The organism is Ewingella allii (genome assembly GCF_044430645.1).
In the GTDB taxonomy this organism is placed as follows: domain Bacteria; phylum Pseudomonadota; class Gammaproteobacteria; order Enterobacterales; family Enterobacteriaceae; genus Ewingella; species Ewingella allii.
In genome coordinates this window covers 1-115,343 of sequence record NZ_JAWUDN010000006.1, presented here as the reverse complement: position 1 = coordinate 115,343, position 115,343 = coordinate 1, and the positions used below count along the sequence as shown (strand labels likewise).

Annotated in this window: 103 protein-coding genes and 1 other RNA gene (1 of these 104 running past the window's edge); 61 read left to right on the top strand and 43 right to left on the bottom strand. The window is 54.9% G+C overall.

Annotation, left to right across the window (positions count from 1 at the left end; all coding sequences use genetic code 11):
* Positions 1–265, bottom strand: the 5' portion of a protein-coding gene (clpS, locus tag SBO83_RS14500; protein ID WP_034789108.1) for an ATP-dependent Clp protease adapter ClpS. It extends 56 nt beyond the left edge of the window; the window shows 265 of its 321 coding nt (coding positions 1–265); it begins with the start codon at positions 263–265; the stop codon falls past the left edge of the window.
* A gap of 388 nt (positions 266–653) precedes the next feature.
* On the opposite strand from clpS, the gene cspD reads away from it, so the two are divergent.
* A complete protein-coding gene (cspD, locus tag SBO83_RS14495; protein WP_034789106.1) occupies positions 654–875 on the top strand; it encodes a cold shock-like protein CspD in 222 nt (73 codons plus the stop codon).
* A gap of 381 nt (positions 876–1,256) precedes the next feature.
* A complete protein-coding gene (locus tag SBO83_RS14490) occupies positions 1,257–2,180 on the top strand; it encodes a VirK/YbjX family protein (protein WP_396131993.1) in 924 nt (307 codons plus the stop codon).
* Here the strand turns inward: SBO83_RS14490 and SBO83_RS14485 are convergent.
* Complete coding sequence (locus SBO83_RS14485) at positions 2,177–3,910, bottom strand: ATP-dependent endonuclease (RefSeq protein WP_353501529.1); 1,734 nt, start codon at positions 3,908–3,910, stop codon at positions 2,177–2,179. The genes SBO83_RS14490 and SBO83_RS14485 overlap by 4 nt on opposite strands.
* 164 nt (positions 3,911–4,074) lie before the next feature.
* Between SBO83_RS14485 and SBO83_RS14480 the strand changes: the two genes are divergently transcribed.
* From SBO83_RS14480 to SBO83_RS14450, 7 genes are all read left to right on the top strand, one after another.
* Positions 4,075–4,974: a lysine exporter LysO family protein gene (locus tag SBO83_RS14480; RefSeq protein WP_396131992.1), complete on the top strand. Its 900-nt coding sequence runs from the start codon at positions 4,075–4,077 to the stop codon at positions 4,972–4,974.
* Positions 4,975–5,145: 171 nt separating this feature from the next.
* Positions 5,146–6,798, top strand: a complete 1,653-nt coding sequence (gene hcp / locus SBO83_RS14475) for a hydroxylamine reductase (protein ID WP_396131991.1) — start codon at positions 5,146–5,148, stop codon at positions 6,796–6,798.
* Positions 6,799–6,843: 45 nt separating this feature from the next.
* Positions 6,844–7,857 (top strand): NADH oxidoreductase, encoded by a 1,014-nt coding sequence (gene hcr / locus SBO83_RS14470; protein WP_396131990.1) that lies wholly within the window; start codon positions 6,844–6,846, stop codon positions 7,855–7,857.
* A 239-nt stretch (positions 7,858–8,096) separates the two neighbouring features.
* Positions 8,097–9,818, top strand: coding sequence for a ubiquinone-dependent pyruvate dehydrogenase (gene poxB / locus SBO83_RS14465; RefSeq protein ID WP_396131989.1), 1,722 nt, complete (start codon positions 8,097–8,099; stop codon positions 9,816–9,818).
* A 99-nt stretch (positions 9,819–9,917) separates the two neighbouring features.
* The gene (ltaE, locus tag SBO83_RS14460; protein ID WP_396131988.1) at positions 9,918–10,934 is read left to right on the top strand and encodes a low-specificity L-threonine aldolase; all 1,017 of its coding nucleotides are present in this window, start codon (positions 9,918–9,920) and stop codon (positions 10,932–10,934) included.
* A gap of 90 nt (positions 10,935–11,024) precedes the next feature.
* Entirely contained in the window at positions 11,025–12,467 is a 1,443-nt protein-coding gene (locus SBO83_RS14455) for a DUF2867 domain-containing protein (RefSeq protein WP_396132076.1), read from the top strand.
* 157 nt (positions 12,468–12,624) lie between these two features.
* Complete coding sequence (locus SBO83_RS14450) at positions 12,625–13,659, top strand: SDR family NAD(P)-dependent oxidoreductase (RefSeq protein ID WP_396131987.1); 1,035 nt, start codon at positions 12,625–12,627, stop codon at positions 13,657–13,659.
* 11 nt (positions 13,660–13,670) lie between these two features.
* Here SBO83_RS14450 and SBO83_RS14445 read toward each other — a convergent pair whose 3' ends face one another.
* On the bottom strand, positions 13,671–14,516 hold the full coding sequence (locus SBO83_RS14445; RefSeq protein ID WP_396131986.1) for an N-acetylmuramoyl-L-alanine amidase: 846 nt from the start codon (positions 14,514–14,516) through the stop codon (positions 13,671–13,673).
* A gap of 214 nt (positions 14,517–14,730) precedes the next feature.
* Here SBO83_RS14445 and SBO83_RS14440 point away from each other — a divergent pair, with 214 nt between their 5' ends.
* The 8 genes from SBO83_RS14440 (at position 14,731) to sanA (ending at position 22,757) form a co-directional block, all read left to right on the top strand.
* The gene (locus SBO83_RS14440) at positions 14,731–15,306 is read left to right on the top strand and encodes a lipoprotein (protein WP_396131985.1); all 576 of its coding nucleotides are present in this window, start codon (positions 14,731–14,733) and stop codon (positions 15,304–15,306) included.
* A gap of 262 nt (positions 15,307–15,568) precedes the next feature.
* Positions 15,569–16,297 carry an arginine ABC transporter ATP-binding protein ArtP gene (gene artP, locus SBO83_RS14435; RefSeq protein ID WP_396132075.1) on the top strand — a complete coding sequence of 243 codons (729 nt, stop codon included), beginning with the start codon at positions 15,569–15,571 and terminating at the stop codon, positions 16,295–16,297.
* A 20-nt stretch (positions 16,298–16,317) separates the two neighbouring features.
* Positions 16,318–17,049, top strand: a complete 732-nt coding sequence (gene artJ, locus SBO83_RS14430; RefSeq protein WP_353501520.1) for an arginine ABC transporter substrate-binding protein — start codon at positions 16,318–16,320, stop codon at positions 17,047–17,049.
* 12 nt (positions 17,050–17,061) lie between these two features.
* Entirely contained in the window at positions 17,062–17,778 is a 717-nt protein-coding gene (gene artQ, locus SBO83_RS14425; protein WP_353501519.1) for an arginine ABC transporter permease ArtQ, read from the top strand.
* Positions 17,778–18,446, top strand: a complete 669-nt coding sequence (gene artM, locus SBO83_RS14420) for an arginine ABC transporter permease ArtM (RefSeq protein ID WP_353501518.1) — start codon at positions 17,778–17,780, stop codon at positions 18,444–18,446. The genes artQ and artM overlap by 1 nt, the downstream gene beginning before the upstream one ends.
* A gap of 220 nt (positions 18,447–18,666) precedes the next feature.
* On the top strand, positions 18,667–19,551 hold the full coding sequence (gene cdd / locus SBO83_RS14415; RefSeq protein WP_353501517.1) for a cytidine deaminase: 885 nt from the start codon (positions 18,667–18,669) through the stop codon (positions 19,549–19,551).
* 285 nt (positions 19,552–19,836) lie between these two features.
* Positions 19,837–21,534 carry an NAD-dependent malic enzyme gene (locus SBO83_RS14410; RefSeq protein WP_353501516.1) on the top strand — a complete coding sequence of 566 codons (1,698 nt, stop codon included), beginning with the start codon at positions 19,837–19,839 and terminating at the stop codon, positions 21,532–21,534.
* A gap of 284 nt (positions 21,535–21,818) precedes the next feature.
* Positions 21,819–22,757 carry an outer membrane permeability protein SanA gene (gene sanA / locus SBO83_RS14405; protein ID WP_396131984.1) on the top strand — a complete coding sequence of 313 codons (939 nt, stop codon included), beginning with the start codon at positions 21,819–21,821 and terminating at the stop codon, positions 22,755–22,757.
* Positions 22,758–22,852: 95 nt separating this feature from the next.
* Here sanA and mglC read toward each other — a convergent pair whose 3' ends face one another.
* From mglC to SBO83_RS14365, 8 genes are all read right to left on the bottom strand, one after another.
* Positions 22,853–23,863 (bottom strand): galactose/methyl galactoside ABC transporter permease MglC, encoded by a 1,011-nt coding sequence (gene mglC / locus SBO83_RS14400; RefSeq protein ID WP_034789056.1) that lies wholly within the window; start codon positions 23,861–23,863, stop codon positions 22,853–22,855.
* An 18-nt stretch (positions 23,864–23,881) separates the two neighbouring features.
* Positions 23,882–25,432 carry a galactose/methyl galactoside ABC transporter ATP-binding protein MglA gene (gene mglA / locus SBO83_RS14395; RefSeq protein WP_353501514.1) on the bottom strand — a complete coding sequence of 517 codons (1,551 nt, stop codon included), beginning with the start codon at positions 25,430–25,432 and terminating at the stop codon, positions 23,882–23,884.
* A gap of 201 nt (positions 25,433–25,633) precedes the next feature.
* Positions 25,634–26,632 carry a galactose/glucose ABC transporter substrate-binding protein MglB gene (gene mglB / locus SBO83_RS14390; protein ID WP_353501513.1) on the bottom strand — a complete coding sequence of 333 codons (999 nt, stop codon included), beginning with the start codon at positions 26,630–26,632 and terminating at the stop codon, positions 25,634–25,636.
* 254 nt (positions 26,633–26,886) lie between these two features.
* A complete protein-coding gene (gene galS, locus SBO83_RS14385; RefSeq protein ID WP_396131983.1) occupies positions 26,887–27,933 on the bottom strand; it encodes an HTH-type transcriptional regulator GalS in 1,047 nt (348 codons plus the stop codon).
* Between the two features lie 294 nt (positions 27,934–28,227).
* Entirely contained in the window at positions 28,228–29,403 is a 1,176-nt protein-coding gene (gene yeiB / locus SBO83_RS14380) for a DUF418 domain-containing protein YeiB (RefSeq protein ID WP_396131982.1), read from the bottom strand.
* A gap of 129 nt (positions 29,404–29,532) precedes the next feature.
* Positions 29,533–30,198, bottom strand: coding sequence for a GTP cyclohydrolase I FolE (gene folE, locus SBO83_RS14375; protein WP_034789049.1), 666 nt, complete (start codon positions 30,196–30,198; stop codon positions 29,533–29,535).
* 211 nt (positions 30,199–30,409) lie between these two features.
* Complete coding sequence (locus tag SBO83_RS14370) at positions 30,410–31,351, bottom strand: omptin family outer membrane protease (RefSeq protein ID WP_396131981.1); 942 nt, start codon at positions 31,349–31,351, stop codon at positions 30,410–30,412.
* A gap of 388 nt (positions 31,352–31,739) precedes the next feature.
* A complete protein-coding gene (locus SBO83_RS14365; RefSeq protein WP_396131980.1) occupies positions 31,740–32,891 on the bottom strand; it encodes a YbfB/YjiJ family MFS transporter in 1,152 nt (383 codons plus the stop codon).
* A 229-nt stretch (positions 32,892–33,120) separates the two neighbouring features.
* On the opposite strand from SBO83_RS14365, the gene ptrR reads away from it, so the two are divergent.
* The 3 genes from ptrR to fghA are packed head-to-tail and all read left to right on the top strand — an operon-like array spanning position 33,121 to position 36,087.
* Positions 33,121–34,041: a putrescine utilization regulator PtrR gene (ptrR, locus tag SBO83_RS14360; RefSeq protein WP_396131979.1), complete on the top strand. Its 921-nt coding sequence runs from the start codon at positions 33,121–33,123 to the stop codon at positions 34,039–34,041.
* 57 nt (positions 34,042–34,098) lie between these two features.
* Positions 34,099–35,223: an S-(hydroxymethyl)glutathione dehydrogenase/class III alcohol dehydrogenase gene (locus SBO83_RS14355; RefSeq protein ID WP_353501507.1), complete on the top strand. Its 1,125-nt coding sequence runs from the start codon at positions 34,099–34,101 to the stop codon at positions 35,221–35,223.
* A 12-nt stretch (positions 35,224–35,235) separates the two neighbouring features.
* A complete protein-coding gene (gene fghA / locus SBO83_RS14350; protein WP_396131978.1) occupies positions 35,236–36,087 on the top strand; it encodes an S-formylglutathione hydrolase in 852 nt (283 codons plus the stop codon).
* 164 nt (positions 36,088–36,251) lie between these two features.
* Here the strand turns inward: fghA and SBO83_RS14345 are convergent, their stop codons facing one another.
* Complete coding sequence (locus SBO83_RS14345; RefSeq protein WP_396131977.1) at positions 36,252–37,163, bottom strand: prolyl oligopeptidase family serine peptidase; 912 nt, start codon at positions 37,161–37,163, stop codon at positions 36,252–36,254.
* 314 nt (positions 37,164–37,477) lie between these two features.
* Here SBO83_RS14345 and SBO83_RS14340 point away from each other — a divergent pair, with 314 nt between their 5' ends.
* Positions 37,478–38,377 carry an SDR family oxidoreductase gene (locus SBO83_RS14340; RefSeq protein WP_396131976.1) on the top strand — a complete coding sequence of 300 codons (900 nt, stop codon included), beginning with the start codon at positions 37,478–37,480 and terminating at the stop codon, positions 38,375–38,377.
* A 760-nt stretch (positions 38,378–39,137) separates the two neighbouring features.
* Here SBO83_RS14340 and gsiD read toward each other — a convergent pair.
* The 5 genes from gsiD to SBO83_RS14315 all read right to left on the bottom strand — a co-directional run bounded on the left by gsiD (position 39,138) and on the right by SBO83_RS14315 (position 45,597).
* Complete coding sequence (gene gsiD, locus SBO83_RS14335; RefSeq protein ID WP_353501503.1) at positions 39,138–40,064, bottom strand: glutathione ABC transporter permease GsiD; 927 nt, start codon at positions 40,062–40,064, stop codon at positions 39,138–39,140.
* 2 nt (positions 40,065–40,066) lie between these two features.
* Entirely contained in the window at positions 40,067–40,987 is a 921-nt protein-coding gene (gene gsiC, locus SBO83_RS14330; RefSeq protein WP_100937647.1) for a glutathione ABC transporter permease GsiC, read from the bottom strand.
* 136 nt (positions 40,988–41,123) lie between these two features.
* On the bottom strand, positions 41,124–42,674 hold the full coding sequence (gene gsiB, locus SBO83_RS14325; RefSeq protein WP_396131975.1) for a glutathione ABC transporter substrate-binding protein GsiB: 1,551 nt from the start codon (positions 42,672–42,674) through the stop codon (positions 41,124–41,126).
* Between the two features lie 60 nt (positions 42,675–42,734).
* Complete coding sequence (gene gsiA, locus SBO83_RS14320; protein WP_396131974.1) at positions 42,735–44,615, bottom strand: glutathione ABC transporter ATP-binding protein GsiA; 1,881 nt, start codon at positions 44,613–44,615, stop codon at positions 42,735–42,737.
* Entirely contained in the window at positions 44,596–45,597 is a 1,002-nt protein-coding gene (locus tag SBO83_RS14315) for an isoaspartyl peptidase/L-asparaginase (RefSeq protein WP_396131973.1), read from the bottom strand. Before SBO83_RS14315 ends, gsiA begins: the two co-directional genes overlap by 20 nt.
* A 397-nt stretch (positions 45,598–45,994) precedes the next feature.
* Here SBO83_RS14315 and tsgA point away from each other — a divergent pair, with 397 nt between their 5' ends.
* Entirely contained in the window at positions 45,995–47,194 is a 1,200-nt protein-coding gene (gene tsgA, locus SBO83_RS14310) for an MFS transporter TsgA (protein ID WP_154147479.1), read from the top strand.
* 90 nt (positions 47,195–47,284) lie between these two features.
* Here tsgA and SBO83_RS14305 read toward each other — a convergent pair whose 3' ends face one another.
* Entirely contained in the window at positions 47,285–47,515 is a 231-nt protein-coding gene (locus SBO83_RS14305; RefSeq protein WP_034788997.1) for a DeoR family transcriptional regulator, read from the bottom strand.
* A gap of 242 nt (positions 47,516–47,757) precedes the next feature.
* On the opposite strand from SBO83_RS14305, the gene moeA reads away from it, so the two are divergent.
* Together moeA and moeB are read left to right on the top strand one after the other, a co-directional pair.
* Complete coding sequence (gene moeA, locus SBO83_RS14300; protein ID WP_396131972.1) at positions 47,758–49,002, top strand: molybdopterin molybdotransferase MoeA; 1,245 nt, start codon at positions 47,758–47,760, stop codon at positions 49,000–49,002.
* Between the two features lie 2 nt (positions 49,003–49,004).
* A complete protein-coding gene (moeB, locus tag SBO83_RS14295; RefSeq protein ID WP_396131971.1) occupies positions 49,005–49,766 on the top strand; it encodes a molybdopterin-synthase adenylyltransferase MoeB in 762 nt (253 codons plus the stop codon).
* 190 nt (positions 49,767–49,956) lie between these two features.
* Here moeB and SBO83_RS14290 read toward each other — a convergent pair whose 3' ends face one another.
* On the bottom strand, positions 49,957–51,552 hold the full coding sequence (locus SBO83_RS14290) for an ABC-F family ATPase (protein WP_072009864.1): 1,596 nt from the start codon (positions 51,550–51,552) through the stop codon (positions 49,957–49,959).
* Between the two features lie 243 nt (positions 51,553–51,795).
* Here SBO83_RS14290 and SBO83_RS14285 point away from each other — a divergent pair, with 243 nt between their 5' ends.
* From SBO83_RS14285 to SBO83_RS14260, 6 genes are all read left to right on the top strand, one after another.
* Complete coding sequence (locus SBO83_RS14285) at positions 51,796–52,941, top strand: ankyrin repeat domain-containing protein (RefSeq protein WP_396131970.1); 1,146 nt, start codon at positions 51,796–51,798, stop codon at positions 52,939–52,941.
* A 74-nt stretch (positions 52,942–53,015) separates the two neighbouring features.
* Positions 53,016–53,405: a hypothetical protein gene (locus SBO83_RS14280; protein WP_396131969.1), complete on the top strand. Its 390-nt coding sequence runs from the start codon at positions 53,016–53,018 to the stop codon at positions 53,403–53,405.
* An 89-nt stretch (positions 53,406–53,494) separates the two neighbouring features.
* Entirely contained in the window at positions 53,495–54,736 is a 1,242-nt protein-coding gene (locus tag SBO83_RS14275; RefSeq protein WP_396131968.1) for a TolC family protein, read from the top strand.
* Positions 54,733–55,992 carry an efflux RND transporter periplasmic adaptor subunit gene (locus tag SBO83_RS14270; protein WP_396131967.1) on the top strand — a complete coding sequence of 420 codons (1,260 nt, stop codon included), beginning with the start codon at positions 54,733–54,735 and terminating at the stop codon, positions 55,990–55,992. The genes SBO83_RS14275 and SBO83_RS14270 overlap by 4 nt, the downstream gene beginning before the upstream one ends.
* Entirely contained in the window at positions 55,989–59,168 is a 3,180-nt protein-coding gene (locus SBO83_RS14265) for a CusA/CzcA family heavy metal efflux RND transporter (protein WP_396131966.1), read from the top strand. Before SBO83_RS14270 ends, SBO83_RS14265 begins: the two co-directional genes overlap by 4 nt.
* A 1-nt stretch (position 59,169) precedes the next feature.
* Positions 59,170–59,526, top strand: coding sequence for a copper-binding protein (locus tag SBO83_RS14260; RefSeq protein ID WP_396131965.1), 357 nt, complete (start codon positions 59,170–59,172; stop codon positions 59,524–59,526).
* Between the two features lie 59 nt (positions 59,527–59,585).
* Here SBO83_RS14260 and SBO83_RS14255 read toward each other — a convergent pair whose 3' ends face one another.
* On the bottom strand, positions 59,586–60,473 hold the full coding sequence (locus SBO83_RS14255) for a nucleoside-specific channel-forming protein Tsx (protein WP_396131964.1): 888 nt from the start codon (positions 60,471–60,473) through the stop codon (positions 59,586–59,588).
* 448 nt (positions 60,474–60,921) lie between these two features.
* Here SBO83_RS14255 and parS point away from each other — a divergent pair, with 448 nt between their 5' ends.
* Positions 60,922–61,383 carry a type II RES/Xre toxin-antitoxin system antitoxin gene (gene parS / locus SBO83_RS14250; RefSeq protein WP_353501490.1) on the top strand — a complete coding sequence of 154 codons (462 nt, stop codon included), beginning with the start codon at positions 60,922–60,924 and terminating at the stop codon, positions 61,381–61,383.
* Positions 61,380–61,838 carry a type II RES/Xre toxin-antitoxin system toxin gene (locus tag SBO83_RS14245; RefSeq protein ID WP_396131963.1) on the top strand — a complete coding sequence of 153 codons (459 nt, stop codon included), beginning with the start codon at positions 61,380–61,382 and terminating at the stop codon, positions 61,836–61,838. Before parS ends, SBO83_RS14245 begins: the two co-directional genes overlap by 4 nt.
* 11 nt (positions 61,839–61,849) lie before the next feature.
* On the opposite strand, the gene SBO83_RS14240 is transcribed toward SBO83_RS14245, so the two are convergent.
* Positions 61,850–62,299 (bottom strand): DMT family transporter, encoded by a 450-nt coding sequence (locus SBO83_RS14240; protein ID WP_353501488.1) that lies wholly within the window; start codon positions 62,297–62,299, stop codon positions 61,850–61,852.
* A gap of 2 nt (positions 62,300–62,301) precedes the next feature.
* On the bottom strand, positions 62,302–62,736 hold the full coding sequence (locus tag SBO83_RS14235; protein ID WP_034788958.1) for a DMT family transporter: 435 nt from the start codon (positions 62,734–62,736) through the stop codon (positions 62,302–62,304).
* A 101-nt stretch (positions 62,737–62,837) separates the two neighbouring features.
* Here SBO83_RS14235 and SBO83_RS14230 point away from each other — a divergent pair, with 101 nt between their 5' ends.
* Positions 62,838–63,794 carry a LysR substrate-binding domain-containing protein gene (locus SBO83_RS14230; RefSeq protein WP_396131962.1) on the top strand — a complete coding sequence of 319 codons (957 nt, stop codon included), beginning with the start codon at positions 62,838–62,840 and terminating at the stop codon, positions 63,792–63,794.
* Between the two features lie 658 nt (positions 63,795–64,452).
* On the opposite strand, the gene SBO83_RS14225 is transcribed toward SBO83_RS14230, so the two are convergent.
* The 4 genes from SBO83_RS14225 to betI all read right to left on the bottom strand — a co-directional run bounded on the left by SBO83_RS14225 (position 64,453) and on the right by betI (position 68,857).
* The gene (locus SBO83_RS14225; protein WP_396131961.1) at positions 64,453–64,935 is read right to left on the bottom strand and encodes a GNAT family N-acetyltransferase; all 483 of its coding nucleotides are present in this window, start codon (positions 64,933–64,935) and stop codon (positions 64,453–64,455) included.
* Positions 64,936–65,041: 106 nt separating this feature from the next.
* Positions 65,042–66,727 carry a choline dehydrogenase gene (gene betA, locus SBO83_RS14220; RefSeq protein ID WP_353501485.1) on the bottom strand — a complete coding sequence of 562 codons (1,686 nt, stop codon included), beginning with the start codon at positions 66,725–66,727 and terminating at the stop codon, positions 65,042–65,044.
* Between the two features lie 24 nt (positions 66,728–66,751).
* On the bottom strand, positions 66,752–68,224 hold the full coding sequence (betB, locus tag SBO83_RS14215) for a betaine-aldehyde dehydrogenase (protein ID WP_396131960.1): 1,473 nt from the start codon (positions 68,222–68,224) through the stop codon (positions 66,752–66,754).
* A 33-nt stretch (positions 68,225–68,257) separates the two neighbouring features.
* Positions 68,258–68,857, bottom strand: a complete 600-nt coding sequence (gene betI / locus SBO83_RS14210) for a transcriptional regulator BetI (RefSeq protein ID WP_396131959.1) — start codon at positions 68,855–68,857, stop codon at positions 68,258–68,260.
* Positions 68,858–69,093: 236 nt separating this feature from the next.
* Between betI and SBO83_RS14205 the strand changes: the two genes are divergently transcribed.
* A complete protein-coding gene (locus SBO83_RS14205) occupies positions 69,094–71,151 on the top strand; it encodes a choline transporter (protein WP_353501482.1) in 2,058 nt (685 codons plus the stop codon).
* 79 nt (positions 71,152–71,230) lie between these two features.
* Here SBO83_RS14205 and SBO83_RS14200 read toward each other — a convergent pair whose 3' ends face one another.
* Positions 71,231–72,109 carry an alpha/beta fold hydrolase gene (locus tag SBO83_RS14200; protein ID WP_396131958.1) on the bottom strand — a complete coding sequence of 293 codons (879 nt, stop codon included), beginning with the start codon at positions 72,107–72,109 and terminating at the stop codon, positions 71,231–71,233.
* A gap of 187 nt (positions 72,110–72,296) precedes the next feature.
* Between SBO83_RS14200 and leuC the strand changes: the two genes are divergently transcribed.
* Complete coding sequence (leuC, locus tag SBO83_RS14195; protein ID WP_396131957.1) at positions 72,297–73,706, top strand: 3-isopropylmalate dehydratase large subunit; 1,410 nt, start codon at positions 72,297–72,299, stop codon at positions 73,704–73,706.
* A 10-nt stretch (positions 73,707–73,716) separates the two neighbouring features.
* Complete coding sequence (leuD, locus tag SBO83_RS14190; protein ID WP_396131956.1) at positions 73,717–74,325, top strand: 3-isopropylmalate dehydratase small subunit; 609 nt, start codon at positions 73,717–73,719, stop codon at positions 74,323–74,325.
* 71 nt (positions 74,326–74,396) lie between these two features.
* On the opposite strand, the gene SBO83_RS14185 is transcribed toward leuD, so the two are convergent.
* From SBO83_RS14185 to SBO83_RS14165, 5 genes are all read right to left on the bottom strand, one after another.
* Complete coding sequence (locus SBO83_RS14185) at positions 74,397–75,311, bottom strand: LysR substrate-binding domain-containing protein (RefSeq protein ID WP_396131955.1); 915 nt, start codon at positions 75,309–75,311, stop codon at positions 74,397–74,399.
* Positions 75,308–76,435 (bottom strand): endonuclease/exonuclease/phosphatase family protein, encoded by a 1,128-nt coding sequence (locus SBO83_RS14180; RefSeq protein WP_396131954.1) that lies wholly within the window; start codon positions 76,433–76,435, stop codon positions 75,308–75,310. Before SBO83_RS14180 ends, SBO83_RS14185 begins: the two co-directional genes overlap by 4 nt.
* Positions 76,436–76,441: 6 nt before the next feature.
* Positions 76,442–78,109, bottom strand: coding sequence for a kdo(2)-lipid A phosphoethanolamine 7''-transferase (gene eptB / locus SBO83_RS14175; protein WP_396131953.1), 1,668 nt, complete (start codon positions 78,107–78,109; stop codon positions 76,442–76,444).
* Positions 78,110–78,349: 240 nt separating this feature from the next.
* Positions 78,350–79,798 (bottom strand): heavy metal sensor histidine kinase, encoded by a 1,449-nt coding sequence (locus tag SBO83_RS14170; protein WP_396131952.1) that lies wholly within the window; start codon positions 79,796–79,798, stop codon positions 78,350–78,352.
* Positions 79,795–80,466 (bottom strand): heavy metal response regulator transcription factor, encoded by a 672-nt coding sequence (locus SBO83_RS14165; RefSeq protein ID WP_396131951.1) that lies wholly within the window; start codon positions 80,464–80,466, stop codon positions 79,795–79,797. The genes SBO83_RS14170 and SBO83_RS14165 overlap by 4 nt, the downstream gene beginning before the upstream one ends.
* A gap of 188 nt (positions 80,467–80,654) precedes the next feature.
* On the opposite strand from SBO83_RS14165, the gene SBO83_RS14160 reads away from it, so the two are divergent.
* From SBO83_RS14160 to SBO83_RS14150, 3 genes are all read left to right on the top strand, one after another.
* Positions 80,655–81,269, top strand: coding sequence for a hypothetical protein (locus tag SBO83_RS14160; RefSeq protein ID WP_353501473.1), 615 nt, complete (start codon positions 80,655–80,657; stop codon positions 81,267–81,269).
* Positions 81,270–81,429: 160 nt separating this feature from the next.
* Complete coding sequence (locus SBO83_RS14155) at positions 81,430–82,077, top strand: cytochrome b/b6 domain-containing protein (protein ID WP_396132074.1); 648 nt, start codon at positions 81,430–81,432, stop codon at positions 82,075–82,077.
* Entirely contained in the window at positions 82,070–82,834 is a 765-nt protein-coding gene (locus SBO83_RS14150) for a molybdopterin-dependent oxidoreductase (protein WP_396131950.1), read from the top strand. The genes SBO83_RS14155 and SBO83_RS14150 overlap by 8 nt, the downstream gene beginning before the upstream one ends.
* A 98-nt stretch (positions 82,835–82,932) precedes the next feature.
* Here SBO83_RS14150 and ompX read toward each other — a convergent pair whose 3' ends face one another.
* Positions 82,933–83,460 (bottom strand): outer membrane protein OmpX, encoded by a 528-nt coding sequence (gene ompX, locus SBO83_RS14145; RefSeq protein WP_353501471.1) that lies wholly within the window; start codon positions 83,458–83,460, stop codon positions 82,933–82,935.
* 403 nt (positions 83,461–83,863) lie between these two features.
* Between ompX and rhtA the strand changes: the two genes are divergently transcribed.
* The 11 genes from rhtA to ybiO all read left to right on the top strand — a co-directional run bounded on the left by rhtA (position 83,864) and on the right by ybiO (position 94,325).
* A complete protein-coding gene (gene rhtA / locus SBO83_RS14140) occupies positions 83,864–84,850 on the top strand; it encodes a threonine/homoserine exporter RhtA (RefSeq protein ID WP_396131949.1) in 987 nt (328 codons plus the stop codon).
* 177 nt (positions 84,851–85,027) lie between these two features.
* On the top strand, positions 85,028–85,588 hold the full coding sequence (locus SBO83_RS14135; protein ID WP_353501469.1) for a fasciclin domain-containing protein: 561 nt from the start codon (positions 85,028–85,030) through the stop codon (positions 85,586–85,588).
* Positions 85,589–85,653: 65 nt separating this feature from the next.
* The gene (locus SBO83_RS14130) at positions 85,654–86,235 is read left to right on the top strand and encodes a sigma-70 family RNA polymerase sigma factor (RefSeq protein ID WP_396131948.1); all 582 of its coding nucleotides are present in this window, start codon (positions 85,654–85,656) and stop codon (positions 86,233–86,235) included.
* Complete coding sequence (locus tag SBO83_RS14125; RefSeq protein WP_396131947.1) at positions 86,232–86,924, top strand: anti-sigma factor; 693 nt, start codon at positions 86,232–86,234, stop codon at positions 86,922–86,924. The genes SBO83_RS14130 and SBO83_RS14125 overlap by 4 nt, the downstream gene beginning before the upstream one ends.
* Before the next feature lie 156 nt (positions 86,925–87,080).
* Positions 87,081–87,863: a trans-aconitate 2-methyltransferase gene (tam, locus tag SBO83_RS14120; protein ID WP_396131946.1), complete on the top strand. Its 783-nt coding sequence runs from the start codon at positions 87,081–87,083 to the stop codon at positions 87,861–87,863.
* Positions 87,864–88,411: 548 nt separating this feature from the next.
* Positions 88,412–88,915: a DNA starvation/stationary phase protection protein Dps gene (dps, locus tag SBO83_RS14115; RefSeq protein ID WP_034788867.1), complete on the top strand. Its 504-nt coding sequence runs from the start codon at positions 88,412–88,414 to the stop codon at positions 88,913–88,915.
* Positions 88,916–89,017: 102 nt separating this feature from the next.
* Positions 89,018–89,284 (top strand): DksA/TraR family C4-type zinc finger protein, encoded by a 267-nt coding sequence (locus tag SBO83_RS14110; RefSeq protein ID WP_396131945.1) that lies wholly within the window; start codon positions 89,018–89,020, stop codon positions 89,282–89,284.
* Between the two features lie 409 nt (positions 89,285–89,693).
* Positions 89,694–90,437, top strand: coding sequence for a glutamine ABC transporter substrate-binding protein GlnH (gene glnH, locus SBO83_RS14105; RefSeq protein ID WP_034788847.1), 744 nt, complete (start codon positions 89,694–89,696; stop codon positions 90,435–90,437).
* A 104-nt stretch (positions 90,438–90,541) separates the two neighbouring features.
* Entirely contained in the window at positions 90,542–91,201 is a 660-nt protein-coding gene (gene glnP, locus SBO83_RS14100; protein ID WP_353501464.1) for a glutamine ABC transporter permease GlnP, read from the top strand.
* A complete protein-coding gene (gene glnQ / locus SBO83_RS14095) occupies positions 91,198–91,920 on the top strand; it encodes a glutamine ABC transporter ATP-binding protein GlnQ (protein ID WP_353501463.1) in 723 nt (240 codons plus the stop codon). Before glnP ends, glnQ begins: the two co-directional genes overlap by 4 nt.
* A gap of 245 nt (positions 91,921–92,165) precedes the next feature.
* Complete coding sequence (ybiO, locus tag SBO83_RS14090; protein ID WP_353501462.1) at positions 92,166–94,325, top strand: mechanosensitive channel protein; 2,160 nt, start codon at positions 92,166–92,168, stop codon at positions 94,323–94,325.
* Positions 94,326–94,994: 669 nt separating this feature from the next.
* Here the strand turns inward: ybiO and SBO83_RS14085 are convergent.
* From SBO83_RS14085 to dinG, 7 genes are all read right to left on the bottom strand, one after another.
* A complete protein-coding gene (locus SBO83_RS14085) occupies positions 94,995–96,290 on the bottom strand; it encodes a PAS domain S-box protein (protein WP_396131944.1) in 1,296 nt (431 codons plus the stop codon).
* A 313-nt stretch (positions 96,291–96,603) separates the two neighbouring features.
* Positions 96,604–97,572, bottom strand: coding sequence for a 23S rRNA (adenine(1618)-N(6))-methyltransferase RlmF (rlmF, locus tag SBO83_RS14080; protein ID WP_396131943.1), 969 nt, complete (start codon positions 97,570–97,572; stop codon positions 96,604–96,606).
* 172 nt (positions 97,573–97,744) lie between these two features.
* Positions 97,745–99,607 carry a M3 family metallopeptidase gene (locus tag SBO83_RS14075; protein ID WP_396131942.1) on the bottom strand — a complete coding sequence of 621 codons (1,863 nt, stop codon included), beginning with the start codon at positions 99,605–99,607 and terminating at the stop codon, positions 97,745–97,747.
* Positions 99,608–99,719: 112 nt separating this feature from the next.
* Positions 99,720–100,061 (bottom strand): zinc ribbon domain-containing protein YjdM, encoded by a 342-nt coding sequence (locus SBO83_RS14070; protein ID WP_353501458.1) that lies wholly within the window; start codon positions 100,059–100,061, stop codon positions 99,720–99,722.
* A 174-nt stretch (positions 100,062–100,235) separates the two neighbouring features.
* The gene (gene ybiB / locus SBO83_RS14065; RefSeq protein ID WP_396131941.1) at positions 100,236–101,198 is read right to left on the bottom strand and encodes a DNA-binding protein YbiB; all 963 of its coding nucleotides are present in this window, start codon (positions 101,196–101,198) and stop codon (positions 100,236–100,238) included.
* A 76-nt stretch (positions 101,199–101,274) separates the two neighbouring features.
* Complete coding sequence (locus SBO83_RS14060; RefSeq protein WP_353501456.1) at positions 101,275–101,916, bottom strand: FMN-binding negative transcriptional regulator; 642 nt, start codon at positions 101,914–101,916, stop codon at positions 101,275–101,277.
* A 99-nt stretch (positions 101,917–102,015) separates the two neighbouring features.
* Positions 102,016–104,187: an ATP-dependent DNA helicase DinG gene (gene dinG / locus SBO83_RS14055; RefSeq protein WP_396131940.1), complete on the bottom strand. Its 2,172-nt coding sequence runs from the start codon at positions 104,185–104,187 to the stop codon at positions 102,016–102,018.
* Between the two features lie 303 nt (positions 104,188–104,490).
* On the opposite strand from dinG, the gene ompC reads away from it, so the two are divergent.
* Together ompC and SBO83_RS14045 are read left to right on the top strand one after the other, a co-directional pair.
* Positions 104,491–105,591 carry a porin OmpC gene (ompC, locus tag SBO83_RS14050; protein WP_185688226.1) on the top strand — a complete coding sequence of 367 codons (1,101 nt, stop codon included), beginning with the start codon at positions 104,491–104,493 and terminating at the stop codon, positions 105,589–105,591.
* 196 nt (positions 105,592–105,787) lie between these two features.
* Positions 105,788–106,594 carry a 5'-nucleotidase, lipoprotein e(P4) family gene (locus tag SBO83_RS14045; protein ID WP_396131939.1) on the top strand — a complete coding sequence of 269 codons (807 nt, stop codon included), beginning with the start codon at positions 105,788–105,790 and terminating at the stop codon, positions 106,592–106,594.
* A gap of 115 nt (positions 106,595–106,709) precedes the next feature.
* On the opposite strand, the gene SBO83_RS14040 is transcribed toward SBO83_RS14045, so the two are convergent.
* Genes SBO83_RS14040 through SBO83_RS14030 form a run of 3 tightly spaced genes read right to left on the bottom strand, consistent with a single transcriptional unit; the run spans position 106,710 to position 108,324 of the window.
* Positions 106,710–107,183, bottom strand: coding sequence for a GNAT family N-acetyltransferase (locus tag SBO83_RS14040; RefSeq protein ID WP_396131938.1), 474 nt, complete (start codon positions 107,181–107,183; stop codon positions 106,710–106,712).
* Between the two features lie 3 nt (positions 107,184–107,186).
* Entirely contained in the window at positions 107,187–107,723 is a 537-nt protein-coding gene (locus SBO83_RS14035) for a GNAT family N-acetyltransferase (protein ID WP_353501452.1), read from the bottom strand.
* 31 nt (positions 107,724–107,754) lie between these two features.
* Positions 107,755–108,324 (bottom strand): helix-turn-helix domain-containing protein, encoded by a 570-nt coding sequence (locus SBO83_RS14030; RefSeq protein WP_396131937.1) that lies wholly within the window; start codon positions 108,322–108,324, stop codon positions 107,755–107,757.
* A 143-nt stretch (positions 108,325–108,467) separates the two neighbouring features.
* On the opposite strand from SBO83_RS14030, the gene SBO83_RS14025 reads away from it, so the two are divergent.
* From SBO83_RS14025 to SBO83_RS13985, 9 genes are all read left to right on the top strand, one after another.
* A non-coding RNA gene (locus SBO83_RS14025) (RtT sRNA) lies at positions 108,468–108,549 on the top strand.
* 282 nt (positions 108,550–108,831) lie between these two features.
* Positions 108,832–109,611 carry a MerR family transcriptional regulator gene (locus SBO83_RS14020; protein WP_396131936.1) on the top strand — a complete coding sequence of 260 codons (780 nt, stop codon included), beginning with the start codon at positions 108,832–108,834 and terminating at the stop codon, positions 109,609–109,611.
* Positions 109,592–110,047 carry a nuclear transport factor 2 family protein gene (locus tag SBO83_RS14015; RefSeq protein WP_396131935.1) on the top strand — a complete coding sequence of 152 codons (456 nt, stop codon included), beginning with the start codon at positions 109,592–109,594 and terminating at the stop codon, positions 110,045–110,047. The genes SBO83_RS14020 and SBO83_RS14015 overlap by 20 nt, the downstream gene beginning before the upstream one ends.
* Complete coding sequence (locus tag SBO83_RS14010; protein WP_353501448.1) at positions 110,044–110,760, top strand: SDR family NAD(P)-dependent oxidoreductase; 717 nt, start codon at positions 110,044–110,046, stop codon at positions 110,758–110,760. Before SBO83_RS14015 ends, SBO83_RS14010 begins: the two co-directional genes overlap by 4 nt.
* A 6-nt stretch (positions 110,761–110,766) precedes the next feature.
* A complete protein-coding gene (locus tag SBO83_RS14005) occupies positions 110,767–112,080 on the top strand; it encodes an FAD-dependent oxidoreductase (protein WP_396131934.1) in 1,314 nt (437 codons plus the stop codon).
* Positions 112,077–112,793: a DUF1365 domain-containing protein gene (locus SBO83_RS14000; RefSeq protein ID WP_353501446.1), complete on the top strand. Its 717-nt coding sequence runs from the start codon at positions 112,077–112,079 to the stop codon at positions 112,791–112,793. Before SBO83_RS14005 ends, SBO83_RS14000 begins: the two co-directional genes overlap by 4 nt.
* A 3-nt stretch (positions 112,794–112,796) precedes the next feature.
* On the top strand, positions 112,797–114,026 hold the full coding sequence (locus SBO83_RS13995) for a class I SAM-dependent methyltransferase (RefSeq protein ID WP_396131933.1): 1,230 nt from the start codon (positions 112,797–112,799) through the stop codon (positions 114,024–114,026).
* 94 nt (positions 114,027–114,120) lie between these two features.
* Positions 114,121–114,642: a hypothetical protein gene (locus SBO83_RS13990; protein ID WP_396131932.1), complete on the top strand. Its 522-nt coding sequence runs from the start codon at positions 114,121–114,123 to the stop codon at positions 114,640–114,642.
* Positions 114,643–114,657: 15 nt separating this feature from the next.
* A complete protein-coding gene (locus tag SBO83_RS13985; RefSeq protein ID WP_396131931.1) occupies positions 114,658–115,194 on the top strand; it encodes a DUF3833 domain-containing protein in 537 nt (178 codons plus the stop codon).
* The last annotated feature ends 149 nt before the right edge of the window (positions 115,195–115,343 follow it).

The window sequence follows — 115,343 nt, the reverse complement described above, 5'->3', positions numbered from 1 at the left end:
TCACATGTGCGACTTTGGTTTCGGCTACTTCAGCGGTATAGACTCCGCAAATAGCTTTGCCTTTATAGTGCACCTGGAGCATCAGTTGCGTTGCACGTTCAATATCATAAGAAAAGAACTTTTGCAGAACGTCAATCACAAATTCCATCGGAGTGTAATCGTCGTTGTTTAATATAACTTTATACATAGATGGCGGTTTTACCTCATCCTTTAGCTTATCCGCCGCCAAGTGTTCGAAATTTAGCCAGTCTTGATTGTTACCCATTGCCTGTCCATCACCTTCTGAAGGTCTGTTATGACGTCAGCATTGTCTGGCACCCTTGCGCCTTAGCTTTCGTCATGACGTTTAACATTCATTTTACCATCTCTTAAAGCATCATGCCCCCGCGCATCTTCCACTCTTTGCTATCGGTAAAATCGTTGAAATAATGACCACATTATTTCAGGATCGTTACCTGCTTCAAAGTTTGGCTATCTGCTCCGGCATGACAAATGCCCTTCCCTTGACGTCCAAATCAATTCCACTAGAGTGTAATTTCGTGTGCAAAATACCGGCGATAAGTGCCTGTATTCAGCGACGTACGGGCATTCGTGCTCACTTATTAGCTCAATCTCTTCAACTCACCAAATAGTCTTGAGAGGGAAGTAGAAGCATGGAGACGGGTACTGTTAAATGGTTCAATAATGCTAAGGGCTTTGGTTTCATCTGTCCGCAAAACGGCGGTGAAGACATCTTTGCTCATTATTCCACTATCCAGATGGAGGGTTATCGCACCCTCAAAGCCGGGCAGCTAGTCAGCTTCGATGTCCATGAAGGGCCAAAAGGAAATCATGCAAGCCTCATTATTCCGGTGGAAAGTGAAGCGGTCGCCTGACCGTACTCATTGCCTTTTTGCCACACCATCATGTTGCGTACTCTTTGCCAAATGCCAGTCTCATCTTGACTGGCATTTTTATTTATGGGGGAGAAACGATTGGCCTTCAAGCCCCGAAAAATAAAAAAGCACATTATTGTCAGTTTTGACCCGCCGTTTATCCCTCGCAGGCTAACGATTTACACTTTGTAACTTCAGCTAAACAGACCCAAAACAATTGTAAGTATTCCGCTGTGATCAAAATCACCGTTGATATTTGGTTTATTCACCAACTGCTCAAATAACGTCATTCAGCCTTGGAGGCTTGTGAAGAGCAGGTACATAACGATGAGTGCAATCAGCTACCCAATCGAAAATAGAAAAATACACTCTGGTATGCAGATGTTATCCGCATTGGTTTCCCGCCGCATGGTGCCTGGCCCTGCCTGGAACCGGACCAGCTATCGCTTGAAGTTTTTACTGCGCACGCTGTTGGCGCCGAAATCCACGCTGTCACTGCTGGATTATCTGGCAAGCCACCCGATGCGCGACGAGATGCTGCGCGCAGCGCCGTCTCTGCCTTGCAAGCTGCACCGCGTTTATCAGTCAGTGAAGGTGAACCGCGAGACAGCATTGAAAAATATTATTGCCCACTACGACCACTTCGCGGCGCAGGTGCCGCCCGCGCTGGGGCATGCGCATTTCTCCGACCAGCCGCTGCACATTGCCACGTTAGAAGGTAAAGAAGGCCAGCGCTACTTTATTCAGTTCAACGCCGCCGGGCGTTTAGATAAAGAAGGCGAAGCCACGCTGATGTTCACGCTGGAAAACGGCGAGCCGCTGGCTACCGTCACCTTCGCGTTGATTAACTACCGAGATCAGCCGACGCTGTTTATTGGAGCAATCCAAGGCCCGCGCGCCCACGTTGAGCACTCGCAGATTCAATCAGCGACCAAAGCCTGTCACGGCCTGTTCCCGAAGAAGCTGGTGATGGAGGCCACCCTGCTGCTGGCCGAGCTGACTCAAATGACGCAAATTGTTGCCGTCGCCAATAAAACCCACATCTATGAAAATGCCCGCTATAAGAAACGCAGGGGCATGATCTTCGCTGATTACGACAGCTTCTGGGAAACGCTGCAGGGCGAGCTAGAGGAAGACGATTATTACCATTTGCCTCGTCAGATCCCACACCGTCCGCTGGAAGAGATCGCCAGCAAGCGCCGCTCTGAGTACCGCCGTCGTTACCAGCTGCTGGATTCACTGGAAGCGCAAATTCGCCAAACCTTCTCGCAGGGTTTTGCCGCACCTCGTAAAACCGACGATTAGTCAGCCCTGCCTCGCGCCAGCCACGCGACGCGGGAAAACATTTGCCGCAGCAATGGTGGAATAGACCCCACGCCGCGTTGAGACGCCGCCAGCGCAACGTCGATGGCCAAGTCGGGTTTCGACGTGCGGTGAATCGCTTTGTCGATGATACGCCGTGGCGACATGGGTAGCGTGTCTGGCAGTGCCGCGTTGCGCCGATAGACATCTTCGAAGCCGCCGCGATAAAGGAAATGCTCGATATCCTGCGAAGGCAGCGCCGTCAGCCGGTAGCGCAATGTGTCGTCGTATTTCTCTACGTTGCTGATCACCGTTGCGGCATATTTTTTCCCGGCTTCATCGCCATCCACCAGCACGTGCCACTCAATTCCCATCTGGCGGGCGAAGCGCAGCAAGGGCTTAAGGCCGCACTGGGCGAACTCAATCACCTTGATACCTTCTGACTCGAAGTGATAACCACATTGGCGCGCCAGCTGGTTGAGCAGCCACACTTCCGTTTCCCCTTCGACCAGCAGCCAGCAGCGGGCAAACAGCGACGACGGGCGGTTGAAACGAATATGAAACGCGATGCGGCGGCTGTCCTCCGAGCTTAGCCCTTCCGGGCCAATGCTGTAGGCCGCGACTCGCCCCGACTCGCGCACCAATCGGCATATCTGCTCTACCGGCACCAGCGACAGCAGCTCGCCGGAGTTGGTGGTGGTAATGCGCTGCAAGGGAAGCTGGTCGAGCAGCCCCCACGCCACCGACAGCATAATCGGGTGCAGACGGGTTTCCGGGTCTTCTATTAATAGCAGCGGGCGAGCATCGGGATGCAGCACCACCGAACCCTTAGCCTGCAATAATGTGGAAAACATCCCCAACAGCATAACGCGCATACTGCGGCTGTTCGGCTCGGCAATCATTCGGTTGATATTGTCGAGGGAGCGCCATGCGCGGCGGCTCTCGGCCCGGCCGTGGCGCTTTTGCTGCCACGGCGCGCTGCTGCTGGTGCCCTGCTCGGCAAAATAGTGTTCTAACAGCTGCTGCATCGCCGCCAGCCCGCTGCGCAATTCGCTGTTGGTTAGGTTCTGTGGGTTATGGATCAGCCCGCGCGTCAGGTCGTCGAGCTGCTTCGCCATTTCTTCATTATTTTTAGCAAGGCGCGGGGCCAGCGTTTCACTACGCAAACGGCGAATAAACCGCGCATCGCGCAGCCGCAGCACCGGATTTAAAGTGATTAACGCCTGCGCCAGTGGATCAATAGTTTGCAAGTTCAGCGGTTGGCCGTTGGCGGAAAGGAAACTGCGCAGCGTCAGCACGCTGCCGTCATCGTCCAGCTCCCCTTCAAGCCGATAATAGATGCGCGTGAGCTTGTCCGCGCACTTAACCCATAAAGGAGAAAGCGGGTTGAACCGCGGCGAGGTGTGGTGCCCGGCCTGATTCTCGCAGAAGGTGAAAACCACGTGCAGATATTTCGATTTGGACTGCTGTTCCCCGGCGGGGAAATAGAAATCTTCCTCTTTGAAGCAGTAGAGTTTGGGTTCAGGCGAGAGCAGCAGCGTCAGGGCGTCCAGCAAGCTGGACTTACCCCAAGCATTTTCCCCCACCAGCACGGTATTGGTGGTGACGGAAGAGACGCCCTCCTCGCCCAGCGGGCCGCTGATGGAGGCGCCGCGCTGCGTGGGTTGGGTCAAGGTTAGCGATAACCGATTTAGACCACGAAATCCTGCAATATCGATATGTTCCAGATACATCGGGCGCTCCCTTCTGCTTCACCTGTGTTCAGCATGGCGTTAAAAATGCTGTTTGGTCAAGATATTGCCGCGCCATTTGCTGGTTAAAGCGGCTTTACAGCGACACGGCTTTTGGTTAGCGTGTTGACCGCCCCTTCAGGACTCGCAACTACACGGAAAGCTTCATGTATTCAGGTTTACTGATCATTCTTTTGCCGCTGATCATCGGCTATCTCATTCCATTAAAAAAATCGGCTTTGCTTTATGCCATTAACCGCCTGCTGAGTTGGATGGTGTATGTGATCCTATTCATCATGGGCGTCAGCTTAGCCTTTCTCGATAATCTGAGTACGAATCTGCTGCTGATTTTCAAATACGCGGCGGTCTGTTTCTTGTGCATTTTCATTTTCAATCTTGTCGCACTTTGGCTGTTGGAAAAGCGTAAACCCTGGAAATCCAATCATCAGCAAGAGTCCCTGCCTTCTCGCCTGAATATGGCGATTGATTCACTCAAGCTATGCGGCGTGGTGATCGCCGGTTTCTTGCTCGGCCTGACCCAGTGGCACTGGCTGACTTACGCCTCAGAAGCCAGCGAAGTGGCGCTGATTTTCCTGCTGGCGCTGGTGGGGATGCAGCTGCGCAATAGCAGCATGACGTTGCGCCAAATCATCCTTAACCGCCGTGGCATATTAGTGGCGTCGGTGGTGGCCGTCAGCTCACTGGTCGGCGGCGCGCTGGCCGCGCTGCTGCTCGGCTTGCCGCTGAATACCGGATTGGCGATGGCCTCCGGCTACGGCTGGTACTCCCTCTCCGGCATTGTGTTGACGGACGCTTTTGGCCCGGTGGTCGGCAGCGCGGCGTTCTTTAACGATTTAGCCCGCGAGCTGTGCGCCATTATGCTGATCCCAACCTTGGTGCGCTCCAGCCGCTCCTCGGCGCTGGGCCTATGTGGCGCAACCTCCATGGACTTCACCCTGCCGGTGCTGCAACGCAGCGGCGGATTGGACATGGTGCCACCGGCGGTGGTGCATGGCTTCTTGCTGAGCCTGATCGCGCCAATCCTGATGGCCTTCTTCTCCGCCTGACCGGTTTCACCTCGCGCTGGCCTCTGCGCCAGCGCGACGGCCTTTCTTCAGAAATTGCGCTAAATCAACCCATCTGCACTTATTCCACAAAGCACTTCAATTCTTGCCTGTTGCGTCTTAGGCTTAACTTAAAACATGCATTATAAATGCAACTTATAAAAGGAGTGGATAATGTTTTGTGTGCAATGTGAACAAACGGTGAGAACCCCGACCACCAGCGGCTGCGCCTATGCGCAGGGGATGTGTGGCAAAACGGCTGAAACCTCTGACCTGCAAGACCTGCTGGTGGCGGTGCTACAGGGCCTATCCTCGTGGGCACTCATCGCCCGGGGCTATGACATCATTGATGCAGAAATTGACGCCTTTGCGCCCCGCGCCTTCTTCTCAACCTTAACCAACGTTAACTTTGACTCGGCGCGCATCGTGGCTTATGCCCGCGAAGCCATTAGCTATCGCGAATCCCTTGCCAGCCGCTGCCGCCTGATGGATCCGGCCATCAGCAACCCGCACCCTTTGGCAAATCTGACTTTGACCAGCGACGCCATCGACCAGCTACAGATTCAGGCCCAGCAGTTTGCCTTAAACAGCGATAAAGCCGAAGTTGGTGACGATATCCACGGCCTACGCCTGCTCTGCCTGTATGGCCTGAAAGGGGCCGCCGCCTATATGGAACACGCCCACGTGCTGGGCCAGTCAGACACCCATATCTATGCCGATTATCACCGCCTCATGGCGTGGCTCGGCACCCAGCCCGCCGACATGACCACCCTGCTGGAAAATGCGATGGGCATCGGCAAGATGAATTTCCGCGTGATGGAGATCCTCGATAAAGGCGAAACGGACGCCTACGGGCACCCGCAGCCTACGGCGGTGAACGTCAAGCCTCGCGCCGGGAAAGCCATTCTGATCTCCGGCCATGACCTGAAAGATTTGCAGATGCTGCTCGAACAGACCGCCGGCACTGGCATTAACATCTATACCCACGGTGAAATGCTTCCCGCCCACGGCTACCCGGAGTTGAAGAAGTATCCGCATCTGGCGGGCAACTACGGCAGCGGCTGGCAGAACCAGCAAATTGAATTCGCCAAATTCCCGGGGCCGGTGGTGATGACCTCCAACTGCATTATTGACCCGAATGTCGGCAACTACGGTGACCGGATCTGGACCCGCAGCATTGTCGGCTGGCCGGGCGTGAAGCATCTGGAAGGGGAAGATTTCGCGCTGGTGATTGCTCAGGCCTTGGCCGAGCCGGGATTCAAATACAGTGAAATCGAGCAGGAGATCACCGTCGGCTTTGGCCGCGAAACCCTGCTCGGCGCGGCCGACACGGTAATTGACTTGGTGGCCAGCAAACAGCTGCGCCACATCTTCCTGATTGGCGGCTGTGACGGCAGTCGTGGCGAACGCAGCTACTTCACCGACTTAGCCCGCGCCGTGCCCGACGACTGCCTGATCATGACGCTGGCCTGCGGTAAATATCGCTTCAACAAGCTGGACTTCGGCACCCTCGGCCCGCTGCCGCGCCTGCTGGACGTCGGCCAGTGCAACGATGCCTACTCGGCCATCATGCTGGCGGTGCATCTGGCCGACAAGCTGGGCTGCAGCGTCAACGACCTGCCGCTGAGCCTGGTGCTGTCATGGTTTGAGCAGAAAGCGATTGTTATTTTGCTGACTCTGCTCTCGCTCGGGGTGAAGAATATTGCCACCGGCCCGACGGCTCCGGCCTTCCTGACAGAAAACCTGTTGAACGTGCTGAATGAAAAATTCGGCCTGCGCGCCATCACCTCGGTTGAGGACGACCTGCGCCAGATGTTGCCACAATAATTTCACCCGGCCGGTGCGCGACACCGGCCCCTCGAGGAACGCGCCATGACTTTCCCTCTGTTTGCCGACCAACCCACGCTGCTGTGCCCCAATCGCCTGCAGGTGCATGACATTCAACAAGAAACCGCCGATATCTGGACTTTATCTCTTTTCAGCCATGTGCCTTATGACTACCAGCCCGGCCAGTTTGCGCTGGTGAATATTGGCACTAGCGGCCAGATGCAGCGGGCATATACCCTATCCTCCACGCCCGGCGTCAGTCCGTTTATCACCCTGACGGTTCGCCAAATTGCCGACGGCCAAGGCTCGAATTGGCTGACTCAAGAGGTGAAAGTTGGCGACTATCTCTGGCTTTCAGATGCTCAGGGCAGCTTTGTCTGCGACGGCGACCAGCCCCTGCTGCTACTGGCGGCGGGCTGCGGCGTGACGCCGGTTATGTCGATTTGTCGCGCGGTTCTACAGCAAACGCCAGTAAGACCCGTGACGGTGTTTTACAGCGTGCGCAGCCCGCAGGATGTGATTTTCGCTACCCAATGGCAACAATTGGCAGCAAGTTACCCACAGTTAAACTTAACGTTATTATCAGAGAACAATGCAACAGAGGGCTTTGTCGCCGGGCGACTGAGCCAAGACCTGTTGGAGACTGGTGTGACAGACATGGCGGCGCGACGGGTGATGATTTGCGGCCCGGCGCCTTATATGCGGCTGGCTGAACAGTGGGTTAAAGCCCTGGGCGCGGCGGACAATAGCGTCATCACCGAGCAGTTCCACCAGCCGATTGCCGAGCCACAAAGCAATAAGCTGCTGACGATGACTCGCCTGACGCCGCTTGACCACTACAAGGTGCCCGTCGGTTCTACCCTGCTGGCGGCGATGGAGCAGCACCAACTGCCGGTCAATGCCGCCTGCCGCGCCGGTGTCTGCGGCAGTTGTAAAACCCGCGTGATCGGCGGCGATTTCACGACCACCAGCCAAATGACCCTGACCGACGCCGAGATAGCCGAAGGCTACGTCTTGGCCTGTAGCTGCCAGCTGCATGGCGACGTGACCTTAGCCTAATCCCCTTTCCCCGACTCCCGGCCTGCCTGTAGACATCTAGATTTACAGTTAGGCCGGGTAGATTTACAAAACTACAACCCCACTCCCTGACCTTTTCTATAAGGTTGAAGACCAATACGGAAATCTATCGAAATCTTAAAAGCATTCTCGAAACAAATCACATTTGCATCATGAACTATGATTAGCGGAGCTTTTAACTTATCGATGCGATCGATTAAACAGTCTATCTGGAGGGATCTATGAAACACACCGTGGCTTCGTTGCTGGCAAAAACACTTGAAGAGGCTGGCGTTAAACGGATTTGGGGCGTCACCGGCGATTCCCTTAATGGGCTTAGCGATAGTTTAAACCGCATGGGAACCATTGAATGGATGGGCACCCGACATGAAGAAGTGGCCGCCTTTGCCGCCGGCGCGGAAGCCCAGCTGACGGGCGAACTGGCGGTATGCGCCGGCTCATGCGGGCCGGGCAACCTGCACTTAATCAACGGTCTGTTTGACTGCCACCGCAACCACGTGCCGGTGGTGGCGATTGCCGCCCACATCCCTTCGAGCGAAATCGGTACCGGCTATTTCCAGGAAACTCACCCTACTGAGCTGTTTCGCGAGTGCAGCCACTATTGCGAGATGATCACCCATCCCGACCAGCTGCCGCAGGTGCTGGGCATCGCCATGCGCAAAGCCATTCTCAATCGCGGCGTGTCGGTGATAGTGCTGCCGGGCGACGTGGCGCTAAAGCCTGCGCCGGAAGACGCGACGGCCAAATGGTATCCGCCGCAGTTGCCGCTGGTGCTGCCAAACCTGTCCGAAATGGAAAAGCTGGTGGAAGTGCTCAAGGGCGCGAAAAACATCACCCTGATGTGCGGCAGTGGCTGTGCCGGTGCCCATGATGAAGTGGTGAAACTGGCAGAAACCCTCAAAGCGCCGGTGGTTCACGCCCTGCGTGGCAAAGAGCATATTGAGTGGGACAACCCTTATAGCGTCGGGATGACCGGCCTGATTGGCTTCTCATCCGGCTACCACGCCATGATGAATGCCGACACGCTGATCCTGCTCGGCACCCAGTTCCCTTACCGCGCCTTCTACCCAACAGACGCCACTATCATCCAGATTGATATCAATCCGGGCAGCATTGGGGCGCACTGTCAGGTGGACATGGCGCTGGTGGGTGATATCAAAACCACGCTGACCGCACTGCTGCCGAAGTTGCAGGAAAAAAGCGACCGTAAATTCCTCGACAAGGCGCTGAAACACTATCAAGAGGCGCGCAAAGACCTCGACGGCCTCGCCACGATGAATGACAAACAGGCGATCCACCCGCAGTATTTGGCGCAACAGATTAGCCGCTTTGCCGATGCCGACGCGGTGTTCACCTGTGACGTGGGCACGCCCACCGTCTGGGCCTGCCGCTACTTGCAGATGAACGGCCAGCGCCGCCTGATTGGCTCCTTCAACCACGGTTCGATGGCTAACGCCATGCCGCAGGCACTGGGCGCACAGGCCATTGACCGTAACCGTCAAGTGGTCGCCATGTGCGGCGACGGCGGCTTCACCATGCTGATGGGGGATTTCCTGACGCTGGCGCAGCAGAAGCTGCCGGTGAAAATCGTTATTTTCAACAACAGCGTGCTGGGCTTTGTGGCGATGGAGATGAAGGCCGGGGGCTATCTGACCGACGGCACCGAGCTGAAAAATCCGAACTTCGCCGCCATGGCTGAAGCCGCGGGCATCAAAGGCATTCGCGTGGAGAAAGCTTCCGACGTCGATGCCGCGCTGCAAGACGCCTTTGCCTATGAAGGCCCGGTGCTGGTTGACGTGGTGACCGCCACCGACGAGCTGGCGATGCCGCCGCAAATCAAACTTGAGCAGGCCAAGGGCTTCAGCTTGTATATGCTGCGCGCGGTGATCAACGGCCGTGGCGACGAAGTGGTAGAACTGGCGAAAACCAACTGGCTGCGATAACCCCGTCGGGGATATAGTGCTGTGAGTACTGCGCGGGTTGTTGCAAAACGGCCCGCGCAGCTTCCGCCCCTTCTCCACTTTTCTAAAAGGACTCCGACGTTGATCGATTTACGCAGTGATACAGTGACTCGCCCGAGCGAAGCAATGCGTCAGGCTATGGCTCATGCAGAAGTGGGCGACGATGTGTACGGGGATGACCCGACGGTTAATGCATTGCAAGAACTGGCCGCCAGGCTGACCGGCAAAGAAGCCGCGCTGTTTATGCCGACCGGCACTCAGGCCAATTTGGTGGCTCTGCTGACCCACTGTCAGCGTGGCGACGAGTACATTGTCGGCCAAAAAGCCCACAACTATATGTATGAAGCCGGTGGTGCCGCCGTCCTCGGCAGTATCCAGCCCCAGCCGCTGGAGATGGACGCCGATGGCTCCATTCCTCTCGACAAAGTGGCTGCCGCCATCAAGCCGGACGACATTCACTTCGCGCGGACTCGTCTGTTGAGTCTGGAAAATACCCACAGCGGCAAGGTACTGCCACTGGATTACCTGCAAAAAGCCTTTGAATTTACCCGCGAAAAAGGGCTGTCGCTGCACATTGACGGCGCACGCATCATGAATGCCAGCGTCGCGCTGAACGTGCCGCTGATCGAGATAACCCAGTATTGCGACACCCTGACCATCTGCCTGTCGAAAGGTCTGGGGACGCCGGTTGGCTCGGTGCTGTGCGGCAGCCGCGAGTACATTACCCGCGCCAATCGCTGGCGCAAGATGACCGGCGGCGGCTGGCGTCAGGCGGGCATTCTGGCAGCCGCGGGGATTTATGCGTTAGAAAACAACGTTGAACGCCTAAGAGAAGACCACGACAACGCGGTCTGGCTTGAGCAGCAACTGCGGGCGATTGGCGTGGAAATCGCCGCGCCGGGCGCGCAGACCAACATTCTGTACATCAAGCAATCTGCCGAGTTGGCCGCCAAACTTGGCCCGTGGATGCGCGAGCGCGGGGTGATCCTCAGCGCCGGTCCGCTGACTCGTCTGATCACACATATCGACATTAGTCGGGCTGATCTGCAAAAAGTCGTGTCTCTGTGGCAAGACTTCCTGCAACATCACGCCAAGTAAGCTTTGCGATGAATAAACAAAGCGGCTTAAGCGCCGCTTTTTTATCATCGATTTTTTCCTCAATGAGCGAAATGGATGATGCCAGTGTCAATACCAACCACAAGGGTCGTGGTGCTTGGGGCCAGCGGTTACATCGGCCAGCATCTGACCTCACATCTTAGCCAGCAGGGCTATCAGGTCACTGCGGCAGCAAGGCGCGTCGAGTGGCTACAGCAGCAGAAATGGCCCAATGTGCGCTGCTGCTTCGCGGATGTGTATAACAGCAAAAGTTTGAAAGAAGCGTTCGCAGGTGCCGACGTGCTGGTCTATCTGGTTCACTCCATGAGCGAGGATGACGACCTGCTGGAGAAAGAGCGACAGGCGGCGCAGAACACCCTGCTGGCGCTGAAAGAGTCCTCCATCAAACACATTGTCTATCTCGGCTCGATGCAGCCGCAAGCCAGCCACTCCGCCCATCTGCAAGCGCGAAAACTCACCGGCGACCTGCTGCGACGTGGTGATATTCCGGTGACGGAACTGCGCGCGGGCATTGTGATCGGCGCAGGCTCTGCCGCCTTCGAAGTGATGCGCGACATGGTCTACAACTTGCCAATCCTCACGCCGCCGCGCTGGGTGCGCTCGAAATCATCCCCGCTGGCGCTGGAAAACTTGCTGAATTATCTCAGCGGGCTGATTGCCCTTCCCCCGCAGTCACATCGCCATTTCGACGCGGGCGGCCCGGAATATATGAGTTACCAGACGCTGTTTGAACGCTTTATCGCCATCAGTGGTAAACGCCGCTGGCTGCTGCCGTTACCTCTGCCTACGTCGCTGATTTCAGTCTACTTCCTCAGCCTAATTACCTCGGTGCCGACGCCGCTGGCGAAGGCGCTGATTCAGGGGCTGAAACATGATTTACCCGCCGATAGCGCGGCGCTGCGCCAGCTTATTCCGCAGAAACTCATCACGGTAAACGAGTCGATTCGCGCTACGCTGGCGCAGGAAGAGCAGCAGGTGCTCGACTCCTCCGACTGGCATTACGACGCTGACGCCCGCGCCCGCTGGCGTCCGGGTTACGGCTACTACCCGAAGCAGGCCGGATTTAAGCTGGAGACCACGGCATCCAAAGCCGCGCTGTGGCAGGTTATTCAGCAATTAGGCGGCAAAGAAGGCTATTTCTACGCCAACAAACTGTGGCGGCTGCGCGCCAGAATCGATGATTTGCTCGGTGGGCGCGTGAAGTATGGCCGCCCGGAACGCCCGCAGCTGCGGCTGGGTGACAAGATTGACGGTTGGAAAGTGATTGGGCTGCAACCCCAGCGCGAACTGTCGCTGCTGTTTGGCATGAAAGCGCCGGGGCTGGGGCGGCTCACCTTCACCATTACCGATCACGGCGACAGCCGCAGCATCGACGTCCGGGCATGGTGGCACCCGGCGGGCTTTAGCGGTTTGCTCTACTGGTTCAGCATGATGCCCGCTCATCAGTTTATTTTTCGTGGCATGGCGAAGCGCATTGCCAGCCTCGCTCGGCAAAAAGATCGCTGCGGCCTGTGACGCGGATTATTTCCCGCGCAGTCGCACCGGCTGGCGTCACGCTTTCCGCCTTTCCGATTGCAAGTAGCACAATTTCACGAAAGAATGGCACCCTTATTGCTCATGGGTATTGGATTGAACCTCAGCCCCGTAAAAAAGCGTTGGAATTGACCTATTTATGAAAGTACTCGTGACAGGCGCCAGCAGCGGTCTTGGCCGCAATGCCGTAGAATTTCTGCGTAACAAAGGCATTAGCGTCAGGGCGACGGGGCGTAACGCTGCAATGGGCTCGCTGTTGCAAAAAATGGGCGCGGAGTTCGTCCACGCGGACCTCACCAGCCTGGTCTCATCGCAGGCCAAAGTGCTGCTGGCGGATGTGGACACCCTGTGGCACTGCTCGGGGATGATTTCCCCATGGGGCAGCGAGCAGGAGTTCGAACTGGCCAACGTGCGCGCCACGCGCCGCCTCGGTGAGTGGGCCACGGCCTACGGTGTCGAAAACTTCGTCCACCTCTCTTCGCCCGCGATCTACTTCGACTTCCACCATCATCGCAATATAAAAGAAGATTTTCGCCCCAACCGTTTTGCTAACTCCTTTGCGCGCAGCAAGGCAGCGGCCGAACAGGTGATCACCACGCTGGCGCTGTCCAATCCACAGACTCACTTCACGATTTTACGCCCGCAGGGGGTGTTTGGGCCGCACGACAATGTGCTGCTGCCGCGCCTGCTGCAAATGTTGAAATACGGCGGGACGCTGATGCTGCCGCGCGGTGGTGAAGCGCTGGTCGACATGACTTATGTGGAAAACGCCGTGCACGCCATGTGGCTGGCGACGCAGACCCAAAAGACCGAATCCGGCCGCGCCTTCAACATCACCAACCAGCAGCCACGACCGCTGCGAACCATGGTGGAGCATTTGATGGACGCGCTGGAGATGAATTACCGCATTCGCTCGGTGCCCTATCCGCTACTGGACATGATGGCGCGCGGCATGGAGAAGATCAGCAAGAACTCGCACAAAGAGCCGGTGTTGACCCACTACAGCGTCGCCAAGCTGAATTTCGATCTCACCCTCGACACGCAGCGCGCGCAGGATGAATTGGGCTATCGCCCGGTGATCTCACTCGATCAAGGCATTATCCGCACCGCCAACTGGCTGCGCGACCACGGCCGTCTGCAAGGTTTGCAGGGCATCGGTAATAAGCGCGACTAACCCCATACTTCTTAATTTCCTGCCGGGTATTGCTGTAACAGCGCGCTGATAATGGCGTCAGATTCAGCATCGGCCTCGCCGCGATAATCCGCCGGGCGAAAATGCATCTGGAAAGCGGCAATCACCCGCCGCTGCTGGGCTTGGTTCATGTCTGGCGTCACCGGATAGCCGTATTGCTGAAGCTTCGCCAGCAAGTCGGTTTTATCCACTGCCTGATGCGGATCGCGCCCCGCCAGATTATCCCTGACTCGCTGGGCGTCGGGCCACGCGCCTATGCCGCGTTTGGCCAGTTCATGCCACGGAAACAGCGGCCCCGGATCGTCTTTGCGCAGCGGTGCGATGTCGCTATGGCCCACCACGTTGCGCGGCTCAATCTGGTAACGCTGGATAATTTGCTGGCTGAGATCGGCGAGCAGGTCAATCTGCGCGGGCGGGAATGGGTAGAAATGCTTGCCGAGCAGATGGCGGCTGTAGCCCTTGTTTTCCAGCTCAATGCCAATAGAGGTGTCATTGAGATTAGTGCGCCCGCGCCAGCCGCTGGCCCCGGCGTGCCAGGCGCGCTGCGACTCTGGCACCAGTTGCCACGCCACGGGTTTGCCGTTTTCCACCGGCGGGTGCGCCGGAATTAAATAATGTGCGCTGACGTGCTCATCAGTAAGCGTATTTAATGCGTTGTGGAAATCTTCGGCGGTGTAATGGATCACCAGAAAACGCACGCGCTGGTCTGCGCCCTGCGCCTGTCGCTGGTTTTCTAGCCGATAGGGTAAATTCTGCTCGGAAGACGGCGAGGTTTGGCAGCCCGTCAGCAGCATTATGGCGGCAATCATCGCTCCGCCGTTGCGCCATAACGCCTTCATAAGCAGAATTCAAAGGAAGCAGTGAGGAAATGTTGCATAAGTATTCCTTATTAGTTTTCGTCCGTTTGCCAGCCAGTCATCAGCCAATGCCTTGAGTATAGCTTATGAGCTAAGGTTGATTTCGCACCGCACCGTGCATCAATCCAAATCGGTTTTATACTGTATGCTAAAGAAAGTCATGGTGAAAACGTTCAATCTTTCAGTAAGGAATACGATGAAATATAAAACACTTGCCGCCGCGATCCCCCTGGTGCTGACCCTCAGCGCATGTACTACGGTTGAACCGGCTTTTAAGGATATTGGCAGTCGCACTGCGCCCTGCGTTGATGGAGGCCCAGACACCGTCGCGCAGAAATTCTATGATTTACGCATTAAAAATGGCGGTTCTGGCCTGCCGAATAGCAGCCAGCTGGCGCAATACCGCCCTTACCTGAGCACCGGCCTGTATAACGCGCTGCTCAAGGCACAGTCTGAACGTAAAGTAGATATCGCCGCCACGCCGAATGAAAAACAGGGTGCCAGCGACGGCGACGTGTTCTCCAGCCTGTTCGACGGCCCGACTTCGGCCTGGGTTGATGACGCCTCCACTATTCCGAATACCGACGCCCGCAACATCCCGCTGCGCGTGACCATGACCCACGCCAAAGACAACGGCGCGAATTCAACCTGGAAAGATGAAGTGTTGATGGTGCGCGAAGGCCAATGCTGGGCCGTCGACGACGTGCGCTACATGGCAGACCTCGACTTCGCCTCCAGCGGCACGCTGCGTCAGGTTCTGGAAAATCAATAATCGCGATGAGTAGCTCCCCTAAATCATTCGAGTTGGATCAAGCCGGCAACTGAGCGAATCCCCGGGAGCTTACTCCAGTAAGTGACCGAGGTGAGTGAAGGCAGCCAACGCAGAAACGGCTTGAAGGATGAAGGGGAGACAATATGATGTGCTATGGTTTACTACTAAAGCACCTCACTCATAAATTTTAAGCCGCGATCGTTGCATAACTATGCTACAGAAGTTAACATCCGCGGCATCAATGGCTATTCACTATTTGCGCATGAGTATTCAACTAAATAACATCAACTGCTTCTACGGCGCACATCAGGCGTTGTTCGACATTCAGCTCGACTGCCCAGCCGGAGAAACCCTCGTGTTGCTCGGGCCAAGCGGTGCCGGGAAAAGTTCTCTTCTGCGCGTGTTAAACCTGCTGGAAATGCCGCGTTCAGGCACGTTGCAGATAGCCGGGAACACCTTCGATTTCACCAAAAAACCTGACGAAAAGGCGGTGCGTGAACTGCGCCAAAACGTCGGGATGGTTTTCCAACAATATAACTTATGGCCGCACCGCACGGTGCTCGACAACCTGCTTGAAGCGCCAATCCGCGTATTGGGTTTAAGCAAAGATGTCGCCATGAAGCGGGCAGAAAAGCTGCTGACCCGCCTGCGCCTGACTGACTACGCGTCGCGCTTCCCTCTGCATCTTTCCGGTGGCCAACAGCAGCGCGTCGCCATTGCCCGCGCCCTGATGATGGAGCCGCAGGTGCTGCTGTTTGATGAGCCGACCGCCGCGCTGGATCCAGAAATCACCGCGCAAATCGTCAGCATTATTCGCGAACTGGCCGGTACCGGCATTACTCAGGTTATCGTGACCCACGAAGTGGAAGTTGCGCGTAAAACCGCCAGCCGCGTGGTTTACATGGAAAACGGTCGCGTCGTTGAACAAGGCGATGCCACCTGCTTTACCCAGCCGCAAACCAAAGAGTTTGCCAGCTATCTGTCTCATTGATGTTTACTACGGAGTTTGCGATGAAAAAATTATTAATTGCTGCTGTTTTGGCGAGCGTCACTCTGTCTGCCAGCGCAGCTGAAAACATTCGTTTCGCGATGGAAGCCTCTTATCCTCCGTTTGAATTTGTGGACTCCGGCAACAAGATTCAGGGCTTTGACGTTGACCTGGCGAATGCCGTCTGTAAAGAGATTCAGGCTAACTGTACTTTCACCAATCAGGCGTTCGACAGCCTGATCCCAAGCCTGAAGTTCCGCCGTTTTGACGCGGTAATCTCCGGCATGGACATTACGCCAGACCGCGAAAAGCAGGTCGCCTTCTCCACGCCTTACTATGAAAACTCCGCGCTGTTCATCGCTGAGAAAGGTAAGTTCGCTGACCTCGCCGCGCTGAAAGGCAAACGCGTTGGGATGCAAAACGGCAGTACCCACCAGAAATACCTGATGGAAAAACATCCTGAGATCACCGCCGTGCCTTACGACAGCTATCAGAACGCCGTACTGGATCTGAAAAATGGCCGTCTTGACGCCGTATTCGGTGACACCGCCGTGGTGAACGAGTGGCTGAAACAGAACCCTAACCTCTCATCCGTCGGCGACAAAATCACCGATAAAGACTACTTCGGCGTGGGTCTGGGCATTGCTGTTCGCCAGAACAACACCGAGTTGCTGAAAAAACTGAATGACGGACTGGCAAAAGTGAAGGCTGACGGCACTTACCAGACTCTGTATTCAAAATGGTTCCAACAGTAAGTTTTGCCATCAATGACTGAACTTCTACCTCTCGCAAGCGCCGCCGGGATGACCGTCGGCCTTGCCGTTTGTGCGCTGGTCCTCGGCCTGTTTTTGGCGATGATTTTTGCGGTGTGGGAATCTGCGCCGTGGAAACCCGTCAGCTGGCTGGGTACGGCGTGGGTGACGATTCTGCGCGGCCTGCCGGAAATTCTGGTGGTGCTGTTTATCTATTTCGGCTCTTCGCAGCTATTAGTGGTGCTGGCCGACGGCTTCAACATCAATTTGGGCCTGTTCCAGATCCCGGTGAAGTTGCCGATTGATAATTTCGAAGTCAGCCCCTTCGTCTGCGGCGTCATCGCCCTTTCCCTGCTCTATTCGGCCTATGCTTCGCAGACCCTGCGCGGCGCGCTGAAAGCCGTGCCGCAAGGCCAGTGGGAATCAGGACAAGTGCTGGGCATGAAGAAAACAGCAATTTTCTTCCGCTTAATCATGCCTCAAATGTGGCGTCACGCCCTGCCGGGCTTGAGCAACCAGTGGCTGGTGCTGTTGAAAGATACCGCGCTGGTGTCGCTGATTAGCGTCAACGACCTGATGCTGCAAACCAAGAGCATCGCGACCCGCACTCAAGAACCTTTCACTTGGTACATGATTGCCGCCGCAATTTATCTGTTAGTTACCCTGTTCAGCCAGTTTGTCATCAAACGCATCGAACTCCGTACCACGCGCTTTGAACGGAGTGCTTCCTGATGTGGGATTACTTACCCGAAGTTGTCAAAGGGCTGCACACCAGCCTGACGCTGACCATTGCGGCGCTGATCGTCGCGCTGCTGCTGGCGCTGATTTTTACCGTGGTGCTGACACTCAAAGTGCCGGTACTCAGCCAAATAGTGAAAGGTTACATCACGCTGTTCACCGGCACGCCGCTGCTGGTGCAGATCTTCCTTATCTATTACGGGCCGGGCCAGTTCCCCTCGATTCGCGAAATCCCTTGGTTGTGGGACTTGCTGTCACAGCCTTGGCTTTGTGCGATGTTTGCGCTGGCGCTGAACAGCGCGGCTTACACTACCCAGCTGTTTGCCGGTGCCATGCGCGCTATTCCGTCGGGTCAGTGGCAATCTTGCGAAGCACTGGGCATGTCGAAGAAACAGTCGCTGCGCATTCTGCTGCCGTTTGCTTTTAAACGCGCCCTGTCGTCCTATTCGAACGAAGTGGTGTTGGTGTTTAAAAGTACGTCGCTGGCGTACACTATTACCTTGATGGACGTGATGGGCCACAGCCAATTAATGTATGGCCGAACCTATGATGTGATGGTGTTTGGCGCGGCAGGTCTGGTTTATCTGTGTGTTAACGGCCTGCTGACGCTGATGATGCGCCTGATCGAGCGCCGCGCGCTGGCGTTTGAACGCCGCAACTAAACTGCACGGCAAGCTCTGCCTTGATTGAAAAGCGACCTGCGGGTCGCTTTTTTTATGCCGAATGCAATGCAATTCCTCGTGGGCATAGCTGAAACTTGCGAGATATCTCGCATTACTGCAACAACATCACCTCATTTCATAAAAATAGTGACAAAAGTCACACAATATTCTCCAAAAGACTCATAGAATGATTTCCCGTAAATCCTGAAGGATCACACCCATGCATTCTCGTTTCCTCGACGCATTCGCCACACTGCCCGCCACTCTTCAGACCGCACTCGAACCGTTGCTCAGCCGTGACGACTTCCCGGCCATGTTGACAGCCGATCAGGTCGCGAACGTCAAAGCGCAGACGGGCTTGGATGATGATGCACTGGCGTTTACACTGCTGCCGCTGGCCGCCGCCTGCTCCCTGACGCCTATCTCCCATTTCCACGTGGGTGCCGTAGCGCGAGGTGTTTCTGGCAACCTGTACTTCGGTGCCAATATGGAGTTCAGTGGCGCTTCCATGCAGCAAACCGTGCACGCGGAGCAGTCTGCGGTGACGCACGCCTGGTTACGCGGAGAGGCCAAACTGGCGTCAATCACCGTCAACTACACACCGTGCGGCCACTGCCGTCAGTTTATGAATGAGCTGAACAGCGGCACTGAGTTGAATATCCATCTGCCGGACCGCGATGTCGCCACGCTGGGCGACTACCTGCCCTACTCCTTCGGCCCGAAAGACTTGGATATCACCACGCTGCTGATGGACAAGGTCAATCACGGTTATCAGATTGCCGAGCAAGATGCCCTGAGCCAACAGGCTTTAGATGCGTGTAACCAGAGCCATGCACCTTATAGCCAGTCACACAGCGGCGTCGCGCTGGAAACCGAAACTGGCAAAATTTTCGCCGGGCGCTACGCGGAGAACGCCGCATTTAACCCGAGCCTGCCGCCGCTGCAAGGGGCGCTGATTTTGCTGAATCTGTCCGGTGAAGACTGCCTGAAAATCCGCCGTGCGGTGATCGTCGAACGCCACCAGCCGCTGGTCAGCCAGCTCGATGCCACCCGCGCCACCCTCGCCGCGTTGGGCTGCCAGCAATTAACGGCAATTACGCTGTAAATTGTTATTTGTTCCCCCGACGGCAGGGATTAAACCCAGCCTCTGTCGTCGGAAATCACTTTTTTTAGTTACCTAATTCCCTTTCCCCGTCTGGCATTTGAAATAGTTATTTTCCGTTGTTACCCTTCTGTGCAGAAATAGGACACAAATCACATTTCCTCTGCCTTTCGTCATAGGCTGATAACAAATACTGTACATATTTACTTTATCTTTTAGGATCAGCTCCCTGAGATAGTAAATAATAAGAAAACAGCAACCCGCTCCGATAGCCGAAGAGTAAAATCAATGGAACTTGAATACGAGAGTAAACGCCCGCTGTATATTCCACATGCTGGCCCAATCCTGCTTGAATTCCCGCTGCTGAATAAAGGTAGTGCCTTCACAGAAGAAGAACGTAACAACTTTAACTTGCATGGACTGCTGCCGGAAGCCGTTGAAACCATAGAAGAACAAGCCGAACGTGCTTACCGCCAGTTTCAAGACTTCAAAAGCGATATCGATAAACACATTTATCTGCGCAACATTCAGGACACCAACGAAACCCTGTTTTACCGCCTGATTGATTCCCACCTCAGTGAAATGATGCCAGTGATTTACACCCCAACCGTTGGCGAAGCCTGCGAGCATTTCTCTGATATCTACCGTCGCGCCCGCGGCCTGTTTATCTCCTACCCGAACCGCGCTCACATCGACGATATGTTGCAGAACGCCACCAAACAGCACGTAAAAGTGGTAGTAGTGACTGACGGCGAACGCATTTTGGGCCTTGGCGATCAGGGCATCGGCGGCATGGGTATTCCAATCGGTAAACTCTCACTGTACACCGCCTGTGGCGGTATCAGCCCGGCTTACACCCTGCCGGTGGTTCTCGACGTGGGCACCAACAACCCGCAGTTGCTGAACGATCCGCTGTACATGGGCTGGCGTCATCCGCGCATCACCGGTGACGAGTACTACGAATTCGTTAACATGTTCATCGAAGCCGTAAAAGTGCGCTGGCCGAACGTGCTGTTGCAGTTCGAAGACTTCGCGCAGAAAAACGCCATGCCGCTGCTGACGCGCTACCGCGACGAGCTTTGCTGCTTCAATGATGACATTCAGGGCACCGCGTCCGTAACTCTGGGCAGCCTGATTGCCGCCAGTAAAGCCGCGGGCTGCCGCCTGCGCGACCAGACCGTCACCTTCTTGGGTGCAGGTTCTGCCGGTTGTGGTATCGCCGAGCAGATCATCGCCGGTATGAAAGCCGAAGGCCTGAGCGACGAAGAAGCCCGTGCGCGCATCTTCATGGTTGACCGTTTCGGCCTGCTGACCGACAAACTGCCAAACCTGTTAGATTTCCAGAGCAAGCTGACGCAAAAAAGCGCCGACCTCTCCGGTTGGGGCTTGGATAACGACAGCATCTCCCTGCTGGACGTGGTTCGCCATGCAAAACCTACCGTGCTGATTGGCGTTTCCGGCCAGCCTGGTTTGTTCACCGAAGAGCTTATCCGCGAAATGCACAAGCACTGCGAGCGCCCAATCGTGATGCCACTCAGCAACCCGACCTCTCGCGTGGAAGCCCAGCCGGTGGATATCATCACCTGGACCGACGGCAACGCGCTGGTCGCGACCGGCAGCCCGTTCTCTCCAGTGACCTACAAAGAGACTGTCTACCCGATTGCCCAGTGCAACAACTCCTACATCTTCCCTGGCATCGGCCTGGGCGTCGTGGCATCGGGTGCAACCCGCGTGACTGACGAGATGCTGATGGCCGCCAGCCGCGCGTTGGCAGAGTGTTCGCCGCTGGCGACGGATGGCGTGGGCTCCCTGCTGCCAGACGTCAATGACATTCAGGGCGTGTCTAAGTGCATCGCCATGGAAGTGGGTAAAGCCGCGCAGTTGCAAGGTGTGGCGATGGTGACCTCTGAAGATGCGCTGTCAAAAGCCATTGAGCATAACTTCTGGTCACCGCAGTACCGCGATTACAAACGCACGTCGTTCTAATCCTCGCGGACTCACGCTAGAGATCATCGGGCCAGGCAGCTTCTGCACTGGCCCTTTTTTATGCCGTTTTACACCAAAATTGGAATACAGCTTCCACAGCACGAAGTAATTACACCAATGTTGCTGAAATATTCCGCGAAGCCCCGAGATACGGAGCCGTGCTTATTGCATGGTTTCGATAGGTCAAGTAGCCTTGAATTCCTGATTTCCAGCAGCGACTCAGGGAAGCGAGAGAGCATAGCGTTAGCCGCTAAGGCCGCTGCAACCTGAAGGATGACGAGTTTATGATTAAGCGACTGATAGTAGGCTTCATCAGCATCATAGTATTGATGTTGGTTGTCGCTATTGGGCTTGACCGGTGGATCAGCTGGAAAACCAAAGATTATGTCTATGACGAAGTGCAAGAGTTGCCGCATCGTCAGGTCGGCGTGGTGCTCGGCACGGCCAAGTATTACCGCACCGGCGTCCCCAATCAGTACTATCTCTACCGCATTCAGGGTGCCATCAATGCCTATAACAGCGGCAAAGTAAAATACCTGCTGTTAAGTGGCGACAATGCTCAGCAAAGCTATAACGAGCCAATGACCATGCGCCGTGACCTGATGGCAGCGGGCATTCCGGCCAGCGATATCGTGCTCGACTACGCCGGATTCCGCACGCTGGACTCTATCGTGCGCACCCGCAAGGTGTTCGACACTAATGATTTCCTGATCATCACCCAGCGTTTCCACTGCGAGCGCGCCCTGTATATTGCGCTGCACATGGGGATTCAGGCCCAGTGCTTCGCCGTGCCGTCGCCGAAAGACATCATGACCGTTCGCGTGCGTGAAATCTTCGCCCGCCTTGGCGCGCTGACTGACCTGTATATCCTTAAACGCGAGCCGCGCTTCCTCGGCCCGCTGATCCCGATCCCCGCCGTCCATCACATCCCGGATGACGCGCAGGGCTACCCGGCCGTAACGCCTGAGCAGCTGCTGGTACTGCAACAGAAATTGGCCGATGAGAGGAAAGCGGCGGAAGAGAAAGCCGCCCAGCTTAAAGCAGCCGCAGAGAAAGCCGCGGCGGACAAAGCGGCGGCCGATGAAGCCGCCAGACTCAAAGCCGAGCAAGAAGCTAACGATGCCGAGGAACAGAGTGTGGATGGCGACGCACCTCCACCACCGCCTTCGCGGCCAATGGTGCCGGGCCGCAACCCGTTCTCGCAGTCACGGGAATCTCATTGACTATTAAACAACAAGGGCGCCGAAGCGCCCTTGTTAGTACTACTGATTTATTTACTGCTGATTTTTTAGTTGTTGGTTCTTCCTGCTCCCCACTCTTATTTCTTCTTGGCGTACTTCAGTGAATCCAGCGCCACCGCGAAGATAATAATCGAACCTTTGATAATGTACTGCCAGTACGGGTTCACCCCGATGTAGGTCAGGCCGTAGTTGATCACGGTGAAGATAAGCACCCCCGTCACCACGCCCGCCACTGACCCTACACCACCGGCGAAGGATACCCCGCCCACCACGCAGGCCGCGATGGCATCCAGCTCATACATAAAGCCGAGGTTGTTGGTAGCACTGCCGATACGCCCGGCTTCCAGCAAGCCGCCGAAGGCGTAGAACACGCCGGACAGCGCGTAAATCATGATCAGGTTTAACGGCACGTTTACGCCGGAAACCTTGGCTGCTTCTGGGTTGCCGCCGATAGCAAAGATGTTTTTACCGAAGCGAGTTTTGTTCCACAGGATCCAAACGAAGCCAATGGCAATCAACGCGTAGAAGGTAATGTAGGAGATCTTCAGGCCGCCCAGCTGAATAAAGCCCTGCGCAAAGCTGGAGAATCCTGGGTCAAACCCTGCCACCGGCGAGGAGCCCACGTAGTCGTAATACAGTGAGTTAATACCGTAAACGATAATCATGGTGCCTAAGGTGGTGATAAATGGCGTCACGTTGAGGTAGGCGATGATAATACCGTTCACCAAACCAATCAGCGCGCCAATCACGCACACGGTCAGAATAACCACTGGAATAGGCACAACTTCAAGATGCGGGAACACCTTGTTGACGTTATCCATTGCCTGCAACAGAGTTGCCGCGACCACCGCCGCCAAACCGACCTGACGACCCGCTGACAGGTCAGTGCCCTGAGTCACAATCAGCCCTGCCACGCCGAGGGCGATAATTACGCGTACTGAAGACTGAGTTAAAATATTACTCAAGTTGACCAGGCTGAGGAAGGTCGGGTCCTGAATAATGATAATTGCCAGTAACACCAGCAACACAACGTAAATCCCGCCCTCTTTTAAATAAGTGAGCATACTTTTCTTATTTAATGCTTTCATAATAAGAACCCTTAAAAATTAGAGGTGCAAGGATGCAAGGCGTAGAATTTCATTCTGCGAAGTATTTTTTGTTTCAACAATACCCGCAACCTGCCCATTGCTCATAACCAATATTCTGTCTGTAATTCCCAATAGCTCTGGCATTTCAGAGGAGATAATAATGATCCCCTTCTCTTTTTTCGCCAGCTCGGTAATTAACTGGTAAATTTCAAACTTGGCCCCGACGTCAATACCGCGCGTAGGTTCATCAAGCATTAATATTTCCGGCTGTGTTAATAACCAGCGCCCAATAATAACTTTCTGCTGATTGCCCCCGGACAGCGAACCAATACTGGTGCGATGCCCCGGCGTTTTCACCCGCATGGAGTCGATAACCCACTGGGTATCGCTTTTCATTCGGTTGACGTCCAACAGGCCAATCTTGTTTTTGTAATTACGAATATTTGAAATCAGTGAGTTAAAACCGATATCGAGATAAGCATAAATACCGGTGGAACGGCGCTCTTCAGTCACCAAAGCAAAACCGTGATTAATGGCTTCGTTGGCGCTGTGATTATTAATTTTCTTACCATGCAGCTTGATGGTTCCGGCGACTTTTTCGCGAATACCAAACAGGGTTTCGACGATATCAGTACGCTTCGCCCCCACCAGACCTGCAATGCCCAGAATCTCACCTTTGTGCAAATCAAAGGAGATATCGCGGATTGAAGGCTGGCGCAGCGAGGTCAGGTTGCGGACTTCCAGAATGACCTCTCCCGGCACATTCTGACGGTCAGGGAAACGCTGGCTCAGCGAACGCCCCACCATCATGGAGATGATTTTATCCATGTCGAGACCTTCCAGTGACTGGGTCATGATCCACTGGCCGTCGCGCAAAATGGTTATTTCGTCACACAGTTGGAAAATCTCTTCCATCTTGTGAGAGATGTAGACGATGCCGCAGCCACGGTCTTTCAGCTTGCGGATAATGGTGAAGAGATGGTTCACCTCTTTCTCAGTCAGAGACGAGGTTGGCTCATCCATAATCACGATTTTCGCGTTATAGGAGAAAGCCTTAGCAATCTCAATCATCTGCATCTGGGACACAGAAAGCTTGGCGACTTTCTCACGCGGGTCGATATCAATATCTAGCTCATCGAAGATAGCCTGCGTGTCTTTGAGCATTTTGTCCTGGTCAACGAAGAAGCCTTTGGTTGGGTAACGCCCCAGCCACATGTTGTCCATGACCGTGCGCTGCAACACCAGATTTAACTCTTGGTGAACCATCGACACGCCCTGCTCAAGCGCCTCTTTAGAGCTTTTGAAATTAACTTCCTGACCCTGGAAAAGAATGGTGCCGGAATCTTTGCTGTAGATGCCAAAAAGACATTTCAATAAGGTGGATTTACCCGCCCCATTCTCGCCCATCAGCGCGTGAATAGAGTGCGGTCGAACTTTCAAATTCACATTATCTAATGCCTTAACGCCGGGAAATGATTTATTAACATTGCTCATTTCCAGCAGAAACTCACGCGGCTGGGGAGCCACAGCGTCAGTCTGCGTGATGTCAGGCTTTGGAATATCGGCCATAATTATACCTGGCTAAATATTAAGAGAAACTGATTATATTAATACCTGACGTCATGAATACCGCCGGTCAGTAATAGACCGGCGGTATAAAGACATCACTTCCTGTTATGCAGGTATTAACGTGATATTACTTCACTGCTAATTAATGCCACTGCTTAGCTATATATTTAGCTATTTACTCGTCTGTCCGTAATCTTTGGATTATTTAGTAAAGTCAGCCAAGTTAGATTGGTCTACGGCTACGTAAGGAATACGTACCACTTTGTTTTCAACTTTCCATTTAGTGCCGTCGGCGGCTGGTTTGCCGTCAGCCAAGTTCTTCGCCAGATCGAATGTCGCCTGAGCCTGATTCTTAGCATCGTTCAGCACGGTACCGGCCATTGCGCCTGATTTCACCAGAGCCAGAGCTTCTGGCAAGGCGTCAACGCCGAATACAGGAATGCTGGTTTTGTTGTGAGCTTTCAGCGCTTCTACAGCACCCATTGCCATGGCATCGTTGTTGGCGATAACCACTTCGATTTTGTTAGCGTTCGGGCCAGATAACCACGCGTCCATCTTGTCTTTAGCCTGAGCGGTATCCCACATTGCGGTGTCGAGCTGCAATTGTTGAGTTTTCAGACCTTCTTTATCATTCAGGGTGCTCACCACATATTTGGTGCGCGCTTCTGCGTCAGGGTGGCCCGGCTCGCCTTTCAGCAGCACGTATTGGATCACGCCGTCTTTGTTCAGGTCCCAAGCCGGAGTCGCTTTCCAGTGTTTAGCAATCAACTCGCCCTGAATCACGCCAGACTCTTTAGAATCAGTACCGACATAATAGGCTTTGTCGTAGCTGTCCAAATCTTTACGTGATGGCTCTTTGTTGTAGAACACCACCGGGATGCCAGCACCTTTGGCTTTAGCAATGATCACCGGAGCCGCGGCTGGGTCAACCAAGTTGATAGCCAGCGCTTTCACGCCTTTTGCTACCATGACGTCAACCTGATCGTTTTGCGTGGATTGACTGTTTTGTGAGTCATTCATCAGCAACTGTACGTTTGGCGCTTTCTTCGCATCTTCCTGAATGGCTTTGCGAACTTCGGACATGAAGTTGTCATCATATTTATAAACGGTGACACCGATACGGGTATCAGCAGCATGAGCAGCAGCGCCAAACATCATGCTTGCAGCCAGAGTAGCCAGGGTGAAGACCTTCTTATTCATTTATATCTCCGGTTTTGTGTAGGGTGGTACAGAGTGTGGCACCGGTAATCCTGCGGGAGCAGTGCGTCCGCGCCTCAACAATGAAACGGTGCCTGCCTTCCTTGACGTATGACTTCCTGACTCGCTGTGAAAACCTGTCCTGTAGCAAGGACACAAAATGAATCATGTCGAAAACGAATGAATCATAATGGCGTCAATGTTAATAATCTGTGAAAGTTCTCACAGATTGAAAACGGTTACACAGCGCTAATTAGTCAATAAGTGACCGGTGCCACATTTTGCCAAGGTGCCACCGAATGGCGCCGGACCAGCGTCGGCATAAAACAGTGCGACACGCCGGTTTCAAGCTGGTTGGCTGCCCCTTTTAAGGCCAGCTCAGTGGCCAATGTCGCCATGGAAACAATGGGATAGCGCACCGTGGTGAGTTTTGGGCTGGTGTAGCGCGCAATGGGAATATCGTCGAAGCCGACCAATGAGAAATCTTGCGGAACGCTGATGCCGTTCTCTTTCAGCACTGCCAGCGCGCCTGCGGCCATGGAGTCGTTATAAGCAAACACCGCACTCAGCTGTAGGTTGCGCCCCAGCAGCTCCACCATGGCCGCTTCGCCGCCTTGCAGGTCAGGTGAGCCCTGCGCGCGCCAGCTTTCCGGCGGCGGTTGACGTGTCTGCGTCAAGGCGGCTGACGTGCCCTGCATCATCGCCGTCAAATAGCCCTGCTGGCGCTGCAAATCATCTTCAATCCCATGGTTGGAACCGATGTAACCGATGCGCTTATGCCCCTGCGATAGCAGTAATCGCGTGGCCATTTCAGCACCTGTGACATTGTTGAGCGACACGCAGCGGTGCTCATAGCCGGGGATCACCCGATTAATTAGCACCATGCCCGGCACCTGATTGAGAAAGTGGGACAGCTCGTCGTCACCCAGCGCTTTCGCGTGCACAACCAGAGCATTACAGCGTTGGCGGATCAGCACTTCTATCGCGTGGCGCTCTTTCTCCGCCTCGTGATAGCTGTTGCCAATCAGCACATATTTTTGGTGACGCTGCGCCACGGTATCGACGGCCTTAACCAGCGCGCCGAAGAAAGGATCGGAGACGTCCATCACCACCACGCCGATAGTGTCGCTGCTCTGAGTTGCCAGCGCCTGCGCATTGGCATTCGGCCTGTAACCCAATGCAGCCACGGCCTGTAATACCAACTCACGCGCCTCTTTACTGGCGATCGCGGGGTTGTTTAACACGCGGGAAACGGTCGCCACTGACACACCGGCCAGCTTCGCCACATCACGAATGGTGACCATGGGTCGCTCCAGATTGTGGCAATAATGGCTGCGCCTGCGTGGGCAGATTAATTGAGCTAACTGATTGAAAAGAATAAGGAGGAAATGAAAAAGTTCGTGCCCAGGTGGAGAACAAAGAGGTGAAAACAGACAGCAGTACAGTGATCATGGTGTTTCCTGTTTTTATCGGCTAACGCTGCACGAGCGATATCCTAAACATTTTGTGAAAACACCTGCGTGAATCTCGTCACAGGAAAGAAAACGTTTACATACAATTTTGCAACGTTTATCTCATATTTATAATTTGTGTGAATATTAGTTCAGGATTTTCTCCTCAACACCTGAGGCGCGAGACGTCAGTTTGCGCCAGATCCACTCCATCGGTCCCTGCTTGAAATAACGCAGCCAGGCTAAGGTCACTAGCAGGTTAATGACCCACACGGCAGGCACCAGCGCCACCAGCTGTAGGCGGTCGAAGTGCTGGTAGAAGCCAAATACGTTGAAGAAAGTGGTGCAGATCAGAGTTTGTAGCAGGTAGTTGGTGAGCGCCATGCGGCCAATTTGTGAAATCCAGTGCGCCAGGCGCAAGCGAGAAAGCAGCGGCCAGAAGCCGTAACAAAGTGATAAATAGCCCACAGCCTGTATCAGGCTGCCCACTTCGCGCGGGGCCTGTAGCAAAAAGCCGCTCCAGCGATAGTCCCATTGCAACTGCCACTGCATGGTGATGGCCGGGATTTGAATCAGCCATGAAAACGGTAACAGTAGCGCCGCAAGGTGGCGGTAGTGACGCAGGCTATAGGCTCCGCGCAGCCAGCCGCTGCGCATCAGCCCTGCTCCTAGCAGCATAGCGCCTGCCAGCTCCCAGCCGTACTGTACGGCAATGGCGATCAGGCTTGATGACAACAGGTCGAGGCGGTTAGTGATAGCTTCCATCCCGCCCTTTAACTTCCAATATTGCTCATATTGCAGCTGCGCCGGGCCGGGCAACCAGAAGCTGCCAGGCTGTGGATTGCTGATAAACCCGAGCATCAGCAGCACCGCGACGCCAATCAAATAGAGCATAATGCCGGTATTAATCAGCGACTGGCTACTGCGCCCTTCTCTGACCAGACGCCAGCACACCAGACCAATCAATCCGTAGGAGAGCAGGATGTCGCCATCCCAGAAGAACGCCGCGTGTAACAGGCCGCAAAGCAGCAACAGTGACAACCGCGCCTGAATCCAATGTTTGCCGCGAGGCAGCAGCAAGTAAAGACCGCCGCCAAACAGGATGGCGAACATCATGAGGAATTTGCCCTGCGCCAGCAGATCCAATACCGCCCAGGTCCATGCGTCGCTGCTCGACGGCTGGCCGTTAAAGGCCGGATTGAGATAAGCCGCCTTCGGCAGCCCAAACGCGCTGATATTGAGCAGTAAAATGCCAAGGATGGCGATGCCACGGGCAAAATCGAGGGTGGCAATGCGCGGGCGGATTCCTGAAGGTTTTGTCATGAAAGTTGGCTGCAAAGTGGATGACATCAGAAAATGAGTATGCCAGATAGACTAGCGGCACCTAAAAGGTGCCGCAACTTAAAGCTTTCAACTGTCTTTCGACCGTCTTTCGAATGAGTAAAAACGCGATTAGCTCGCGTGTCTCACGGTGCGCAGGAATTCTTGACGCGTGTTCTGGCTCGACTTAAACAGGCCGCCGAGTGACGTGGTGGTAGTGGCGCTGGTCGCATCACGGATACCGCGCGCTTTAACGCAGTAGTGCACGGCATCAATCGACACCGCCACGTTGTTGGTGCCAAGCAGAGTTTGCAGGGCTAACAACACCTGCTGGGTCAGACGCTCTTGAACCTGCGGACGCTGGGAGAAGAACTGCACGATGCGGTTGATTTTCGACAAACCGATCACTTTATCTTTCGGGATATAAGCCACGGTGGCTTTGCCGTCGATGGTCACAAAGTGGTGCTCACAGGTGCTGGTCAGGGTGATATCACGCACGGTCACCATTTCATCCACTTTCATCTTATTTTCGATGACGGTGATTTTGGGGAAGTTGGCGTAATCCAGGCCGGAGAAGATCTCATCGACATACATTTTGGCGATGCGGTGTGGCGTTTCGGCCAGACTGTCATCTGCAAGGTCAAGATTGAGCAGCTGCATGATGCCGGTCATATGCTCTTTGATTCGCTGTTTACGCGTTTCGTTGTCGATCGGCAGAGGCTCACGCAGTGGGGTTTCCAGACCACGGGCCAGTAATGCCTCGTGTACCAGAATGGCTTCTTTACTCAAAGTTGACATAGTTATTCTCCAGCAGGTCCCGCAAGTGTCGTCAAGTTGACGCAGATCACACCAAAATGAGGTGGCTTACTGTAGTGGAGTGCGGATTCATAATCCAGTGATTGTGATTCATGATGAGTGAAATAGCTGCAACTTATCAATATTGCACAAATGGAGGCAGGACGAGGCATTCCGTCCGGCACCCAGAGGGGAAGCCGGACGGTCTGGAAACTCAGAAGCTGTATTTTACTCCCAGAGTCACAGTATAAAACTCGTTTTCCATACTGCCTGAATCTTTAAATTTCGTGTAGCTGCCGTCGGAGCGATCGTGGGAACTCACGGAGCCGCGCTTCTCTTGATACTGATTCCAGCTCCCTTCCAGATAAACCTTTGCCTGTGGCGTGACGTAATAGCCGACATCCGCCACGACGGCGTAATAGCGAGCATTATTGACATCATCTTTGAATGTGGTGTTTCTGGCATAATGCTCGTCATTAGCATTGGCACTGACCCAATTGCTGTATTTAAACACCAGGTTAGTTTCGAATTTCTCATATTGGTACCGGCCCACCAGCCCGATATAAGGCAGTTTAAACTTCTGCTTGTAACCAATAGAGAGTTCTCCACGAGGCCAATTGCCGATGTCATTACCACTGTTGTAATTGTAACTGCCGCCTTTCGCCAGCCAGCTAAATGCGCTTTGTTGATAACCCGCCAGCAGCCCCAGCCGATATTGCTCTTCATTTAACAACCAACCTTTAATATTGATATCAAATTCGTTGGCATAATTAAGCTTGGTATTCGAGTGGCTTGACCAGTCGGTCCACTGTGATTTAGAGGTATCCAGCCAATCATAGTCATCCATTGACGCGCCGGAAGAGGCCAGCGTGGTCCAGCCGTTAAAGCCGAGAGAGGCCCATGGCGAGAAGTCCCACGCGAAATCCCCTTTAATAATGGCGGCATTATTATATTTCCAGTTCAGTTGGCTCACTTTGCGTCCCCCCTCTTCTGGATCATACACCCGCTCTTTTGCTTCCCCTTGCAGCTGGCCTAATGAAAGCCCAACAGTGACCTTCTCCGGGGTAAACCAAGAAGGGTCGGTTTCTGCCAGCGCCAAAGAGGGGGCGGCAGTCATAGACAGAACACAAGCTGTATAATAAGAGGCCTTTTTCATTGTTGCTCCTTGCATTAGATTAAATAAACAAACGCGTTATTAATTCATCTAAATAGTGATATCCCGTTGTTAAAAACCTTGCGGCTTTTAATCACTATATCGGCACCAAGGCACAACTCAATAGCCAGTAGCCAAGATTCTTCTGTGTGGGAAAAACTACAAACAAGAGGATGTGTAGATAATTATTTCGAGAAAGTATTTATCGGGGTAATACCTTAGACTATTCGCTTATTAAAACTCAAAAATCAGAACAACCAAACTCAAACCTAAATATATTCTTAGTATATTTTTACCCAATCATTTATCTTTGATTTATAAATTATTACTGATAAAGCTAATTATATAATTACGGGGAATATTTAATAAATAAACATTCCCCTAATATATATTATGCTTTGGCGCTGGCAACGCGTTGCCCCGGACGCCCGACCACTAAGGCACCAGCAATAATAAAGCCTACCAGCGCGACATACAGCGCAGGTTCAAGACGGTGAGTCAGCGCAGTCGAAATAGCAGAAAGAATCGGCCCGCACAGCTGCCCCACCGCGTAGCCGGTGGTTAACAGCCCTGCCAGATAACGGCTGTGGTCTGGCGCCAATTCGCGGCCATATTGCAGGCTCAGCTGCACCACGCTCAGGAAGCCGCCGCCCACCAGCACCGCACCTATCACCAGTCCGCTGACGCCTGGGATCACTTCGGCAGAGAGAATCCCTAACCCCTGTGCCCACAGGGTGAGTGCCAGACGAGTATGGGTGGTCAGGCAGTGACGGGTCAGAATGCCGATGATAATCCCAATCACCGCCGCTCCGCCGAACACCGGCCAGACGAACTGGGCAAACAGGCTTTCGGGGAAACGCGCGCTGGCCATCTGCGACAGGAAGGTGGCGGGCAGAATATAGCCGAATCCGGCCAGACTGTAGCTCCACACCAGACGCTTCAAGGTCGGCGTCATTTTCAACGGCTCAGTCGCCACGTGGGTGCGGTGCAACTCGCCGGTTCGCGGCAGGTTGACGCTGATCAACGCAATAAACACAAAGGCCAGAACGCCATACACCGCCCAGGCCTCGGCCGAGCTGAGCTGCAAGCTGTGAATCACCACCGCCAGAATCCCACTGAGGAAGATACCCGCCCCCGGCCCGGCGAAGACCGCCGCGCCCAGCGCCGGACGGCCAAAGTGGTGCAGACGCTCATTGCACCACGCGGACACCAACACCATCGCCCAGCCGCTGGTCCAGCCAATCATAAAGCGAATCACGCTGTGGAAGACTTCACCAGTGACCGCCGCCGAAATAAGCGTCAGCGCCACCGCGCCCCACAGCCCAAGCCACAGGCGGCGCTCAAGATGCCGACTCGCCTTCATGGCGTCATAAGCCCCGCACAGGTAGCCCAAATAATTGAATGCCGCGACCAAGCCCGCGCCCGTTAGCGTGAACTGATGTTCAGCTATCATTAATGGCACCTGAGGCGTAAAGGCAAAACGGCCTATCCCCATGGCGACGACAAATGCCAGAAAACCGCTGAGTGCTACACGAAATGCCATAATGCTCCGCCCTGTTTTATTGTTTTTTACAATTTCGCAACATCTAACAAACATAGAGAAAGTGTAACGACTAAACACCCTCTTTTGTGCATAGGTGTTAAAACTAAGTTGTGGATCATCATGCCTTGCGGATACAATCACGAAAAGTGAATAATAATGACCAAGTTGTTTCTTATTAGAGAATTCACTCAGAAGGCAATCTCGACATTTCATCATCAAGAGGGTGGCGATGGACCTGACACAATTGCGTATGTTTTGCAGCGTAGCGGAAACCGGCTCGCTGGCGCGCGCTGCCGAGCAGCTGCATCGCGTGCCCTCCAACCTGACCACGCGCCTGCGCCAGCTCGAAATCGAGTTGGGCTGCGACTTATTTATTCGCGAGAAGCAGAGAATTCGCCTGTCGGCGATGGGCCACAATTTTCTTAATTACGCCCAGCGCATTCTGGCACTGAGCGATGAAGCCATGAGTATCACCCACGCCGGTGAGCCTGCCGGGGGTTTTGCGCTCGGCTCAATGGAGAGCACGGCGGCGACCCGTCTACCCAGCCTGCTGGCGGCTTATCATCAGCATTACCCTCAGGTGTCGTTATCACTCAATACCGCTACGTCGGGAGAAACCATTGATGGCGTGCGCGATGGCAAACTGGCCGCCGCGCTGGTCGATGGGCCGATTGATTATGACGATATCAACGGCTGTATCGCCTTTCGCGAACGTCTGGTGATTATCTCGCCGCAGGGGGAATCCCCTTTCGACACTCCGCCAGGGCGCGGCGGCCATACGGTTTTTGCTTTCCGCGCCACCTGCTCTTATCGCACGCGCCTGCAGTCGTGGATTAAACACACCGGGCTGGCTGTCAGCAATATTATGGAAATTCAGTCCTATCATTCGATGGTGGCCTGCGTCGCCAGCGGGGCGGGCATTGCCATGGTACCGCGCAGCGTGCTGGATCAACTGCCGGGCAATGAACGGGTGCAAGCCCATGAAATCGAAGACAGTTTCGCCGATACCGCGACGTGGCTTATCTGGCGGCGTGACGCTTTCACCCCTAACGTGCGGGCGCTTAAAGAGCTGATCATCGCGCAAAACGGCGGCGTCGTGCCGTTACTCAAACACCCCATTGCTGGCGAGTTAGAACAACCAGCAATATGAGCCCACAGTCATTGAAGCTGTATCAAGGGCGACAATTTATAAAACAGGAGCAATACCATGGAAATGATCAAAACTCGCGCAGCCGTTGCATGGGGCCCTAACCAGCCACTTTCCATTGAAGAAGTGGATTTAATGCCGCCGCAAAAAGGCGAAGTTCTGGTGCGCATCGTCGCTACTGGCGTGTGCCATACCGATGCTTACACCCTGTCCGGCAAGGATCCTGAAGGGGTATTCCCGGCGATTTTGGGCCATGAAGGCGGCGGCGTAGTCGAAGCCGTGGGCGAAGGCGTCACCAGCGTCGCGGTAGGCGATCACGTCATTCCGCTGTACACCCCAGAATGTGGCGAGTGTAAGTTCTGTAAATCTGGCAAAACCAACCTGTGTCAGGCGATTCGCACCACGCAGGGTAAAGGTTTGATGCCAGACGGCACCACCCGTTTCTTCAAAGACGGCAAGCCAATCTTCCATTACATGGGCACTTCCACCTTCTCTGAATATACCGTGGTGCCTGAAATCTCCCTCGCCAAAATCAACAAAGAAGCGCCGCTGGAAGAAGTCTGCCTGCTGGGCTGTGGCGTCACCACCGGCATGGGCGCGGTGATGAATACGGCCAAAGTGAAGAAAGGCGACACCGTTGCTATCTTCGGCCTCGGTGGTATCGGCCTGTCGGCAATTATTGGCGCCGTGATGGCGGGCGCGGGTCGCATCATCGGTATCGATCTCAACACCAGCAAATTCGACCTGGCGCGCAAACTGGGTGCAACCGATCTTATCAATCCAAAAGATTTTGATAAGCCGATTCAGGACGTAATTGTTGAAATGACCGACGGCGGCGTGGACTTCTCGTTCGAATGCATCGGCAACGTCAATGTAATGCGCTCTGCGCTTGAGTGCTGCCACAAAGGCTGGGGTGAATCGGTAATTATCGGCGTCGCAGGCGCGGGTGAAGAGATTTCAACTCGTCCCTTCCAACTGGTCACAGGCCGCGTATGGCGTGGTTCTGCCTTTGGTGGCGTCAAAGGCCGCACCCAGCTGCCGGGCATTGTGCAGCGTTATCTCGACGGCGAGTTTGCCTTGAATGACTTCATCACCCACACCATGGGTCTGGACGACATTAACGAAGCCTTTGATTTGATGCACGATGGGAAATCCATTCGTTCCGTTATCCACTTTAATAAATAAGGGAGCCTAACGGTGAGCAGCTCGATAGAACTACTCGAAGAACACCGAATGTTTGGCGGTTGGCAACAGCGCTACCGCCACACCTCCAGCAGTTTAAATTGCAGCATGACATTCAGCATTTATCTGCCGCCGCCGCGTGATGATAATCCGCCGCCGGTGCTCTATTGGCTGTCAGGTTTAACCTGCAACGATGAAAACTTCACGATGAAAGCCGGGGCGCAGCGCATTGCCGCCGAATTGGGACTGGTGCTGGTGATGCCAGACACCAGCCCACGGGGCGACGACGTGCCCAATGACGAAAATTATGATTTGGGTCAGGGCGCGGGGTTCTACCTCAACGCCACCCGCGCGCCGTGGGATGCCCACTTCCGTATGTATGACTATGTTATCGACGAGCTGCCGCAAATCATCGCCGGGCATTTCTCCGTCAGTGATAAACAGTCAATCTGCGGTCACTCCATGGGCGGCCATGGAGCATTGGTGTTAGCCCTGCGCAACCCGCAGCGTTTCCGCTCAGTATCAGCTTTCGCGCCCATCGTTAACCCTTGTCAGGTGCCTTGGGGGCGTAAAGCTTTCAGCGCCTATTTGGGCGATGACGAGAACCAATGGTTGCAGTACGACAGCTGCCACTTGCTGAATACGCTGCCCAAGGATCAGAAACCCTTCCCGATCTTGATCGATCAGGGCGACGACGATCAGTTCCTTGCCGATCAGCTCCAGCCATCCAAGTTGGTTGAGCTGGCGCGTCAGCAAGGCTGGCCGTTGCAGATCCGCATTCAGCCGGGCTACGACCACAGCTACTTCACGATTGCGACTTTTATCGAGGAGCATCTGAGGTTCCACGCGCAGTGGTTACACGGGTAAATTTGGAAGGCGTCCAAATCCGCTTTATTTAAGTTCAACGTCAAGGTCGTGGGCGTCGGCCCACACCGACCAAGGGAGGCGTAAACGCGCCTCCCTTGGAACCCTGCGTTATTTTGTTCGATGACCGAGGCTGCGCAGGGTGGGAATGCGCTCTAATTACTATTTCACTTCACAGGCTCAAACGGCAGGCCTAGAGAGTGGAAGAATACCGTGGCTTGCGGCAGCCAGAGTTTCACGCCGTCTTTAGTGTCGAAGAATATGTGGGAGTTTTTACCGAACACGCCGATATCCACCATCTTCGCTTCATGCGCTGCGCCTATCGTGTGGCTGTAATAAGCCGAGAACATCTGCTGTGGCATAGGCTGCGGCCAGTTTTGATCGTTGTCGCCATAGAACCACAGTGATGGATAGCGGGCCTGTTTGCCGTAGGCCGCGTAGGTGGCGACCAGCCTTTGCGGCCAATCGCTGCAGGTGCGCATCCGCAGCCCGCCGGAAAAGTTCACCAAGCCCAGCACGCCGGGGATCTGCTGGGTACCGAGCGCGATAGTAGTCAGGCCGCCATCTGACTGCCCTGCAATCACCATGCGCGTTCTGTCGACATAAGGCAGTTTCACCAATTCATTAATCGCCGCCGCAACGTCCCGCGCCTCGTCTAAACCATGTTTGTAGATATCGCAGTGGTCGTCAGGATAGCGCCCTCCTGAACCCGCAAAGCCTTCACGCATAGGGATGGCGACAACATAGCCGCGCTCGACCAAGGCAGCCGCCACTCGCAGATGTCTCGAGCGTTTTTGATCTCGGGCCTTGCCGGGGTTTTTACCGTGGTTGAGCACCACCATCGGGAAAGGTCCCGGCCCCGAAGGTTTGAAAATAGTGGTTTGCAGCTCAACCGTGCGATCGCCAAGATGCGCCGCAAGCATCACCACCTGCTCATTAAGCCGCGCATCGAGTGGCGGTTCTGCGCTGCTCTGCCCCGCCCTGGCCATTGAACAGCCGCCCAGCGCCAGAGAAAGCGCCGCGGCGGGAAGCCATGTCAGAGAAAAACGCTGGATGGAATTCGGTAAGAAAGGCTCCATAAGCTGCTCTATACCTCAATTATTTTTCATTAATTTCAGCTGGCGTTTTACGCCGCAGAGTGAGGCATGAGATAACGCCTCGCAACTATATAAGGAGAGGGTTATTTTTGGATCAAGTGGTAAACATTGATTAACAACCCCGCATTGTAACCGGCGGTAAATTCGCCACATTCGCCCCTATTCTTTCGTTATTACACTGTCGATCCCACCTCAGCTTTGAATCAGATGAATCTGCGTTGTTATCTCAACTCACTCAACTAGTCTTAATAATTCATGCACATTTAATGCATCAACCGGTGAAGAGAGGACGAATAATGAGTAAGCGCGATCAATACACCATGCAAAACCCTGTGACGCAGTACAGCAGCGATGGCTTCCCTAAGCAGAAGCAACCCGCGCCAGGGCTTGATGCCAAAATGCAGCCAAAACCCGATCATGGCGAAGAGACTTACCGTGGCTCAGGGCGACTCGAAGGGCGTAAAGCCTTGGTCACCGGTGCCGACTCCGGCATTGGCCGCGCCGCCGCCATTGCCTATGCCCGTGAAGGGGCCGACGTCGCCCTCTCCTATCTGCCCGAAGAGCAGGTGGATGCCGAAGAAGTGGCGAAATACATTATTGAGGCTGGCCGTAAAGCCGTGCTGATCCCGGGCGATATCAGCAATGAAGATTTCTGTAAACGTCTGGTGGAGAAAGCCCGTTCCGAGCTGGGCGGTTTAGATGTATTAGCACTGGTCGCGGGCAAGCAGGTGGCGGTCACTGACGTGACGGAATTAACCACCGAGCAGTTCAGAAAGACCTTCGAAACCAACGTTTTCGCCATGTTCTGGATAACCAAAGCGGCTATCCCGCACCTGCCCGCTGGCTCGACGATCATCACCACCTCGTCAATTCAGGCCTATCAGCCGAGTGAGTTCCTGCTCGACTACGCGTCGACTAAAGGCGCCATCATCACTTACAGCCAAGGCTTGGCGAAGCAGGTCGCCGAGAAAGGTATCCGCGTCAACGTCGTTGCTCCCGGCCCAATCTGGTCAGTGCTGCAAGTCAGCGGCGGGCAGCTTCAGGAGAATATCCCCGACTTCGGTTCCGACACCCCACTTAAGCGCGCCGGACAGCCTGCCGAACTGGCCCCAAGCTATGTTTTCCTCGCCTCTCAGGAGTCTAGTTACATTACTGGGGAGGTTATTGGGGTGACAGGTGGGAAACCTATTAGTTGATGGGTTAATGGGTTGGGCGACCCAGATTCGCCTTTTAAATTCCAATTCAACTTCAACTTCAAAACCGTGGGCGTCGGCCCACACCGTTTTAAGGTCAAAACCGTGCGCTGCCGCCACACCGGCCTCAAGGGGCGCCTATCGCCGCGCCCCTTGAGAATCCCCGGCTCTTTACTACGCGCTCCGCTCGTGGGGCGGACGTGTTACAGTTACACCTGTTCTCCACCGCAAAATGTCGCCGCTTAGGCGGTGCCTTCGCTGCGGGATTCAAGCCTCAGGTCTTGAACCTCTTGCTCAGCGCCATTTTTGACTGCGGTTTTGAGGCATTTCGACCGTACCGTTTCAATAGATTTTGCTTTGCTCCCTCCCCTATTTAGAGGAGGGTTGGGGTGGGGTATTTCTCACATAAGCCGCTGAATTTTCTGCAATACCTCCTCCCAGCCCTTTTCAGGGGGAGGAGCAAAACAAACCAAAACCCACTGAAAAGGCACGGTTGAGAAGCCAGTAGGTCGCGTTCAGAAGTGACGCCGAGGGAGTGGTTCGAGACCTATGGCTCGAAACCCGAACTGAGGGAACCGCCTAAGCGGCGACACTTCGCGACAAACACTGTGGCTACTGAAACATGTCCATTCCGACCCTGCGCAGCCTCGATCTCCCAACAGAAAAAACGCGGGATTGCACAAGGGGGCGCGTTTACGCCCCCTTTGCCCGGTGTGGGCCGGCGCCCACGGTTTTGAAGGGCTTTTCCAAAAGCCCTCCCTTCTTACCCTTTTAATTTCGGATCTAACGCGTCCCTCAACCCATCCCCTAACAGGTTAAACGCCAGCACCGTCAGGAATATCGCCAGGCTGGGGAAAATCGCCACGTGCGGGGCCATAACCATGTCGGCGCGGGCTTCATTGAGCATCGCGCCCCACTCTGGCGTCGGGGGCTGGGCGCCCATGCCGAGGAACGACAGGCTGGCGGCGGTGATGATTGAGGTGCCGATGCGCATGGTGAAATAGACCACGATGGCTGACAGCGTGCCGGGCAGAATGTGGCGGAACAGGATGGTGAAGTCAGAAGCGCCAATGCTGCGCGCCGACTCAATATAGGTCTGGCGTTTCAGCACCAGCGTATTGCCGCGCACCAGACGGGCAAAGGCCGGGATGCTGAAAATCGCCACCGCGATAATCACGTTCGACATGCCGTTGCCCATTACGGCTACCACGGCAATCGCCAGCAGAATACCGGGGAAAGCAAACAGCACGTCGCAGACGCGCATAGTGATGCGATCCCACCAGCCTTCGTAGTAGCCCGCCAGCAGCCCAAATACCGTGCCGATAATGCCGCCCAGCACCACCGACAGCACGCCCGCCGCCAGAGAAATACGGGCACCCATCAAAATACGGCTGAAAATATCCCGCCCGAGAGAGTCAACGCCCAGCCAGTGAATCAGTGAAGGACCTTCATTCAGGCGGTCGTAGTCAAAATAGTTTTCAGCATCAAATGGCACAATCCACGGGGCCAGCGCAGCCACCGCAATCATCAATAAAATGAAGACACCCGCCGCCAAGGCAATGTGCTGTTGGCGAAAACGCCGCCAGAAAGCCTTCCAGGGTGTGCGCACCTGCTGCTTTTGCACCGACTCCGCGGTTATCACCGGCATCGAGGCCAGCACGGCATTACGCCGCCAGTTTTTCATGCGCATGCTCACTTGTAACGAATTGAAGGGTTGATAACTGCATAAAGCATGTCGACCAACAGGTTGATCAGGATGAACTCCAGTGAGAACAGCAGCACCTCGGCTTGAATCACCGGGTAATCGCGCATTTCTACCGAATCAATCAACAGACGCCCGAGGCCCGGCCAGTTGAAGACTTTCTCCACCACGATAGAGCCGCCGAGCAGGAAGCCAAACTGCAGGCCCATCATGGTCACCACCGGGATCATCGCGTTACGCAGGCCGTGTTTCACCACCACCAGCGTTTCGCGCACGCCCTTGGCACGCGCGGTGCGCATATAGTCCTCTTGCATCACCTCGACAAAAGAGGCGCGAGTGAAGCGGGCCATGATCGCCGCAACTGCCGCGCCCAGCGTGATTGAAGGCAGAATGTAGTGCTGCCAGCCGTCTGCGCCTATAGTCGGCAACCAGCCGAGCTGCACCGAGAACACCTGCATCAGCAGCATACCGAGGGCAAACGCCGGGAAGGAGATGCCGGAGACCGCCAGCGCCATGCCCACGCGGTCAGGCCAACGATTGCGCCAAACGGCAGACACCACGCCAATCACCAGCCCGAAAATCACCGACCAGACCATGCTGGTGAGCGTCAGCCACAGGGTGGGCAGGAATCGCGAGCCAATCTCATCAATCACCGGGCGCTTCGACACCATTGAGTGGCCGAAGTCGCCGCGCAGAGCGTGGCTGAAGAAGGTGAAAAATTGCTGGTAAAGCGGCTTATCGAGGCCCAGATCTTTGCGAACCAGTTCAACAACGCTCTGGTCAGCATCCTGCCCCGCCGCCAGTCTCGCCGGGTCGCCTGGTAGCAAATGTACAAACAGAAAAACCAACACTGCCACAATGAGCAGGGTTGGTATCAATCCGAGTAATCGTTTTAGGAAGTAATTCAGCATGACAGATTAACTGCGCCCATTAAAAAAACCTCTGAGACGTTAGCAAGAAACAAATTCACGGGGAAGCCTGGCGTGAGGCCCTCTTTGAGCACCCCACTCCCTGCTTCCCCTAATGAACTGAGCTAGTCGAAAGTGATTACTTCACGTCCGCATCGTCAAAGTTGAATGAGGTATCCGGCATCACGTAGAAGCCGCTCAGGCGCTTGTTCTGAGCAGAAACCAGACGCTCGGTGACCAGGAAGGCCCAAGGTGCGTCATCCCAAATTTTGGTCTGCGCATCTTGATACAGCTTGGCTTTCTCGGTTTTATCTGTAGTTTTCAGGGCATCGGCCAAGTCTTTATCCACCGCCGGGTTGCTATAGAACGCGGTGTTGAACTGCTTAGGCGGTGCTGACTGAGTGGCGAACAGCGGCGTCAAGGCCCAGTCTGCTTCACCCGTAGAGGCTGACCAGCCGGTGTAGAACAGGCGAACACCCGCATCTTTCTGGCCGACGTTTTCCACCTGAGCGGCACGCTGCGCGGCGTCAAACGCGGTCACGGTGACTTTGATGCCAACCTGAGCCAGCTGCTGTTGAGCAAACTGAATCACTTTCTGCGCGGTGCTGCTGTTATGCGAAGACCACAGCGTAGTGGTGAAACCGTTCGGGTAGCCCGCTTCTTTCAGCAACTCTTTGGCTTTGGCCGGGTCGTAAGGCCAAGGTTTGAATTTCGCAGCATACTCGATGCCCTGCGGCAGCGGGCCTTCTGACGGCACGGCGTAACCGGCAAAGGCCACTTTGATCAGCGCGTCTTTGTTGATGGCGTAGTTGATCGCCTGACGAACTTTCAGGTTATCAAACGGCTTCTGCGTCACGTTGAAGCTGATGTAACGGTGCAAGATTGACGGCGCGGTCACCACGTCAAGCTTGGTGTTTTTCTCCAGCAGCGCGGTTTGCTCGTAAGGCACTGGGAAAGCGAAATCAGCCTCACCGGTTTGCAGCATCGCGGCGCGGGTGTTGTTATCCACCACCGGGCGGAAGGTAATAGAGTCGAGCTTCGGCTCGCCTTTCTTCCAGTAACCGTCGAATTTCTTCACTTTTACGAAGTCAGTCTGGTTCCACTGGTCCAGCACGTACGGGCCAGTACCCACCGGGTGGAAGCCGATGTCTTTGCCATATTTGGTCAGCGCCGCCGGGGAGATGATCACCGCAGACGGGTGAGCCAAGTTGTTGATGAAGGCTGAGAATGGCGTCTTCAGGGTGATTTTCACCGTGTTGGCGTCAACGACTTCGGTCTTATCGATATTTTTGAACAGGTTGTAACGCTTGAGGTGGCTGTCAGGGTTGCTGGCGCGATCAAGGTTAACTTTTACGGCTTCGGCGTTGAAGTCGGTGCCGTCCTGGAACTTGATCCCCGGATGCAGCTTGATGGTGTAAACCAGACCGTCTTTGCTCACGGTGTAGCTTTCAGCCAGCACGTTGACCAGTTTCAGGTTTTTATCAAAGCCAAACAGGCCCTGATAGAACGATTTTGCCACCGCCTGTGACAAGGTGTCGTTGGCATCATACGGGTCAAGAGAAGTGAAGTTAGACCCAACGGCGATAGTGACGTCTTTTGCTGCCCATGCAGAGCCGGAAGCCAGTCCGCCAACCACGGCGACGGCGAGGATGGCTTTGCGAAGCACTGCCTTACCCTTCAATGTTTGCATCCAATTTTCCTTTTTATAATTGCCTGTCAAAGTGACTTATCTTTTATGACTACACCTGAATCAATACAGGCCGCCAACGGCGTGCCTTGCAACATAATGCCCCTCGGCAACGCGCACTAATGGCGAAATAACAGGCTCATCATGCAGTGCGCGGATCGGGCTTGGAATATCATCCACCAGCAGCGCGTGATCTTTGCTGCGATGGGCAGGATCAGCAACCGGAACGGCCGCCATCAGCTTGCGGGTGTAAGCATGTTGAGGATTCTCAAACACCGCGCGTCTTGGGCCAATTTCAACAATTTGCCCCAGATACATCACCGCCACGCGGTGGCTAATGCGCTCCACCACCGCCATGTCATGGGAAATAAACAGGAAAGCGATACCAAACTCGCGCTGTAAATCCATTAGCAGATTGACGATCTGCGCCTGAATCGACACGTCGAGCGCCGAGACGGACTCATCGGCAATCACCACTTTCGGGTTGAGCGCCAGCGCGCGGGCAATGCAAATTCGCTGCCGCTGGCCGCCTGAGAACTCGTGCGGGTAACGCTGCGCGTGTTCCGGCAGCAGCCCCACTTTCTCCAGCAGCCACGCCACTCGCGTCTCGGCCTCTTTGCCGCGCGCCACGTTGTGTACCAGCAGCGGCTCCATAATGGAGTAGCCGACGGTCAGGCGCGGGTCGAGCGAGGCATAAGGGTCCTGAAAGATAAATTGTATATCACGGCGCAAATGTTGCAGCGCCGGGCCTTTCAGGTCGGTAATGGTCTGGCCGTTGAAGGTGATGCTTCCACCCTGACTTTCCACCAGCCGCAGCAGAGAACGCCCGGTGGTGGATTTGCCACAGCCGGACTCGCCCACCAGCGCCAGCGTTTCGCCGGGATAGAGGTCGAAACTGACTTTTTCCACCGCGTGAACCTGACGCGTGACGCGGTTGAGGATGCCGCCACGCAAGTTGAAACGGGTGACCAAGTCGCGAACTTGCAGCACAGGCTGCGCGCCCGGTTTCAGCGTATCTTGGGTTAAATCCGCCGGTGATTCGGCCAGCTCTTCATCATGGACCAGCAGCGGGAAACGCGCCGGCAGATTCTTGCCGGTCATCGCCCCGAGCTTTGGCACGGCGGAGAGCAGCGCCTTGGTATAAGGGTGCTGAGGCGCGCGGAAAACCGTGCTGACATCTCCGACTTCCACCTTATTACCGCGATACATCACCAGCACGCGGTCGGCAATTTCCGCCACCACGCCCATATCATGAGTGATAAAAATCACTCCCATATTCATCTCTTTTTGCAACACGCGGATTAGCTGCAAAATTTGCGCCTGAATGGTCACATCCAGCGCGGTGGTTGGCTCATCGGCCACCAGTAGTGCCGGTTTGCACGACAGCGCCATGGCTATCATCACCCGCTGGCGCATCCCGCCGGAGAGCTGGTGCGGGTAGCTGTCGAGAATGTTTTTCGCTTCAGGAATACGCACTAAATCCAGCATGCGCAGGGCTTCGGCGCGGGCGGTACGATGATCTTTCCCCTGATGCAAACGGATGGATTCGGCAATCTGCTCGCCCACCGGGAACACCGGATTGAGGGAGGTCATCGGTTCCTGAAAAATCATCGCGATATCGGCACCGCGCAGCGAGCGCATCGCAGATTGCGACGCCGCGGTGGTGTCCACCACTTCGCCATTGCGCCGCCGGAACAGCACCTGCCCCTGGGTGATCTGCCCGCCGCCCTGCTCCACCAGACGCATCAGCGCCAGAGAGGTGACGGATTTCCCCGAGCCGGACTCGCCAACAATCGCCAGCGTTTCGCCACGATGAACGTCGAAACTGAGATTGCGCACGGCCTCAATCGCCTGACCTTCATGGTGAAAACGCACGCTGAGGTCGCGCGCGGCCAGCACCTGATTGTCCGGCAGGATCAGTGGCTTATCGGTAGATGGCTGCATTTGGCCGCTCTCCCACGTAAGCCACGCCGCGATACATGCCTTCGCTATTAAACGGCAAGGCCACGTTGCCCAAGCTATCCACGGCAATCAGGCCGCCGGAGCCGTCGAGGGCCACCAGTTTTTCCATCACCACTTTGTCTGTCGCTTGCTGCAAAGTTAGCCCCGCGTAATCCATTAACGCTGCCACGTCATAAGCCGCAACGCAGCGCATAAAGACTTCACCCGTGCCGGTACAGGACACCGCCGCCGTCTGGTTATTGGCATAGCAGCCCGCGCCGATAATCGGCGAGTCGCCCACGCGCCCGGCCTGCTTGTTGGTCATGCCGCCGGTCGAGGTCGCCGCAGCCAGATTACCCTGAGCGTCGAGGGCCACGGCACCTACCGTGCCGAATTTGCGATCGGCATCGAGAGGATCGTCAGATCCCGCCGCCGCGCCGTCATGATCAAGCACCACGCCGCTTTCGCTGGCAATGGCGCGAGTCAGTTGGTCATAGCGGTCTTGAGTCGAAAAGAAGTCGGCGGCCACCATTTCCTGCCCGTGATTACGCGCAAAACGCTCGGCACCTTCGCCGGTGAACATCACGTGCGGGCTGACTTCGAGGATTTTGCGGGCGGTAAGAATAGGGTTACGAATATGGTTAACGCAGCTAATGGCGCCTGCGTCCAGAGTGCGGCCATCCATAATGCTGGCGTCCAGCTCGTGGGTGCCTTGATGAGTAAACACCGCGCCGGTTCCGGCGTTGAATAACGGGCACTCTTCGAGCAGGCGCACGGCTTCGGTCACGGCATCTAAAGCGCTGCCGCCCGCCGCCAAAATCTGCTGCCCGCTGGCGAGAATGCTCTCCAGCGCCTGAAGATAGCGCTGCTCTTTTTCAGCACTCATGGCGGCTCGGGTAATAGCCCCGGCACCACCATGTATCGCAATAACCGGACGCTTTTCGTCCAAAATAGAAGCATCAGGAGCAGGAGTCGTAGAACTCATTCGCGCTGTACCCTGTGTTAATAAAAGGTTAGATCGAGCTTTTTTTGACTATATTTAGCCCGCTACAGTATGTAAAGCAGAAATGTATAACCAGAATTAATAAGCTAATTGCTTAGAATATTTAGGAAAATTAAATAATGGGATCGTATAAACAGGCGAGACAAACGTCTAAATAACAGGAATAATAAACGTCCTATCCCCAAAATAATTTACGTTACGGCTGGGTGCCAAATGCCCCGCTGATGCGTAGCATAGAGGGGATTTCGTGGTGCAAGGTGTCTCTGGCAAGGCTTCCCACTCTCTTAAAACGGCTTTTACATACTCAAATGCTCAAGTTTTCGTAGGATGGCAACCCGCCGGACAGCGAAGGATGAAGAGTACTCTTAGGAAATAGGTTATGGATACTGTGTACAACCGCCGCCGGATTAACGTTATCTCGTGGCTGAGTTACTTTTTTACCGGCGGACTGGTTTCTACGCTAGGTATTGTTATCGGGCCGGTCGCGACCGCGTTCAATAAAGATCCGGCGTTTATTGGTTTGATGTTCTCCCTGATGAACATCGGCCTGTTCCTGCCGATTATGGTCAGCGGCCTGCTGATGCGTAAATTCGATTTGGGCAAGCAGCTGATCACCGGCTCGGTGATTTCTGTGCTGACCTGTATCGCCCTATTCCTGATGCCATCTATTACCCTGTTCGGCATTGGCGTGTTCCTGATTGGCTCCACCGCTGGCCTGATGATGTCGATTGGCAGCTATCTGGTAGTGCGTATCAATGACGACCCGAAAAAGCGCTCTGCCAACCTGATTTTCACCGACTTCTTCTTCGCCCTCTCCGGTATGACCCTCTCCCTGCTGCTCGGTTTCCTGTTCAAGCATGGCGCGAGCTGGCTGGCGATGTACGGCATCATGGGGACGCTGAGCCTATTGATGATTTTGCTGTGCGTTGGGCAGAAATTCCCGTCCGTTCCGCAGCCGGAAAAAAGTGTTTCTAACCAAGATGTGGCGAAAGAGCCTTGGGGCATCGCGGCCTACGTGCTGTGCTTCGCGCTGTTCGCGTTTGTCTTCAGCGAGCTGGTATTTACCCTGTGGATGCCAAGCTGGCTGCTCGAGCACTTCCATCTGGATGCTGACCGCTCGGCGTTTTACATCACTATTTACTGGACGGTGAAGGCGATTGGCCTGTTCCTCAACCAGTTCACCGTGCGTTTCGTCAAGCTGCGCACCTTCCTGCTGATCTCCGCCATTGTTGGCCTGATTAGCCTGAGCGTCGTAACACATAGCGAATCCACTACGCTGGTGATGATTGGCGTGGGCGTCTTCGGCTTCTGTAACTCCGGTATGTTCTCTGGCCTGATGAGCTACGGCAGCCTGCAAGTGAAGAAATCGCCACCAACGCTGACTTCGGCGCTGCTGACCACGGCGTCAGTCGGCACCTTGATCTTCGCCTCTTTCTCCTCCTTTATTCACCGCGAATTCGGCCTGTTCTGGGCGCTGAATATCGCCAGCATCTCTTATGTGCTGCTGGTGATTGCGGTGGTGATTGCCGGGATTAAGAGTAAAGCGGAAAAAATTCACCACAACGCGTCGGCGCACTGATCGCCCGCTAACCGTGGTTGAAGCATAAAAAAAGGGAAGACAGCGATGTCTTCCCTTTTTGCATTCTGCGCAACAGATTTGGTTTTCGCGTTAAAGCTGCGGTGCCTGTTGCAGGCTGTTTACCCAGCCGGTGGTCGGCTGCTGGATCAGGCGGCGAGCGCGGCCGTGGCGGCGCAAGATTAACCCCTGATCCTGCATTTCACTGAGGTCGCGGCGAATCGTTTCTAAGCTGACATTCAGCCATTCGGCCAATTCGCTGACTTGAACTACCTCATGTTCGTCCACCAACCGAAGGATCGCTTGATGGCGGTTTTTTTTCATCACAATGCAACTCCCGACGGCAATAGACATTAATTTGTGCGCTACATCACAAAACTTTCGGTAATAATACCTAGGTTTTCATATTAATTTCGGGATCGATCTCAATTTTTCTGTAAAAGTTATTCACGCTAACTCTCGATTTATTGACCGCCGTTTTCTCTTCCTTTGCGTAGTCTGACATAATGATCCCATGCTTTTGCCCCACTCAGCCGCCAACACGTCGGCAGGCACACAAGGAATTTATGATGGAATTCAACACCGCAGGTCTTATTTCGCTGCAAGACGCAATGGACAAAATGCAGGGGCACATCGCCTCGAAAGCCCCGCCAGACGCTGAATCCGTGCCGCTGACCGCCGCCGCGGGTCGCATTACCGCCGCGCCGGTGCGCTCCCCAGTCTTCGTGCCGCCCTTTGATAACTCGGCGATGGACGGTTACGCCGTGCGCTGCGCCGACCTGCACGACGGCGCGGTGCTGCCGGTGGCGGGCAAAGCCTTCGCCGGCGCGCCTTTTAACGGCGACTGGCCTGCGGGAAGCTGCATTCGCATCATGACCGGCGCGCCGGTGCCGCAGGGCGCGGACGCCGTCATCATGCAGGAGCAGGCCGAAGTGAGCGACGCGGGCGTGCGCTTCACCGCCGACGTTCAGCCGGGCCAAAACATCCGCCTGATTGGTGACGACATCAAACAGGGGGATAGCGTCTTGGCCAAAGGCGTGCGTCTCGGCGCGGCGGAGTTGCCGCTGCTGGCCTCGCTGGGTATTGAGCAAGTCGAAGTGTTCATGCCGCTGAAAGTGGCGATTTTCTCCACCGGCGATGAGCTACAGCCCGTCGGCACGCCTTTACAGGAAGGCCAAATCTATGACACCAACCGCTTTGCCGTTCGCCTGATGCTGGAGCAAATGGGCTGCGCGGTGCTGGATTTAGGCATTATTCGCGATGACCCGCAGGCGCTGCGCCACGCGTTTGAACAGGCCGATGACTATGCGGATCTGGTGATCTCCAGCGGCGGCGTCTCGGTGGGCGAAGCCGATTACACCAAAAAGATGCTCGACGAGCTGGGCGAGATTGGCTTCTGGAAACTGGCGATTAAGCCGGGCAAGCCTTTCGCCTTCGGCAAACTGAAAAATGCCTGGTTCTGCGGCCTGCCGGGCAATCCGGTCTCCGCCGCCCTCACCTTCTACCAAATGGTGCAGCCGTTTATCGCCGGGCTAAGTGGTTACAGCAGTTGGTCGCTGCCTCCGCGCTTTAAAGCCAAAGCCGTGACGCCGTTTGGCAAATCGCCGGGGCGTTTGGATTTCCAGCGCGGCATTTTCACCACCAGCGCTACGGGCGAATTAGAGGTGCGCAGCACGGGGCATCAGGGTTCGCACGTATTTAGCTCCTTCAGCCAAGCCAACTGTTTTGTGGTATTGGAGCGCGAACGTGGCCGCGTAGCCGCTGGCGAATGGGTGGATGTCGAACCTTTTAACGCCCTGCTGAGAGGCTAACGATGAATACACTGCCTGAACTGACTGACGCCGAAACCCTGCGCTACAACCGCCAAATAGTGCTGAAGGGCTTTGATTTCGACGGGCAGGAGAAGCTGAAAGCCAGCCAGGTGCTGGTAGTTGGGCTGGGCGGTTTAGGCTGTGCCGCCGCGCAATATTTGGCGGCGGCAGGCGTGGGTTCAATGACGCTGTTGGACTTCGACACCGTGTCACTCTCCAACCTGCAACGGCAGATTCTGCACACCGACGCGCGCATCGGCATGCCTAAAGTGGCCTCTGCCGCCGAGGCTCTGGCGGCAATTAACCCGCACGTGGCGCTGACGCAGATTGACCACCAGCTGGACGAAAGCGAGTTGCAGGACGTCATCGCTCGCTGTGATTTAGTGCTGGATTGCACCGACAACGTGGCCATTCGCGACCAGCTAAACCGCGCCTGTTTCCAGCTCAAAACGCCTTTGGTATCAGGGGCCGCCATTCGCATGGAAGGCCAGCTGAGCGTGTTTACCTATCAGCCGGACGAGCCTTGCTATCGCTGCCTCAGCCGACTGTTTGGCGAAAACGCCCTGACCTGCGTCGAAGCCGGCGTTATGGCCCCGCTGGTCGGCACCATTGGCAGCCTGCAAGCCATGGAGGCCATCAAACTGCTCACCCACTTCGGCCAAACCCTGCGCAGCCGATTACTGATGTTTGACGCCATGACCATGCAGTTCAGAGAGATGAAACTGACCAAACACCCCGGATGCGAAGTTTGCGGCAATCCTTAAACGCTAATTTCACGCATAAAAAAACCGCCTCTCGGGGCGGTTTTTTGTGGAGCATTTAACTGGCAATCCTCAAAATCATTCGCGTTGCATCAAGGCGGCAACTAAGCGAGACCCCGGGAGCATACACAAGTATGTGACCGGGGCGAGCGCAGGCAGCCAACGCGGAGGCAGCGCGAAGGATGCAGAGGATTTAGTTATCGATGCCCTTGCTACGCAGATAATCTTCATACGTACCTGAGAAATCGACAATCTTGTTCGGCGTGATCTCGATGATGCGCGTTGCCAAGGAACTCACGAACTCACGGTCATGGGAAACGAAGATTAGCGTGCCTTCGTACATCTCCAGCGCCATGTTCAGTGATTCGATGGATTCCATATCCATGTGGTTGGTTGGCTCATCCATAATCAGGATATTTGGACGATGCATCATCAGTTTGCCGAACAGCATGCGGCCTTTCTCACCACCAGACAGCACTTTGACTTTCTTCTTGATATCGTCCTGACCAAACAGCAAACGGCCTAAGATGCCGCGAACTGCCTGCTCGTCATCCTTTTCGGATTTCCACTGGCTCATCCAGTCGAATACGTTCAGCGTCTCATCGAATTCATATTCGTGATCCTGCGCGTAGTAACCGATTTTGGCGTTTTCGGACCATTTCACGCTGCCGCTGTCTGGCTCAAGGTCGCCTACCAGCGTTTTTAGCAAGGTCGATTTACCGATACCGTTGGCACCGAGAATGGCGACCTTCTCACCTACTTCCAGCATCAAACCCAGATTTTTAAACAGCGGGCCGTTATCAAAACCTTTGGTGAGTTTTTCCACTTCCAGCGCGTTACGGAACAGCTTCTTATCCTGCTCGAAACGGATGAAGGGGTTTTGGCGGCTGGACGCTTTGATTTCGTCGAGCTGAATTTTATCAATCTGACGGGCACGCGAGGTCGCCTGTTTAGATTTAGAGGCGTTGGCACTAAAGCGGCTCACGAAAGATTGCAGCTCAGCGATTTGCGCTTTCTTCTTGGCGTTGTCGGCAGTCAGGCGCTCACGAGCCTGAGTGGCCGCCGTCATGTACTCGTCGTAGTTGCCCGGATAAACGCGCAGTTCGCCGTAGTCCAGATCCGCCATATGAGTACAGACCATGTTCAGGAAGTGACGGTCATGCGAAATGATGATCATGGTGCTGTTACGCTCGTTCAGCACCTGCTCCAGCCAGCGAATGGTATCGATGTCCAGGTTGTTCGTCGGTTCGTCGAGCAGCAGAATTTCTGGGTCGGAGAACAGCGCCTGAGCCAGCAATACGCGCAGTTTAAAGCCCGGGGCGATTTCGCTCATCGGGCCATAATGTTGCTCAACCGGAATACCCACGCCAAGCAGCAGCTCACCGGCGCGAGATTCCGCGCTGTAGCCATCCATCTCGCCGTAAGCCACTTCCAGATCGGCCACTTTATAGCCGTCTTCTTCGCTCATTTCTGGCAAGGCGTAAATACGGTCACGCTCTTCTTTCACGGCCCACAGCTCGGTGTGGCCCATGATAACGGTGTCGAGAACGGAGAATTTCTCGAACGCAAATTGGTCCTGACGCAGCTTACCCAGACGTTCGTTCGGGTCGAGCACGACGTTACCGCCGGAAGGCACTAAGTCGCCGCCGAGGATCTTCATGAAAGTGGATTTACCACAGCCGTTCGCGCCGATCAGGCCATAACGGTTGCCGCCGCCAAATTTCACGGAAATATTTTCAAATAACGGCTTGCTGCCGAATTGCATGGTGATGTTGTAAGTACTTAACACAACGCTCGCTCTTAATTAGGAATGTGATTTGGCGCGCATTATGCCACAACGGCACAAGGAGATCGCCTCCTGGCGTGGTCATTTTTCAGGCAGGTGGTAGGTATTTGTCCGAGGAAGGGCATGACGCGGCGCTAATTTGCGTTATTTTCGGAACCGAAGCCGTTTCAAGACCACTCATTGGGAAAATCCCCTGCTGACAGGCGGGGTTCTATTGGCATTAACTGGTCAACTAAGCGAGACGTCATGGAAGTTCAAAAACACGGACATCTGCCGAGCGAGCTGCTGCACAACGTTTTTTCAAACCTGAAAGATGATGCTAAGTCGCTGGCGGCGATGTCAGAGACGGACAAGCACAGCCGCGCCAACGCGCTCTACACCTTCAGCACCTTCCCCGAGGGCGAGAAGCAGCAGCAGTTGCTTAAAGCCGTGCTCGGGCGGGATGAAAAAACCGTGCGTTTTATTCTTTCCAGCCGCATTAATCCTGAGTTGATTAATAAGCCGACTAATTTCCAGCACGGCTCGCACAATGCGTGGGCCTGCGCGGTATCTGGCTCGCGGAAAGAGATCGTCAACATGCTGGCGTCCTACCCCGGCGCGGTGCCAACGGCGGAGAATCTGCGTCAGGCTTTGCTGCATTATGACTCATCCCTATTCCCCATCATGCTGAACAAAGCCCTGAGCGCCAACCCGAACCTGTTACAGAAGGAAGGCACCGGCTTGCTCAACTCGGCGATTGGGCAGATGAAGCATGAGCTCATTCCGTCGCTCATCCAACACGCCGGGGTGGATATCAATAATACGCTGGCGGATAGCAACCAGACGCCACCGCTGAGCCGGGCGATTCAGCGCGGGGACAAGCAGAGCGTCAGCGCGCTACTCAACTCACCCAACATTGATGTCAACAAAGGCGACCGCCAAGGCAACACGCCGCTGCACATTGTGCTGAGTAAGGACTTGCCGAGCCGCAGCATGACCGAGAGCCTGCTCAACGACCGACGGCTCAACCCCAACCAGAAGAACGCCAGCGGCCAGTCGCCATTGCATATTCGCAGCCGTTTCAGCGGCGTGACTTTTATGCACAATCAGTATGTGAAAACCCTGTCCCAGCCCGATATGAAACCCATGAAACTGCTGCTGTCGCGCCCCGACGTTGACGTCAATTTGCAGGACAATCACAAGGGCGACACGGCGCTGCACATCTGCGCCAAATCCGGCAACACCCAAGGCATCGCCCTGCTGCTCAGCCACCCGAATATCAATTTGAATGTAAAGAATCGACAGGGTGAGACGGCCCGCGACGTGGCAAAACGCTATAAAAACCCGGAGATCTCCCAGATGTTAAAGCAGGATAATTCGTTGATGAGTAAAGTGAAAAACTGGAAGATCTAGTTTGGAAGCTGCTGTCACGTTTTGTTAATTATCAGCAGATGCAAATTTCAAACACTTAACTTACACTCCGGTTCATGAAAAAGATCCGTCTGCTTATTTTGCTGATTTTGTCCATTACGCTGCCCTCTCTGGGGCTGGCGTCGATGAACTTGATGGCGCAATGTAATCTGATGACGGAAACCTCGTCCAGCGCTGCGACTATGCCCACCATGGCGGGCATGAGCGGCATGGATGGGATGCCTGATGACTGCATGGCGAGCAAAAACGCCCTGTCCTCTTCGCACGGCAAACAGCAGAGCGACCAAAACTGTAAGTTTGGCTCTAACTGCAACCTCAACACCATTTTGACCTCCTTTGTTCCGCTGAATTTATCTGCGCCTTACCACGCAGATGCTCAACCTACCCCAGAAACCCCCTTTTCTCCTCCCCTTGAAGGCCAGTGGCGCCCTCCTCGGCTTGCGTGATTCTTAACGACTGTTAACGCCGTCTAGCCTGTGGCTTGGCGGAATAGGTATGCCATCGCGCGTGCCGTTACTTTCATGGGATCACCACGATGTCCTTCAAATCGTTCTATCTTCCTGCCCAGCTTTTGCTGGTGGGACTTGCGCCCTTGGCTCACGCCGCGCCGCTGACCTTCAGCTATGCGGTGAGCAGCGCTTTACAGCAATCACCTGAACTCTCTGCCAGCCAAACCGCCGTGCGCTCGGCGCTGTCCTCGGCTATTCCGGCCGGTGCCTTGCCTGACCCGAAACTGGTGACCGGCATCGACAATTTTCCGATCTCTGGCCCGGCCGCCAACTCCTTCACCGAAGAGTCCATGACCATGGAAAAACTCGGTGTGATGCAGGATTTTCCCAACGCCGCCAAGCGCGACGCGCGGGAACAGGTTGCCAGTGCGCAAATCCAGCAAGCCGGTTCACAACACCATGTGTTGCAAGTGGACGTGGCACAGGGCGCGGCCGTGGCATGGATAACCCGCTATTACCTCGAAGAACAGCTCGGGCTATTGCAGCAGCTTGAGCATGAAAATGACGCGCTGGGCAAAGCCCTTCAGGCTCAGGTGGTCTCCGGGCGCACGGGCCTTGCCGACTCGCTTAATGCTGATGAAAAACGGGCAGACTTAGCGGATCGCGAAGACCAGCTGCGCCGCGAACTGCGCGTTGCCACCGCCACCCTCAGCCGCTATATCGGGCAGGATGCCGAGCAGCCGCTGGTCGGCCACGCCCCGGACCTGCCGGTGGATGGCGCGAGCTATATCAAGTCCTTGCAAAAAACCGCCAAAATTCAGGCTTTCAACAGCGACACCGCCAAGGCTAAAGCCGAGCTGCGCGCCGCCGAAGCGGAGAAAAAGCCGGACTGGAGCGTGGAGTTGGATTACCAGCGCCGCGACCCGATGTACGGCAACATGGTGTCGGTGCAGTTCACCGTCGGCCTGCCGCTGTTTGCCGCCAGCCGCCAAGACCCTATCATCGCCGCCAAAACCCTCGATCTCACCCAAGTCGGCGAACTACGAGATGCCGCCATTCGTCAATTAACCAACCAGTTAGATAACGATCTCGCCGACTACGCCACCCTCGGACGGCAGATTGCGCGCATCGACCAGCAGTGGCTGCCCCTCGCCCGGCAAAAAGTCTCTCTGCTCACCGCCGGTTATTCGCGCGGCACCAGCGACAGCGCGGCCCTGATTAATGCCCGCAGCGCGGTGCTTGAGCAGCAGCTGAGAAAAGCCGGTTTGCAAAGCCAGCGCGACCAATTGGCCGCCGCCCTCTATTACACCTTTGCTGGAGTTCAATGATGAAAAGTAAAACCTTCAAGCTGGCGGCTCTGGCACTGCTTTGCATCGCGGCTGGCGGCGCTTCGGGCTATTGGCTGGCGAAAAGCCAAGCTCCGGCGGCGCAACAAGCTCCGGCCAAAACCGCCACGGCGGCCGAGCCGAAAGCCCTCTATTGGTATGACCCCATGGCTCCGGCCCAGCACTTCGACAAGCCGGGCAAGTCGCCGTTTATGGACATGCAACTGGTGCCTAAATATGCCGACGCGGCGGACGCAACCACTGCGGACAGCGGCGTGAAAATTGATAGCAGCATGGTGCAGAACTTGGCGATTCGGCTCGCTCCGGTGGTCCAAGAGCCAATCACCTCCAGCATTCCCGCCGTGGCGAACGTGGTGCTCAATGACCGCGACGTGGCGATTGTGCAGGCGCGAAGCAGCGGTTTTGTGCAGCGCAGCTACCCGTTGGCGGCGGGTGACGTGGTGGCCGCCGGTGCGCCACTGGTCGATTTGCTGATGCCAGACTGGGCGGGCGCTCAGGCGGAGTATCTGGCCCTGCTGCACGGCGGTGACAGCGCACTGCGCGCCGCCGCCAGACAGCGGCTGGTGCTGCTCGGCATGCCCGCCTCGCTGATTAATCAGGTCACGAGAAGCGGCAAGGCCCAGCCGGTCTACACCCTTACCGCGCCCATCAGCGGCGTGATCCAGTCACTCGACATTCGCCAAGGTATGACGGTGACCAACGGCAGCACGCTGTTGCAGCTCAACGGCATCTCCAGCGTCTGGCTGCAAGTGGCGGTTCCCGAGGCGCAGGCCGCACAGGTGCAAAACGGGCAAATGGCGCAAATCAGCTTCCCGGCTTATCCCGGAAAAACCTTTAGCGGCAAAGTCAGCGCCATTCTCCCGGTGGCCGACGCGGCGAGCCGGACCCTAAACGTCAGGATTGAAGTCGCCAACCCGCAGCAATTGATCAGGCCGGGGATGTTCGCGCAGGTTAGCCTGCAAAGCAGCACTCCGGCTGACAGCCTGTCAGTGCCGAGCGAGGCGATTATTCGCACCGGCCTGCGCAACGTGGTGATTGTCAGCGAGGCTAACCACCACTTCGCGCCGGTAGAAGTGCAGCTTGGAGCTGAATCCGCAGGCCGCACTCAGGTGCTCTCCGGCCTGCAAGCGGGCCAGCAGGTGGTGGCTTCCGGCCAATTCCTGATTGATTCAGAAGCCAGCCTGCAGGGCGTTCTGGACAAGATGGATACGGCGCAAAACGGAGGGACACAGCCATGATCACTTTGCTGATCCGCTGGTCTATCGCCAACCGTTTTCTGGTGCTGATGGCAACATTGTTTATCGCCGCCGCCGGGATCTGGGCCATTAATACCACGCCGGTCGACGCCCTGCCGGACCTCTCCGACGTGCAGGTGATCGTGCGTACCAGCTATCCGGGACAGGCGCCGCAAATCGTCGAGAATCAGGTCACCTACCCACTCACCACCACCATGCTGTCGGTGCCCGGTGCGCAGACGGTGCGCGGCTATTCGTTTTTCGGCGACTCCTTCGTCTACGTGATTTTCAAGGAAGGCACTGACCTCTACTGGGCGCGTTCGCGGGTGCTGGAGTATCTCAGCCAAGTGCAATCGCGCTTACCGGCGGGAGCGAAACCGGCTCTCGGGCCTGACGCCACTGGCGTTGGCTGGGTATATGAATATGCATTAGTAGATAAAAGCGGCAAGCATGACCTTAGTCAGTTGCGCGGTATACAGGACTGGTTCCTACGCTTCGAGCTGAAAAGCCTGCCGAACGTGGCGGAGGTTGCCAGCATCGGCGGCATGGTCAAGCAGTACCAGATTGTGCTCGACCCGCTGAAAATGGCGGCTTATCGCATTGCTCAGCAAACCCTGGTTAACGCCGTGCAGCAGGCCAATCAGGAAGCCGGGGGTTCCGTGCTGGAGCTGGCGGAAACCGACTATATCGTGCGGGCTTCGGGCTACCTGAAAACCCTCGATGACTTCAGGAAAATCCCTCTCAACGTGGAGAACGGCATTCCAATTACGCTGGGTGACGTGGCGACGGTGCAAGTGGGGCCAGAACTGCGCCAAGGCGTGGCCGATCTTAATGGTCAGGGAGAGAGCGTCGGCGGCGTCATCGTGCTGCGTTCCGGCGAAAATGCCCGCGCGACTATTGCCAGCGTGAAGCAGAAGCTGCACGAGTTGCAGCGCAGCCTGCCGGACGGCGTGGAAGTGGTGCCGGTGTATGACCGCAGCAAGCTGATTGATCGCTCCATCGACAACCTCACGCATAAATTAATTGAGGAATTTGTGGTGGTGACGCTGGTCTGCGCGCTGTTCCTGTGGCACTTCCGCTCGGCGCTGGTGGCAATTATCTCCCTGCCGCTCGGCATCATGATTGCCTTCTTGCTGATGCGCATTCAGGGCATCAACGCCAACATGATGTCGCTGGCGGGCATTGCGATTGCCATTGGCGCGATGGTCGATGCCGCCATCGTGATGATTGAAAATGCCCATAAGAAAATTGAGCACTGGCGCGCCGAGCATCCCGGCGAGAAGCTGGAAGGTCAGGCGCACTGGCAGGTGATTAGCGACGCGGCGACGGAAGTCGGCCCGGCGCTGTTCTTCAGCCTGCTGGTGATCACCCTGTCGTTTATTCCAGTCTTCACGCTGGAGTCGCAGGAGGGCAAGCTTTTCGGCCCGCTAGCCTTCACCAAAACATACGCCATGGCCGGGGCTGCCCTGCTCTCCATCACGCTAGTGCCGGTACTGATGGGCTTTTGGATCCGTGGCCGAATTCCCGATGAAACCCGCAACCCGATTAACCGCGGCCTGACCCGGGTCTACCGGCCAATGCTCGACTGGGTGCTGCGCAGGCCTAAGCTGACGCTGCTGCTGGCGGCGCTGACGCTGTTTACCGTGGTATGGCCGCTAGACAAGATTGGCTCGGAGTTTTTGCCAGCCATTGACGAGGGCGACCTGCTGTATATGCCGTCGGCGCTACCGGGGCTGTCGGTGTCCAAGGCTTCGCAACTGCTGCAACAGACCGACCGGCTGATTAAAACTGTGCCGGAAGTGCAAAGCGTATTCGGCAAAGCCGGGCGCGCCGAAAGTGCCACCGACCCCGCGCCGGTGGAAATGTTCGAAACTACCATTCAGTTCAAGCCGCGCGACCAGTGGCGTAAAGGCATGACGCCGGACAAACTGGTGCAAGAGCTGGACCGCGTGGTGAAGGTGCCGGGGCTGGCAAACATCTGGGTGCCGCCAATTCGTAACCGCATCGATATGCTGGCGACCGGAATTAAAAGCCCGATCGGCGTGCGTATTTTGGGGCCTTCGCTGGAGGCCATCGACCACACCGCGCAGGCCATCGAAAAGCTGGCGAAAAGCGTGCCGGGGGTGAACTCGGCACTGGCGGAACGCCTGAACGGCGGCCACTACATCGACGTGAACATCAACCGCGCCGAGGCCAGCCGCTACGGGCTGAACATTGCCGACGTGCAGGCGATTGTCTCCTCGGCGATTGGCGGCGCGAATATAGGCGAAACCGTCGAAGGGTTGGCGCGTTACCCCATCAACCTGCGCTATCCGCGCGAGATCCGCGATTCGCTCAACGGGCTGCGCGAGTTGCCGATTTACACGCCGTCCGGCCAGCAAATCACCCTCGGCACGGTCGCCGCGCTGGGCATTAGCTCTGGCCCAACCATGGTGAAAACTGAAAATGCCCGCCTGTCGGGGCTGGTATATATCGACGCGAACAGCCGCGACGTGACCTCGGTGGTCGAAAAACTGCGCCACGCGGTGGACCAGCAACTGCACCTGCCGCCGGGGGTTAGCGTTGAGTACGCCGGGCAATTCGAATACCTACAACACGCGGTACAGCGCCTGAAACTGGTGGTTCCAGCCACCTTAGCCATCATCTTCCTGCTGCTGTATCTGATTTTCCGCCGGGTCGAAGAGGCCCTGCTGCTGATGTTCACCCTGCCCTTTGCTATGGTCGGCGGCATCTGGCTGCTCTACCTGCTCGGCTATAACTTGTCGATTGCCTCCGGCATTGGCTTTATCGCGCTGGCGGGCGTTTCGGCGGAATTTGGGGTGATCATGCTGGTTTATTTGCGCCAAGCGATGCAGGCCCACAACCCGAACAACTTGCCAATCTCAGCGCGAGAAATGGATGAAGTTATCCGCGAAGGCGCGACCCTGCGCGTCAGGCCGAAAGCCATGACCGTGGCGGTTATTCTCGCTGGACTGCTGCCGATTCTCTGGAGCGGCGGCACAGGTTCTGAAGTGATGAGCCGCATCGCCGCGCCGATGGTCGGCGGCATGATCACCGCCCCGCTGCTGTCGATGTTTATTATCCCCGCACTCTGGCGCCTGCTTGCCGTGCGCCGCTTTGCACGCACCACCCCAACTGAAAACACCTCAATCATTCAATACAAAGAAGGAAGGAAATAACATGTCTAAACTTATCAAAACCCTCGCACTCTCTGCCGTCATTTTCGCCGCTGCGCCGCAGTTGGCTTCTGCCACCAGCATGTCAGGCGACATGGCCGGAATGGATATGTCAGGCAATAGCGCCAAAAGTGATGTCGCCAACGCCAGCGGCGTGGTCAAGAAAATCGACACCACTAACGGCATGGTGACCTTGCAGCACGGTCCGATCCCGGCCATTCAGTGGCCAGCCATGACCATGGGCTTTAAAGTCGCCGATCCGGCGCTGCTGAACAATATTAAAGAAGGAGAAGAGGTGGATTTCAGCCTGAAGCCGGAGAACGGCAATCAGGTGGTGGTGGCGATAGCGGCCAAGAAATAAGTCCATAAAAAAACCCGGCTGCAAGGCCGGGTTTTTAACAATGTACGCGAGACGTCGGATTAGAAGTTGTAACCGATCACCGCGTAGTAACCCCAGCCGGTAGACTTCACGTCGAAGTTGCCATTGCCGAAGTTCAGCTCTGCGCCATCTTGCCACTGGCCGCCGTTGTGGAAGTAACGCGCCACGAAAGAGTAGTGCCAGTGGGTGTAGTTCAGAGAAAGAATGTGGCTTGACGCGACAGAATTGCTTGAACGCGCTTTACGGCCGTTCACGTCTGCGAAGTCGTTGTCACCTAAATCTGAACCCCAGTCGAAGTTGGTGAACCCGATGTAGCTCAGGTTACCGCCCCACAGTTGGGTCAATGGAACGAAGTATTTCACTTTGAAACGGTAGCCGTCCCAGCTGTTTTCGTTCGCCGCACCGTAGTTTTCCCACTGGTATTTCGCATACACGTTCAGGGACAGGCTCATTGGCAGGTGAGTATCGATATCGGTACCCAGACCCATGAACCAGGTGTTCTGGCGGTTATCGCTGTTCGGGCCCATATCGTAGATATAGTTGTTCGCGAAGTACCACTCTTTGAACGGACCGAAGCTCAGGTCAGTGCCGGTCAGCTTGTCGATAGAGAAGCGAGGTTCGATTTCCATAAACAGCGGAGAACCGTTCTTATCCCAGATACCGGTGTCATTACCGTTACCCGCGCCGAAAGTCTTAGGAATATCGATATAGCCGTAGAAATCGAACCAGTCCTTGTGTGCAAAAGCTTCATATTCGAGGTAGACGTCGTTACGGATGGTTGGTCCGAAACGCGTATCCGCGCTGCCCACCACGTTAACGCTTTGATGCCACCAGTCAGAAACGAATTCGCCTTGTGTGTCGTCAGCCAGTACGGTCGCGCTGTAAGACAAAGCTAAAAGTGCGCCAGCTGCAATTATTTTATTGTTCATTGATTTACCAGGGAGCGGTTAGAGAGCAACTCCTTTTGCCAGAAGGAGACAATTTTTACGAAACAGTCAGGTCGGATTTACAGGTTATTGTCCTGCTATATCTGACTAAATGTTTAAAACCGTAATTGGCGTGCCACATCACTACGCATAAAAAAGAATTCAAAACTGTGATCCGCAACCGATTGCGAGCCTTTAATACAAAGGCGCTGAAATTTCCAGTCGCCACAGTTCAGGTTCAAATTTTGTTAGCTAATAAATAGATTTGGTCAATGTTTGTCAATTTCTGTTTCATCTTCATACACACTTTGTGTGATTGCCGTCACACAAAGTTCATAAATGGATGATAAGGGAGTGCAAAGAAAGCTTCGCAAATTGTGCCAAATACGTACACCTGCCATTTGTCGTGCTATAGTAATGACAATTAGCCGAATGATAAAAGGAGTCTGTTATGGAGAGTAAAATTTCAGAGCTGCATTCCAAAAACGCCCCACTTCCTGCAATGCGTTTGTGGCAATCTGCGGGGCTTCCCGCAAGTGGAGGAATTAGTTTGATTAACGCCATACAGAAAGGTTTTTCAGTTGATAGTATCAACCGTCTGAATGCCGAACTGGGATGGTCAAAAATGGCACTACTGGAAATAATGGGGATCAACGAGCGCAGTTTTGCTCGTCGCAAAGCCGAAAATGGGCTGTTGAAAACGGATGAAAGTGAGCGCGTAGCTCGCCTGATACGCATCGTTGACGCAGCAACCGATCTCTTTGAAGGCGACCGCAGCGCCGCCCTTGATTGGATACGTCGCCCTGCTCCCGCACTCGGCGGCGTGCCGCCGGTAGAGATGCTGGCTTCAGAAGCCGGTGCGTTAGAAGTCAACCGCCTGATTGGCCGTCTGGAATACGGGGTCTTTGGGTGAGGCTGTACCGCATCGTCAAGACCAAGCACCTCTCCACCGCCTGGTCAGGAACCGGCGCCCAACTTTACGGCGGGCGCTGGAACCCTCCCGGCAAGCCGGTGGTCTATCTCGCCACCAGCATCTCACTGGCGATCCTTGAGATCATGGTCCATCTGCAAAGCAGCCTGTTACTTCAGTCTTACACCCTGCTGAGCATTGATATTCCTGATGAAAAACTGGAGCAGCTGAATCTCGACAACCTGAGCGAAGACTGGAAAGATCCCTCGCCACCGGACAGCACTCAGAGCCTCGGCGAAGCGTGGCTACAGTCTGCCAGCAGCGTGGGTTTGCGCGTGCCGTCGGTGATCGTGCCCAGCGAATTCAACGTCATTGTGAATCCGCTGCACCCTGATTTTGCGCCACTGCTGGCAAGTGTTGAGAAGCAGCTGATGGCCTTCGATCCGCGCCTGATTTGACGCAAACGGTTTTAACGCGAACGGTCGCTGCGATAAATCAGCCACAGCGCGATAGCCAGACAAGGGATCGCCGCAAGACGATGCCATGAAAGCCCAATGGTGGGGTTGTGCAGCCAGCCAAAGTTATCAATCATCATCCCCATCGCCAGCTGGCCGAGGATCACCGCCACCGTCGCGGCGGCGGTGCCGATGCGCGGAACGGCAATCACCATGATGATGATGTAAGGCACGCCAAATAGCGCCCCCATAAGCTGCCACTTCGGCACGGTCAGCAGCGTGGCGGATTGCGGAGTTTGCAAAAACAGCACCAGCAACGCGGTAATGGCGGCACCCACGCCGAAGGTCAGAAAGGCGCTTTTTAATACTCCAACCTGCTCGCCTAACTTGCCATTAACCGCCGCCTGCATGCTCAGCGCAGCACCGGCGATCACCGCCAACACAATCATAATCAATTCAGTCATCTTCAGCTCCAGGCAATCAGAATTAGCGCGGCGACAATAAACACCAGCGCCAGCAGGCGCTCACCGCCAACCTTCTTGGCCGTGGTGCCGAACCAGCCAAAATGATCAATTAACAGGCTTTTCGCCACCTGCCCGGAAAGCACGGCAATCATGGTTAAGCCGATACCAATCACCGGCGTCGCCAGCGTCAGCACGATGACGTAAACCGGCCCTAGCGCGCTGCCGAGCATTTGCCAGCCCGGCAGCTGGTTGTAGGACACCGCGTTGCGCGGGCCGAAGAACAGCACCAACAAGCCGGTCAGCACAGTGCCGACACCAAAGATGCTCAGCGTGGCCCATAGGTGCCCCACCTCTGTCCCCAGCGGGCCAATCAGTCCCGCCTCCATCGACAACCCCATTCCCGCCAGCACTACCAGCGGTATTAGCAACAGATTCATGGTTTTCCTGTTAATCAATTCGCAAAGATGCGGACTATAGCGTGGCATTTCATTGCAAAAAACAGGACAATCTCGAAAATACCTTTGCGAGAAACGCACAGATGGAAGGTTTTAATCAGATCAATTTCAAATCTCTAAAGCTGTTTGTCGCCGTGTTGGATTTAGAGAGTTTTTCAGAAGTAGCGCGACGCGAAGCCCTCTCGCCATCAAGCGTATCGCGGGTTATTCAGCAGATGGAGCAAGCCCTGCAAACCCAACTGCTCTATCGCAATACCCGGGCCGTTAGCCCCACCGAGTCGGGCAAGTTGTTAGGCCACCATGCTCGACAGGTGCTGGACCAAATCGCCCAAGCCGAGCGCGGTTTGCAGGAGCAAGATCTGGAGCCGAGCGGCCTGGTTAAGATTAACGCGCCGATTGTCTTCGGCCAGCGCCACATCGCCCCTTGGCTGCACGAGCTGTGCGCCCGTTACCCAAAGTTGCAGATTGAGCTGATGCAGACCGATGATTTTATCGACCCACTGCATGACGCCACGGACTTGTTGATCCGCATTGGCGTGATGGCTGACTCCTCGCTGCAAGCCCGGACCTTGGCCGTGCAGCGATACCGTCTCGCCGCCAGCCCCGACTATCTGGCAAAAGCCGGGATGCCCACCTCGCCTGAAGATCTTCTGCAACACAGCTGTTTGGTTTTTAAAGGCTACGTCGGCTCCCAGCGCTGGTTCTTCCGCCCTAAGTCCTCTTCAGCACGCTCGTCTACAGAATGGCAAGCCTACAGCCTGCGCGGGGTGCTCACGGGCAACAACGCCGAGACCCTGACTCAGGCAGCCATCAACGGCATGGGACTAGTGGTGTTCCCTACATGGCTGATTGGCGAGGCATTGCACGACGGTCGACTGGTCAGCGTGCTGGAGGAGTATCAAGTCTCAACCCAGCTTGAAACCCCAACCATCTCCGCGCTCTACCCGCAGGGGAAACGGCTGTCGCTGAAGGTTCGGGCGGTGATTGATTTTCTGCTGGAGAAGTATGGGGATGAACCCTACTGGGAGGGGGGTAATTGAGGAATTACTGGGCCTTTTTAAATTCAACTTCAAGTTCAAGACCTTGCGTTGCCACGCAAACTGGCCTTAAGGTCAACACCGTGCGCTGCCGCCACACCGGCCTCAAGGGGCGCCTATCGCCGCGCCCCTTGAGAATCCCCGGCTCTTTACTCCAAGCTGCCGCTCGCTGAGCGGACATGTTTCAGCTACTTCCGTTATCCACCGCAAAATGTCGCCGCTTAGGCGGTACCTTCGCTTCAGGCTTCGAGCCCTAGGTCTCGAACCATTCGCTCAGCGCCATTTTTGACTGCGGTTTTGAGGCATTTCAACCGAGCCGTTTCAGTGGTTTTTTGTCTTGCTCCCTCCCCCTTTTCTGGGGGAGGAGCAGAACATCACTCCCCTGAAACGGCACGGTCTAAATGCCAGTAAGTCGCGTTCAGAAGTGACGCCGAGCAAGAGGTGGAAAACCGCGTGTTTTTTACGCGGGTTGGAATCCCGCAGCGAGGATACCGCCTAAGCGGCGGCACTTCGCGACGAACACGATGGCTGCTGAAACATGTCCATTCCAACTCTGCGCAGCCTCGATCTTCCAGTGGCAAAAAACGCAGGATTCCAAAGGGTTTCGTTTAAAACCCTTTGGGCCAGTGTGGGCGGCGAGCCCACGGTTTTGACCTTGACTTTAAAGTTCACCGCTCAGGCCGCCCCCCTTTAACCTCATACTTATATGCGGGATCCCATCCTCATCATAAATATCCGTGTAAGCCACAAACCCGAAACTGCCGTAGAATTTCTGCAAATGGGCCTGCGCGGAGAGGATAACGTCGGCGTCGTGCCAGTGCTTCTTACAGGATTGCAGCGCCCTTTCCATTAGCTGATAACCGAGCTTCAGGCCTCGGGCGGCAGGGGCGATGATCACGCGGCCGATAGCCACTTCGCCGTCCAGGTCGAGGATGCGCAGATATGCCACCGGCTGGCCGTTTTGCCAGCCAATGATGTGGCGGTTTTCGCCCACCAAATCGCGGCCATCAATATCTTGATAAATACAGTTTTGCTCCACCACAAACACGTCGCTGCGCAGGGCCAGAATGGCGTAAAGCTGGCCGACATTGAGTTTACTGTGGTGTACATCCTGCCAAAGAATGTCCTTGTTTGAATCCGTCATAAAATTCCCGCTCCTGCCGCACAGTGCCGTAGCCAAAAAAAAAGAGATAACCCGAAGATTATCTCTTTTTATCATGTCCAGACGATAAAGACAGTCTAGCTATTTATCAGAGTAATGGTTTAGCCGCTTCTTTTCTTACCGGCGCGCCGTTGGCCTGATAATAATCCGCCGTGCTCTTCGGTAAGGCTTCGCGTCCACGGATCTTGTCGGCGATTTTCTCGGCGATCATGATGGTGGTCGCATTCAGGTTACCAGTGATGATTTGCGGCATGATTGACGCATCCACCACGCGCAGGCCTTGCATCCCGTGCACGCGCCCCTGCCCGTCTACCACGGCCATCTCGTCGCTACCCATTTTGCATGAACAAGACGGGTGGAACGCCGTCTCAGCATGTTCACGGATAAAGGCGTCGAGCTGCTCGTCGGTCTGAACATCTGCGCCCGGACTGATTTCTCGGCCACGGTATGGGTCCAGCGCTGGCTGGGCCATGATCTCACGGGTGATACGGATCGCATCGCGGAACTCGTGCCAATCCTGCTCGCTCGACATGTAGTTGAACAGAATGCTCGGGTGCTGGCGCGGATCTTTCGACTTCACCTGCACGCGGCCGCGACTTGGCGAGCGCATTGAGCCAACGTGAGCCTGGAAGCCGTGCTCGTTCACCGCGTTGCTGCCGTTGTAGTTAATGGCAACCGGCAGGAAGTGATACTGAATGTTCGGCCACTCAAACTCTTCGCGGCTGCGGATAAAGCCGCCGGCCTCGAACTGGTTGCTGGCACCCACGCCAGTGCCGTTGAACAGCCACTCGGCACCGATTTTCGGCTGGTTGAACCATTGTAGCGCCGGATAGAGTGACACCGGCTGAGTACAGCTGTACTGCAAGTACATTTCCAGATGGTCCTGCAAGTTCTCGCCAACGCCCGGCAAGTCATGCACCACGGGAATATCCAGACTATTTAACAGTTCGGACGGGCCGACGCCTGAGCGTTGCAGAATCTGTGGAGAAGCAATCGCCCCGCCGCACAGCAGCACTTCGCGTTTGGCTTTCGCCGTTTTGGCATTGTACTCGTCGCCTTTGAAGTAACTCACGCCCACGGCGCGCTTGCCTTCAAATAAAATCTTGTCGGTCATCGCATGAGTGACAATCGTCAGGTTAGCGCGCGATTTCGCCTGATCCAAATAACCACGCGCGGTACTGGCGCGGCGGCCTTTTGGCGTCACTGTGCGATCCATCGGGCCGAAGCCTTCCTGCTGGTGGCCGTTCAAATCGTCAGTGCGCGGATAACCGGCCTGCACGCCAGCTTCAATCATGGCGTGGAACAGCGGATTATTGCCATTTTTTGGCGTCGCAACGCTCACCGGACCATCGCCGCCGTGGAAATCATTCGGCCCGATATCGCGGGTTTCTGCTTTGCGGAAGTACGGCAGGCAGTCGAGGTAGCTCCAGTCTTCCAGACCCGGCGCTTTCGCCCAGTTGTCGAAGTCCATCGCGTTACCACGGATGTAGCACATACCGTTAATCAGCGACGAGCCGCCCAGCCCTTTACCACGGCCACACTCCATGCGGCGGTTGTTCATAAATGGCTCTGGGTCAGTTTCGTAGGCCCAGTTGTAACGCTTCCCCTGTAGCGGGAAAGCCAGCGCCGCAGGCATCTGCGTGCGGAAATCAAGACGATAATCTGGGCCGCCCGCCTCCAGCAGCAGCACGTTGACGCTGCTGTCTTCGGTTAAACGGGTCGCTAATACGTTGCCGGCTGAACCGGCACCAATGATGATGTAATCGTAATCCATTCAATTCTCCTATGCGGTGGCGGATTAAAAGACCGAACTGTATTCGCCCAGCTCAACCTGCACGGATTTAATCTGAGTGTAATGCTCAAGGGTGCTCACACCGTTTTCGCGGCCTACGCCAGAGTGCTTGTAGCCCCCCACTGGCATGGCGGCGTCAGACTCGCCCCAGGTGTTGATCCAGCAAATACCGGCTTCCAACTGGTGGATAACGCGGTGTGCGGTGTTCAGGTCCTGTGTCACCAGGCCCGCGGCCAGACCGTATTCGGTATCGTTGGCGCGGCGCACCACTTCTTCTTCGCTCTCGTAAGACAAAATGCTCATTACCGGCCCGAAGATCTCTTCGCGGACGATTTTCATGTCGTCTTTACAGTCGGTGAATACCGTCGGTGCGACGTAAGCGCCCTTGGCGTAATCGCCGATGATGATGCGCTCGCCGCCCGCTAACAGACGCGCGCCTTCGCTTTTGCCGCTTTCGATGTAGCGCAGCACGGATTCCATGTGCGCGAAGCTGACCAGTGGACCGAAGTTGACGTTTTCGTCAGTCGGGTCGCCGAGACGGATGCGCTGAACGCGCTCCAGAATTTTGGCTTCAAACTCAGCTTTGCGGGCTGCTGGCACAAACACGCGGGTGCCGTTGGTGCATACCTGACCTGAGCTGTAGAAGTTCGCCATCATGGCGATATCTGCGGCTTTATCGAGATCAGCGTCTGGGAAGATGATCAGCGGAGATTTACCCCCCAGCTCCATGGTCACGTCTTTCAGCGTGGAGGCCGATGCGCTGGCCATCACTTTCTTGCCGGTCGCTACGCCGCCGGTGAAGGAGACTTTCGCGATGTGCGGATGATCGGTCAGGGCCTGGCCGACGCTCGCGCCGCTGCCCGTTACCACGTTAAACACGCCATTCGGCACGCCTGCTTCGGTGAAGATTTCAGCCAGTTTCAGCGCGGTGAGCGAAGTCACTTCGCTAGGTTTGAAAATCATCGCGTTACCCGCAGCCAGCGCCGGAGCAGACTTCCACAGTGCGATTTGAATCGGGTAGTTCCATGCGCCAATGCCTGCCACTACGCCCAGCGGCTCGCGGCGGGTGTAGACGAAGGAAGAGTCGCGCAGAGGGATCTGCTGGCCTTCGAGCGCAGGGATAAGCCCGGCGTAATATTCCAGCACGTCAGCGCCGGTGACGATATCCACGGCGGTGGTTTCAGACAGCGGCTTTCCGGTGTCTGCGGTTTCGATAGCAGCCAGCTCGTCATTGCGCTCGCGCAGAATATCCACTGCGCGGCGTAAAATGCGCGAACGCTGCATCGCGGTCATTGCCGCCCACTCTTTCTGGCCTTTGATGGCCGCGTTTACCGCCAGATTGACGTCTTCGGCAGTCGCGTTTGGCAAGGTGGCAATGACTTCGCCATTGGCCGGGTTGATGGCGTCAAACGTCTCGTTGCCGGTGCTTTCCTGATAGCGTCCATCGATATACAGTTTTTGTGTGCCGTAGCGGGACATAATTAACTTCTCCTCGGTCAGTGCGGTCTGAATTTAGGCCTTCGGCTCGGGGGCCGAAATTTGTGATTCAATGAAGCGATAAGTAATTTGTAGCGCTTCTTCGCGGTTAAACGGCTTGCCACTCAGGGCGGACCGCAACCACAGGCCGTCGATTAATCCGGCCATACCTTTCGCGGCAACGCGCGCCGCGTCTTTAGGTAAAAACCGCCTAAACTCAGAACATAAATTTGAATAGAGTCGGCGACTGTTCACTTGCTGTAGGCGGTGCAACTGCGGGTGATGCATGCTGCTGGCCCAAAAAGCCAGCCAGGTTTTCATCGCCGCGCCATTGGTCTGGCTGTCGTCGAAGTTGGCCTGAGCAATTGCGTGCAAACGTGCTGTTGGTGCATCGTCATCCAGCTGCGCCAGTCGCGCCTGCACCCCTTCCCCCAAATGACTGAGCAAATAACGCATGGTGGCTTCCAGCAAACCATTCTTGTCACGGAAATAGTGACTGATGATGCCGTTGGACACGCCAGCGCGGCGGGCAATTTGCGAAATCGATGCTTCATGCATCCCCACTTCGTTCACTGCTGCCAGCGTTGCCTCAATCAATTGCTGCCGTCTAATTGGCTGCATTCCTACTTTGGGCATGGGTACAACTCCTGAAAAATCGGTCTTCCGAAACCTATTTTTTAACCATGATTTCGGACGTTCTTAACCTTGTTGCTGACTCTATTTAACTTTTTTTTGATTGAACGTTCAATCAAAAATGCATATATTTTATTACCAATACGTTAGTAATTTGTATGAGAAATGCATTATAAATGGATGAAGTAACCTGCTAACTATCTGAAAATAAGTTAATTAATAACCTAACAGGGGAAACGATGGCTGCTGTCGATACGACGGATAAACTGTCCGAGAAACCACGGGATAAATTGAACGGCGTGGTGTTTTTCACGTCCGCCGGTTTAATTTTAGCCTTCACGCTGATGTCTATTTTTTATACCGAACTGTCGGGGAAATGGCTCAGTAGTGCACTGAATTGGGTATCAGCAACTTTCGGCTGGTATTACATGCTGGCTGCTACGCTGTACATCGTGTTTGTAGTGTTCATTGCCTGTTCGCGCTTCGGCTCGATTAAACTCGGCCCTGAACAATCCAAACCCGAATTCAGCATGATGAGTTGGGCTGCGATGCTGTTCGCCGCCGGGATAGGCATCGACCTGATGTTCTTCTCCGTGGCCGAGCCGGTAACGCAATATATGTTGCCGCCGGAAGGTCAGGGCCAGACGCTGGAAGCTGCGCGTCAGGCGATGACCTGGACGCTGTTCCACTACGGCCTGACCGGCTGGTCAATGTACGCGCTGATGGGCATCGCGCTGGCTTACTTTAGTTATCGCTACAACCTGCCGCTGACCATTCGTTCTGCGCTATATCCAATCTTCGGCAAGCGCATTAATGGTCCCATCGGCCACAGCGTTGACATCGCGGCGGTGGTCGGCACCATCTTTGGTATCGCCACCACGCTGGGTATCGGCGTGGTGCAGCTGAACTATGGCCTCAACGTGCTGTTCAAAATCCCGGAAAACCTGACGGTGCAGGCCTCGCTTATCCTGCTGTCGGTGATTATGGCGACAGTCTCTGTGACCTCTGGCGTGAACAAAGGTATTCGAATTCTTTCCGAGCTGAACGTGCTGCTGGCGCTGGGTCTGATCCTGTTCCTGTTGTTCTTCGGTAATACCGAATTCTTGCTTAACGCGCTGGTACTCAACATTGGCGATTACATCAACCGCTTTATGGGCATGACCCTCAACACCTTTGCCTTTGACCGTCCAACCCAGTGGATGAATAGCTGGACGCTGTTCTTCTGGGCATGGTGGGTTGCCTGGTCGCCGTTTGTAGGCCTGTTCCTGGCGCGTATCTCACGCGGCCGTACCATCCGTGAGTTCGTGCTGGGTACCTTGATCATTCCGTTTGTGTTTACCCTGCTGTGGTTGTCGATTTTCGGTAACAGCGCGCTGTACCAAATCATTCACGGTAATCTGGGCTTCGCCAATGAAGTGATCGCCCACCCTGAGCGCGGCGTTTACAGCCTGCTGGCGCAGTATCCGGGCTTTACCCTGAGTGCTTCGGTTGCAACCATTACCGGCCTGTTGTTCTACGTGACGTCGGCGGATTCCGGCTCTCTGGTGCTGGGTAACTTCACCTCGAAGCTGGCGGACATCAACAACGATGCCCCGAACTGGTTACGCATTTTCTGGTCAGTCACCATCGGCGTGTTAACGTTAGGTATGTTGATGACCGACGGCGTCTCAGCGCTGCAAAACGCCACGGTTATCATGGGTTTGCCGTTTAGCTTCGTTATCTTCTTCATCATGGCCGGTTTGTATAAATCGCTGCGGCTGGAAGATTATCGCCGCGCCAGTACCCAGCAGTCTCTGGCCCCGATTGCGGTCAGCGGCGGCGACGCGGTGCTTAACTGGAAACAGCGTTTATCACGCGTGATGAACTATCCGGGTACCACCCATACGCAGAAAATGATGGATAACGTCTGCCGTCCGGCAATGCTGGACGTGGCGCAAGAGCTGGAGCTGCGCGGTGCCAAAGTCGAGTTCAGCGAGCATGAGCCGGAGGACGATGAGAAAATCAACCATCTTGAGCTTATCGTGGCGCTGGGCGAAGAGCAGAACTTTGTCTATCAGATCTGGCCTGTGCGCTATGCCGTTCCGGCGTTTACCTATCGCGCTCGTGCGGGTAAATCGCACTACTACCGTCTGGAAACCTTCCTGCTGGAAGGTACGCAGGGTAATGACCTGATGGACTTCACCAAGCATCAGGTGATCAATGACATTCTGGATCAGTACGAACGTCATCTGAACTTCCTGCACATTAATCGCGAAGCGCCGGGCAACACCCTGACCTTCCCTGAGCAGACGATTTAATTCTCAATCGCTCAGTTAGTACGATAATAAAAACCCGCCTCGGCGGGTTTTTTGTTGGCTATCCAAAAACCTGCTCCGTTTATTGGCGCAAGAAAGGCAAAACCTTCTTCAGCAGAAGCTCCGGCTGTTCTTCTGCAATGTAGTGTCCACAGGGCAGCGCCTCGCCTGTTACCTGTTCAGCCACCTTCGCCCATTCCTCCAGCGGCTTAAAACATTTGCCGACGGTGCCCTGCTCGCCCCACAGGATCAACAGCGGACATTGCACTTTGCGAGACGCCTCGAGATCAATCTGGTCGTGTTGCAGGTCAATCGACGCCGAGGCTCGATAGTCCTCGCAAATCCCGCGCGCCGTGCCATCAAGTTGCAGACAGCGCAAATAATCTGCGTATGCTTCGTCGGTGAAGGGCTGCATACCGGCGCTGCGGCTACCCATTACGCTGCGCAGGTACAGGTCAGCATCATGAGAGATTAAGGCTTCAGGAAGCGGCGCGGGGCGAATCAGGAAGAACCAATGCCAGTAGGCGCGAGCAAATTCTTCATTGGTTTGCTGGTACATGGATAGCGTCGGCGCGATATCCATCAGCACCATGCGTTTTACGGCCTGCGGGTGGTCGAGGGCCAGACGGTGCGCCACGCGAGCGCCGCGGTCATGGGCTATCACGCTAAATTGCTTGAAGCCCAGTGCCAGCATCAGCTCGTACTGATCCTGCGCCATTTCGCGCTTGCTGTAGAGATAATGGTCGGCGTCCGGCTCAGGTTTGCCACTGTCGCCGTAGCCGCGTAAATCGGCAAGTACCACTGTGTATTGTGAAGTCAGGTACGGTGCGACTTTATGCCAAATGGCCTGCGTTTGCGGGTGTCCGTGCAGCAGTAGCAAGGGTTCGCCTTGACCGGCTATTCGATAGGCAATGTCAGTTCCATTAACGGCAATCCGACCTTGGGTAAAATGTTCAAGCATGGGTTTTCTCCTTTTTACCCATCTTAGTCTTTGCCCCGTTGGCAACAAGCTCACAACTGGAGATCGGCTATTCACGGATCGTGTTTTGAAGCACCACGCTTAGGCCATTGCTCGGACACCTGGAAGTTGCGACGCTGGGTTATCCACTGAGTTTCTCAGGGCAATAATAGTTTCTCAGGACAATAAAATGAAACCAAGAACGCTATATGAAAAGCATATCGACAGTCACAGCGTGCGCACGCTGGATGACAAAGGCCACGTGCTGCTTTACATCGACCGTCAGGTAATTAACGAGTACACCAGCCCGCAGGCCTTTAGCGGGCTGCGCGACGCCGGACGCCGCGTGTGGCGGCCTGAGACGTCCCTCGCGGTAGTTGACCACGTCAACCCAACTGCGCCAGTGCGTACCCGCCAAATGCCGGACGCGGGCGGAGCGCGGCAGGTTTCCTATTTGGCGGAAAACTGCCAAGAGTTTGGCATTGAGCTGTTTGATATTTTAGACAAACGTCAGGGCATTGAGCACGTGGTGGCGCCTGAACAGGGCTTTATCTTACCGGGTATGGTTATCGCCGCCGGAGACAGCCACACCACCACCTACGGCGCGCTGGGCGCGTTTGGTTTCGGCATCGGCACATCCGAAATTGAACACCTGCTGGCGACCCAAACCTTGGTGTACAAAAAGCTGAAAACCCTGCGCGTGACGGTGAACGGCAGGCTGGCAAACGGCATTACCGCCAAAGACGTGGTGATGGCGCTGGTGGCGAAAATCGGCGCGGCGGGTGCGACCGGCTACGCCATTGAGTTCTGCGGCGAAGGCATCGACATGCTCAGTGTCGAGGGGCGGATGACCATCTGCAATATGGCGGTCGAGGCCGGAGCGCGTGGCGCATTTATGGCACCGGACGAAAAGGTCTTCGAGTATTTGAAAGACAAACCGCGCGCGCCGAAAGGCCAGCAGTGGCTCGACGCCGTTGCCCTGTGGAAGAAAGAGTTACACAGCGACGCCGACGCCGTGTTTGACCGCGAAGTGGAACTCAGCGCCGCTGAGATTGCCCCGATGGTGAGCTGGGGAACCAGTCCGGATCAGGCCTTAGCGATTAACGGCCAAGTGCCGGACCCGTCAGCCGAGCCGGATGCTTCTCGTCGCAAGGATTTGCAGCGCGCCCTGAACTACATGGGCCTGCGCGCCGGTCAGCCGCTGAATAGCATCAATATCAGCCACGCCTTTATAGGCTCCTGTACCAATGCGCGTATTGAAGATTTGCGCGCGGCGGCGGAGGTGGTTCGCGGTAAAAGCGTGGCAGCGACAGTGCGGGCAATGATTGTCCCCGGCTCTAGCCAAGTGCGGGCGCAGGCCGAAGCAGAAGGCTTGGCCGAGATCTTTATTCAGGCCGGTTTCGAGTGGCGCCAGTCAGGCTGCTCAATGTGTCTGGCGATGAACGACGACGTGCTGTCACCGGGCGATCGCTGCGCGTCGAGCACCAACCGTAACTTTGAAGGTCGTCAGGGTGCCGGAGCCCGTACCCATCTGATGAGCCCGGCGATGGTCGCCGCCGCCGCCATTCGCGGCCATCTGACCGACGTTCGCGACCAGTGAGGAGAGAACCATGCAAGCTTTTAACGTATTAACCGCCATTGCCGCCCCGCTAACTGCGGCCAACGTCGATACTGACGTGATCATGCCAAAGCAGTTTCTGAAGGGCATTGACCGCAATGGCCTGGATAAAGGCGTGTTCTTTGATTTGCGCTTTTTAACCGACGGCGCGCCGGACCCGGCGTTTATTCTCAATCAGCCGGAGTGGCAGTCGGCCAAGTTTCTGGTAGTTGGGCCAAACTTTGGCTGTGGCTCAAGCCGCGAGCACGCGGTGTGGGGGCTAAAACAGCTGGGCATTCGGGCGCTGATTGGCACCACCTTCGCCGGGATCTTCTTCGACAACTGCCAGCGTAACGGCGTGCTGACAGTGCAACTTTCGCCCGAGCAGTGGTCCAAAATCGCGGAAAGGGTCGCACAGCCGCAGACCAATGAGATCACCGTTGACCTGCCTGAGCAGAAAATTAGCCTGAGCAACGGCGAGCTGATTGATTTCACTATTGATGAGCTGAGTAAACTGTCACTGCTCAACGGTCTCGATGCTATCGGCAATACCCTGCGCTACAGCGACGACATTCGCCAGTTCCAGCAGAGGCATTTGCAGAACAATCCGTGGTTGGCGTGAAGCACTCTTGGTGAGTGTTAAGTTCTTAATGTTGAATGAAGCAGGTGATTTGCGCCGTGACGATCGCGGCGCTAGCCGAGCAGCTGACTGAATCTTTGCTGGAAGAATTCGACACAAACTCGCAGCTTGGCGGACTCCGCCAAACGCGTCGGATAGACCGCCCACACGCTGGCAGGCTGCGAGTAAGCTGGTAAAACCTGCACCAGCTCGCCACTGTCGAGGTAGGGCTGGACGTCCCACTGCGAGCGCAGAATGATACCGTGGTGTTTCAACGCCCATTGCAACACCACTTCGCCACTGTTCGACGAGAGCGCCCCTTTAACGCGAATGCGCTGCTCTTCGCCCTCTGTCGTCACTGACCAGATGCCAAAGGGGTTATCCCGCTCTTTGAGCACCAGACACTGATGTTCGGTTAAATCCTCCAACGACTCCGGCACGCCGTGGGCCTGGAGATAGTCAGGCGAGGCGCAAAGAATGCGCTGATGCTGGGCTAACTTTTTGCCAATGTGCTGCTCGGGGATGTCGTCTCCGACCAGAATTTCCAGATCCACGCCTTCGACCACCAGATCAATCACCCGATCGTACAGGTCGAGGCGCAAATTAAGCTGCGGATAGCGTTCCGCCAGCTCCGCCACGGCGGGCGCGACGTGGCAGCGGCCAAAGCCAAAAGAGCTGCAAATATGCACATTGCCACGCGGCTCGGTGCGGGAGTCGGACAGGTCGCCGATAAACTGGTCGAAGTTATCCAGGATTTGCAGTGCCCAGCGCTGGGCGCGCTCCCCTTCCTCGGTCAGGCGAATGCCGCGAGTGGATCGATGCAGCAGGCGCGCACTCAGCGCCTCTTCAAGGATCTGAATTCGCTTACTGACGTAGGCGGGAGACTGGCCTAGCTCGGTGGCGGCAGCGGCAAAGCTCTGCTTATTCACTACCGCCAGAAAGACCCGCAGGTCTTCCGCTAAGGGCAATCTGTCGCGTTCGCTGGTCACGAGGAGAGCCCAAAATCGGGCTGAGGCTGCCCATTAAGGTGCTCGGCGTGGTGGACATCGCGGCTTTTAACACCGGCGTTATCCATTTTTTCGCGTGCTTCCTGAATGTCGCCGCTGTCGATTTGCAGCTTCTCCTGATCTTTCCCCTGCTCCGGCGTTAATGCCAGTTCCACCATAATCGGGAAGTGATCGGAACCCATCGCCTCGAGGCGTTGAAGGTCAATCAGGGTGAACTCTTTACTGTGGAAAACGTGGTCCAGCGGCCAGCGCAGGAAGGGATAGCTAGCGTGAAAGGTGTTGTACATGCCGCGCCCGCGACGGGGGTCAAGCAAGCCGCTGACCTTCATAAACAGGCGCGTGGTGCGCGACCACGCCACGTCGTTCAGGTCGCCGGTCACAATGGTCGGGTAGCTGGCGCGTGAAGCCGTGTGGCCCACCGCCACCAGTTCGGCATCGCGATTGGTGGATTCATCATCTTCGGTCGGGCTTGGCGGCATCGGGTGCAGGCAGTGCAGCACCACCTGATGACCAGAGGTTAATTCAGCGCGGAAATGCATTGAAGGGATACCTTCAGCCACTAAATACTGAATTTTCGCGTCAAACAACGGCAAGCGAGAATAGACGTGCATGCCGTAGAGGTTATCCAGCGGGCATTTGATGCTGTGCGGATAGTCGCTTTCCAGCGGCGACATCTGCTGTTCCCACCACAGGTCGGTTTCCAACAGCACCAGAATGTCCGGGCGGTTTTTCTCGACTATTTCCAATAGTTTGGCGCTATTGCGGTTGGTCATTAACACATTACAGTTAATGATTTTGATGCGCGGATGGCCATTCGGCACGGTTTTCTTCACCTGCACCGGATAGAGCCGGGTGTAAGGCAATATCCACCATGCCTGATAAACCATACAGGCCAGCGACAGCAGGATAATGAGCGTGGCGAGTGGGCCGCCGAATGGCAAAACCCACAGTTCGGTGAGTAAAAACAGCAATGACAAGGTTGCCATTTGCAGTCGCGGGAAGTCCCAAACTCTCACCCACCAGCGTTGATTCTTCGACAACGGCAGTAACGTCAGCAGTGCCATAATAACGGTCAGCACGCTGACGATAATTCGCAGTGAATCCATTGATGCTTAGCCCTTCCCGTCTGCCACATGACACCAGTTGCGCTGCTCGACAATCCCGCCATTTGGCGAGGTGTAGCCGATACAGCCTAAAATCGAATCAAACAGCTTTTCATGGAACACCGGCGTTTTATCTGCCGCCAGCTTTTGCAGCTGGTCGAAACCGGCACGGTTGTGGTCATCAGACAGGAACTTGTCAGAAGCCCACACCATAATCGGCACCGTACGTTGCTCTATTGGCGCGTGGTCACGCGGTGTACCGTGGAAATGCATGCTTTTTGAAATAGATTCGCCGTGGTCAGAAGCATAAAACACGATGGCGTTCTTGTCTCGCAGTTGATTGAACACCTGCTCGAGGAAGTAGTCGGTATACAACAGCGAGTTATCGTAAGCGTTAATCATCTCTTGCGTCGAGCAGGAGTCATCAATGCCCATACACTCAGGCTGATATTTGGCGAAAGAGCGCGGGTAACGGTCGGAATAGAGATAATGCGAACCTTTGGTGTGCAGAATGATCAGATGCTGGCCCTGCGGATAATGGTCCATCGAGTCCTTCATCTCATCCACCAGCAGCATGTCGTCCACAGGCTTACCGGCGTTGCGCTTTTCAGAGGCAATGTTTTCACGCAGCGAGTAGTCGTTGACGCGGGTCTTGTTGTAGAACCACGCCTCACTCTGCATAGAGTAAAGCTCAGAACTCCAGCCATTGCTCTTCAGCACGGAGAAGACGTTGGCCTCTTTCAGCGTACGCTGCGGCGCTTCGGACGCCCCGCCTTCGCGCACAAACATGCAGCGCAGCGAGAGTTTGGTGGCGGTATCGCACGAGTAGCCCTGAAGCACGGCAAGGTTCTTCTCTTTGCTCAGATTCGGCGTGTTGTCACGGTCATAGCCATAGACGCCCATGTGGTCGCGGCGGGCGCTTTCACCAATCACAAACACCACGTACAGGTCTTTGACATCTTTTGGCGGTGTATAAGTGAAATGCTTGGCGGGGTCGAACAGGTTTTTGGTGTCTTCGGCCTGGCTGTAAGAGCTATAAACAAACAGCCCAAAGGCCGACAGCCAGTTTGACGGCGAGTAAGTCCCGGCCACTACGCCGCCATAACTTGCCATCATGCGGTTGTTCATCACATCATGCTTGTCCTGCACTTTACCCATCAGGCGCAGCGGCAGATAGCACATTAATCCCGCCGCAATCAGCAGCACGACCTTCTTCAACACGCCTTTAGGGCGAGTCTCTTTGAGAGCCGATCCCGGCATCTTGCTCGCCCACAGCAGTACCAGCGGCAGCAGGCTGAACAGCACCACCCAACCAGCGAAATGGGTACCAATCGACTCTTTCGACAGGTCGATGGAATCAGACGCCAGCGCGGCCGCCAAAATGCCGTAACCAATATCGACATTAAACAGGATCATGTAATAACTGGCGGCGACGGACGACACCACAATCACGCTGAGAAGCACGCGGAATACGGTTTTACCGGTAAAGGAGAGCAATTGAGTCAGGAAGTAAACCAGCGCGAAACACGCCACCATTTCGACGGCAATGGATAGCCCATTGTCGTAATGGAGTTGACCAAAGCGTCGGAAGAAAATAGGAAGGTTAAGTAGTATCCCCAGGTATAGCGCAATAAACAGTGAAATTTTCTGTTGCGAAAGAGAACGTAGTTTTTGCATCAGTCTGTGAAGCTCTTTTTAGATAATCAAATGCGTATGCTGCCCGCGCGTGCCGAAGTGAAGAGTAAAAATGACGCGTTAGAGTGCACTTCGATAACTAAATCTGACCGGCAAAAAATGCTTTTAGTTCAGATTCAATCATTTCAGTGAATGTAATAACGTAACAATATTAGTGAAATCGATGTATTTCAATAAGATGAAAAGAAATATTTTTCGTATTTTTTTCACCTTATTGAGGAATTATTGAGAAAGTGGTGCTTTTTTCTCCTGATATTCCGTCGGAAATTGCAGTGTAAACCGCGTTTTGCCCTGGGCCATACTGCTGACTGACACACTTCCCTGATGCAACGCCATAATGGCTTGCACGATAGACAGCCCTAACCCGTTGGAGCTTCCCCCTTCGCTGCGCGACGCATCGGCGCGGTAAAACCTGTCAAACAGCTTGCTGCGTTTTTCGGCGGGGATCGGCTCCCCCTGACTCTCGACGTGGATTAGGGTATTGGCCGCCACCTGCTCCACCTGCACGCGGATCTCCGTGCCTTCGTCGCCATAGCGAATGGCGTTCGCCACCAGATTGCTTAAGGCGCGCTGGAACAGGATAGCGTCGGCGTATAGCGTGCCCCCGCCCTGACACACCAGCCGCATGTCGCGCTCTTCGGCCAAACCTTCGAAATAATCCGCCACTCGCTCCGTCTCGGAGGAGAGCGCCAGCGGCGTAATGTTGAGGACGGAATGGGCATGAGAAGCGCGGGCCAAAAACAGAATGTTTTCTACCATGCGCGAGATGCGCTCCAGCTCCTCCATGTTATTGGCCAGCAGGGTTTCATACTCTTCGGTGCTGCGCGGCTGATACAGCGCCACCTGACAATGCCCCATCACCGCGCCCACCGGGGTGCGGATTTCATGGGCCAAATCGGCGGAGAATTGGGTCAGGCGCTCATAGCCGTCAGCCAGACGGTCTAGCATGGCGTTGAACGACAGGATCAGCGGCTGAAGCTCTTGCGGCGCGCCCTCTCGACTCAGACGGGTGCCCAGGCTGGTCGGATGGATGCTGGCCGCCTCCTGCGCCATCTTACGCAGCGGCCGCAGGCCACGGCGGATCACGCTATAACCCAAGGCGGCAATCAGCAGGTAAGCCAGCAGCACCGCCCCCATGATTTCTAGGCGAAACGCCGCCAGCATCTGCGATTCGGCATCCATAAAATGCGCCGCAGAGATGATGACGGTTCGACCATCCTGCATGCGCACCGCCGCAGAAATATAGCGCACCGGCGTGCCATCGGCCGCGGTCAGTCGCTGAATATCAGCCAGCGTCAGCTGGGTGCCGTCGGCCACCGGCGGTGTGTCAGGAAGCGCCAGATGGGACGGATTGACGTTGATGATCGGCGCGCTGTTTTGCAGGCGGAATTGCAACACGTCCTGCTCATTGCCGAGCATGTTTTCAAACAATTGCGGGCTATGGCTGAGCTGGGTCAGCGGGAAGTCTGTCGCCAGCAGCTGGCGAAAATACTGAACGCGACCGCTGACTTGGTAATCCGCGCGGCGAATCAGCTCTTTTTCAATCGAATAATAGAGGTAGAACCCCACCGCGCTGACCACCAGCGCGGCAATCAGGCCAAACAGCAGAGTGGCGCGCAGGGTTAGCGAGGTCGGGCGTTTCGCCTTTAAGGTGTGGGTTTTCACATTCATGGGCGTACTTCGCACACATAGCCAATACCGCGCACGGTGTGGATCAGCTTGAGATCGAAGGTGCGATCGACTTTGGCCCGCAGCCGTTTTACCGCCACGTCGACCACATTGGTGTCGCTGTCGAAATTCATATCCCACACCTGTGAGGCGATCATGCTGCGCGACAGCACTTCGCCTTCGCGGCGCATCAATAAATGCAGCAGCATGAACTCCTTATTAGTCAGCGGGATGACCTGCTCTTGGCGAGTGACCCGGCGGCGCAGCACGTCGAGATGCAAATCTGCCAGCGAATAGGTGTCTGCCTCGCGGGCCGACGGGCGGCGCAACAGGGTGCGAATGCGCAGCACCAGCTCGGTGAAAGAGAAAGGTTTAATTAGGTAGTCGTCGGCGCCCAGTTCCAGCCCGTGAATGCGATCCTGCACTTCATCGCGGGCGGTGAGAAACAGCACCGGCACGTCGCTTTTCTTGCGCAGCACTTCCATCACCTGCCAGCCATTTAGCCCCGGCAGCATCACGTCGAGGATCACCGCGTCATACTCTTCTTCCAGCGCCAAAAACAGGCCGTCAGCGCCGTTGCGGGCTAAATCGACGCGATATCCCGCCTCGCCCAGCCCCTTTTTCAGGTAGTCACCGGTGCTGACGTCATCTTCAATTACCAGTATACGCATGCGGGCTACCTATTAATGAGAGACTCTTGGGCGAATACTTTAGCAGTTTTGTTTGTCATGTTTGATGACAATTTTGTCATCAAGTTGTCATCTCACTGTTCGGGTTTATCGTCCACTCTTAACTAAGCTATACCCTATAGCAATAACACTATCACTTTGATCAACCTGCAAAAATATGGAGAGTTAACATGACGACTTCAACACGCCTGGCGGGCTTAGTCCTCAGCTCGCTTCTGATGTGTACCGGCGCATTCGCAGCAGATAACGTGATTAAACCGACGCGCGGAACCATCGACTCGGTGAATGATTCATCCATGCAAATCACCACCCGTCAAGGTGACAAGCTTGATGTGCAAATCAATGACCAAACCAAAGTTAACAGCGTTTCTAAAGGCCAGATTTCCGATATTAAAGCTGACAGCTTTATCGGCACCGCCGCCGTTCCACAGGCCGACGGCACGCTGAAAGCGCTGGAAGTTCACGTCTTCGCGCCAAGCCTGCGCGGCAGCGGCGAAGGCTTCAACCCGTTTGAATCTGCCGATGGCAAAATCAACACCATGACCAACGGCACCGTCGGCAAGCTGGTCAACAGCAATGGCCGCACGCTGACCGTGAAGTACCACGACGCACAGAAAACCGTAGTGGTGCCAGATGATGTACCAGTGGTGCTGTTAGCGCCGGGCGACCGCAGCTTGCTGAAACCAGGCGTGAAAATCGTGCTGTTCGCCGCCAAAGACGATAAAGGCAACCTGGTTGCTCGTGGTATCGCCGCTGGCAAAGACGGCGTCGCGCCACCAATGTAAAGGCGATGTCGTCAGTCTCCTGTGTCTAACTTTTTACTGACGATAACGCCATACTAAGAGGCCAGGCGGTGCGAAACCCCCTCTTTTCGCGCCGTTTGGCCTCACTCTTTTTCACTCTGCTTGATAGCACAGGAGCTTTCTTGTGAGCCATCAACCTTCGCTGAAACCTCTCTCGTCAGCCCAACCTAAGCCACGAAAAATCCACCCTTGGCCTGTGCGCCTCTGCCACTGGATTAATCTGCTGGCGATGATTGGCATGGTGATGAGCGGCTGGGGTATCTACAACGCCGACCCCCTGTTCGAATTTCTTACCTTCCCGCAGCAAAGCACGCTGGGAGGCTGGCTGGGTGGCAATATTGCCTGGCATCTGGCGGTGATGTGGCTGCTGGCCGTCAATGCGCTGATTTATCTGCTTTGGGGCGCCTTTAGCGGACACTTCAAGCACGACTTTTTCCCTTTTACGCCAGCTTCTATCTGGCGTGACATCGTCAAAGCCATCACCTTCAAGCTGCCTCATAAGCTGGGTGAATATAACGCGGTGCAGAAAGTGATGTATGTCGGGGTGCTGCTGCTCGGCGCGCTGCTGGTGCTTTCAGGGCTGTCTATCTGGAAGCCGGTGCAGTTTAGCGGGCTGGTCTGGTTGTTCGGCGGTTTCGACATCGCCCGTTATGTGCATTTCTTTGCCATGAGCGGCGTGATGCTGTTTGTGGTGATCCACGTTTTGATGGTGCTTCTGGTGCCTAAAACCTTTGTCGCCATGGTCACCGGCGGCAAAAAAACGGCCTTAAAGGAGCACGCCGATGAGTGACAACGCTGACAAACCCAAAATTATTCTCGAGCCAGATCAGCGCAAGCAGCTGGTGAATATCCAGCGCCGCATGCTGCTGCGCTCGGGTCTGACCCTTGGCGCGGTGTCGATGCTCACCGGCTGTAACTTGCAGGATGGCGACAATGTGGACAAGGTGCTGTGGGCCATGTCGCGCTGGAATGACCGCGTGCAGGGTTGGCTGTTTGGCGGGCAAAAGCTGGCGCAGACCTATCGCGCGGACCAAATTACCACGCCGTTCCGCTTCAATGCCTATTATCCTGAATACAATGTGCCGGAAATCGACATTCCCAACTATCGGCTGGAAGTCTCGGGCTTAGTGCAGAAGAAAGCGCCTTGGACGTTAGAGCAGCTACAGCGCCTGCCGCAGGAGAGCCAAATCACACGGCTGATCTGTATCGAAGGCTGGAGCGCCATTGGCCAGTGGAGCGGCGTGCCGCTAAAGGTCTTCTTGCAGCACGTCGGCGCGGATCTGACGGCCAAATATGTCGGCTTTAAGTGCGACGACCGTTACTACTCGAGCATCGACATGGCCACGGCGCTGCACCCGCAGACCATCCTGGCGCTGGATTTCGGCGGAAAGCCCCTGCCCCCTGACTTTGGCTATCCGCTGCGTCTGCGCATGCCTACCAAGCTCGGTTTCAAGAACGCTAAGCACATCGGGGCGATATTCGTCACCAATGAATATCCGGGGGGATATTGGGAAGATCAGGGTTACAACTGGTATAGCGGGATTTGACGAGGAATGGCTAAAAAGCAGGCATAAAAAAACCGCCCCGAGAGGCGGTTTTTATTTTCGAAACCGTGTAGCGATTGAACGCTAACTTTTTCGAATAATTAGAAGCGGTAACCCACGCCAGCGATCCAGGTGCCAACGTCAACACTGCGGATACGAGACTGTTCGTAAGAAACGTCAATTGCAACGTTTTCCATTGGGTTGAACTGCATACCAGCGCCGTAAGAAACACCGTAGTCGCTAGTGTCAGATTTCTGACGATCAACAGTGCTAACACCGTTGGTGCCTTCGAATTTACCGTAACCCACACCCACTACACCGTAGATGGAAGCCCAGTCGTTCAGACGGAAAGCTGGACCAGCAGTCACACCGTAGTACTGACCTTTGTTGTAGTTGTCAGCGCTTGGGTAGCTGTTTTTCTCGATGTAAGTGAAAGAGCCGATAACGCCCAGTGGGTTGCTATCTTGCTCGAAACGGTATTTCAGGTTGAAGCCGTTTGCTTTGTTAGCAACGCCTTGCATATCACCCTGCGCGTAACCTGCAGTTACGGTGCTGGTGTCTGCGAATGCGCTAGAAGCGCCCAGTGCTACTACGCAAGCTAATGCGGAAAGACATGCAATTTTTTTCATAACAACCACCTCAAATGGGAAACAAAAGTAACCTTCACCACGAAAATATAACAAAAAGCAGTGTGAAACTCTGCCTGATATAAGATGTCCAAAGCATCATATGGTGTAACAAGAAGTTTCCAACACGACATATCCCAATGATTATTAATGATTTTTTGACCATAAAAGTATAAGTGAAACTTATTGAACTTTTTCTGATTAGCAGAAAATTCCTAAAGTTTTGTGCACTTTTCAATCAAAAAAGTGCAGGATTTTCCGAAAGCTGACCCGAAAAATTATTTTTTTTTGGATTTTTTCGCCCCTCTTTTCCCTCTACACTGAACCCACAACAACACATCGCTCACAGTTTTTAGTGATAAAACAAGAATTCCGCGGAATCGGGATCACATTTAAGGCGCGAAGGATGACCGAGTCAGATAAAAATTCACCTGCGGACGGAAACACCGCATCTCAACATATTTCTGCAGACCCGGCACCTACCCTGCCCGCGATTGCTAAGTCAGCTTCGCCACTCGTTGCTGTACTGCTGCTGTTAATTGCCATGCTCTCGTTACAGGGTGGCGCGTCGCTGGCGAAAACCTTATTTCCGGTGGTTGGCCCGCAGGGCGTCACCGCGCTGCGTCTGGGTATCGGCTCTTTGATCCTGCTGGCGTGGTTCCGGCCGTGGCGGATTAAAATGCGCGGCGGCAACCTGAAAGCCTTGCTGATTTACGGGCTGGCGCTTGGCAGCATGAACTACAGCTTCTATCTGGCCATCCAAACTATCCCGCTGGGCGTCGGCGTGGCGCTAGAATTCACCGGGCCGCTGGCCGTGGCGATGTTCTCTTCGCGCCGCCCGGTGGACTTCGTCTGGGTGATTCTGGCGGTGATCGGCCTGTGGTTCCTGTTGCCGCTCGGGCAATCGACTGACAGCATCGACCTGAAAGGGGCCTGTCTGGCGCTGTTTGCCGGCACCTGCTGGGCCATCTATATTCTGGCGGGCCAGCGCGCTGGAAGCAGCTACGGCCCCGGCACGGCGGCGCTGGGTTCATTGATTGGCGCCCTGATCTTCTTTCCGATTGGCGCGTTTCAGGCTCATAGCTCAATCTTCTCGCTGTCCATCCTGCCGTTGGGCCTGTTGATTGCCCTGCTGACCTCCGCCGTGCCGTATTCGCTGGAAATGGTCGCCATGACCAAGCTTCCCGCCAAAACCTTCGGCACGCTGATGAGCATGGAGCCGGCGATGGCCGCGCTGTCCGGTATTATCTTCCTCGGCGAGTTCCTCACCGGCACACAGTGGTTAGCGCTGGCGGCGATTATTGCCGCATCGGCAGGCTCCACGCTGACTATTCAGCGCAAAACCAAGCTGGAGACGGTAGAAGTGCCGGGCAATAATCCCTCGGGGAAGTGACTTCCAGACCCTTTCACATTAAAACCACGCCGCCGAGCGTGGTTTTTTTATACCTAAATTCAGCCAGTTAAAAATATCTGCATTTTATTTTGATTTTTCTGCATCCAAATCCCGACCTGGTTCGTATGTACAGATGTGAGACAAGACCTTGTCTACTTACCCTAAAAGGACCACATCATGAAAACGCTTATTCGTACCGCAATCTGTGCTTCGATTCTTTTCAGCAGCGCGTCAATGGCAGCAATGATGTCCGACACCACCATGGTGGGCGGCGCGGCCATGTACCCGTCGAAAAATATCGTCGAGAACGCCGTGAACTCTAAAGACCACACCACGTTGGTGGCGGCAGTGAAAGCCGCGGGTCTGGTAGATACTCTGCAAAGCAAAGGGCCGTTTACCGTGTTTGCTCCCACCGATGCCGCCTTTAACAAGCTTCCAGCAGGTACTGTGGCTAATCTGGTAAAACCGGAGAACAAGGCCACGCTGACCAGCATCCTCACCTACCACGTGGTGGCCGGGAAATATGAGATGAAAGATCTGGAGAAATTGATCAAAAAAGGTGGCGGTAAAGCCGAACTGAAAACCGTGAATGGTCAGGCGCTGTGGCTGATTGGCAATGGTCCGCACAATATTCAGTTGAAAGATGCCAAGGGCGACGTGGCCAACATCAGTACCTATGATGTGCAGCAGAAAAATGGCGTGATCGACGTGATTGATACCGTGCTGATGCCGAAATAAAACCGTCTATACTGGGTGCAGTGGGGAAAAATCCCACTGCACACTTTCGGTTTTGGGGCTGGCGAATGCATGAGAATTTAACAATAAAAACGATGCCGGATCCGTCCGAGGATCCCCTGCGCGACCTGATGCACGCCATGGCTGGCGGGGATCGTCAGGCCTTCGAAAAACTGTACCGTTTAACTTCGCCGCGCCTGTTTGCCGTCGCGCTTCGCATGCTGCGTCGCCACGCGTGGGCCGAAGAGGTACTGCATGACAGCTTTATCACCGCGTGGAATCGCGCTGCGTCTTATAATGCCGCACTCAGCTCCCCGATGACCTGGCTGACCCATATCGTGCGTAACCGCGCCATTGACTGGATGCGCGGCAGCGACAACCAACTTGATGAACTGGACGACAGCCTGCAACAGAGCCTGTCCGGGGATAATGACGAGCCGCTGCGCCATTTGCAGCACAACGCCGAGGCCAAAGTGCTTGCCGACTGCATGGCGCACCTGCCGAATGAACAGCGGCAAAGTTTGGTGCTGGCATACTATCAGGGACTTTCGCATGGCGAAGTCTCAGACCATTTACAACAACCTCTTGGCACGATCAAAAGCTGGATCCGTCGCGCCCTTGAGCATTTAAAGAGCTGCGTGGGCCTATGAAAAACAGACGGGAATACCATGCCGCTCTGTCGGCGGAATATGCGCTGGGGACCTTACGCGGTGCGGCGCGCCGCCAGTTTGAGATAGCCATGCAAAATGACCCGGCGCTGCAGGCCGAAGTGGCTCGCTGGCAGGAAGCCTTTACCCAGCTCGACAACAGGCTCACGCCGGTCAGCCCGCCGTCATCGGTGTGGAAACGCATACAGCTGCAACTGGGGCCTGTGCCTCACGCAGCGGAGCATACCGACAACGCTCCAACACCAAGCAAAATGCGGTGGCGCGGCTATCTTGGCTGGGCGCTGGCGGCGGGGCTGGCTGCTTTACTGCTGGTACCTAAGCTACTGGTGCAGCCTTCGCCTATCACGCCAGTGGCCATTTTGGCTAACAGCAGCGCAGGCGTCGGGCAATGGGTGGTTAGCGTAGATAAAGACGCTAACCGGTTGACCCTCACTCCGCTGCATTTGCAGGAGATAGCCAAGGACCGAAGCTTGGAATTGTGGACCATTCCGGCGGACGGCAAACCGCGCTCGCTCGGATTGTTAAATGTGGCGTCGCCAACCCAGCTTTCACTGGCGGCAAGAATGCCTGACCCCGGCTCGACGCTGGCTATCAGCCTTGAACCTCAGGGCGGCTCCCCAACCGGGCAACCGACCGGCGCTGTTCTCTACAGCGGCGCGATTGCGCTTTAATCAGTACCCTCTAGCTTGAAAAGAAGTCTTCATCATTTTTCGCCGGGCGGCTTGGCTTGCCCGGCGTTTTTTTATCTTTGTACTCTGACTCGCCAGCGTCATCAACTCGGTCTAGGATTATGGGCAACACCCCGACTACGCTGTTAAGGAACCGCCATGAAAGACTGGAATCCTGATCTCTACCGCCAGTTCGAAGCCGAACGCACACGCCCCGCCGCTGAACTCCTTGCCCGTGTACTGCATCCTAACGCCAAATTCATCACCGACTTGGGCTGTGGGCCGGGGAATAGCACCGAACTGCTGCAACACGCCTACCCTCAAGCCCTGCTTACCGGCCTCGATACTTCTCAAGCCATGCTGGAAAAAGCGCGTGAACGCCTGCCTTCCTGCCGCTTTGAAAAGGTGGATATTCGCGAATGGAAGCCGACCCAGCCGCAAGACATTATCTATGGCAATGCTTCACTACAGTGGGTGACAGGGCACGAGGAGCTGATCCCCCATCTGATGCAGCAGCTCGCGCCCGAAGGCGTATTTGCCGTGCAGATGCCGGACAACCTGTCCCAGCCCTCGCACCAGTTAATGCAAAAGGTGGCCGACCAGCCGGAGTGGAGGAATGCGATTGCCGGGGTGGATAACTCGCGCAAGCAGCTGCTCACCACCGAACAATATTATGATTTGCTGGCAAGTCAGGGGGCGTTGGTGGATATCTGGCGCACCACCTATTACCACGTGATGCCTTCGGCCAAGGCGATTGTAGACTGGCTAAGTGCCACCGGGCTGCGGCCTTTCTTGGCTCCGCTAGATGAAAACCAGCAAGAAGCTTTCCTCGCCAGCTACCTGCAAGAGCTGGAGAAGGTCTACCTGCCACGCGCCGACCGCAGCGTGCTTCTGGCCTTCCCACGGCTATTTTTAATCGCCCGTAAAAGCGCGCGCCATTAATTTCCCACTATTTTTCTTTCACGGCGGAGAATATATTCACTCAGCCGTGAAATAAAATATTACCAATTCCTTTTCCGCCATTCACCGGCTAATAGCGAACTGTCACTCGGGGTTATTATCACTGATAAGTAAAACTTAATGGATAATTAAGATAGCTCTTAAAAAATCTCATAAAACCGCAATGGAAATGTAAATGATAAATATTATCAGTTTGCTACATCGCAAATAATCAACATTAAAATCCATTTAAAACAATAAGTTGTGATTTAAATAAAATTTTAGGGTTGAAATCACCCCTGCTCACCCCTAGTGTATTTAACAGCAACGAGACAATGCGACGTTAATTATCTTTGTGTATATCTTGTCATGTAAAAAGCATGAGGCACACACAGAGAAAAAATATTAAAACGCTGGCTATCACCATTAGATTTTAACGATTTCATTGATAGCTGACGATTTAAGGCAGAATGTAAAAAGGTTGCTATACTTATTCCCATACCGAATTCGTATAACGCTTAAACTAAAGATAACTAAAGAGGATATCTATTATGAGTACCGCTAAATTGGTAAAAACGAAATCTTCTGAGCTTCTCTACACACGTAATGATGTTGAAGAAGGCGTGAAGCTGGACACCATTAAAGTGCTGAACCCTTTGGTAGCTGAATACATCGACCTGTCGCTGATCACTAAGCAAGCTCACTGGAACATGCGCGGCGCGAACTTTATCGCAGTTCACGAAATGTTGGACGGTTTCCGCACTGCCATCACTGAGCATCAAGACAACATCGCAGAACGCGTGGTGCAATTAGGTGGTGTCGCACTGGGTACAGTGCAAGTGGTTAATGACAAAACTCCACTGAAAAGCTACCCAACTAACATTCACACCGTTCAAGAGCATTTGAAAGCATTGGCCGATCGTTATGGGCAAGTTGCCAACGACACACGCAAAGCGGCAACCAAAGTAGAAGATGAAGATACTGCAGATATTCTGACTGCGGCATCACGAGATCTGGATAAGTTCCTGTGGTTCATTGAATCCAATATTGAATAACCCCAGGGTCCAGCTTTCGACTTAATCAACTTCTAGCCTTGTAGAACGTATCGGGCCAATGGTGAAAATCATTGGCCCGTTTTCTATTGATTTGGAGGATTTATGGCAAGTGGATGGGCACAAGACGGCGCCGTTCAAGATCAAATTGACTCAACCGTCGAAGACGCTGTAAACCGCGCGCGTCAGGCACTGGGTCACGGCGAAAGTGCAGAATTCTGTCACGAATGTGGCGAACCTATTCCCGAGGCGCGTCGCAAAGCCCTGCCTGGAGTGCAATATTGCATTGTCTGCCAGACAGCGCTCGACAAAAAACATCAGGCCAGTGCGGGTTATAACCGTCGGGGGAGTAAAGATAGCCAGCTGCGGTAATATCTTATATATCGCCTCACAATTGCATTGCACCAAATTGGAACACCCCGCCCCTTTTCTCCGCCATATTTACCCCCCAGCAAGCAACCGATTGCTTCATTATTAGGCAACTGTTTCAGAACTTAGTTGTAAAAGTTAGAGTTTGATAGCAATAACGCAGCGTAACTGTTAATTAGCGATTGTTTAACAGCCGCCAATTGGTTAATGATGAACCGTTGCACCATAACGATCCATGTCAATTTGTAACGACGCACCAAAAAAGTGCGATCTGAGTTATTAAGCAAGCCTTAACGGTTCAGCAAGATATTAACCCACTGAATTCTATACGACTTGCTCTGTGGCACGCTAATTGCATTAAAATCGACGCAACAAATGCCGTTCCCATAATACGTATAAAGGAAATTAACTGATGAAGTCACTGTTGAAAGTTTCCCTGGCCGCGATGACGCTGGCCTTTGCCGTTAGCTCCCACGCTGCAGACAAAAAATTAATCGTTGCTACTGACACCGCATTCGTTCCTTTTGAATTCAAACAAGGCGATAAATATGTCGGTTTCGATATTGACCTGTGGGACGCCGTCGCCAAAGAGATGAAAGTCTCCTACGAACTGAAACCAATGGACTTTGGCGGTATCATTCCTGCTCTGCAAACTCACAACATCGATCTGGCGCTGGCGGGTATCACCATCACCCCTGAGCGTAAGAAAGCGATCGACTTCTCTGACGGCTACTACAACAGCGGCCTGATGGTAATGGTTAAGAAAGACAACGACAGCATCAAAAGCGTCGCTGACCTGAAAGGCAAAACTGTGGCAGTGAAGAGCGGCACCAGCTCCGTTGACTACATGAAAGCCAATGTACAAACCAAAGATCTGCGCCAGTTCCCGAACATCGACAGCGCCTACATGGAGCTGGGCACTGGCCGCGCTGACGCGGTCATGCACGACACGCCAAACATCCTGTACTTCATCAAAACTGCCGGTAACGGCCAGTTCAAAGCCGTGGGTGACTCGCTGGCTGGCCAGCAATACGGTATTGCTTTCCCACAGGGCAGCGACCTGCGTGAAAAAGCCAACGCCGCTCTGAAAACCATTAAAGAGAACGGCACCTACGCGAAAATCTACAAAAAATGGTTTGATACCGAGCCAAAATAATATCTGTTGCGCGCAACAGACGTTAAGTGATTGAGAAGTTAACGCCTGCCAGCACAACAGGCTGAGCAGGCGTTAAAAGTAATAGATTTATCTGGAGAGATTACATGCAGTTTGATTGGAGCGTTATTTGGCCCGCTCTGCCAATCCTGCTCGAAGGCGCCAAGATGACCCTGTGGATCTCGGTCCTCGGTCTGGTTGGCGGCCTGATTATCGGTGTGATTGCGGGCTTTGCTCGCGCGTTTGGCGGCTGGTTCAGCAGCCACATTGCACTGGTATTTATTGAGCTTATTCGCGGCACCCCGATTGTCGTGCAGGTGATGTTTATTTACTTCGCCCTGCCAATGATGGTTCCTGATTTACGTATCGATCCCTTTACCGCCGCGGTGGTGACTATCATCATCAACTCCGGTGCGTACATCGCTGAAATTACTCGTGGCGCCGTGTTGTCGATTCACAACGGCTTTCGCGAAGCAGGTCTGGCGCTGGGTCTTTCGCGTCGTGACACGCTGCGTTACATCATCATGCCTCTGGCACTGCGTCGCATGCTGCCACCGCTGGGCAACCAGTGGATCGTCAGCATCAAGGACACATCACTGTTCATCGTTATCGGCGTGGCCGAGCTGACCCGTCAGGGCCAGGAGATCATTGCCGGTAACTTCCGCGCGATGGAAATCTGGAGTGCGGTTGCCATTATTTATCTGATTATCACGCTGGCTCTGAGCTTTGTTCTGCGCCGCCTCGAACGCAAACTGAAAATTATATGATTGAATTTAAGAACGTCTCAAAACACTTTGGTAAAACCCAAGTGCTCCACGACATCGATCTGCAGATTTCTCAGGGTGAAGTGGTCGTGATCATCGGGCCGTCAGGCTCCGGTAAATCTACCCTGCTGCGCTGCATCAATAAGCTGGAAGAGATCACCTCCGGCGACCTGATTGTCGACGGCCTGAAGGTCAATGACCCGAAAGTCGACGAGCGCCTGATCCGCCAAGAAGCGGGCATGGTGTTCCAACAGTTCTACCTGTTCCCGCACATGACCGCGCTGGAAAACGTGGCCTTTGGCCCGATCCGCGTGCGTGGTGCGAAGAAGGAAGAAGCTAACAAGTTGGCAAAAGAGCTGCTGGCGAAGGTCGGTCTGTCCGAGCGCGCCCATCACTACCCTTCCGAGCTTTCCGGTGGTCAGCAACAGCGCGTGGCTATCGCCCGTGCGCTGGCGGTCAAACCTAAGCTGATGCTGTTTGATGAACCAACCTCGGCGCTGGACCCAGAGCTGCGTCATGAAGTTCTGACCGTCATGAAGCAGTTGGCGGACGAAGGCATGACCATGGTTATCGTGACCCACGAAGTTGGGTTTGCCGAGAAAGTGGCATCACGCCTGATCTTCATCGACAAAGGGCGCATTGCTGAAGATGGCAAACCTGCTGACTTGGTGAACAATCCGCCAAGCGAACGTCTGCGCGAGTTCCTTCAGCACGTTTCCTGATTCAACCAAAGCTCAATGAATAAACGGATATCCGAGGATATCCGTTTTTTTTACCCCCTTTCTCCCCCTCTGCGACATAAATTCCCTACACTGTTGTAACACCAACGGCTCCTTGTATGAGATCCATCGATAAACCGCAGCTTTAAAAGTGAGGAACAATGCCGAATAACGACTGGAACGCGTTATCGCAACGACCATTATCCAAGAGACATAAAAACCCTTTATTGCTTGTCTTGCCCTTCTTAATGCTGATGTTGACGCTGTTCAGCAGCGCCACACAAGCCGCCGCCCCGCAGCCTGCTGCCAACAGCGATGCTGATAAACAGAAAGCCTCCTATGCTGCGCTGGCGGATATTTTGCAAGATGATAAATCTCGCGCCGAGCTGATTGCTCACCTGCGCGACGCCGCCAAGCCTCAGTCTGGCGAGCAGCAACAGCCCGCCGCCGAGCCAAAATCCGAGCAAGTGTCGCTGGTTGATGGTCTGGTGGACACCAGCCAGCGCTATGCCTCACAGGTGATGCAGCGCGTGGAGCAGCTCAAAGAAACCATCGATTCCGGGCCAAAGCGCACCTTCAACGCCGAACGTTTTATCCACGCGCTCTCCTATTTCCTGATGACCGTGGTGGTGACCTTCGCCCTGTTCCACTTAATCCGTTTTCTGGTTAGCCCGCTGTATAAAAGGCTGGGGCGATGGGGGCACCACGCTCGTCTGAAAGAGGCGCACTGGTATCAACTGCCTGCCAGTATTCTGAGTGCCTTTGCGATAGATATTGCCATTTTGCTGCTCACCGTCGCCGCCGGAAACCTGTTCACTCAATATGTGAATGGCGGCAGCGCGCTAATTGCTCGCCAGCAGGCGCTGTTTCTCAGCGCCTTCGCGGTAATTGAATTCTTCAAAGCGGTACTGCGTTTACTCTTCGCGCCCAACTTCGACTATCTGCGCCCCTTCCCGCTGCGTGACAAGACTGCCAGCTATTGGAACACCCGCCTGGCGTGGGTCAGCGGCCTGATTGGTTACGCTCTGATGGTGGCCGTGCCGATTGTTGCCACGCAGATTAACTACCCGGCCGCCGCCGTGGTGAACTTTGTCGTGATGCTGGCTCTAACTCTCTACGCCAGCTGGCTGATTCTGCACAATCGCAAAAATATTCATCAGGAATTCAACCTGCTGGCCGAACGATCGATGGCCTTTTTTAGCGTGATCTTGAGAACGCTGGGCCATATTTGGCATATTTTGGCCGTCAGCTACTTTTTGGTGCTGTTCTTCCTGTCGCAGTTCGACTTTGCCGGCAGCCTGACCTTTATGATGGCCGCTACGGTGAAGAGCCTGATTATCATCGCGCTGGGTGCCTTAATCTCCGGCCTGCTGTCGCGCTGGATTTTAAAACGTATCACCCTGCCCGATGACATCAACCGCCGCTACCCGATGCTGCAAAAGCGCATCAACTCCTATATTCCCAGCGGGCTGAAAATCCTCCGCGTTCTGGTGGTACTGTCCGTCACCCTCTCCCTGCTGGATGCGTGGCAGATATTCAATCTTCACCACTGGCTGGCCACCGAGGGCGGGCAACAAGTGGTGGGTGGCGTGACCCATATTCTGTTTATTCTGTTCTTCGCCATCGTGTCATGGACCCTGCTCGCCAGTATTATCGAGCACCGCCTGGCGCTGGAGCTGAGTAACGGCTCACGCCCAAGCGCCCGCGAACGCACCCTGCTGACGCTGTTCCGCAACGTGCTGGCCATCGTGATTTGCACCATCACCATTATGATCATGCTGTCGCAAATAGGGTTAAACATCGCGCCCCTGCTTGCAGGTGCTGGGGCACTCGGCTTAGCCATCAGCTTCGGTGCCCAGACATTGGTGAAAGACGTGATCACCGGCGTATTCATTCAGTTCGAGAATGGGATGAATACTGGGGAATACGTCACGGTGATGGGGATTAGCGGCACGGTGGAGCGCATGACCATTCGCTCCATCGGCCTGCGCGACATTTATGGCGTGTACCACATTGTCCCTTACTCTTCGATAACCACGCTGTCGAACTACGAGCGCGAGTTCGGCGTATACCGCGCCAGCTACCGCGTAGGCCGCGATGAAGATGTCGACCAGGTCAATGCCGTACTGGCCGAAGCCGTAGAAGCCTTGAAGCAGGATGAGAGTGTTAAAGGCTCTCTGCTCGGCGAGCCAATCTATCAGGGCGTAGTCGAGCTAGGCGACCAATCATTCAGCGTCCGCGTGCTGATCCGCACTAAAGCGCTGGAGCAGTGGAACGTGCAGTATGCGCTGGACCGGCTGGTGAAGATCCACTTCCAGAAGGCGGGGATTAGCATGCCGAAGCAAGCAATGAGGGTGTTTACGGAGGAGCCTCCTAAAGCTGTGGGGGATGGCTTTGAAAAGCCATAGAAACTTTTAAGATCAAAACTGTGCGCTGCCGCCACACCGCTAAAACCTTGCGTTGCCACGCAAACTGGCCTTTAAGGTCAAAACCGTGCGCTGCCGCCACACCGCCCTCAAGGGGCGCCTATCGCCGCGCCCCTTGAGAATCCCCGGCTCTTTACTGCGCGCTTCGCTCGTTGGGCGGACGTGTTTCAGTTACTTCCGTTATCCACCGCAAAATGTCGCCGCTTAGGCGGTACCTTCGCTTCAGGCTTCGAGCCTAAGGTCTCGAACCGTTCGCTCAGCGCCATTTTTGACTGCGGTTTTGAGGCATTTCAACCGTACCTTTTCAATGAGGTTTGGATTTCTTTTACGAACTGAATGGAAAGGTTCGGTGTAAATGCCAGTAGGTCGCGTTCAGAAGTGACGCCGAGGGAGTGGTTCGAGACCTATGGCTCGAAGCCCGAACTGAGGGAACCGCCTAAGCGGCGGCACTTCGCGGCTGTCACCAAGGTGCCTGAAACACGTCCATCCCAACCCTGCGAAGCCTCGAGCACGCAGCAGAAAAAACGCAGGGTTCCAAGGGAGGCGCGTTCACGCCTCCCTTGGTCGGTGTGGGCCGACGCCCACGAACTTGAACTTGAACTTGAACTTGAACTTGAACTAAAAGACCTGTTCGCGTGGCAACACGAGGTATTAGTGGGCTTTGGGGCTTGCCCCCACCCCCGCCATCATCCTTACCAAATCCTGCATGCCGAGATTCACCTGATTGATGACCTCACCGGCGTTGCGGCTTAGCGTTACTCCGCCACCTGCGCGATTCACGCAGTTCCCCATGCCGTCGATGGCGGCCATCACGCCGTCGCGGATGCTTTGCGTGAGTTGATCAATTTCAACGGCGGCTTTGCGTGATTGGTCGGCAAGCGAACGGACTTCGCCTGCTACCACGGCGAATCCGCGGCCCTGTTCCCCGGCGTGGGCAGCTTCGATAGTGGCGTTAATCGCCAATAAATTGGTCTGTGAAGAGATTCGGCGTATGGTATCGACCATCTCACCAATGCGTTCAGAGGTTTGCCCCAGCTGGCTGATAATATCCGCCGTGCGCTTGGCAAGTGCTTCAACTTCCTGCATATCCTCTACCGCTTTTTGCACGATAGTCACGCCCTGCGCGGCCGTTTTATCGGTATTTAGCGACAACTCGTGGACGTGAGTCATCATATTTTCCTGCTGGCGCTGCTGGTTCATTTGCACCGTGATGTCTTGAGCGATTTTCACCACTTTCACCACTTTGCCTTCATCGTCCATCACCGGGTTGTAGCTGGCCTCCAGCCACACGCTCTGTCCACGGCTATTCACTCGCTCGAAACGGCCGAGGATAAACTCACCATTTTTCAGGCGCTGCCAGTGTGAGCGGTAATCGTTTGAGTCTCGCCAATCGGGCAGGCAAAACATCGCGTGGGATTTTCCCTGAATATGATTCAGTGAATATCCCATGACTTTTATAAAGTTGGCGTTGGCGGAAAGAATATGGCCTTCAGGGGTAAAGGTTATCAAAGCCATTGAGCGGTCGATTGCTTCTAATAAGCCATGATGATCGTGCGATTCATTAATACGATCAGTGACATCGCTGGCTATTTTAATTATCTCAATCACCTTCCCTTGTTTATTTAAAACGGGGACGTATGTCGCTTCTAACCAAATAAGAGAGCCGTTTTTATGCAAGCGTTTAATATTGCCGCTGACAGACTTGCCCTGCTGTAGCCCTTGCCAGTGCAGCCGATAAGCATCACTGGCAACGAACTCCGGGGTGCAGAATATCTTGTGGGGCTGCCCAACCACCTCATCACGGGTATAACCTATGGTGTTGAGAAATAGGCTATTTGCCTCGGTAACAATGCCCTGCGGGGTGAAGACGATCATGGGAACGGCTTGCGAGAGTGCAGAGAATTTATCACGCCATGCCGTGCTGAATTGATGAGTGAAAAGTTGCATAGTGCAGAGACCCTGTGGCTGATTACGTGAATAAGGAAATAACACGTGCGCTGAACGTTTAAATCTACAAAAATTGTAAATTTAAATTTAGCTTCGCCCTGGGTCGGTGTATTGGGAGGCTGCTAGAAAAGAAGATAAAAGTAAAAACCTAACGCGATGAATAATTTCACTGGTGACAAAGTGAACTGTTCTTATTATGAATTAATCATAATTTAAACTACTAAAAAAGGAAGGGGTCGCTAGGATTTTTTTTAGCCTGACACATTAATCCGTATCAGGCTAATTAAATGCGGGAGAGAAACAAGGCGTTAGATTAGGCCCAACGCTTTCCTGCCCAACTTTTTTGCTGCCAAGGGGTGAGGAAAGTCCAGGCCACGAAGCGGCTGATTTTATTCCCCTGAGTCATTTCTATGGTGCGAACGTCCGTCGCTTCCAGCTCTTCCAAAGCTTCATACAGCAGTGGCAAGGTGGTTTTCTTCGACACTAAGACCGTGAACCACAGGCAGTTAGTGCGCTTCTCGGCGCTCTCTTCCGCCATACGCACCACGAAAGCTTCTTCGCCCCCTTCGCACCACAGCTCATTGTGCTGGCCGCCGAAGTTCAGTTCAGCTTTACTTCCGGCGCGGCGATCGAGGCCAAGATTTTGGCGTTTACGCTGGCTGCTACCTGCGGCTTCCTCGGCAGAACCGTGGAATGGCGGATTGCACAGCACCGCGTCGTAGCGCTCGTCGTGACGAATAATGGTATCGAAAATGCGCTGCGGCTTAGACTGCAGGCGGAAACGCACCTGATTGGTCAGCTGCGGGTTGGTAGCAACAATCTTCTTGGCGGCGGCCATGGAAGTGGCGTCAATCTCACTGGCCGTAAAGCGCCAGCCGTATTCGCGCAAACCAATGATTGGGTAGATGCAGTTGGCACCCACGCCGATATCCAGAATCGCCAGATCCTTGCCTTTCGGGATCTCGCCATTGTTGCTGCTTGCCAGCAAATCAGCCAAATGGTGAATGTAATCCGCGCGGCCTGGGATTGGCGGGCAGAGATAATCAGCAGGAATATCCCAGTTTTCAATCTGATAGAAGTGACGCAGCAGCGCGCGGTTGAGCGCTTTTACTGCCTGCGGATCGGCGAAGTCCACCGACAAATCGCCCCATTTGTTTTCAGAAACGAACGGACCAAGCTCCGGGCTGCTGGCAATCAGGGCCGGGAAGTCATAGCGGCTACGGTGGCGGTTACGCGGATGCAGGCCGCTTTTTTCCTGCGGGAAGATTTTCTTTTGTTCCACCTGAATGACTCTCCGGTATTGTTTGATAAACGAACTATTTCTGAAAACGAATGGCTTTCACAAAGGATTAAAAATTTCTGGCGCGTAAGATACCACAAACTGCCCCTCTCTGCCGGACGTAAAAAAACCGCCATCAGCCGAGCGACCGATGGCGGTTGTCTATCGCGAAGCCTTACTTATGAAAATAGGTCTGCTGCACGAAATCGGCAAAGTCCTGGCACATGGCTTCGTCGCCATCGGCGCTGTCAGCTAACACGCGTTTGCCGTCCACCACGCGAATATGCGCATTCAGATCGAAATCCGCCGCCGGCTGTTCGCGCTTCGCCGCCGCTTTCATGGTCTGCTGCGCCTCTTCCCACGCCGCCGCCACGGTTTGGTTGCAAGCTTCAGCCAGATAATCCGGGTTGAAACCCTCGCCGGTGAGATTACGCAGGGTTTCGTCATGGCTAATGCTGTTGCCCGGCGTCCAGTAGTGCTTGGCTAAATCCGGGCCGATGGCCGGATTATCCGTCAGATAGCCATCGCGTTTAAGGAAGAAGGCGCGGGTTTGCTCGACGGCCATCAGCGCCAACAGGTAGCCCTGATAGGAACAGGCAGATTCCATCGATAACAAGTGAGGAATAGCCATGGTAGGCCGCGGGCTGCCGGTGACACCCAAAATGTGAGTTTCGACATCGCGCGCCAGCGCCAGAATGGCTTCCGGCGTGCGCTTTTCGTCCGGCCACTGGTAGAGCTGCCATTCAAAATAGGGCACCAGCAGAATGTGACGCTCATTGAAGGCGCGCATTGGCTGGCGGGCCGCGATGCTGTCGTGGATAAGGGTATCTGGCACCGACTCGCCCTGAGCATTCTTCGCGTAACGTTTTAGCCAGTCGGCATCTTCCAGCAGGCTGTCGCAGAACATAGACTGGGTTTCGGCGTAGGCCATGGAGGTCGGCGGGAACTCCTGCGAGAAGCACGGCGCGTTCTGGCGAATGTTGGCGAAATGCGCCGCGTGGCCGCCCTCGTGGAACAGCGTGTTCAGGCCGCTGCCGCCGCTGCCCACTTGGTCTGGCTTGGCGAGGCTGGTGAAGTTGATCACGCCAGAAACCCAGTCGCCGTTGTCATAGAAGGTGGGCACCGGGCTGTGCATAAAGCCATTTTCATATTTTCCTTCGCGCACCAGCAGGTCGAGCTGCATTTCTGCCCCCTGGAAGTCGATATGCAGGCGCTTAAAGCTGTCAATCCAGCGGCGCAGCGAGTCGGCAAACGGGAAATACGGGTCAAGCTGGCGAGTGACGTCTCCGGCGCTGGCAAAGCGAATGTTCCACGGCAGCAGGGCGCCATCGCCCTTACGCGCTACCAGCTCATTCAGGCTGCGCACGTTGCCTTCGCGGGTCTGCTCTTCAAAGCGATCCAGAATGGCGAACAGCTGTTCCGGCGTCATACGCTCGGTTTTGTTCACCTTATAATCGAAATAGTTACGGTAGCCCAACTGGCGGGCAAAACGGTTACGCAGGCCAACCAGCTCTGGGAAGCCGTTGTGCAACAGCCACTCTTCCAGCTCGCGCAGCGCGGTCTGGGAGCTACGGCGGTAAGCTTCGTTTTCATTATTGGCCTGATTGGTCAGCAGCTCGCCGAGAGAGGCATTCACTCGCTCGCCTTTGGCATTGATATGAGTCAGGCGGTGCGCCTTGCGCTTGGCGAACAGCGCGGATTCGGCCTGAATGATTTCATCCAGCAGCGCCTGCGCCTGCGGGTCTTCAATGGTGTTGCAGTCAAAGAAGCGATACCAGCCCTGAAGGCCGTGCAGCAGCGCCTTGCCCTCTTCGTCGAGAGTTAGTTTTTCCAGCGAGGCAATGTGCTCGCGCAATTCGCCCAACCGGCGGGATTCAGAGATAAAACGCTTGTGAGCAGTCTCAGCTGCCGCGAAGTCTGCCGACACGTTTTCATCGCCAGTTCCCATGTAGTTCTGCCAGAAAAGTTCTTCTTTGGCCTTGTGCACCTGCAGATAATCGTGATTTAGGGCATTAAAATAGTCTTGAGCCTTTTTCATGCAGTCTTCTCTATTGATAGGTAACGAGATTATGCATTGAGTGTATGTTTAGAAGGCGGTTCTGTCGACATGAGAGAACCGCGGTTGTTACGAGGATGTGAGGCAGGAAAGCTTAGTTTTTCTTCACGAACTCAGATTTGAGTTTCATCTGACCAAATCCGTCAATTTTGCAGTCAATATTGTGGTCACCTTCGCACAAACGGATGCTTTTCACTTTGGTGCCAATCTTGAGCATCGACGAGCTGCCTTTTACTTTGAGATCTTTAATGACGGTCACCGAGTCGCCGTCCACCAGCGTGTTGCCATTAGCATCAACCACTACCAGCGCGTCGTCCTGAGCATCGGCATCCCCTTCCAAAGACCAAACATGTCCACATTCAGGGCAATTGAGCATCGCGCCGTCCTGCCATGTGAATTCAGAACTACAAGCCGGGCAATTGGGTAACTTTTCCATGTATTTATCTCGTTAAATTATTTTTAAAAAAATGAGTAAAATCATAATCTAGATGATTAATACCCAGTATTTTACCTCTTCAGGATGGATATGAATAGATTTATGGGGAGAAATACAAAATCTTAATCGAAGGCTGTTCTGCTCCTCCCCTAATTAGGGGAGGAGAAAAGCCCCCTAAAACACCTGTTCAATAATCATCCGCGCTTCCGCCATATCCGGCGACACCCCCGCGCCGACCAGACAACAGATAAGCTGATTGAGCAATGCCTGCGGGATAGCACGCTCCCCTCGCAAACACGCGTTAGTGAAGGCGACGGTGGTGGCGACGTCTTTACTGTCAGGCAGATCGACATCGGTGAACTCCTGCTTGTCGGCCAGCACCTGCTGCTCGCCGTTAGCGAGAAGATAGATGGCCGGACAGCGCTGCGGGTTGGCGTACACCTCGCCTTCGGTGCCTTGCGACAGCAGCGCGCGCCCTTCCACCTGGCGGAAAAACGATGAAACTTTCTGAATATATTCCGGGTGCGACACGCTCGACAGCCGCAGCACGTCCTGCTTGCCGAAAGGCGTGATCAACTTGGCTAGGGTGTGAGCGCTGTTGCGAACGCCCATCTGCCAGCGCAGTGCCAGCTGCTTATCCATTGGCGGGCAGAGCACGGAAACCGGCACGAAAACCGGCTGCTGGCCTGCATCCAACTGCTGCTGCGCCTGCTGCTGGTCCTGCGCGGACTCGACACCGAGCTGGCGGAAAATCTCCGCGCTGGTGATGCGCGTCGGGTCTTCATCGACGCCGTGAACCAGCACCGGGAAGCCCAGCTTGCTTAGCAGCATCGCCAACAATGGCGTCAGGTTGGCCTGCTTGCGCGCACCGTTATAAGTGGGGATCACAATCGGCATCGGCCTGTCGGCAGGGGCTTGCAGCTGCATCACCTGCTCTTCCATCGCCTGATAGAAACCGAGCATCTCCTCTTCCGACTCGCCCTTGATGCGCAAAGCAATCAGCAGGCCGCCGAGCTGTAAATCAGGCACTTCGCCCGCCAGCATCTCGCGATACAGCGCCAGCGACTGCTCGCGGTCTAAGTCACGGGCGTGGTTCTTTCCACGGCCCACTTCTTTAATCAGTTTGGTGTAATCCATTGGTCTGCCATGTGATGAAAATCGAATAAGGCCAGCATAACTCAGCCAGCAATCAGGGAAAACGGCAACGCGCCGGTCATTTGTCGGATTTGGCGTTGACCATCGCCTGCGCCAGCGGGCTGGCGTCGCCTTGCAGCTCTTTCAGGCCATCGATTACGCCATTAACGTCTTCGGCGCTGCGGTTCTGGCTCAGCTTCCATTTCCCCTCAACTTTGCGCGCCACCAGCTCAAAGCCCACGATGCCTTTCAACTGCGCGGCGATGAAGTTATCAGGGGCGTCACTCACCGCCCACGGCTCTCGCTGCCCCGCTTCATGCTGGGTGGTCAGTGCTTTGAGTAGGGTTAGCAACCAGCCGGGGCTGTCGATAATCTTAGCTTCGCCGCTAACCTGCACCGTGGCGTAGTTCCAGGTAGGAACCGTTTTTCCGCCGTTTTGCTGCTTCGAGGGATACCAGGACGGCGAGACATAGCCCTCAACCCCCTGAAACACCACCATGCAATGTCCGTTTTCGGCCAGCGATTTCCACTGGGCATTGCCGCGCGAAAGATGGGCGCGCAGCGTCAGCTGGCCGTCAGCGTCGACATCCACCAAAAAAGGGATCGGGTTGGCTTCAAAACCCTCAGGCCCGTTGGAAATCAACAGTCCCAGTGGATACTGGCGGATAAGCTCCGCCTGAGCCTGAACGTCTTGTTGTTTAAATGCAGCGGGTAAATACATTGATGAAGTCTCTTAACCGTCAGTTATGAATCTATTGATAACGACGATTAAGAGAACAGTAAAGACACAGTTTTGCGGAAAAGGCGTGGTACAGCTTGGTTAGCGCGCTTTGCGGCGGCGTTTGACCACTTTAGTGGTGCTTTTTAGCCGGTCCGGGCGTTTTACCGAGCCGGGGGCGGGCATTTCTCGCTGCTCGATAGGGAAAATCGGCAGCGCCGCCAGCAGCCGCGAGCCATAGTTTTTACTGATCAGCCGACGGTCGTAAATCACGATTTCGCCGCGGCATTCGTGGCTGCGGATCAGACGCCCTACCTGCTGAATCAGGTTGAATGACGCGCTCGGCAGGCTCTGTACTTCAAACGGATAGCGTTTCAGGGTTTTCAGCCACTCGCCCTCGGTCAAAATCACCGGGCTGTCGATTGGCGGAAAAGCAATTTTATGGATGTGCACCTGAGTGAGCAGATCCCCTTTGAGATCCAAGCCTTCGGCAAAGGATTGCAGACCAATCAGCACGCTCGTGGTGCCCGCCTCAACCCGCCGACGATGCTCTTCCACCAGGCGGTAGCGTGGCTGATCGCCCTGCACCAGCAGCATTAGTCTCAGGTCGGGCATCAGGCTGACAAACTGCTGCAACGCCCGATTGCTGGCAAACAGCACCAGTTGGCCTTTGTGTTCACCTTTGGCTAACTCGGCGCGGAAGAAGTCGGCCATCTCTTCCAAATGAGCCGCCTCATTGACCATCATCGGCTCGTTTTTCATCTGCGGAATTACCAGCTTGCCCTGCTCAATATGGTTAAACGGCGAATCCAGACTGACGAAGCGATCGCCCGCCTTTTCATTCAAACCGGTCATCTCTTGCAGGCGGGAGAAGCTGTTCAGCGAGCGCAGCGTGGCGGAGGTGATCACCACGTGAGGCACCTTGCGCCACAGCAGTTTTTCCAACTGTTCGCTGACGCGAATGCCCACGCAGTGCAGCATCAGATGGCTTTGGTTGTCGAAAAACTCCCGCGTCACCCATTTGCTGATTGGCGCGTTGGAGGCTTTTTCCATCGCCGCCAGCCGCCAGAGCTTGCTCATGGTTTCGAGATAACCCAGCATGCGGCTCATGTGCAAAATCGCCCGATGCAGACGGCCAATGTCGTGTTTGCCGGTCTTTTCGCTGAGATCATTGAGCATGAACTCGGCCAAACCGCGCAGCGCGTCGGTCAGTTTAAACAGCCGCGCGCACTGCTCGGTCAGCTCAGGAGAAAGCGCGCCCATCTCGAAACGGTGCTCGGCCTCCGACGCGTCGGGCGGCAGATATTGGCTAATCTGCTGCTCAATCGACAACAACAGCTCGCGCATCTCGGCGCAGTGGTTGTGCAGCCGCTCGGCGTTGGTCAGCGGCGGCGGGTTTTTCGGGGTGAATAACCCAAGGCACTGCTCAATCTGGCGAACAAAGTTATCGAGTTGCAGATGGTTCCACACCGCCGAGATATTGGCCTCGACCTCCAGGGCGTCGCGGGCGACGTCGGGCAGGTGGTGGCCTTCGTCGAGCACTAACAGCAGGTCTTTGGCCGGGGGGAGCACCATGTCAGACTCCAGCGCGGCCATCACCAACGCGTGGTTGGTCACCACCACGTCGGCGGTTTCAATCTCTTTTCGCGCCACAAAATAGGGGCACTCTTTATAGTAATGGCAGTTGCGGTTCAGGCAGTTAGCCTTGTCGGTACTGATTTTTTCCCACAAGGAGTCCTGAATCATCTGCTGATAGTGGTCGCGCAGGCCATCCCACTGGTAGCGCGCCAGCGCGGTTTCCAGCGTCTTGGAAAACTTCTGCTCTTCTGAGTTTGAAGGTGCCAGCTCGTCGCCGAGGAACAGCCCTAAATCGCCCTGCGCATTCTCGTTGCTCATCATCGACAGGTTGCGCGGGCAGACGTAACGTCGGCGGCCAAAGGCACCGGTGAACTTGAGGTCAGGAATAATCTTTTTCAGCAGCGGCAGGTCTTTGCTGTAGATCTGATCCTGCAACGCCACATTAGCGGTGCTGACGATTAACGGCTTCTCCTCCTCACGGCTTACAGCAATACCGGGGATCAGATAGGACAGGGTTTTGCCCACGCCGGTGGGCGCTTCAATCGCCAAATGACGTGCAGCATCGCCAGAAAACGCCTTGGCAACCTCAGCGATCATCTGTCGCTGTGGCGCTCGGGAGATAAAATCCGGAATTTGTTGTTGCAGGGCTTTGTACCACTGGCTTATCTGATCTTTGACTGCGGGGGAAAGCGCCATTCAACCCTTATAAAATTGAGTTACTGAGAGATTCTGCTACCCATTGTCCCACAGACCGGCCTGCGGATCAGCCTGCAAATCCTGTTTCGGAAGATGTAAATCTAGGTGCATTTGTAAAACAAAAAGAAAGTTCATTTTTTTCTGTCATAAATCGATCACAAACATAAGGTAAAAAATCCTCGCTGTGAAAATTTCAGGCACACATTGAAAGCACAGTACATGAGATGACTCGCGTCCTTTAAATAAAACCCTTTTAGTCTCTTTTTATATAAAAAGAGATAATGGGAAAGCAGGGTATATAAAATGAAACATAAGATTCTGGCATTATTAATTCCTGGTTTACTGATTGCATCCGGGGCACACGCAGCCGAAGTTTATAATAAAGACGGTAACAAACTGGACCTGTACGGAAAAGTTAAAGCCGAACATTATATTTCTGATAATGCCGGTGTTGATGGCGACCAGACTTATGTTCGTTTCGGTTTTAAAGGCCAGACACAAATTAACGATATTCTGACCGGTTATGGCCAGTGGGAATATCAAGTCGCTGCAAACCATTCAGAAGCTCAAGGCACCCAAGACACCAAAACGCGTCTGGGCTTTGCCGGTCTGAAATTCGCTCAATATGGCTCATTCGACTACGGCCGTAACTACGGCGCGCTGTACGATGTAGAAGCCTGGACCGATATGTTCCCAGAGTTCGGTGGCGACGGTTACACCAAGGCAGACCGCTTCCTGACAGGCCGTGCTAACGGCGTAGCAACCTACCGTAACCGCGGCTTCTTCGGCCTGGTTGATGGTCTGAACGTCGCCGTTCAGTACCAAGGTAAGAACGAAAACGACGGCCGTTCTCTGAACACGGCTAACGGCGACGGCTACGCGCTGTCTACCACTTACGCCTTCGGTGATTCAGGCGTGAGCGTCGGCGGTGCCTACTCTTCTTCTGACCGTACTTCAGCACAAACTGCGGTTCGTTACGGCAAAGGCGATAAAGCTGACGCATGGACTGGTGGTCTGAAATATGACAATAACAGCGTTTATTTAGCAGCTATTTATGCTGAAACTCGCAACCTGTACGCTATTTCCGTACCGGGCAGCCTGGCAGGTACTCCTGCATCAGTGAGCGGCTTCGCAAATAAAACTCAGACCTTCGAAACCGTTGCGCAATATCAATTCGACTGGGGTCTGCGTCCATCATTGGGTTATGTTCAGACCAAAGCTAAAGATATTGAAGGCATTGGCGATGCAGATTTGGCGAAATATATCGACGTAGCGACCTATTATTATTTCAACAAAAATATGTCAGCCTTTGTTGACTATAAAATCAACCAGCTGAACGATAATAATACACTGAAACTGAACAACGACGATGTTGTTGCGTTAGGCCTGGTTTACCAGTTCTAACTTGTAGTAAGAAGTAACCTTCATCAAATAAGACCTCATTGTCATAAATTCTCTGTGAACACTTCGCCGGGCTCATCCCCCGGCTTTTTTATTGCCTGTCTCCCGTAACTGACTTTTCACTCTTCCTTAATCCTATGAATCTGCTACAGTTTTGGAGGATTTTCTTACTAATACTAAAAATCAAAGGTGATAGTGAATGAAAAAGATGACGCTGTGCGCCACCGCTGCGCTGGTTATGCTGGCTCTGACGGGCTGTGCGCCAAAAGCTGCCCAAGACCAACAGAAGCTGAACGACCAATCGGTGATGGCCCTCAACTGGTTCCAACAGTCTGGTGAATATCAGGCGCTGACTTATCAGGCTTTCAACGCAGCAACCGTCGCCTTTGACAATGCTAAGCCTTTGGATGGCAAGCCTAAAGCCGTGGTAGTCGATCTCGACGAAACCATGATTGATAACAGCGCCTACAGCGCGTGGCAGGTTAAAGCCAACAAGCCATTCGACAGCAAAACCTGGTCTGAATGGACCGCCGCCAAGCAGGCAACCGCCGTGCCGGGCGCGGTGAATTTCGCCAACTATGTTAACTCCCACGGCGGCACCATGTTCTATGTATCGAACCGTAAAACCAGCGAATACGCCGCCACGCTGGAAAACCTAAACCGTCTGGGCTTCACCGGCGTGAACGAGAAAACCCTGTTACTGAGCAGCGACACTTCGAACAAACAGGCGCGTTTCGACTCCATCAAAGCCGCGGGTTATAACATCGTGATTTACGCCGGTGACAACCTGAACGACTTCGGTGCCGCGACCTATCACAAAGACAACACCCAGCGTCGCGCCTTCGTAAACCAGAACTACAAGCAGTTCGGCACCCAGTTCATCGTGTTGCCAAACCCACTGTACGGCGACTGGGAAAGCGGCCTGGCTGCGGAATACAACAAGCTGACGCCAGAACAGAAGCTGAAAGTGCGTGATACAAACTTGAAGGCGTGGAACGGGAAATAAGTTCCTAACTCGCTGGTATCGGCCCACAGTGACCAAGTGAGATGGTATATAGCAGGGGGTAATCTATCGAGATTAGCCCCTGTTACCTTTTAAATGAGTCAGAAAATCCGGGGGATTACCAACCTTCATGGTTAAGGTTTTTTGCAAAGCAAATGGCTTCCGCCCGGCCTTGATAGTGGCCGTAATTCTCGATTTGCTGATAACCGCGAGCAAGATAGAAGCCGACAGCACGTTCATTGACTCGTCGAGTTTCCAGCCAGATGTGTTGATAGCCTAAGTGCCTTGCCTCAGCTTCAAGGTATTGCAGAATCTTGGTCCCTGCTCCCGGCGAATCAGGCTGCGCGTACATACGCTTTAATTCTGCAACGCCGGCTTTCAATGGTCGAAGCGCGCCACAGCCGACAGCCACTCCCTTATCATTACGAGCAACAACAAAAAGGGCACCATGCTCCGCCATCTCTCGTGGCGAAAAAGAGGAAACGCCGCTGTCGCCGGTGATTTGCTGTAAGCACTGCGAGAGTGATTCCAAAAGCCCTTGGGCGTCGGCCCCCGTCACCTCTGCCGGTTCAATAATCCACTGTCCCGACATCTTTCACCCCAATACCTTAAACATCACCGTGGTCGGCTCAAGTTGTCCTTGCGTTGACATCGCATACTGTGGGATCTGCCCCGCCACCTCATACCCTAACGAGCGATAAAGCCCCTCGGCGGCTCCGTCGGTGATGGTATCCAGCACCAGCAGTTGCTTACCCGCGCTGCGTGCCACTTCTTCAATCGCCACCATCAGCGAACGCGCAATCCCCAAACGACGGGCTGCGGGATGCACCATCAGCTTATTGATCTCTGCCCGATGTGCGCCATTGGCGGGTTGGCTCACCGCCAGTTGTACCGTGCCGACAATCCTGCCGTTCAGCCGGGCTACCAGCAGCCGACGCTCGCCGGAGATGAATGCCGGAATGAGTTTGTGCCAAAACGCCACAGCCTGCGGATGTGCGAACGGCGGAACAAAACCAATGCTCGCCCCCTGCTCTACCGCCAAATTCAGGGTTTCCGCCAATTGGTCGAGGTCCGTTTCACTCAATGCGCCATCAAACACTTCCGTCACTGCCACTTGGTGAATTTTCGACATACAGAGCTTCCTCCTCAGGATGGTTTAAAGGTTAAGGCCGGGAAATAGCGATCAGGTAATGGGCGTCATCAGGGCCGGGCACGTGGAAAGCCGAGGTGCCGAACAGCAGGAATCGCATGCTATCCCCCTTCTCCAGCCTGAACTGGCGCTGGTCGAGCGTCAGTTCCAGCACGCCCTCCAGCACCCAAATATGTTGCTCAAGGCCCGCCACCGGCGGCGAGTCATAGGAGATAGTGGCGCCAGCCTGCAACTTGCCGGTCATCAGTTCAACACGATAGCCATGGGCCGGTGGCGACACCGAACGCCGCTCAAACCCGGTCGCCGTGTCGCGCCACACCGACTGCTGCCCGTGGCGAATCAGCTCCGGCGGGTTATCCTCCAGCGTCATTAACAGCCGCGAAGTGGTTAAGCCATAAGCCGCGCTGAGCTTGCCCAGCAGAGACGCCGTCGGGCTAGTCTCGCCCCGCTCGATGCGCGAAAGCGTCGCCCGGCTGATCCCCGTTTGCGCTGCCAGCACCTCCAGCGACCAGCCCTGATTCACCCTTAGCCAAGCCAACCGCTCCGCCAACCGCATATCATCATTTAGATTTTCATCTTCCATCGCCACGCCTCTTAAATTCTCAATATCGAGAATTTATTCCATATATGGGATTTAAGCAATATGGATAAAACAAAGAACCTCCCCTGAAACGGCACGATTGAAAAGCTAGTAAGTCGCATTCAGGAGTGACGCCGAGGGAGTGGTTCGAGACCTATGGCTCGAGCCGAGCGAAGCGAGACAGCGTTGCATAGCAACGACCCGAAGGGCGAGGCCAGAGGCCGAGTAAGCCCGAACTGAGGAAATCGCCTAAGCGACGGCACTTCGCGACAAACACTGCGGCTGCTGAAACATGTCCATTCCGACCCTGCGAAGCCTCGAACACGCAGCGATAAAAAGCGCGGGAGTCCAGAGGGCGCGCGCTTACGCGCCTTCTGGGCCAGTTTGCGTGGCAACGCAAGGTTTTGTGTGGGCAGCCGCTCTCAACTTGTACAACAATAATAAACTTGTACAACTTTCCCCATAACGGCTAGAGTGAAGGGAAGAAGTACGAATATTCAGGAGGGATCTATGTCTCTGTACAGCATAGGGGAAGTGGCGCGTATCTGCGGTATCAACCCTGTCACGCTGCGGGCGTGGCAACGGCGCTACGGGCTGCTCAAGCCACAGCGCAGCGAAGGTGGTCATCGGTTGTTCGACGATAACGACATCGACACCATTCGCACCATTTTGTCTTGGATTAACCGCGGCGTGCCGGTCGGGCAAGTCAGAGCGCTGCTCGAAGGCACTGTCGCGCCGCTGCCGAGCGGCTGGGCTCAGTCGGAACAGCGCCTGCTCACCGCCCTGCAAGAGAGCAGCATGCATAAGGTGCGCCAACTGCTGGCCGAACTGGGCCGTGAATATCCGGCAATGGCGCTCATCAACAACGTCATTCGCCCATTGAGAAAACGCCTCGGCTCTGGCGGCCCTTCTCTGCACCTGCTGCGCCATTTGCTCGACGGCATGCTGATCGAGCACGCGGTAATGTGCCTCAACGCCGCGCGCAAAAAACCCGGCGTGCGCGTAGTGCTGATGGGCTGGGGCGAGATGGACAGCATCGAACTGTGGCTCGAAGCCATTATTCGTAGCGAAGAAGGCGTGCAGATAGACCTGCTGCCGCAGCCGGTAGACGAGCCTTATCTGGAAAACCTGAACGTGCATCAGATTTTAATGTGGTCGGAAGGCCGCCTGACGCGCGTGCAGAAAAACAAGCTGGCCCAGTGGCATGCACAGGGGATCCCGGTGCAACTTCTCGGCAGCAGCGTGCTATTGAACGAGGCAGAAGAATCCCATGACACTGAAGGTCACTGAGTCTGAATCGGTACAGAAAACGCTAGCGCAGTTGGCGGAAGTTTATCGCCAGCTCGACCAAAGCTCGCTGCCCCAACTAGCGCAAATCTACCACCCGCAGGTGGTATTTATTGACCCAGTGGGCCAGCACGACGGCATTGCCGCCCTCGAGGGCTACTTTCGCCAATTGCTAAAAAGCGTTAACGACTGCCGTTTCGATATTCAGCAAACCTTAGTGAGTGGCGATGAAGCCACGCTGGTGTGGTGTATGGCCTACTCTCACCCCTCGTTAAAAAAGGGTGGGACGCTCTATCTGGATGGCATTAGCCATTTAAAACTGGCTGAAGATCAGGTGATTTATCAGCGAGATTATTACGATTTAGGGGCCATGCTCTATGAGCACGTGCCACTTCTGGGGCGAGCCGTTAAGGCGCTGAAGGCGAGGCTAAAAGCATGAATCATGTTCTGATAACCGGTGCCAGTTCAGGCATTGGCAAACAACTTGCGCTGGACTACGCCGCCGACGGCTGGAAAGTCACCGCCTGCGGGCGCGACCCGCAAAAGCTGGAAGCCCTGACGCGCTTGCACAGCAACATCGAAACCCTGAGCTTTGATATGACCGATCTGGCGCTCACCCGCCAGGCGATGGCATGGGTGCAGGCCGATTTAGTGATTCTGAATGCCGGGACCTGCGAATATCTCGATAACGGGGTGGTGGATGCCGAAAGCGTGACGCGGGTGATTAACACCAATCTTATCGGCCCGGTTAACTGCCTTGATGCGATTTTGCCGGGCATGGCGGCGGGCAGCCGCGTGGCGCTGGTCGGCTCAACCGCCTCGCTGGTGCCCTTGCCTCGCGCCGAAGCCTATGGCGCGTCGAAAGCCGCACTGGCCTACTTCTCCCGCTCGCTGGCTTTGGATTTAGGGCCGCGCAATATTCACGTTTCCACGATTTTGCCGGGCTTTGTGAAAACGCCGCTCACCGATCGCAATGATTTCCCAATGCCGATGATGATCACCGTTGAACAGGCTTCGGCCTATATTCGTAAAGGGCTGGCGAAAGGCGCGAGTGAAATCGCTTTTCCTCCCCGCCTCTCCCTGCTGCTCAAAACCATCGCATTGCTGCCACTGGCGCTGCAAAAGCGCCTGACTCAACGACTGGTGAGGTAGAAACCTATGAAAGTCGCCATTATCGGCAGCGGAATTTCCGGGCTTAGCTGCGCGTGGATGCTGTCCAAACAGTCCCAAAACTGTGATATCACCCTGTTTGAAGCCGCCGACACGCTGGGCGGGCACACCGCCACGGTGGACGTGTCTCTCGACGGGCGCGATTACGCCATTGATACCGGCTTTATCGTGTACAACACCCGCACCTATCCGAATTTCATCGCGCTGCTGCGCGAATTGGGTATTCAGGGCCAGCCAACCGAAATGAGCTTTTCGGTGCATAACCCGGCCAGCGGGCTGGAGTACAATGGCCACACCCTCAACACCCTGTTTGCCCAGCGGCGCAATCTGTTTAAGCCTAAGTTTTGGCGCTTCTTGCGGGAAATTCTGCGCTTCAACAAACTGTGCAAAATGCGCCTGAATAACCCGGCCAATGATGAAGTGACCCTCGGCGATTTGCTGGACCAAAACCAGTTTTCCGACTTTTTTGCCCTGCACTACATTCTGCCGATGGGCGCGGCGATCTGGTCATCGTCGCTGGACGACATGTCCAAATTCCCGCTGTCGCTGTTCTTGCGCTTTTTCGAGAATCACGGCCTGCTGGACGTCACCAACCGCCCGCAGTGGATGGTGGTGCCGGGCGGCTCGCGGGAATATATCCGCCGCATGCAGCAAAAGTTACCCGCCAGCGTCGAGCTATTGACCACCACGCCGGTTCACAGCGTGGTGCGCCACGGGGCGGGCGTCACCCTGCAAACCTCGCGCGGGGCCGAGCATTTTGATCAGGTGATTTTCGCCTGTCACGCCGACCAAACCCTGAGACTGCTGGGGGAAAATGCCACCGAGGATGAAAAAGATATTCTGGGCGCGCTGCCTTATCAGTCAAATGAGGTGATTCTGCACACTGACCGCCGCCATCTGCCGAAACAGCAACGCGCCTGGGCCAGTTGGAATTATCAATTGCCAGTTGAATTCCCGGACGCTAACACCCGCCGCGCCAGCGTCACTTACAACATGAACATCCTGCAAGGGCTGGACGCGCCGCACACCTTCTGCGTGTCGCTCAACCCGACGACGCCAGTAGACGAAAGCAAAATCCTGTTCCGCGCCCACTATATGCACCCGGTGCTGAACCTCGCTAGCCACTGCGCCCAGCTGCAACGCGGCTGGATTAACGGCCACCATCGCAGCTGGTTCTGCGGCGCGTATTGGTACAACGGCTTCCATGAAGATGGGGTCAACAGCGCCAAAGACGTGGTGGAAGAGATGCTGAAAACCCATCCTGCGCTGCTGCAACCTCGCGCCGAGCGGGCCGCATCATGAACAGCACCCTGTATGTTGGCAATGTGCGTCATCGCCGGTTTACCCCGGTCGATCACGCATTCAACTATGGGATCTTTATGCCGCTTATCGATCTCGATGAGCTGGATGAGCTACATCAGGCAGGGATTCGGCTGGAGAAGTTCTCCTCCGCGACCTTTAAGCGCAGCGACTATCTGGGCGGCGGCGACATCAAAACCAAAGCGCAGGAACGCATTGCCGAACTGACCGGCGAACGCCTGACGGGCCGCGTGATGCTGCTCTGCCAGCTGCGCTACTTCGGCCTGTACTTTAATCCGGTCAACTTTTACTACCTGTATGACCATCTGGGTGAACTGCGCTGGATGCTGGCCGAAGTGCGCAACACGCCGTGGAACGAGCGCCATACCTACGCCGTGCTACCCGATGGAAGCCAGCCCGTGGCGAAAGCCTTTCACGTTTCGCCTTTCAACCCTATGGACATGGTGTACCACTGGCGGCTAACCCCGCCGGGCAAGCAGTTGTTGGTGCATATTGAGAACCATCGCAAAACCCGGGAATTCGACGCCACCCTGACTCTCAGGGCACAGCCGCTGACCCGACAAACTCTGCGTAAACAGCTATGGCAGTTACCGCTGATGACGATGAAAACCGCCGTCACCATTTACTGGCAGGCCCTGAAACTGTGGCTGAAACGCGCCCCTATTTACGCTCACCCTCCTGCTGATAAGGACTGACCCATGAGCCATCCAGATGTGCAGCTTGCCCGTGAGGGCGCAGACAGTCGTCGTAGTCGAGCGGCGCGGGGTTTGATCCTCAGCGTGCTGAAACAGCTACGCGGCGCGGGCCTGACTATTCAGGAGCCGGGCGGCCAGACGCTGTTCTTTGGCGAGGAGCACTCGCCCTTACAAGGGGTGATTGAAGTGCAACGGCTGCGCGCCTATCGCCGCGTTTTGCTCGGTGGCAGCATTGCGGCGGGTGAGAGCTTTATCGACGGCGACTGGACGACGCCCAACCTGACTGCCGTTTTGCAACTCTTGGCTGAGAACTTGGGTCTGGTGGATAAAATCGAAGCGCGCCTGAGTTGGTTAAGTACGCCGGTCAACGGCCTGATTCACCTGCTGCGCAGCAACAGCCGCAAGCAGGCGCGTAAGAACATTTCGGCCCATTACGACTTAGGGAATGAGTTCTATCAGGGCTTCCTTGATAGCCAAATGCTCTATTCGTCGGCGTGGTTTCAAGACCCGCAGATGACGCTTGAACAGGCGCAGCAGGCCAAAATGCGCCGCCTGTGTGAGCAATTACAGCTACGTGCCGAAGACCATTTATTGGAGATCGGCACTGGCTGGGGGGCGATGGCCGAATTCGCCGCCCGCGAGTACGGCTGCCGGGTTACTACTACCACCATTTCCCGCGAGCAGTTCGATTTTGCGGTGAAACGCATTGAACAGGCCGGATTGAGCGACCGCGTCACTGTGCTGTTCGAGGACTATCGCGCCCTGCGCGGGCAGTACGACAAGCTGGTTTCCATCGAAATGATCGAGGCCGTTGGCAAACGCTACCTGCCGACCTTCTTCAAACGCTGTAACGAGCTGCTGAAACCTCAGGGTCGCATGGCCTTGCAGGCCATCACCATCGCCGACCAGCGCTACAAGTATTACAGCCGCAACGTCGATTTTATCCAGCGCTACGTTTTCCCCGGCGGCTTCCTGCCGTCTATCACCGCCATGAGCGAGGTCATGACGCGCCACACCGGCTTAGTGGTTCGCGACCTGTTCGATATTGGCTCCGACTACGCCCGCACCCTGCACGAATGGCGCGAGCGGGTGGTCAATTATTGGAATGGCCAAACCGTCCCCGACAGCGACGATCGCTTCCGCCGCCTGTGGCTGTTTTATCTCTGCTACTGCGAGGCGGGGTTCAGGGCGAGGACCATTAGCACGGTACAGATGACGGTTGAGAGGCGATAACCCTCTCCGTGCATTGAGCACGCTTCAAACCACCCTTCATCCCAGCCTTCTCCTCTGAAAGGAGAAGGAGAAAAAGTCTTCCCAAGGATCACGCATGAAGCTGATTTTTGCCTGTTTACTGTCGCTGATGGCGTTCGCCGCGCAGGCCACGCCTGCATGGAGCTCATGGCCGGAGGTGGGTCACGCCACCCTGACCTGGGGGCCGTTTGACGTTTATCACTCGCAGCTGCGCACGCCGAATGGCCATTATCAGGCGGCGCAGTGGCCGCAGGCGCTGAGCATTGAATATCTGCGCAGCATAAGTCGGGAAGAGCTGGTAAAAGCGACGGGCGAGCAGTGGGAAAAACTCGGGTTATTGCCCAAGGCGCAGCACAACGGCTGGTCTGAACAGGTGGCAAAAACCTGGCCTGACGTCAGCGAAGGCAGCCAAATCACCTTTCTGGCGGATGCCGATGGCGGACAGTTTTACTATCGCGCCCCCGACAGCGTGTTGACCGAGCCTCTTGGCGAGCATTTCAGCGCAGATTTCCGCGACGCCTTTCTCGCCATTTGGTTGTCGCCCGCTACGCAATATCCCGATTTACGCAAAGACCTGATTGGCGACACCACGCCATAACCTTGAGGATTTATCATGCTCAGATTAAGCAATGCTCTGAAAGGATTGATGCTGCTCACCCTGATTTTTCTCGCAGGCTGTAGCGCCGATATCAAGGATTACCAGCAGGCCCAGCCAAAGCTGGATATCTTTAGCTATTTCCAGGGCGACAGCGTGGCTTACGGGATGGTGCAGGACTACACCAACAAGCAGACTCGGCGCTTTTCGGTGAAGATTCGTGGCGACGTGGTCGGCCCTACCCTGACATTGCATGAAGATTTCGTCTATGACGACGGCGAGAAGCAGACCCGCGTCTGGCATATCCGCAAACTGGACGATGGCAGCTACAGCGGCACCGCGGGCGATATCATCGGCACCGCCACCGGCCATGCGGCAGGCAACGCCTTCAACTGGAAATACGTCATGGATGTGAAAGCCAGCGGCAGCACCTATCGCCTGACCTTCGACGACTGGATTTTCCAGCAGGATGATAAGCATCTGTTTAATGTGACTTCACTTAAGAAATTCGGGGTGGAAGTGGCGAAGGTGACTCTATTTTTTGAGAAGAAATGATGAGTTGAGCGACTCATGTGCGCTTTCTTTTCAATTGCATCTTTAAGGTCAAGGTCGTGGGCGTCGGCCCACACCGTTTTAAAGTCAAAACCGTGCGCTGCCGCCACACCGGCCTTGAGGGGCGCCTATCGCCGCGCCCCTCAAGACTC

Bases quoted from the DNA above. Each gene is read 5' to 3' on its own strand.
- SBO83_RS14015 (WP_396131935.1), top strand. From the start codon at position 109,592: ATGACACTGAAGGTCACTGAGTCTGAATCGGTACAGAAAACGCTAGCG.
- SBO83_RS14010 (WP_353501448.1), top strand. From the start codon at position 110,044: ATGAATCATGTTCTGATAACCGGTGCCAGTTCAGGCATTGGCAAACAA.
- SBO83_RS14135 (WP_353501469.1), top strand. From the start codon at position 85,028: ATGAAAACGCTTATTCGTACCGCAATCTGTGCTTCGATTCTTTTCAGC.
- SBO83_RS14260 (WP_396131965.1), top strand. From the start codon at position 59,170: ATGTCTAAACTTATCAAAACCCTCGCACTCTCTGCCGTCATTTTCGCC.
- SBO83_RS14265 (WP_396131966.1), top strand. From the start codon at position 55,989: ATGATCACTTTGCTGATCCGCTGGTCTATCGCCAACCGTTTTCTGGTG.
- SBO83_RS14030 (WP_396131937.1), bottom strand. From the start codon at position 108,324: ATGGAAGATGAAAATCTAAATGATGATATGCGGTTGGCGGAGCGGTTG.
- dps (WP_034788867.1), top strand. From the start codon at position 88,412: ATGAGTACCGCTAAATTGGTAAAAACGAAATCTTCTGAGCTTCTCTAC.
- SBO83_RS14255 (WP_396131964.1), bottom strand. From the start codon at position 60,473: ATGAACAATAAAATAATTGCAGCTGGCGCACTTTTAGCTTTGTCTTAC.
- dinG (WP_396131940.1), bottom strand. From the start codon at position 104,187: ATGGCGCTTTCCCCCGCAGTCAAAGATCAGATAAGCCAGTGGTACAAA.
- SBO83_RS14450 (WP_396131987.1), top strand. From the start codon at position 12,625: ATGAAAGTACTCGTGACAGGCGCCAGCAGCGGTCTTGGCCGCAATGCC.
- gsiD (WP_353501503.1), bottom strand. From the start codon at position 40,064: ATGCGCATGAAAAACTGGCGGCGTAATGCCGTGCTGGCCTCGATGCCG.
- SBO83_RS14170 (WP_396131952.1), bottom strand. From the start codon at position 79,798: ATGAATGTGAAAACCCACACCTTAAAGGCGAAACGCCCGACCTCGCTA.
- SBO83_RS14275 (WP_396131968.1), top strand. From the start codon at position 53,495: ATGTCCTTCAAATCGTTCTATCTTCCTGCCCAGCTTTTGCTGGTGGGA.
- moeB (WP_396131971.1), top strand. From the start codon at position 49,005: ATGAATACACTGCCTGAACTGACTGACGCCGAAACCCTGCGCTACAAC.
- ptrR (WP_396131979.1), top strand. From the start codon at position 33,121: ATGGACCTGACACAATTGCGTATGTTTTGCAGCGTAGCGGAAACCGGC.
- SBO83_RS14150 (WP_396131950.1), top strand. From the start codon at position 82,070: ATGAGTGACAACGCTGACAAACCCAAAATTATTCTCGAGCCAGATCAG.
- betA (WP_353501485.1), bottom strand. From the start codon at position 66,727: ATGGATTACGATTACATCATCATTGGTGCCGGTTCAGCCGGCAACGTA.
- SBO83_RS14440 (WP_396131985.1), top strand. From the start codon at position 14,731: ATGAAATATAAAACACTTGCCGCCGCGATCCCCCTGGTGCTGACCCTC.
- SBO83_RS14355 (WP_353501507.1), top strand. From the start codon at position 34,099: ATGGAAATGATCAAAACTCGCGCAGCCGTTGCATGGGGCCCTAACCAG.
- cdd (WP_353501517.1), top strand. From the start codon at position 18,667: ATGCATTCTCGTTTCCTCGACGCATTCGCCACACTGCCCGCCACTCTT.
- cspD (WP_034789106.1), top strand. From the start codon at position 654: ATGGAGACGGGTACTGTTAAATGGTTCAATAATGCTAAGGGCTTTGGT.
- hcp (WP_396131991.1), top strand. From the start codon at position 5,146: ATGTTTTGTGTGCAATGTGAACAAACGGTGAGAACCCCGACCACCAGC.
- SBO83_RS14315 (WP_396131973.1), bottom strand. From the start codon at position 45,597: ATGAGTTCTACGACTCCTGCTCCTGATGCTTCTATTTTGGACGAAAAG.
- leuC (WP_396131957.1), top strand. From the start codon at position 72,297: ATGAAACCAAGAACGCTATATGAAAAGCATATCGACAGTCACAGCGTG.
- SBO83_RS14075 (WP_396131942.1), bottom strand. From the start codon at position 99,607: ATGAAAAAGGCTCAAGACTATTTTAATGCCCTAAATCACGATTATCTG.
- eptB (WP_396131953.1), bottom strand. From the start codon at position 78,109: ATGCAAAAACTACGTTCTCTTTCGCAACAGAAAATTTCACTGTTTATT.
- SBO83_RS14410 (WP_353501516.1), top strand. From the start codon at position 19,837: ATGGAACTTGAATACGAGAGTAAACGCCCGCTGTATATTCCACATGCT.
- SBO83_RS14270 (WP_396131967.1), top strand. From the start codon at position 54,733: ATGATGAAAAGTAAAACCTTCAAGCTGGCGGCTCTGGCACTGCTTTGC.
- parS (WP_353501490.1), top strand. From the start codon at position 60,922: ATGGAGAGTAAAATTTCAGAGCTGCATTCCAAAAACGCCCCACTTCCT.
- SBO83_RS14280 (WP_396131969.1), top strand. From the start codon at position 53,016: ATGAAAAAGATCCGTCTGCTTATTTTGCTGATTTTGTCCATTACGCTG.
- folE (WP_034789049.1), bottom strand. From the start codon at position 30,198: ATGTCAACTTTGAGTAAAGAAGCCATTCTGGTACACGAGGCATTACTG.
- SBO83_RS14165 (WP_396131951.1), bottom strand. From the start codon at position 80,466: ATGCGTATACTGGTAATTGAAGATGACGTCAGCACCGGTGACTACCTG.
- tsgA (WP_154147479.1), top strand. From the start codon at position 45,995: ATGGATACTGTGTACAACCGCCGCCGGATTAACGTTATCTCGTGGCTG.
- SBO83_RS14480 (WP_396131992.1), top strand. From the start codon at position 4,075: ATGTATTCAGGTTTACTGATCATTCTTTTGCCGCTGATCATCGGCTAT.
- ompX (WP_353501471.1), bottom strand. From the start codon at position 83,460: ATGAAAAAAATTGCATGTCTTTCCGCATTAGCTTGCGTAGTAGCACTG.
- ybiO (WP_353501462.1), top strand. From the start codon at position 92,166: ATGCTGATGTTGACGCTGTTCAGCAGCGCCACACAAGCCGCCGCCCCG.
- hcr (WP_396131990.1), top strand. From the start codon at position 6,844: ATGACTTTCCCTCTGTTTGCCGACCAACCCACGCTGCTGTGCCCCAAT.
- SBO83_RS14000 (WP_353501446.1), top strand. From the start codon at position 112,077: ATGAACAGCACCCTGTATGTTGGCAATGTGCGTCATCGCCGGTTTACC.
- SBO83_RS14200 (WP_396131958.1), bottom strand. From the start codon at position 72,109: ATGCTTGAACATTTTACCCAAGGTCGGATTGCCGTTAATGGAACTGAC.
- SBO83_RS14205 (WP_353501482.1), top strand. From the start codon at position 69,094: ATGGCTGCTGTCGATACGACGGATAAACTGTCCGAGAAACCACGGGAT.
- SBO83_RS14110 (WP_396131945.1), top strand. From the start codon at position 89,018: ATGGCAAGTGGATGGGCACAAGACGGCGCCGTTCAAGATCAAATTGAC.
- ompC (WP_185688226.1), top strand. From the start codon at position 104,491: ATGAAACATAAGATTCTGGCATTATTAATTCCTGGTTTACTGATTGCA.
- glnP (WP_353501464.1), top strand. From the start codon at position 90,542: ATGCAGTTTGATTGGAGCGTTATTTGGCCCGCTCTGCCAATCCTGCTC.
- rhtA (WP_396131949.1), top strand. From the start codon at position 83,864: ATGACCGAGTCAGATAAAAATTCACCTGCGGACGGAAACACCGCATCT.
- SBO83_RS14230 (WP_396131962.1), top strand. From the start codon at position 62,838: ATGGAAGGTTTTAATCAGATCAATTTCAAATCTCTAAAGCTGTTTGTC.
- SBO83_RS14130 (WP_396131948.1), top strand. From the start codon at position 85,654: ATGCATGAGAATTTAACAATAAAAACGATGCCGGATCCGTCCGAGGAT.
- SBO83_RS14160 (WP_353501473.1), top strand. From the start codon at position 80,655: ATGACGACTTCAACACGCCTGGCGGGCTTAGTCCTCAGCTCGCTTCTG.
- galS (WP_396131983.1), bottom strand. From the start codon at position 27,933: ATGGTCACCATTCGTGATGTGGCGAAGCTGGCCGGTGTGTCAGTGGCG.
- SBO83_RS14490 (WP_396131993.1), top strand. From the start codon at position 1,257: ATGTTATCCGCATTGGTTTCCCGCCGCATGGTGCCTGGCCCTGCCTGG.
- SBO83_RS14485 (WP_353501529.1), bottom strand. From the start codon at position 3,910: ATGTATCTGGAACATATCGATATTGCAGGATTTCGTGGTCTAAATCGG.
- SBO83_RS14085 (WP_396131944.1), bottom strand. From the start codon at position 96,290: ATGCAACTTTTCACTCATCAATTCAGCACGGCATGGCGTGATAAATTC.
- glnH (WP_034788847.1), top strand. From the start codon at position 89,694: ATGAAGTCACTGTTGAAAGTTTCCCTGGCCGCGATGACGCTGGCCTTT.
- SBO83_RS14365 (WP_396131980.1), bottom strand. From the start codon at position 32,891: ATGGCATTTCGTGTAGCACTCAGCGGTTTTCTGGCATTTGTCGTCGCC.
- SBO83_RS14180 (WP_396131954.1), bottom strand. From the start codon at position 76,435: ATGGATTCACTGCGAATTATCGTCAGCGTGCTGACCGTTATTATGGCA.
- glnQ (WP_353501463.1), top strand. From the start codon at position 91,198: ATGATTGAATTTAAGAACGTCTCAAAACACTTTGGTAAAACCCAAGTG.
- SBO83_RS13985 (WP_396131931.1), top strand. From the start codon at position 114,658: ATGCTCAGATTAAGCAATGCTCTGAAAGGATTGATGCTGCTCACCCTG.
- SBO83_RS14445 (WP_396131986.1), bottom strand. From the start codon at position 14,516: ATGAAGGCGTTATGGCGCAACGGCGGAGCGATGATTGCCGCCATAATG.
- mglA (WP_353501514.1), bottom strand. From the start codon at position 25,432: ATGGCCGATATTCCAAAGCCTGACATCACGCAGACTGACGCTGTGGCT.
- artQ (WP_353501519.1), top strand. From the start codon at position 17,062: ATGACTGAACTTCTACCTCTCGCAAGCGCCGCCGGGATGACCGTCGGC.
- ybiB (WP_396131941.1), bottom strand. From the start codon at position 101,198: ATGGATTACACCAAACTGATTAAAGAAGTGGGCCGTGGAAAGAACCAC.
- betB (WP_396131960.1), bottom strand. From the start codon at position 68,224: ATGTCCCGCTACGGCACACAAAAACTGTATATCGATGGACGCTATCAG.
- SBO83_RS14345 (WP_396131977.1), bottom strand. From the start codon at position 37,163: ATGGAGCCTTTCTTACCGAATTCCATCCAGCGTTTTTCTCTGACATGG.
- SBO83_RS14070 (WP_353501458.1), bottom strand. From the start codon at position 100,061: ATGGAAAAGTTACCCAATTGCCCGGCTTGTAGTTCTGAATTCACATGG.
- SBO83_RS13990 (WP_396131932.1), top strand. From the start codon at position 114,121: ATGAAGCTGATTTTTGCCTGTTTACTGTCGCTGATGGCGTTCGCCGCG.
- SBO83_RS14240 (WP_353501488.1), bottom strand. From the start codon at position 62,299: ATGACTGAATTGATTATGATTGTGTTGGCGGTGATCGCCGGTGCTGCG.
- SBO83_RS14125 (WP_396131947.1), top strand. From the start codon at position 86,232: ATGAAAAACAGACGGGAATACCATGCCGCTCTGTCGGCGGAATATGCG.
- SBO83_RS14285 (WP_396131970.1), top strand. From the start codon at position 51,796: ATGGAAGTTCAAAAACACGGACATCTGCCGAGCGAGCTGCTGCACAAC.
- poxB (WP_396131989.1), top strand. From the start codon at position 8,097: ATGAAACACACCGTGGCTTCGTTGCTGGCAAAAACACTTGAAGAGGCT.
- artJ (WP_353501520.1), top strand. From the start codon at position 16,318: ATGAAAAAATTATTAATTGCTGCTGTTTTGGCGAGCGTCACTCTGTCT.
- gsiC (WP_100937647.1), bottom strand. From the start codon at position 40,987: ATGCTGAATTACTTCCTAAAACGATTACTCGGATTGATACCAACCCTG.
- yeiB (WP_396131982.1), bottom strand. From the start codon at position 29,403: ATGACAAAACCTTCAGGAATCCGCCCGCGCATTGCCACCCTCGATTTT.
- tam (WP_396131946.1), top strand. From the start codon at position 87,081: ATGAAAGACTGGAATCCTGATCTCTACCGCCAGTTCGAAGCCGAACGC.
- artM (WP_353501518.1), top strand. From the start codon at position 17,778: ATGTGGGATTACTTACCCGAAGTTGTCAAAGGGCTGCACACCAGCCTG.
- SBO83_RS14005 (WP_396131934.1), top strand. From the start codon at position 110,767: ATGAAAGTCGCCATTATCGGCAGCGGAATTTCCGGGCTTAGCTGCGCG.
- SBO83_RS14370 (WP_396131981.1), bottom strand. From the start codon at position 31,351: ATGAAAAAGGCCTCTTATTATACAGCTTGTGTTCTGTCTATGACTGCC.
- betI (WP_396131959.1), bottom strand. From the start codon at position 68,857: ATGCCCAAAGTAGGAATGCAGCCAATTAGACGGCAGCAATTGATTGAG.
- SBO83_RS14045 (WP_396131939.1), top strand. From the start codon at position 105,788: ATGAAAAAGATGACGCTGTGCGCCACCGCTGCGCTGGTTATGCTGGCT.
- SBO83_RS14305 (WP_034788997.1), bottom strand. From the start codon at position 47,515: ATGAAAAAAAACCGCCATCAAGCGATCCTTCGGTTGGTGGACGAACAT.
- SBO83_RS14040 (WP_396131938.1), bottom strand. From the start codon at position 107,183: ATGTCGGGACAGTGGATTATTGAACCGGCAGAGGTGACGGGGGCCGAC.
- gsiB (WP_396131975.1), bottom strand. From the start codon at position 42,674: ATGCAAACATTGAAGGGTAAGGCAGTGCTTCGCAAAGCCATCCTCGCC.
- gsiA (WP_396131974.1), bottom strand. From the start codon at position 44,615: ATGCAGCCATCTACCGATAAGCCACTGATCCTGCCGGACAATCAGGTG.
- SBO83_RS14235 (WP_034788958.1), bottom strand. From the start codon at position 62,736: ATGAATCTGTTGCTAATACCGCTGGTAGTGCTGGCGGGAATGGGGTTG.
- SBO83_RS14340 (WP_396131976.1), top strand. From the start codon at position 37,478: ATGAGTAAGCGCGATCAATACACCATGCAAAACCCTGTGACGCAGTAC.
- SBO83_RS14060 (WP_353501456.1), bottom strand. From the start codon at position 101,916: ATGTATTTACCCGCTGCATTTAAACAACAAGACGTTCAGGCTCAGGCG.
- SBO83_RS14035 (WP_353501452.1), bottom strand. From the start codon at position 107,723: ATGTCGAAAATTCACCAAGTGGCAGTGACGGAAGTGTTTGATGGCGCA.
- mglC (WP_034789056.1), bottom strand. From the start codon at position 23,863: ATGAAAGCATTAAATAAGAAAAGTATGCTCACTTATTTAAAAGAGGGC.
- SBO83_RS14225 (WP_396131961.1), bottom strand. From the start codon at position 64,935: ATGACGGATTCAAACAAGGACATTCTTTGGCAGGATGTACACCACAGT.
- moeA (WP_396131972.1), top strand. From the start codon at position 47,758: ATGATGGAATTCAACACCGCAGGTCTTATTTCGCTGCAAGACGCAATG.
- mglB (WP_353501513.1), bottom strand. From the start codon at position 26,632: ATGAATAAGAAGGTCTTCACCCTGGCTACTCTGGCTGCAAGCATGATG.
- sanA (WP_396131984.1), top strand. From the start codon at position 21,819: ATGATTAAGCGACTGATAGTAGGCTTCATCAGCATCATAGTATTGATG.
- leuD (WP_396131956.1), top strand. From the start codon at position 73,717: ATGCAAGCTTTTAACGTATTAACCGCCATTGCCGCCCCGCTAACTGCG.
- artP (WP_396132075.1), top strand. From the start codon at position 15,569: ATGAGTATTCAACTAAATAACATCAACTGCTTCTACGGCGCACATCAG.
- SBO83_RS13995 (WP_396131933.1), top strand. From the start codon at position 112,797: ATGAGCCATCCAGATGTGCAGCTTGCCCGTGAGGGCGCAGACAGTCGT.
- SBO83_RS14020 (WP_396131936.1), top strand. From the start codon at position 108,832: ATGTCTCTGTACAGCATAGGGGAAGTGGCGCGTATCTGCGGTATCAAC.